General features: G+C 44.5%; 101 protein-coding genes and 3 pseudogenes (2 of these 104 only partly in view). 58 read left to right on the forward strand and 46 right to left on the reverse strand.

Annotation, left to right across the window (positions count from 1 at the left end; translation table 11 throughout):
* On the forward strand, positions 1-9 hold the end of the coding sequence (locus tag AC3RV5_RS01080) for a formimidoylglutamate deiminase (RefSeq protein ID WP_489730159.1). Its footprint begins 1,356 nt before the window's first position; only the last 9 of its 1,365 coding nucleotides appear in the window; its start codon lies off the left edge, out of view; the stop codon is at positions 7-9.
* Between the two features lie 313 nt (positions 10-322).
* Here AC3RV5_RS01080 and AC3RV5_RS01085 read toward each other — a convergent pair whose 3' ends face one another.
* Positions 323-574, reverse strand: coding sequence for an HP1242/YdcH family protein (locus tag AC3RV5_RS01085; protein WP_489730160.1), 252 nt, complete (start codon positions 572-574; stop codon positions 323-325).
* 406 nt (positions 575-980) lie between these two features.
* On the opposite strand from AC3RV5_RS01085, the gene AC3RV5_RS01090 reads away from it, so the two are divergent.
* Positions 981-1,946, forward strand: coding sequence for a carbohydrate kinase family protein (locus AC3RV5_RS01090; protein WP_489730161.1), 966 nt, complete (start codon positions 981-983; stop codon positions 1,944-1,946).
* An 83-nt stretch (positions 1,947-2,029) separates the two neighbouring features.
* Here AC3RV5_RS01090 and AC3RV5_RS01095 read toward each other — a convergent pair whose 3' ends face one another.
* From AC3RV5_RS01095 to AC3RV5_RS01135, 9 genes are all read right to left on the reverse strand, one after another.
* Positions 2,030-2,989, reverse strand: coding sequence for a sugar-binding transcriptional regulator (locus AC3RV5_RS01095; protein ID WP_489730162.1), 960 nt, complete (start codon positions 2,987-2,989; stop codon positions 2,030-2,032).
* A gap of 15 nt (positions 2,990-3,004) precedes the next feature.
* Positions 3,005-3,712 (reverse strand): HAD family hydrolase, encoded by a 708-nt coding sequence (locus tag AC3RV5_RS01100; RefSeq protein WP_489730163.1) that lies wholly within the window; start codon positions 3,710-3,712, stop codon positions 3,005-3,007.
* A gap of 23 nt (positions 3,713-3,735) precedes the next feature.
* Positions 3,736-5,205, reverse strand: a complete 1,470-nt coding sequence (locus tag AC3RV5_RS01105) for a mannitol dehydrogenase family protein (protein WP_489730164.1) — start codon at positions 5,203-5,205, stop codon at positions 3,736-3,738.
* Positions 5,206-5,316: 111 nt separating this feature from the next.
* Positions 5,317-6,339, reverse strand: coding sequence for an ABC transporter ATP-binding protein (locus AC3RV5_RS01110; protein ID WP_489730165.1), 1,023 nt, complete (start codon positions 6,337-6,339; stop codon positions 5,317-5,319).
* Between the two features lie 10 nt (positions 6,340-6,349).
* Positions 6,350-7,180, reverse strand: a complete 831-nt coding sequence (locus AC3RV5_RS01115; protein WP_489730166.1) for a carbohydrate ABC transporter permease — start codon at positions 7,178-7,180, stop codon at positions 6,350-6,352.
* Positions 7,181-7,183: 3 nt separating this feature from the next.
* Entirely contained in the window at positions 7,184-8,056 is an 873-nt protein-coding gene (locus AC3RV5_RS01120) for a carbohydrate ABC transporter permease (RefSeq protein ID WP_489730167.1), read from the reverse strand.
* 68 nt (positions 8,057-8,124) lie between these two features.
* Positions 8,125-9,432 carry an ABC transporter substrate-binding protein gene (locus AC3RV5_RS01125; protein ID WP_489730168.1) on the reverse strand — a complete coding sequence of 436 codons (1,308 nt, stop codon included), beginning with the start codon at positions 9,430-9,432 and terminating at the stop codon, positions 8,125-8,127.
* Between the two features lie 78 nt (positions 9,433-9,510).
* A complete protein-coding gene (locus AC3RV5_RS01130; protein WP_489730169.1) occupies positions 9,511-9,639 on the reverse strand; it encodes a hypothetical protein in 129 nt (42 codons plus the stop codon).
* Between the two features lie 85 nt (positions 9,640-9,724).
* Complete coding sequence (locus tag AC3RV5_RS01135) at positions 9,725-11,164, reverse strand: hypothetical protein (RefSeq protein WP_489730170.1); 1,440 nt, start codon at positions 11,162-11,164, stop codon at positions 9,725-9,727.
* A gap of 682 nt (positions 11,165-11,846) precedes the next feature.
* Between AC3RV5_RS01135 and AC3RV5_RS01140 the strand changes: the two genes are divergently transcribed.
* Together AC3RV5_RS01140 and AC3RV5_RS01145 are read left to right on the forward strand one after the other, a co-directional pair.
* Complete coding sequence (locus AC3RV5_RS01140; RefSeq protein WP_489730171.1) at positions 11,847-12,377, forward strand: DUF3750 domain-containing protein; 531 nt, start codon at positions 11,847-11,849, stop codon at positions 12,375-12,377.
* A gap of 320 nt (positions 12,378-12,697) precedes the next feature.
* Positions 12,698-12,889, forward strand: a complete 192-nt coding sequence (locus AC3RV5_RS01145; RefSeq protein WP_489730172.1) for an NF038104 family lipoprotein — start codon at positions 12,698-12,700, stop codon at positions 12,887-12,889.
* A 261-nt stretch (positions 12,890-13,150) separates the two neighbouring features.
* Here the strand turns inward: AC3RV5_RS01145 and AC3RV5_RS01150 are convergent, their stop codons facing one another.
* On the reverse strand, positions 13,151-14,077 hold the full coding sequence (locus AC3RV5_RS01150) for a DMT family transporter (protein ID WP_489730173.1): 927 nt from the start codon (positions 14,075-14,077) through the stop codon (positions 13,151-13,153).
* A 411-nt stretch (positions 14,078-14,488) separates the two neighbouring features.
* Between AC3RV5_RS01150 and AC3RV5_RS01155 the strand changes: the two genes are divergently transcribed.
* The 3 genes from AC3RV5_RS01155 to AC3RV5_RS01165 are packed head-to-tail and all read left to right on the forward strand — an operon-like array spanning position 14,489 to position 16,075.
* Positions 14,489-15,403, forward strand: a complete 915-nt coding sequence (locus tag AC3RV5_RS01155) for a pirin family protein (protein ID WP_489730174.1) — start codon at positions 14,489-14,491, stop codon at positions 15,401-15,403.
* A gap of 48 nt (positions 15,404-15,451) precedes the next feature.
* Positions 15,452-15,850, forward strand: a complete 399-nt coding sequence (locus AC3RV5_RS01160) for an OsmC family protein (protein WP_489730175.1) — start codon at positions 15,452-15,454, stop codon at positions 15,848-15,850.
* A 27-nt stretch (positions 15,851-15,877) separates the two neighbouring features.
* Positions 15,878-16,075 carry a hypothetical protein gene (locus AC3RV5_RS01165; RefSeq protein ID WP_489730176.1) on the forward strand — a complete coding sequence of 66 codons (198 nt, stop codon included), beginning with the start codon at positions 15,878-15,880 and terminating at the stop codon, positions 16,073-16,075.
* 492 nt (positions 16,076-16,567) lie between these two features.
* Here AC3RV5_RS01165 and AC3RV5_RS01170 read toward each other — a convergent pair whose 3' ends face one another.
* From AC3RV5_RS01170 to slyD, 5 genes are all read right to left on the reverse strand, one after another.
* Positions 16,568-19,621, reverse strand: a complete 3,054-nt coding sequence (locus tag AC3RV5_RS01170; protein WP_489730177.1) for an SNF2-related protein — start codon at positions 19,619-19,621, stop codon at positions 16,568-16,570.
* 182 nt (positions 19,622-19,803) lie between these two features.
* Complete coding sequence (gene recQ / locus AC3RV5_RS01175; RefSeq protein ID WP_489730178.1) at positions 19,804-21,990, reverse strand: DNA helicase RecQ; 2,187 nt, start codon at positions 21,988-21,990, stop codon at positions 19,804-19,806.
* Positions 21,991-22,914: 924 nt separating this feature from the next.
* Entirely contained in the window at positions 22,915-23,511 is a 597-nt protein-coding gene (locus tag AC3RV5_RS01180; protein ID WP_489730179.1) for an ATPase, read from the reverse strand.
* A complete protein-coding gene (locus AC3RV5_RS01185; protein WP_489730180.1) occupies positions 23,508-23,948 on the reverse strand; it encodes a TA system antitoxin ParD family protein in 441 nt (146 codons plus the stop codon). The genes AC3RV5_RS01180 and AC3RV5_RS01185 overlap by 4 nt, the downstream gene beginning before the upstream one ends.
* 491 nt (positions 23,949-24,439) lie before the next feature.
* On the reverse strand, positions 24,440-24,919 hold the full coding sequence (gene slyD, locus AC3RV5_RS01190) for a peptidylprolyl isomerase (protein WP_489730181.1): 480 nt from the start codon (positions 24,917-24,919) through the stop codon (positions 24,440-24,442).
* A gap of 250 nt (positions 24,920-25,169) precedes the next feature.
* Between slyD and mnmH the strand changes: the two genes are divergently transcribed.
* From mnmH to AC3RV5_RS01205, 3 genes are all read left to right on the forward strand, one after another.
* Entirely contained in the window at positions 25,170-26,261 is a 1,092-nt protein-coding gene (mnmH, locus tag AC3RV5_RS01195) for a tRNA 2-selenouridine(34) synthase MnmH (protein WP_489730182.1), read from the forward strand.
* A 296-nt stretch (positions 26,262-26,557) separates the two neighbouring features.
* A complete protein-coding gene (selD, locus tag AC3RV5_RS01200) occupies positions 26,558-28,702 on the forward strand; it encodes a selenide, water dikinase SelD (protein ID WP_489730183.1) in 2,145 nt (714 codons plus the stop codon).
* A gap of 643 nt (positions 28,703-29,345) precedes the next feature.
* Positions 29,346-29,681, forward strand: coding sequence for an SHOCT domain-containing protein (locus tag AC3RV5_RS01205; protein ID WP_489730184.1), 336 nt, complete (start codon positions 29,346-29,348; stop codon positions 29,679-29,681).
* A gap of 33 nt (positions 29,682-29,714) precedes the next feature.
* Here the strand turns inward: AC3RV5_RS01205 and AC3RV5_RS01210 are convergent.
* A pseudogene (locus AC3RV5_RS01210) lies at positions 29,715-30,840 on the reverse strand (ISAs1 family transposase).
* 419 nt (positions 30,841-31,259) lie between these two features.
* On the opposite strand from AC3RV5_RS01210, the gene AC3RV5_RS01215 reads away from it, so the two are divergent.
* The 7 genes and pseudogenes from AC3RV5_RS01215 (at position 31,260) to AC3RV5_RS01245 (ending at position 36,517) form a co-directional block, all read left to right on the forward strand.
* Positions 31,260-32,705, forward strand: a complete 1,446-nt coding sequence (locus tag AC3RV5_RS01215; RefSeq protein WP_489730185.1) for a bifunctional 2-methylcitrate dehydratase/aconitate hydratase — start codon at positions 31,260-31,262, stop codon at positions 32,703-32,705.
* Between the two features lie 160 nt (positions 32,706-32,865).
* Positions 32,866-33,138, forward strand: coding sequence for a transcriptional regulator (locus AC3RV5_RS01220; RefSeq protein ID WP_489730186.1), 273 nt, complete (start codon positions 32,866-32,868; stop codon positions 33,136-33,138).
* Positions 33,131-34,378 (forward strand): type II toxin-antitoxin system HipA family toxin, encoded by a 1,248-nt coding sequence (locus AC3RV5_RS01225; RefSeq protein ID WP_489730187.1) that lies wholly within the window; start codon positions 33,131-33,133, stop codon positions 34,376-34,378. The genes AC3RV5_RS01220 and AC3RV5_RS01225 overlap by 8 nt, the downstream gene beginning before the upstream one ends.
* A gap of 118 nt (positions 34,379-34,496) precedes the next feature.
* Positions 34,497-34,997: pseudogene (locus tag AC3RV5_RS01230) on the forward strand (carboxypeptidase); the annotation flags it as partial.
* A 222-nt stretch (positions 34,998-35,219) separates the two neighbouring features.
* Positions 35,220-35,429, forward strand: a complete 210-nt coding sequence (locus AC3RV5_RS01235) for a hypothetical protein (protein ID WP_489730188.1) — start codon at positions 35,220-35,222, stop codon at positions 35,427-35,429.
* Between the two features lie 12 nt (positions 35,430-35,441).
* Positions 35,442-35,864, forward strand: coding sequence for a hypothetical protein (locus AC3RV5_RS01240; RefSeq protein ID WP_489730189.1), 423 nt, complete (start codon positions 35,442-35,444; stop codon positions 35,862-35,864).
* A 110-nt stretch (positions 35,865-35,974) separates the two neighbouring features.
* On the forward strand, positions 35,975-36,517 hold the full coding sequence (locus AC3RV5_RS01245; RefSeq protein WP_489730190.1) for a plasmid pRiA4b ORF-3 family protein: 543 nt from the start codon (positions 35,975-35,977) through the stop codon (positions 36,515-36,517).
* A 255-nt stretch (positions 36,518-36,772) separates the two neighbouring features.
* Here the strand turns inward: AC3RV5_RS01245 and AC3RV5_RS01250 are convergent, their stop codons facing one another.
* Both AC3RV5_RS01250 and AC3RV5_RS01255 read right to left on the reverse strand, forming a co-directional pair.
* Positions 36,773-37,711 (reverse strand): ketopantoate reductase family protein, encoded by a 939-nt coding sequence (locus tag AC3RV5_RS01250; protein ID WP_489730191.1) that lies wholly within the window; start codon positions 37,709-37,711, stop codon positions 36,773-36,775.
* Positions 37,712-37,761: 50 nt separating this feature from the next.
* Positions 37,762-38,238 (reverse strand): MarR family winged helix-turn-helix transcriptional regulator, encoded by a 477-nt coding sequence (locus AC3RV5_RS01255; RefSeq protein ID WP_489730192.1) that lies wholly within the window; start codon positions 38,236-38,238, stop codon positions 37,762-37,764.
* A gap of 204 nt (positions 38,239-38,442) precedes the next feature.
* Between AC3RV5_RS01255 and AC3RV5_RS01260 the strand changes: the two genes are divergently transcribed.
* The 18 genes from AC3RV5_RS01260 (at position 38,443) to AC3RV5_RS01345 (ending at position 55,775) form a co-directional block, all read left to right on the forward strand.
* Positions 38,443-40,758, forward strand: a complete 2,316-nt coding sequence (locus tag AC3RV5_RS01260) for a TonB-dependent receptor (RefSeq protein WP_489730193.1) — start codon at positions 38,443-38,445, stop codon at positions 40,756-40,758.
* A gap of 735 nt (positions 40,759-41,493) precedes the next feature.
* Complete coding sequence (locus AC3RV5_RS01265; protein WP_489730194.1) at positions 41,494-42,609, forward strand: amidase; 1,116 nt, start codon at positions 41,494-41,496, stop codon at positions 42,607-42,609.
* Positions 42,610-42,631: 22 nt separating this feature from the next.
* Positions 42,632-43,780, forward strand: a complete 1,149-nt coding sequence (locus AC3RV5_RS01270) for an acyl-CoA dehydrogenase family protein (RefSeq protein ID WP_489730195.1) — start codon at positions 42,632-42,634, stop codon at positions 43,778-43,780.
* Between the two features lie 29 nt (positions 43,781-43,809).
* On the forward strand, positions 43,810-44,169 hold the full coding sequence (locus AC3RV5_RS01275; RefSeq protein WP_007618742.1) for a hypothetical protein: 360 nt from the start codon (positions 43,810-43,812) through the stop codon (positions 44,167-44,169).
* Between the two features lie 16 nt (positions 44,170-44,185).
* Complete coding sequence (locus tag AC3RV5_RS01280; RefSeq protein WP_489730196.1) at positions 44,186-44,707, forward strand: nuclear transport factor 2 family protein; 522 nt, start codon at positions 44,186-44,188, stop codon at positions 44,705-44,707.
* A gap of 8 nt (positions 44,708-44,715) precedes the next feature.
* The gene (locus AC3RV5_RS01285; protein WP_489730197.1) at positions 44,716-46,002 is read left to right on the forward strand and encodes an aromatic ring-hydroxylating oxygenase subunit alpha; all 1,287 of its coding nucleotides are present in this window, start codon (positions 44,716-44,718) and stop codon (positions 46,000-46,002) included.
* Between the two features lie 12 nt (positions 46,003-46,014).
* Entirely contained in the window at positions 46,015-46,497 is a 483-nt protein-coding gene (locus AC3RV5_RS01290) for an aromatic-ring-hydroxylating dioxygenase subunit beta (RefSeq protein WP_489730198.1), read from the forward strand.
* An 8-nt stretch (positions 46,498-46,505) separates the two neighbouring features.
* Complete coding sequence (locus AC3RV5_RS01295) at positions 46,506-47,261, forward strand: SDR family NAD(P)-dependent oxidoreductase (RefSeq protein ID WP_489730199.1); 756 nt, start codon at positions 46,506-46,508, stop codon at positions 47,259-47,261.
* A 19-nt stretch (positions 47,262-47,280) separates the two neighbouring features.
* Complete coding sequence (locus AC3RV5_RS01300; RefSeq protein WP_489730200.1) at positions 47,281-48,237, forward strand: PDR/VanB family oxidoreductase; 957 nt, start codon at positions 47,281-47,283, stop codon at positions 48,235-48,237.
* Between the two features lie 92 nt (positions 48,238-48,329).
* Positions 48,330-48,536 carry a 2Fe-2S iron-sulfur cluster-binding protein gene (locus AC3RV5_RS01305; protein WP_489732065.1) on the forward strand — a complete coding sequence of 69 codons (207 nt, stop codon included), beginning with the start codon at positions 48,330-48,332 and terminating at the stop codon, positions 48,534-48,536.
* A gap of 83 nt (positions 48,537-48,619) precedes the next feature.
* Positions 48,620-49,543 carry a catechol 2,3-dioxygenase gene (locus AC3RV5_RS01310; RefSeq protein ID WP_489730201.1) on the forward strand — a complete coding sequence of 308 codons (924 nt, stop codon included), beginning with the start codon at positions 48,620-48,622 and terminating at the stop codon, positions 49,541-49,543.
* 16 nt (positions 49,544-49,559) lie between these two features.
* Complete coding sequence (locus AC3RV5_RS01315; RefSeq protein WP_489730202.1) at positions 49,560-51,020, forward strand: 2-hydroxymuconic semialdehyde dehydrogenase; 1,461 nt, start codon at positions 49,560-49,562, stop codon at positions 51,018-51,020.
* Positions 51,021-51,030: 10 nt separating this feature from the next.
* Positions 51,031-51,816, forward strand: coding sequence for a 2-oxopent-4-enoate hydratase (gene dmpE / locus AC3RV5_RS01320; protein WP_489730203.1), 786 nt, complete (start codon positions 51,031-51,033; stop codon positions 51,814-51,816).
* 36 nt (positions 51,817-51,852) lie between these two features.
* Entirely contained in the window at positions 51,853-52,764 is a 912-nt protein-coding gene (locus tag AC3RV5_RS01325; protein WP_489730204.1) for an acetaldehyde dehydrogenase (acetylating), read from the forward strand.
* A gap of 16 nt (positions 52,765-52,780) precedes the next feature.
* Positions 52,781-53,809, forward strand: coding sequence for a 4-hydroxy-2-oxovalerate aldolase (dmpG, locus tag AC3RV5_RS01330; RefSeq protein WP_489730205.1), 1,029 nt, complete (start codon positions 52,781-52,783; stop codon positions 53,807-53,809).
* A gap of 13 nt (positions 53,810-53,822) precedes the next feature.
* Entirely contained in the window at positions 53,823-54,614 is a 792-nt protein-coding gene (dmpH, locus tag AC3RV5_RS01335) for a 2-oxo-3-hexenedioate decarboxylase (protein ID WP_489730206.1), read from the forward strand.
* A 22-nt stretch (positions 54,615-54,636) separates the two neighbouring features.
* Complete coding sequence (gene thmT, locus AC3RV5_RS01340; protein ID WP_489730207.1) at positions 54,637-54,828, forward strand: 2-hydroxymuconate tautomerase; 192 nt, start codon at positions 54,637-54,639, stop codon at positions 54,826-54,828.
* Between the two features lie 20 nt (positions 54,829-54,848).
* Positions 54,849-55,775 carry a flavin reductase gene (locus tag AC3RV5_RS01345; RefSeq protein ID WP_489730208.1) on the forward strand — a complete coding sequence of 309 codons (927 nt, stop codon included), beginning with the start codon at positions 54,849-54,851 and terminating at the stop codon, positions 55,773-55,775.
* A 630-nt stretch (positions 55,776-56,405) separates the two neighbouring features.
* Here AC3RV5_RS01345 and AC3RV5_RS01350 read toward each other — a convergent pair.
* Positions 56,406-57,299, reverse strand: coding sequence for a LysR family transcriptional regulator (locus tag AC3RV5_RS01350; protein WP_489730209.1), 894 nt, complete (start codon positions 57,297-57,299; stop codon positions 56,406-56,408).
* Positions 57,300-57,555: 256 nt separating this feature from the next.
* On the opposite strand from AC3RV5_RS01350, the gene AC3RV5_RS01355 reads away from it, so the two are divergent.
* Genes AC3RV5_RS01355 through AC3RV5_RS01390 form a run of 8 tightly spaced genes read left to right on the forward strand, consistent with a single transcriptional unit; the run spans position 57,556 to position 65,318 of the window.
* Positions 57,556-59,853 (forward strand): TonB-dependent receptor, encoded by a 2,298-nt coding sequence (locus AC3RV5_RS01355; RefSeq protein WP_489730210.1) that lies wholly within the window; start codon positions 57,556-57,558, stop codon positions 59,851-59,853.
* A gap of 48 nt (positions 59,854-59,901) precedes the next feature.
* Positions 59,902-61,323: an aldehyde dehydrogenase family protein gene (locus AC3RV5_RS01360; RefSeq protein WP_489730211.1), complete on the forward strand. Its 1,422-nt coding sequence runs from the start codon at positions 59,902-59,904 to the stop codon at positions 61,321-61,323.
* A 27-nt stretch (positions 61,324-61,350) separates the two neighbouring features.
* Positions 61,351-62,595, forward strand: coding sequence for an amine dehydrogenase large subunit (locus AC3RV5_RS01365; protein ID WP_489730212.1), 1,245 nt, complete (start codon positions 61,351-61,353; stop codon positions 62,593-62,595).
* Positions 62,596-63,135 carry a MauE/DoxX family redox-associated membrane protein gene (locus tag AC3RV5_RS01370; RefSeq protein ID WP_489730213.1) on the forward strand — a complete coding sequence of 180 codons (540 nt, stop codon included), beginning with the start codon at positions 62,596-62,598 and terminating at the stop codon, positions 63,133-63,135.
* Complete coding sequence (locus AC3RV5_RS01375; RefSeq protein ID WP_489730214.1) at positions 63,135-63,755, forward strand: redoxin domain-containing protein; 621 nt, start codon at positions 63,135-63,137, stop codon at positions 63,753-63,755. Before AC3RV5_RS01370 ends, AC3RV5_RS01375 begins: the two co-directional genes overlap by 1 nt.
* An 8-nt stretch (positions 63,756-63,763) precedes the next feature.
* The gene (locus AC3RV5_RS01380; protein WP_489730215.1) at positions 63,764-64,270 is read left to right on the forward strand and encodes a methylamine dehydrogenase light chain; all 507 of its coding nucleotides are present in this window, start codon (positions 63,764-63,766) and stop codon (positions 64,268-64,270) included.
* Positions 64,271-64,273: 3 nt separating this feature from the next.
* Positions 64,274-64,705 (forward strand): c-type cytochrome, encoded by a 432-nt coding sequence (locus AC3RV5_RS01385; protein WP_489730216.1) that lies wholly within the window; start codon positions 64,274-64,276, stop codon positions 64,703-64,705.
* Between the two features lie 31 nt (positions 64,706-64,736).
* On the forward strand, positions 64,737-65,318 hold the full coding sequence (locus AC3RV5_RS01390; protein WP_489730217.1) for a c-type cytochrome: 582 nt from the start codon (positions 64,737-64,739) through the stop codon (positions 65,316-65,318).
* 539 nt (positions 65,319-65,857) lie between these two features.
* On the opposite strand, the gene AC3RV5_RS01395 is transcribed toward AC3RV5_RS01390, so the two are convergent.
* The 11 genes from AC3RV5_RS01395 to paaG (AC3RV5_RS01445) all read right to left on the reverse strand — a co-directional run bounded on the left by AC3RV5_RS01395 (position 65,858) and on the right by paaG (AC3RV5_RS01445) (position 75,605).
* Entirely contained in the window at positions 65,858-67,945 is a 2,088-nt protein-coding gene (locus AC3RV5_RS01395; protein ID WP_489730218.1) for a 3-hydroxyacyl-CoA dehydrogenase NAD-binding domain-containing protein, read from the reverse strand.
* 21 nt (positions 67,946-67,966) lie between these two features.
* A complete protein-coding gene (locus tag AC3RV5_RS01400; protein WP_489730219.1) occupies positions 67,967-68,281 on the reverse strand; it encodes an EthD family reductase in 315 nt (104 codons plus the stop codon).
* A 41-nt stretch (positions 68,282-68,322) separates the two neighbouring features.
* Entirely contained in the window at positions 68,323-69,330 is a 1,008-nt protein-coding gene (paaX, locus tag AC3RV5_RS01405; protein WP_489730220.1) for a phenylacetic acid degradation operon negative regulatory protein PaaX, read from the reverse strand.
* The gene (locus AC3RV5_RS01410; protein ID WP_489730221.1) at positions 69,317-70,414 is read right to left on the reverse strand and encodes a 2Fe-2S iron-sulfur cluster-binding protein; all 1,098 of its coding nucleotides are present in this window, start codon (positions 70,412-70,414) and stop codon (positions 69,317-69,319) included. Before AC3RV5_RS01410 ends, paaX begins: the two co-directional genes overlap by 14 nt.
* A gap of 21 nt (positions 70,415-70,435) precedes the next feature.
* The gene (gene paaD, locus AC3RV5_RS01415) at positions 70,436-70,978 is read right to left on the reverse strand and encodes a 1,2-phenylacetyl-CoA epoxidase subunit PaaD (protein WP_489730222.1); all 543 of its coding nucleotides are present in this window, start codon (positions 70,976-70,978) and stop codon (positions 70,436-70,438) included.
* Positions 70,979-70,982: 4 nt separating this feature from the next.
* Positions 70,983-71,759 carry a 1,2-phenylacetyl-CoA epoxidase subunit PaaC gene (gene paaC / locus AC3RV5_RS01420; RefSeq protein ID WP_489730223.1) on the reverse strand — a complete coding sequence of 259 codons (777 nt, stop codon included), beginning with the start codon at positions 71,757-71,759 and terminating at the stop codon, positions 70,983-70,985.
* A gap of 10 nt (positions 71,760-71,769) precedes the next feature.
* The gene (gene paaB / locus AC3RV5_RS01425) at positions 71,770-72,057 is read right to left on the reverse strand and encodes a 1,2-phenylacetyl-CoA epoxidase subunit PaaB (RefSeq protein ID WP_489730224.1); all 288 of its coding nucleotides are present in this window, start codon (positions 72,055-72,057) and stop codon (positions 71,770-71,772) included.
* Between the two features lie 12 nt (positions 72,058-72,069).
* Positions 72,070-73,023, reverse strand: a complete 954-nt coding sequence (gene paaA, locus AC3RV5_RS01430; RefSeq protein WP_489730225.1) for a 1,2-phenylacetyl-CoA epoxidase subunit PaaA — start codon at positions 73,021-73,023, stop codon at positions 72,070-72,072.
* Positions 73,024-73,162: 139 nt separating this feature from the next.
* Positions 73,163-74,365 carry a 3-oxoadipyl-CoA thiolase gene (gene pcaF / locus AC3RV5_RS01435; RefSeq protein ID WP_489730226.1) on the reverse strand — a complete coding sequence of 401 codons (1,203 nt, stop codon included), beginning with the start codon at positions 74,363-74,365 and terminating at the stop codon, positions 73,163-73,165.
* Positions 74,366-74,377: 12 nt separating this feature from the next.
* Positions 74,378-74,812, reverse strand: coding sequence for a hydroxyphenylacetyl-CoA thioesterase PaaI (gene paaI, locus AC3RV5_RS01440; RefSeq protein ID WP_489730227.1), 435 nt, complete (start codon positions 74,810-74,812; stop codon positions 74,378-74,380).
* Position 74,813: 1 nt separating this feature from the next.
* Positions 74,814-75,605, reverse strand: a complete 792-nt coding sequence (gene paaG / locus AC3RV5_RS01445; protein ID WP_489730228.1) for a 2-(1,2-epoxy-1,2-dihydrophenyl)acetyl-CoA isomerase PaaG — start codon at positions 75,603-75,605, stop codon at positions 74,814-74,816.
* Between the two features lie 91 nt (positions 75,606-75,696).
* On the opposite strand from paaG (AC3RV5_RS01445), the gene AC3RV5_RS01450 reads away from it, so the two are divergent.
* Positions 75,697-76,290, forward strand: coding sequence for a phenylacetic acid degradation protein PaaY (locus AC3RV5_RS01450; protein ID WP_489730229.1), 594 nt, complete (start codon positions 75,697-75,699; stop codon positions 76,288-76,290).
* A gap of 6 nt (positions 76,291-76,296) precedes the next feature.
* Here the strand turns inward: AC3RV5_RS01450 and paaZ are convergent, their stop codons facing one another.
* A complete protein-coding gene (paaZ, locus tag AC3RV5_RS01455; protein ID WP_489730230.1) occupies positions 76,297-78,345 on the reverse strand; it encodes a phenylacetic acid degradation bifunctional protein PaaZ in 2,049 nt (682 codons plus the stop codon).
* 197 nt (positions 78,346-78,542) lie between these two features.
* Here paaZ and paaK point away from each other — a divergent pair, with 197 nt between their 5' ends.
* Entirely contained in the window at positions 78,543-79,838 is a 1,296-nt protein-coding gene (gene paaK / locus AC3RV5_RS01460; protein WP_489730231.1) for a phenylacetate--CoA ligase PaaK, read from the forward strand.
* 485 nt (positions 79,839-80,323) lie between these two features.
* Here the strand turns inward: paaK and AC3RV5_RS01465 are convergent, their stop codons facing one another.
* Positions 80,324-80,794, reverse strand: a complete 471-nt coding sequence (locus AC3RV5_RS01465) for a MarR family winged helix-turn-helix transcriptional regulator (protein WP_489730232.1) — start codon at positions 80,792-80,794, stop codon at positions 80,324-80,326.
* 141 nt (positions 80,795-80,935) lie between these two features.
* Positions 80,936-81,898, reverse strand: a complete 963-nt coding sequence (locus AC3RV5_RS01470) for an MBL fold metallo-hydrolase (RefSeq protein ID WP_489730233.1) — start codon at positions 81,896-81,898, stop codon at positions 80,936-80,938.
* 217 nt (positions 81,899-82,115) lie between these two features.
* On the opposite strand from AC3RV5_RS01470, the gene AC3RV5_RS01475 reads away from it, so the two are divergent.
* From AC3RV5_RS01475 to maiA, 5 genes are read left to right on the forward strand one after another with little or no spacing between them, the layout of a single operon-like run.
* Positions 82,116-83,831, forward strand: coding sequence for an FAD-dependent oxidoreductase (locus AC3RV5_RS01475; RefSeq protein WP_489730234.1), 1,716 nt, complete (start codon positions 82,116-82,118; stop codon positions 83,829-83,831).
* A complete protein-coding gene (locus AC3RV5_RS01480; RefSeq protein ID WP_489730235.1) occupies positions 83,828-84,019 on the forward strand; it encodes a DUF2783 domain-containing protein in 192 nt (63 codons plus the stop codon). Before AC3RV5_RS01475 ends, AC3RV5_RS01480 begins: the two co-directional genes overlap by 4 nt.
* Complete coding sequence (gene hmgA, locus AC3RV5_RS01485; RefSeq protein WP_489730236.1) at positions 84,016-85,323, forward strand: homogentisate 1,2-dioxygenase; 1,308 nt, start codon at positions 84,016-84,018, stop codon at positions 85,321-85,323. The genes AC3RV5_RS01480 and hmgA overlap by 4 nt, the downstream gene beginning before the upstream one ends.
* 36 nt (positions 85,324-85,359) lie before the next feature.
* Positions 85,360-86,679, forward strand: a complete 1,320-nt coding sequence (fahA, locus tag AC3RV5_RS01490) for a fumarylacetoacetase (protein ID WP_489730237.1) — start codon at positions 85,360-85,362, stop codon at positions 86,677-86,679.
* Positions 86,676-87,302 (forward strand): maleylacetoacetate isomerase, encoded by a 627-nt coding sequence (gene maiA / locus AC3RV5_RS01495; protein WP_489730238.1) that lies wholly within the window; start codon positions 86,676-86,678, stop codon positions 87,300-87,302. Before fahA ends, maiA begins: the two co-directional genes overlap by 4 nt.
* A 160-nt stretch (positions 87,303-87,462) precedes the next feature.
* Here the strand turns inward: maiA and AC3RV5_RS01500 are convergent, their stop codons facing one another.
* The 6 genes and pseudogenes from AC3RV5_RS01500 to AC3RV5_RS01525 all read right to left on the reverse strand — a co-directional run.
* Positions 87,463-88,845 (reverse strand): amidase family protein, encoded by a 1,383-nt coding sequence (locus tag AC3RV5_RS01500; protein ID WP_489730239.1) that lies wholly within the window; start codon positions 88,843-88,845, stop codon positions 87,463-87,465.
* 98 nt (positions 88,846-88,943) lie between these two features.
* Positions 88,944-89,645: a hypothetical protein gene (locus tag AC3RV5_RS01505; protein ID WP_489730240.1), complete on the reverse strand. Its 702-nt coding sequence runs from the start codon at positions 89,643-89,645 to the stop codon at positions 88,944-88,946.
* Positions 89,646-89,756: 111 nt separating this feature from the next.
* Positions 89,757-92,273, reverse strand: a complete 2,517-nt coding sequence (locus AC3RV5_RS01510; RefSeq protein ID WP_489730241.1) for a penicillin acylase family protein — start codon at positions 92,271-92,273, stop codon at positions 89,757-89,759.
* Between the two features lie 73 nt (positions 92,274-92,346).
* Entirely contained in the window at positions 92,347-94,671 is a 2,325-nt protein-coding gene (locus AC3RV5_RS01515; RefSeq protein WP_489730242.1) for a TonB-dependent receptor, read from the reverse strand.
* An 80-nt stretch (positions 94,672-94,751) separates the two neighbouring features.
* A complete protein-coding gene (locus tag AC3RV5_RS01520; protein WP_489730243.1) occupies positions 94,752-95,714 on the reverse strand; it encodes an MBL fold metallo-hydrolase in 963 nt (320 codons plus the stop codon).
* 273 nt (positions 95,715-95,987) lie between these two features.
* Positions 95,988-96,149, reverse strand: a pseudogene (locus AC3RV5_RS01525) (IS3 family transposase); the annotation flags it as partial.
* A gap of 1,197 nt (positions 96,150-97,346) precedes the next feature.
* Here AC3RV5_RS01525 and AC3RV5_RS01530 point away from each other — a divergent pair.
* Positions 97,347-98,180, forward strand: a complete 834-nt coding sequence (locus AC3RV5_RS01530; protein ID WP_489730244.1) for a phytanoyl-CoA dioxygenase family protein — start codon at positions 97,347-97,349, stop codon at positions 98,178-98,180.
* 140 nt (positions 98,181-98,320) lie between these two features.
* Here the strand turns inward: AC3RV5_RS01530 and AC3RV5_RS01535 are convergent, their stop codons facing one another.
* The 4 genes from AC3RV5_RS01535 to AC3RV5_RS01550 all read right to left on the reverse strand — a co-directional run bounded on the left by AC3RV5_RS01535 (position 98,321) and on the right by AC3RV5_RS01550 (position 104,261).
* Positions 98,321-100,081, reverse strand: coding sequence for an ABC transporter ATP-binding protein (locus tag AC3RV5_RS01535; RefSeq protein ID WP_489730245.1), 1,761 nt, complete (start codon positions 100,079-100,081; stop codon positions 98,321-98,323).
* A complete protein-coding gene (locus AC3RV5_RS01540) occupies positions 100,078-101,853 on the reverse strand; it encodes an ABC transporter ATP-binding protein (protein WP_489730246.1) in 1,776 nt (591 codons plus the stop codon). The genes AC3RV5_RS01535 and AC3RV5_RS01540 overlap by 4 nt, the downstream gene beginning before the upstream one ends.
* Complete coding sequence (locus tag AC3RV5_RS01545) at positions 101,846-102,058, reverse strand: hypothetical protein (RefSeq protein ID WP_489730247.1); 213 nt, start codon at positions 102,056-102,058, stop codon at positions 101,846-101,848. Before AC3RV5_RS01545 ends, AC3RV5_RS01540 begins: the two co-directional genes overlap by 8 nt.
* Before the next feature lie 271 nt (positions 102,059-102,329).
* Complete coding sequence (locus AC3RV5_RS01550; RefSeq protein WP_489730248.1) at positions 102,330-104,261, reverse strand: putative bifunctional diguanylate cyclase/phosphodiesterase; 1,932 nt, start codon at positions 104,259-104,261, stop codon at positions 102,330-102,332.
* A 664-nt stretch (positions 104,262-104,925) separates the two neighbouring features.
* Between AC3RV5_RS01550 and hipB the strand changes: the two genes are divergently transcribed.
* The 5 genes from hipB (at position 104,926) to AC3RV5_RS01575 (ending at position 110,283) form a co-directional block, all read left to right on the forward strand.
* On the forward strand, positions 104,926-105,192 hold the full coding sequence (gene hipB / locus AC3RV5_RS01555) for a type II toxin-antitoxin system antitoxin HipB (protein ID WP_489730249.1): 267 nt from the start codon (positions 104,926-104,928) through the stop codon (positions 105,190-105,192).
* Between the two features lie 429 nt (positions 105,193-105,621).
* On the forward strand, positions 105,622-106,800 hold the full coding sequence (locus tag AC3RV5_RS01560) for an acyl-CoA dehydrogenase family protein (RefSeq protein ID WP_489730250.1): 1,179 nt from the start codon (positions 105,622-105,624) through the stop codon (positions 106,798-106,800).
* On the forward strand, positions 106,797-108,098 hold the full coding sequence (locus AC3RV5_RS01565; RefSeq protein ID WP_489730251.1) for a CaiB/BaiF CoA transferase family protein: 1,302 nt from the start codon (positions 106,797-106,799) through the stop codon (positions 108,096-108,098). The genes AC3RV5_RS01560 and AC3RV5_RS01565 overlap by 4 nt, the downstream gene beginning before the upstream one ends.
* Positions 108,095-109,180: an acyl-CoA dehydrogenase family protein gene (locus AC3RV5_RS01570; protein ID WP_489730252.1), complete on the forward strand. Its 1,086-nt coding sequence runs from the start codon at positions 108,095-108,097 to the stop codon at positions 109,178-109,180. The genes AC3RV5_RS01565 and AC3RV5_RS01570 overlap by 4 nt, the downstream gene beginning before the upstream one ends.
* A 74-nt stretch (positions 109,181-109,254) precedes the next feature.
* Entirely contained in the window at positions 109,255-110,283 is a 1,029-nt protein-coding gene (locus tag AC3RV5_RS01575; protein ID WP_489730253.1) for an NAD(P)H-dependent flavin oxidoreductase, read from the forward strand.
* Positions 110,284-110,397: 114 nt separating this feature from the next.
* Here the strand turns inward: AC3RV5_RS01575 and AC3RV5_RS01580 are convergent, their stop codons facing one another.
* Positions 110,398-111,285 carry a LysR substrate-binding domain-containing protein gene (locus tag AC3RV5_RS01580; RefSeq protein WP_489730254.1) on the reverse strand — a complete coding sequence of 296 codons (888 nt, stop codon included), beginning with the start codon at positions 111,283-111,285 and terminating at the stop codon, positions 110,398-110,400.
* A 234-nt stretch (positions 111,286-111,519) separates the two neighbouring features.
* On the reverse strand, positions 111,520-112,311 hold the full coding sequence (gene paaG, locus AC3RV5_RS01585; protein WP_489730255.1) for a 2-(1,2-epoxy-1,2-dihydrophenyl)acetyl-CoA isomerase PaaG: 792 nt from the start codon (positions 112,309-112,311) through the stop codon (positions 111,520-111,522).
* A 417-nt stretch (positions 112,312-112,728) separates the two neighbouring features.
* Here paaG (AC3RV5_RS01585) and AC3RV5_RS01590 point away from each other — a divergent pair, with 417 nt between their 5' ends.
* Both AC3RV5_RS01590 and AC3RV5_RS01595 read left to right on the forward strand, forming a co-directional pair.
* On the forward strand, positions 112,729-114,387 hold the full coding sequence (locus tag AC3RV5_RS01590; RefSeq protein WP_489730256.1) for a thiamine pyrophosphate-binding protein: 1,659 nt from the start codon (positions 112,729-112,731) through the stop codon (positions 114,385-114,387).
* 14 nt (positions 114,388-114,401) lie between these two features.
* On the forward strand, positions 114,402-115,343 hold the 5' portion of the coding sequence (locus AC3RV5_RS01595) for a pyridoxal phosphate-dependent aminotransferase (RefSeq protein WP_489730257.1). The gene runs 276 nt beyond the window's last position; 942 of the gene's 1,218 nt are visible here — the first part of the coding sequence; it begins with the start codon at positions 114,402-114,404; its stop codon lies beyond the right edge, outside the window.

Genomic DNA, 115,343 nt, shown 5'->3' on the forward strand with positions numbered 1-115,343 from the left:
ATGGGTTAACTGGCTAATGGATAAACAGTTAACCGCCGAGCAAGGCACGTTGGCTAAATACACCCTTACAGAAATGCAATGCAAGGAGACTGACATGGCCTTATAGATATTTGATGAGTACTGTTATATGCAAGCGCATCCCATCCCTCGTTGCTATGCTGATACACGAGTGTAGGGTATTTACGGCGGTACCTGCGAAATTATGAAAGAGGTTGTTGGTAAAGGGCTTATAGGTCGTATTTAAGCCAAAGTCACTTTCAAGCTATATCTCGGGTCGCCTTAGTATGTTGTGTGAATAGTGGCCGTTTTACTCAAATAGGCCTTAAATAGTATTTTCAGTTTGTAATATCATGTTGAGCAATTGGTCTTTCAAGTACACACGTTGAACCTTGAGAGATTCAAGGAAGTCGTCTGCCACGGGCGAGTTATTCTGTTCTATTTCATGTATCTGTTTATCAACCTGGTGATATTCATCAAACAATTTAAGGAAATGTTTATCGTTCATTTTCAGATGACGAATAGTGTGATGGTGCTCGGGAAGGTCGTTAAGTAGGGTATGCTTTTCTAACGTCATGACGAGTTGCCTTTGAGATCGATTTACCGGTGAATGTTATGATGAACAATAATTATGCATAAAATTCGCTGACGTTCCTTGATCTACATCAGATTAAGCCCCCCTTGGTTTGTCTTGCCCGGCCGATTTTATGGTGAATGACAAATAGGCCCAGAATATTTTGGCAGCAGTTTTGAAGCAAAGGGCAGCATAATGTATTCGATTCGGTTATTTTCAATCATGAACAAAAGTAGAGAAGGTTGTTATTCAGCCACTGAATTTTGTTATACTTTCCACCAGTAAATACATGTGAAACCCAAATATATATTGGTGTATGTGGGTTTGATAAAATTAACCAAATTCACCTGTTTGGTGTTATTTTTATTTGGGTGTTTTGGATAAATTAGTTTTGATACGGAACAATAATATGAAAGTAATTTGCATTGGTGAGATGCTCATCGATTTTGTGTGTACAGATACAAATAGCGGTTTGGTAAACGGGGTTAATTACGTTAAAAAATCCGGTGGTGCTCCCGCTAATGTTGCAGCCTGCATCGGTAAGTTAGGTGGGGAACCGGTTTTAGTCGGTTCGGTTGGTAACGATCCTTTTGGTGAATTTTTGATTGAAGAAGTCAAAGGTTATGCTGTCAACACAGATCATGTGGCGACGTTATCTACGTCAACTACCTTGGCATTTGTATCTTTGGGTGATAACGGCGAACGCGAATTTGCTTTTAACCGCGGTGCCGATGAGCAACTAAGCCTGGATGATAAAACCATAGTCACACTGCTTGCTGATTCGATATTACATCTTGGTTCAGCCACTGCGTTATTAGGCGGCGAATTAGGCGACAGCTATTTACGCATCGCCCAGCAAGCCAAGCAAAACGGTAATATAATTTGTTTCGATCCTAACTTTAGAATCGATTTATGGCGCGGTCGCGAAGCTGAATTTAGAGATATCTGTAATACCTATTTTGCCTTGGCTGATATCGTAAAAGTCAGCGATGAAGAATTGGTTTTACTTTCGCAAAAAGACGATATGGCCGCGGGTTGCCAATATTTTCATGATTTAGGTGTGAAAGTTCTATTAGTCACATTGGGCCCGGATGGCTGCTTAATCTCACAAAATGCTCAGCAATACATCGTACCTGCCTACGAAATAAACGCCGTAGACACTACTGGTGCCGGGGACTCGTTTATTGGCGCTATATTATTCCAAATGGCGCAAAGTGAACCGGGTGAAAATTTCTATCAAGAAGACTTTAAAGGCTTTATCGAATTTGCCGGCAAGGTAAGCGGCTTGGTATGTGCCAAGATTGGTGCAATGACCGCACTACCAACATTGACTGAAGTAAACAGCATGACATTCGTGGTTAAACATAAAACCTAAAAAGTACTAACGAATCTTAGATTTAGTTAGTAAAAAGGGACCTGATGGTCCCTTTTCTAATTCGGTTTTGGTATGACTAGCTTTCAATCAATACTTAACAAACGCTCTGCTGTGTATTCATTGGTAATCAACGAGTTAACCAATTTGGAACGTAAAGCACCAAGGATTGCGTAAACTTTTTCCTCACCGGCAGCGAGGGCGAATACTGGTTTGTCTGATCCAAGGATAAGCGGTGTACTGGCAACACGCTGATTGATCCCGCAATCGAGTAATTGCCCGTTCTTGTCAAATACCCAGCTGATGATTTCTCCTACCGCGCCGCCAGACTGCAATTCGCCTAATTCTTGCGGGGTAACGAAGCCGTCTAAATGCAACGGTGAGTTAGCGCCTAAATTTCCCACTCCCACGAACGTGACATCTGCATGCTGAGCCATTTCCATATTTTGCGTGATATAAGGCAACTTCTGCAACTGCAGCTTTTCATTTTGGCTTTTAGGTAATACAGGCAAAGGCATGGGATAATGCTTGGCATTGACGCGTTCGGCCATGCGTACGACCACGTCATAAGGAGAAGCTGAACCGTCAGAAGCCATGTTGCCAAGTAAGGCCACAATTTTATGCTGGGTACAATCAAGAGGAGCTAATTCGTCTACACAGGTGCGCAATACCCGGCCAGTGCCCATGGCTAACGTTTTGGGTTGTGCTGATTTTAAATGGCGTTCAATTTCGTTTGCCCCGGCTTGAGCTAAACCCACAGTTGAAGACGGATCACTGGGGTCACTTGGCACCACTTCACAGGAGAGCAGACCGAAACGACTGGCGATTTTATCCGCCAGATCCATACACTTAGCGATAGGATGATCAAGACGGACCTTAATCAATTTTTCACTGATGGACAGCGCCACCATCCGCTGTGCTGACTGGCGAGAAATACCTAACTTCTTGGCGATTTCGTCTTGGGTATTACCCGCAACATAATATAACCAGCCTGCGCGTGCGGCGTCGTCTAATCGTCTATTTTCGGCACTGGAAAGCTTAACCACGTTTATCTCTCAATGTTATATGTTATATGTTGTGTTGAGCTTGGGGGCAAGGGCATACAAATCTTGCCATTGGGTGATGGTCGTTACATCGTCGACCAGGGGCTCGATGGGTTGCCGCCATTGCTGCATATGACTTGCGCCAGCATATCGGATGACTTGCATGTGGGCGGCCTTGGCACCTTGAATGCCGGCGGGAGAGTCTTCAATCACCAGGCAATATTGCGGTTCAACGCCCATTTTTTGGGCCGCGTATAAAAATAAGTCCGGTGCGGGTTTACCGTTTTTCACCTCACTAGAAGTGAAAACTTGATCACCAAAATAGTGGCCAAGACGGGTAATGCCCAGAGCTCGGTTGACTCGCTGGACACTGCTACTGGTTGCCACACAGTATGGTACTTTGAGCATAGACAACATGCTCTCCAGTTCGATCGTGGGCTTGAGTTCCAAAGTAAAAATTTGCATCAACTCAGTTTGATAGTCTTGGGCAAAGGAACTCGCTAATGTCACGCCAAAATCGGCCAAAATCTTTGCGGTGACATGTTCAAAACTATGACCGAGGAAATGAGACTCAAAATATTCATCAGATACGTGCAAACCAAGCTCAAAGAGCTGTTGCAACAAAACTCGCTTGCTGAGTACTTCACTATCTATCAGTACCCCATCGCAATCGAAAATGACTAATGCTATGGGGTACTGCAAAACAGATGTGTGGGTTGGAGTCATTGGATTGCTGTCAACTATTATTATTATTGTTGTAAGTACCACTCTAAGGTCAATTCAGTGCCTGAAGCCCAGAGCATTTCTAAGGACGACGTAAAGTGTTTAACAAATACCTTGTTGCCCGAGAGTGTCCCAAATATGTCAGTCATTTGCAAAAATACTGCCGGTTCCACCTTGGCCATTGAGGCTTGTTTTATCAACCTCTGTTCTTGGGGGTCGTTAATCGTAATTTTGCTATTGGGAACGTCGCCTTCAGCACAAAGGCGACACCACAATGCCACTACCAGCGCTAAACCAGCACAATCTCTGCCTTGCTCTAAATTCGCCACAATAGTGGGCAAAATAAACTTGGGCAAACGGTTCGATGCATCCTGGCAAAGTCGTGGCACTGTATCGCGCACTTCAGGATTGGCGAACCGTGATTCGATAACGGCAAAATAGTCATCAAAATTGACACCAGGCACATGGGGTAGGGTAGGTATAATTTCCTGTGTAACCAGTTTTTTCAGGTACAAGCTAATGAGTGAATGGGCCATAACATCGTGTACAAATTCAATGCCTAATAGTGCTCCTGGATAGGCAATTGCGGCATGACCACCATTTAAAATGCGCAACTTCATCAATTCAAAAGGTGCCACATCTGCGACGAATTCAACCCCAACCTGTTCCAGAGGTGGACGACCATTGGCAAAGTTATCCTCCAGAACCCATTGTCTGAACGGTTCACAAAAAACGGGGGCTTGGTCTTCTATGCCAAATAAAGTTATCAGTCGCTGGCGTTCCTGCTCCGATGTTGCCGGTGTGATACAGTCAACCATCGAATTTGGGAAGGTAACGTTTTGGCTAATCCAACTTGCTAAATCGCTGTCAATTGCTGCGGCCATTTCGTTAACGACCCGCTTGGTAATATTACCATTGTGGGGAATATTGTCGCAGGACATAATGGTAAAGGCAGCTTTATTCTGTTCCTTCCGACGTTTTAGCGCCGCAATCATCAAGCCAAATACCGTGGTGGGGGTTTCAATGTTGGCGATATCTTTTTGGATTTCGTCATGGGCAAGGTTAACCCCGCCCGTTTTATCATCCATAAAATAGCCACCCTCGGTAATGGTCAGTGACACTATTCGAATCTGACTATCGGTGAGAGCGTCAATTAACGTACTGGCATCATTTTCGATGAAATCGATCATGGAAGCACAAACCCCGGCGGTGAGTCCCTTTGCATCTAGCTCCACTACGGTCGTTAACCAGTCCTGAGTTTTCAACTTATCGCGCATGGCAGAATCATAGGATTTAATGCCAGCTCCTCGGATCGCCCAATCATAAGCCTGACCTGCGTTAAATAATTTGTGCAAGTAAACCGCTTGATGAGCGCGATGAAAATTACCTACCCCGATGTGAATAATACCGGGAGATAGTAAAGCGCGTTGATAATTGGGTTTAGACACGTTTGGTGGCAAGGCATCAAGTGTGTCAAGACCAAGTTTAATAGTCATTGAATTGAGCTCCTATACTATCTAGCAAAATGCTAATACAAATTAATTCGGTTAATTTCACGGGTGAGCGCTTGGACGCAAACCCTAAAGGGTTTGCGTTTCCTGTCCAGTTTAATTACCCGCAGATTGAGTAGGTGGCAAAGTGATACCCGCTGCATCAAAATGCATGATTTTATTTTGCGGAGCGGTCAAATTAACATTGTCGCCATATTTCAACGGGCAATCACCATCATCTTTAATGGTAAGCGTACCTATCCCATCAACATGAACATGTAAAAAGGTTTCTGACCCCAAATGTTCAATTACGCCAACTTTACCCGCCCATAAGCCTTTTTCCTGAGTGACTTTTAAATGCTCTGGACGGACACCTACGGAACTGGTTGGATCGCCATCGACCGCTTCAACGTCAATAAAGTTCATTTTTGGCGAACCAATGAAACCAGCAACAAAGCGATTGACTGGAGTTTGATACAACTCTAGGGGGGTTCCGACCTGTTCAATCACACCTGCGTTAAATACCGCAATGCGATCTGCCATTGTCATCGCTTCTACCTGATCGTGGGTGACATAAATCATCGTAGTATCAAGGGTTTTGTGTAACTCGGAAATCTCTAGGCGCATATTAACGCGCAATGATGCATCTAAGTTTGACAGCGGCTCATCGAACAAAAACGCCGAAGGTTGACGCACAATCGCACGGCCAATGGCAACGCGTTGACGCTGACCACCTGATAATTGTCCGGGTTTTCGATCCAGATAATCACCCAGATTCAATATTTTTGCCGCTGAGGCAATTTTTGCCTCAATTTCAGCAGGGGCCATTTTTGCTCGTTTTAATGGAAACGCAATATTGTTGCGAACCGACATGTGTGGATATAGTGCATAGGATTGAAACACCATGGCTAAGCCTCGCTTTGCCGGGGGGGTATGAGTGGCGTCTTGCCCGTCTATGTCGATATTGCCACTGGTCGTATCCTCCAAACCTGCGATCATTCGTAACAAAGTTGATTTACCGCAACCCGACGGACCAACAAATACGATGAACTCGCCATCATGTATTTGCAAATCTATCGGTTTAATTACATTTACATCACCGAAGCTTTTCGTGACTTTTTTTAAAGTAATGCTGCCCATGATAACTCTCCTATTTCACTGCGCCGAAGCTTAAACCGCGCACTAATTGTTTCTGACTAAACCAACCAAGTATAAGTATGGGCACAATGGCCATCACTGATGCTGCTGATAATTTGGCGTAAAATAATCCCTCTGGACTTGAATAACTGGCAATAAAAGCAGTTAACGGTGCGGCATTGGCTGCGGTCAATATCAGAGTCCAAAAAGCCTCATTCCACGCTAAAATAACGTTTAACAGCAGCGTTGAAGCAATACCGGGGAGCGCGAGAGGTAATAACACATGAAATATCTCTTCGGCAATACTGCACCCGTCCATACGTGAAGCTTCAAGGATCTCATGGGGAATTTCTCTAAAATAGGTGTAAAGCATCCACACCATGATCGGTAAGTTGACGAGTGTCATCACGATGACCAAGCCTAATTTGGTATCAAGCAAAGACAAATCGCGGAACATCAAATAAATAGGAATAAGTACACCGACCGGCGGTAACATTTTGGTCGACAGCATCCACATTAATAAATGTTTAGTTCGTTTAGTTTGCACAAACGCCATTGACCAAGCTGCGGGTATGGCTATGAGTAAACCAAGTAAACTAGAACCGATAGAAATGACGATAGAATTCCAGAAATGGTTAAAGTAGGGTGAACGCGCCAGCACATCTGAATAGTTTTCAAGTGTCCAATCAAACATGAATAGACTGGGGCTGGCTGATATCGCCTCCGCTTCTGTTTTAAAGCTAGTTAACAAGGTCCATAAAATGGGGAAAAAGATCATTCCACTTATGCTCCAGGCTAAAGCGGTATAAATAATTTTAGATTTATTACTGTTATTCATCGCCATAACTTAGTCCTCCAGGTTTTTGCCAATTAGGCGCATTAGGAAAATAGCGACTATATTGGCAATGATTACTGCGACAATACCTCCCGCTGAGCCTCCGCCAACGTCAAATTGAAGTAATGATTGGGTGTAAATCAAGTAGGTTAGGTTGGTCGACGCATAACCCGGCCCACCACTGGTTGTGACTAGTATTTCAGCAAATATCGACAGCAAAAATATGGTTTCGATCAAAATTACGGCGGTTATAGCGCGAGATAAATGCGGCATTACGATATAAATAAATTTACTAAACGGACCGGCGCCATCCAAATCGGCGGCTTCCAATTGCTCACGATCAAGCGACTGAATAGAAGTCAGCAATATCAATGCTGCAAACGGTAGCCATTGCCATGACACAATAATGATAATCGACAACAACGGAATTTGCGCAAAAAAGTCAACGGGTTCAACACCAATCCACATGGCAAAGTGTGCAAATAAACCATTCACCGGGTTCATCAGCATGTTTTTCCATACCAAAGCAGAAACTGTTGGCATGACAAAAAAGGGTGCTAAAACCATGATACGTACGTAGTTTCTGCCCCAAATTGCCTGGTCGAGTAATACTGCCAAACCTATGCCGCCGCAGATGGTAATCAGCAACACCCCACCGACCAGCAATAAAGTATTAAAAAAGGAAGCCACAAACGCTGGATCTGTCAGAAAGAACTCATAGTTTAGAAACCCAATAAATTCTTCGCTTCCAGGGGTGAGCAGATTGTAATCTAAAAAGGAGAAATACAATGTCATGCACAGCGGTACTATCATCCATGCCAACAACAATATGACGGATGGAAATAACATCATTCTAGCCAAGTTACGAGATTGCATCGTCGCCATAATCTAGACCTTTTTCAAGTGAAAACCATGGGTAAGTGACATGCACTTACCCCCCAATCAAAAATTAACTATTTTGGATAACGTGCTTTACGCATTGCACGTTCAACCAGCCGTTGTGAACTGGCTAATGCCTGTTCTACACTCATTTGCCCAGTCAATGCAGCAGCAAATTGTTGGCCTACGGCTGTACCAATGCCCTGAAACTCAGGTATGGCCACGAATTGAACCCCCACATAAGGCACGGGTTGCACAGTTGGGTTTTTCGGATCGACCGATTCGATAGACGCCAAGGTGATTTCAGCAAAGGGAGCCGCTTTTAGGTATTCAGGGTTGGTGTACAAAGATGTACGGGTACCAGGAGGCACATTCGCCCAACCTTTTTCCTTCGCCACCAAGGCAATGTACTCTTTTGATGTGGCCCAACTGATGAATTTCATTGCAGCATCACTTTTTTGGCTGCTAGCAGGTACAGCAAGCGTCCACGCCCATAACCAGTTACCTCGTTTGCCTAAGCCCATGTCAGGTGCCATGGCAAAGCCCACTTTATCGGCGACTTCCGAATCTTTTTCGTTGGTCACAAACGCGCCAGCAACAGTGGCATCTATCCACATGCCACACTTACCTGTTTGAAACAACGCGAGGTTTTCATTAAAACCGTTTGAAGATGCACCAGGAGGGCCGGATTCTGTCATTATATCAACATAGTATTGTAAGGTGTCTTTCCACTGGGGCGTGTTAAATTGTGGCTTCCAGTTTTCGTCAAACCAGCGGGCGCCAAAAGAATTCGACATGGCGGTAATCAACGCTATGTTTTCCCCCCAACCGGCTTTGCCTCGCAGGCAGATCCCATACACGCCGGCGTCAGTATCCGTCATGGCTTTGGCGGCTTGGCGAATAAATTTCCAGGTGGGTTTGACGGGCATTTTCAAATCGGCTTTTTCTAGCAAATCTTTGCGATACATAACCATAGAGCTTTCACCGTAAAAAGGCGCAGCATACAATTTGTCATTTACGGACAAGCCACTTCTGATGGCAGGAAGTAAATCTTCTTCGTCGTACTCGGGGCCCAGGTTATCCAACTCAGTTAGCCAACCTTCTTTACCCCAAATAGGTACCTCGTAAGTACCGATTGTCATGACGTCGTATTGACCGCCTTTAGTGGCAACATCTGTAGTAACACGTTGGCGTAAAATGTTTTCTTCCAGTGTAACCCACTGAAGGTCAATGTCTGGGTGCTTAGCCTCAAAATCAGCGCTGAGCTCTTTCATGGTAATCATATCGCCGTTATTTACGGTGGCGATGGTGATGGTTTCAGCGGCTACAGTCGCGCTCATACCCATCGCAACGCAAGCCAGCACAGTCAATTTGTTCAACATCGGGTATTCCCCTTATTATGCAAAGTTGATGTCTCACCTAACGGGTTAAGTGAGACTGTTTTAGTAATTTATTTTAGCCTATAAGAAGGCAAACGCGATTTGCATGGCACCTTTGTTCAACGCCGGGTTCCACATCGCGGTAGCATACTCCACTACCCAGTTCAGCTTGGTGTCGGCGTTCTGCTTCTCGAACTCGCCGGCAAGCACTCAAGGTCCTTGTCTCCGATGACGCCACTGGTTTCATTTGTGACCATCGCTAGGCAAAATGAGCCGAGTGAAGCCGGCTGATAACTTAGAACTTGATAGATATCTCTGACGTGAAACCGTCAAACCCTGTGCCGATTTGGCCGCCTGAGTTAGCACCTTCATCTTGATCAACATACTCGAACTTCAAAAGCGTTTTGTCGTTGAACCAGTAACCTGCTGCTACTTGAATACGCTCGACAGTGTTGTCAGTTTGTGCAATTAGATCTGAAGTGTTTTCGGCTTCTTGATAACGAGCGGCTAGATAAAACTTGCCAGGAACTACGTAGTATTGTGCTTCTAAATTCCAGTACTCAACAGACGAATCTCCTTCAATCACGCTATTTGAATCGAAAGTTGTTCCTGTCGGATCCGCAACTCCATTCGCGTCGCCAAAGTACGTAATGCCAGCTACTGCGTTACCTGCAGCATCTGCGAAAGTGTAATCATCACTGGACTTACCAATCATCAAAATCAGACTCATATCCGAGTTAGGCTGATAAGCTAAGTTCAACTGCATAATCGACTGTTCAAGACCCGGCATAGCGCCAACATGTGTATCACGCTCACTCGAAGCAGAAGCAGAGAAATTATAGTTTTCACCATCACCAAAGCGATAGTTAGTGGTTGTCAAACCGTCAAGGCTTGCTACGCCGTTTTCAAAGCGCAATTGATCGCCTTGGTTGGCCTGGAAAAAATTCAAACCCGCTTTGAAGCCGCCGGCAAATTCGAGCGTACCTTGAAGTCGATAATTCCAGCCTCGATCTTCTTGGAAGGCTTCACCAAAACTTGAGGTAGTGATATGACCAGCAACATTATAGCCGCGGATCGCACCGCTATCGAATGTCTCGCTGTAGCTTAATTGCATACCATTTTCTGCGGTTGCGTAGTCCGTTATGCCATTACCAATGAGCGCATTGCCCTGGTTGTCAGCGCCGTCTTGGAAACCTTTAAATTGGAAAGGGGCTGCGCCGATGTTACCTACGCGAAGCGTTAGGTCAGCGTTGTCCCGCGCTATGCCAGAAAGGCCAAGAAGTTCAAACTCAATACCCGCGAAGTCTTGGTGGAATGAGAAATCTCGGTCGCCGTTGTTACCGAAGTCATTCGGCTCTTCAGCGATGTCGACATCGGCTCTGATATATTCGTTGATGTGGAACTTAAGTTGTAAGTTGACTCTGATACGACCAAAGCCGTCTGACTGTTCTTCATCTACTGGACGGAACGCTCCCTCTTTCGCTTGAATTGCTTGGTAGTTTTGTAGTGCTAGGAAGTTAACTTCTGCAAGGCCATCAAGGAATTCGGCAGCTTGCACATACGAAGGTGCTGATGCAGCCATAACTGCCACTGCGAGCACGCCCAGCTTGCCAAATATCGATGCTGGTCGATCATTGTCACGGTGACAGTCAGTTCTGCGGCTTTTTGAGTTAGACAGATTAAGTCCCCTTCTGGCGGCTGACGAAACTCGTGTTTTTTGTAAATTTTTCAACATAGTGGAGTCCTCATGATAGTAAGTATTGTGTGTGATTCAATAGATTTCAAATGGAAATCATCTAACGCCGATATATCCGTTAACTGCCATTAGATCTCGGAGCATACGCTCGAACTCTGATTTAACGTCTTGTTACTGAGGTTATGCCCGACTGGTGGGCATAATCCCAGATGGCATTAACATCGTCAACCTTTTTTGCTTACAAAATGTTCACATTTTTGTCTGTATTTTAATTTGTTAATATAATTCAATTGTTTATGTAAAATTGAAATGTGAATTATTTGTTTGTTATAGTGCGCACAAAAATTTACTCGTTAATTTTGGTGAGGATAAAGGGTAATCCTGTGTTTAAATATGGGTTAAAGGGGCGATTTGCGCAATTAAGGGCAGTTTTTTAATTTTAAGGCTGTGCCTGTGAGTCGGTCTGACACTCACCAAAAATAACGTTACCGGGATTGAATCTGGATTGGTTATTCAGATCTGACCTGTGCTATGAATTGGGTAGTGGTGGGGGTAACGGTTTTTTAGCCCGTTGCGAGTGTTAAATTATTCGTAAAGGGCAATGCGAGCAGGGCTGACGAAAGAGGGTCTCAATTTCCCAACTATTCTGAACCATGATTGGCAAAAAGGTATGACTTTTGCGCTATTATAAAGAGCTCGTGCCTTGACCAGGACCAAAGCGATGATAAAAAGCATATTATTGATTTTTCTTGCCACCCTGGCGGGGGCTTGTACTAACAGTGACTGGCGTACTGCCAGCCGCGAACCTGCCGGCATCGCCCCTGATCCCGCAATCGAAAAAAGCGCCGTAATCGAAGTCTATTCGGCTGACGCATTTAGTTGGCGAGGTTGGTTTGCCGTGCATACCTGGATCGCCACCAAGGCTAAAAATGCACCTGACTATACGGTGTATGAAGTGGTGGGTTGGCGGGTAAAACAAGGTCAACCGGCACTGCGTGAATATCAAACAAACACACCTGATCGCTATTGGTACGGTGCCAAACCGCAAAAAATTCTGTCAATTCAGGGCGAAAGAGCCACCCAGCTCATCCCTAAAATTTCCGCTGCCGTTAGCGAATATCCCTGGGCACAACAATATTCACTTTTTCCAGGGCCAAATAGCAATACCTTTCCCGCATGGATTGGCTTACAAATACCGGAACTTGAATTAGAGATGCCTTTTAGCGCCATAGGCAGCGGTTACGCAGAGTAGATACCCAGGGACTGCGTCAGATGCGTCAGAACCGTGTTGAAAATAATGTTCCATAACGCTCTGGGTAATAAAGAGGTAGCGATGTACAATAGTTGCCGCAACTAGAATTTGACAATGTTACAACTGGCATTCTATTTTAACAAATGTGTAGCGGGTGCACTGGATATCTAATGGTTCAGTCAGCCCCAAAATTTTGCTCAAACGCTAGTTTGGGTTTAGGCGAAATCTGTGTCTAATCAACAGCAATAAAGAATATGTAGTTGAATTTTTACCTTTTTAACGTTTCCCTGACCTTTGTCGTCAAAATGACTGGATACATCATGTTAATCAAAACACCCTTAGTCATTATTTTACTCTTCATCACCACTAATTTATCTGGTTGTGTTGTCGTAACAGTCGCCTCTGCAGCCGTTAGTGTTACGACCGCAGTTGTAGGGGGAGCCATTGATGTAGTGGATGCCGTTACCCCGGACATTATTGATGATGATGACGGAGCAAATGATAATGACTAGATTGGTGACCTAAAGGCCCAAGGATCTTTCTCTTCTAAACGTATCAAGTCTACTCTGGGATGGGGCATCAATGCCCCTTAATGAGTAATAAAATTCAGTCCCGCTAAAATGATGTGAGTACCATCAGCACGGTTTGATCGTTAAGTCGTTTCTCCAACGACACTCTTTGATAATCATGCTGCCTAGCGGTGACAAATTAGTTACTGCGGGGACATGTGAGAAAGGCTGCCAGGAGAAATTAAGCTAACTTTAGCCTACTTGTCACTCTCGTTTTGCGCCTCTTCTTTGCCATGTCATCAGTAATAACCCACCTATAACTAGACTACCCCCTAGCCAAAACCAGTTTGTAGGTATTTCGGCGATAAAGATCATGCCTAACAGGGCGGAAAATATAGGGGTGAGTAGTCTTATTGAGGTGGTCAGCATGGAAGGCAGCCGTTGTGAGGCGACTGAATAACAAAGTGTAGGCATGATGGTCGCAATTATCCCCAGACCTAGAAGCAGTGCCAACGGCCGGAGGGAGGGGGAAACCGGCACGTCAGTTAAGTGCCCCGTCAGGCCTAACCAGCTCGTCAGTAGAATTAGACCGGCTAAAAAGGTTAAAAACGCCACCGCAGAAGAGGAGGGGGCGGTCAGTGTTTTTGTGTTTGCTTGATAATTCAGGGCATAGGTTGCCATTATCATGGCGCCTGCTAAGGCAAGTGAAATGCCCATGAAGCGGTCAGGAAACGCCTCACCAGAGTGACGTAATATCGGGAGGAAAACCAGTGTGACACCGACAAACGCAATGGCTGAACCGACTTTTTCAATGTTAGGTGTGGGTTGCTGTAAGACAAGCTGAAAAATCAGTACAAATAGGGGGGACGTACTGATACACAGCGCCACTTCGCCAACGGGTGCCATTTGAAACGCCACTGTGGCGCATAAATAATAGGCCATCATCAGCGCACTTAAGGCCCAGCATTTAGGTTGCAACAATGAGCGAGCGAAAGTATTTTTTTTGCGACTGATAGCAATCAGCACACAAACAGCCAACAAAGCGACTAAAAAGCGTCCGGCCACTATATTTAAGGGTGGCCAGCCCGGCAGATTACGCACAAAAATGCCAGTAGAGGCCCAGCCCAGAGCGGCAAACGAAGCTGCCATTATGCCTGGTTTATCAATACTCGGCTGAGGTGAACTGTGCATGTAAGGGGCCTTTAACTTGTTGCTCTACAACGAAAATTTGCATATGAGTAACAACAATAATGAGTATCGATATTGCCTTACATACCGCCTAAGGTGCAAGTCTTTTAGCCCCGCCGCTATGCATCATAACGTCAGGCGGTTCTTTTAAAACCCACGGGTTAGTTAGCGGCAATATGGCCGGTAACGACTGCCAATTTAGAAAATAGCTCTTACAATCAGTTTGCTGATCGCCACTTTATGACTAAAAATATGATGCAGTGGTTTTAGGATAATTACACCTACAACCCAGTCGGCGCTTTATCAAGCTGACAAGGCATTAAAACAATTTTTGAAATAAATATTTGCCAGAATGATAAAGGCAGGCAGACCCTGAGTTTGCCCGGTTCAACAACCACTAAAATGGACAAAAAAATGAGCATAGCAACGCGTGATCCGCAATTAACATGTGATATTGAAAAAGGGTGTGATGCTGTTGACATTATTATTCAGCCACGGGCCAAAGATTTTGGTGAATTCTCAGTTCGCCGCACGTTACCCACCGAAGGACGCAAAACAGTTGGCCCCTGGATTTTCTTTGACCACATGGGGCCCGCCAATTTCCCTGCTGGCTCGGGCATTAATGTACGCCCTCACCCCCATATCAATCTGGCCACCGTGACTTATCTGTTTGAAGGTGAAATTTTACATCGAGATTCACTGGGTAGTGTTGCCATAATAACGCCAGGCGATATTAACTTGATGGTTGCGGGCCGGGGGATAACCCATTCAGAACGGGAGCGTCCCGAAGTGAAAAATGTAGATCATACTTTGCATGGTTTGCAATTGTGGTTAGCCTTACCGGAAAAAGATGAAGAAATAGAACCCGCCTTTTACCATTATCCAGCAGCCAGTATTGCGGCTATCACAGTCAAGGGTGTACCGCTTAGAGTATTAATGGGCTCGGCTTATGGGGTGACATCGCCAGTGCTGACTTACGCAGAAACTTTGTATGTGGAAGCTCATTTGCAGGTTGGGCAAACATTAACCCTGCCCAATTGTGAAGAACGTGCCATCTATATTGCCAAAGGCGCACTAAAAATCAAAGACACTGTAGTACCCGAATTTGCCATGGTTATTTTATCGGCGGCTGAGGGGGTGGAGATTCAAGCCACACAAGAGAGCAGAATTGCGCTCATTGGCGGCGAAAAAATCGGTAAACGTTATATAGAATGGAACTTCATCTCCAGTCGTAAAGAACGTATCGAGCGGGCGAAACAGGATTGGTTGGCGGGGAAATTCCCAAAGGTCGTGGGTGACGAAGAAGAGTTTATTCCTCTGCCCCGCTAGGCAACGGAGCCAAAGGACTAGTTTAACAACGATAATTTGGATCAGATTATGACTATCAGTTTACAAAAAAGCGACACCACAACTTACCGCCAAACGATCCGCATCCATCAACATACGCTTTTTGCAGATGTTGCTACCTCATTGGGCGGCGATGACAGTGCCCCGGATCCCCATGACCTGTATGACAGTTCTCTAGCGGCCTGTAAGGCGATAACACTATTGATGTATGCCAGGCGTAAACAAATTGACCTTACCAGTGTAGATGTAGACATTGAACGAGATAATAGCCGCGAAGCGAATGGGGTGTATGTGCTCAATGTCAGTCTGACACTTAATGGCCAGCTAAATGATGAGCAGCGTCAGAGGTTGACCGAGATTGCTCAAAAATGCCCCATTCATAAACTGATGACGGTGGTGAGTACCGAAGTGCACTCTTTGATTCAGTAAGCTTTTAAAGCAAAGAGTGTAAATAAAATGACCGATCAGACGTCTCAGTCTGTATCCAGAGGCCATGCCGTAGGCGCGGTATCTATTGTTATCCGCCACAAAGTCAGGTTGTTTACCAAAAATGGCGCAAACAAATCATTCTTACAGCAGCTAAGTTTTCTGGCCACCAGGGCGCGGCAATTTGCGTCCACCCCAAGGGGGCAGAACGTTGAGATCCCAGTGTGATTTTCCAACGAACATCTTGTCCTAAACTGGTTGAGATCACAGGAACGACAAACACTACTGGGCAATCGAAGGCATTATTTTATGCAGAAGAACTGCTAGGCATTACACCGGCATCGATTTTTGGTGCACCCGACCTTCTGCTGTCGGTAAAGCGGCAAGACGCTGGAAACAATGGTTAATAGCTTTGCCGTTATTTGGCCGTTCACAAGCCATTAAATTATTGCACGCGCTGTTCTAATCACATAGTGATACCGTTTGAGCTTAAGGCTAAACAACCTCATATAGTCAATGCCGCTACTATGCAAGCGTTTGTTAACTACATTCATTCGCCGCCACGCAATTCCAATGATTTTAGGTATAGAATTCATACAGATATTCTGCGATTAGCGGGAATAAGCTGTCACAGTGAATTATGCTAGTTACCAGGGCTGCTCGATGTTCAAACTGCAATAAACGCCCCTTGAGCCTGGTATTTAGCATATGCCGTACCACTCAACTTTCGTTCACCAACAAGCTCTCAACGTCCTCAATCAGTTGTAATAATAGTGGCTCGGGTAGGCTGGTGACATCGCGTAAACTGAGCAATCTGCTGATTGCGAGGTTGTCTTTGTTACTCAGTTTTTCCTGCAGCTTGCTGTCGGTGTATAGCATCAGGCAGGCATTTTCCACGCAGAGTAGTGTTTGCTGTTCACCCAGCGCCGTTAATTGGGCACACGTCGCGCCGATAAGCATGTCGAGACTGCCAACCTGGCCATGCTGCTGCAAGATTTTGGCGGCCGCCAGTTTTTGCTGAGCCTGTTTAGACCAGCGGTTTTCGAGCAGGATTGGGCTGCTAGGCAGAGGGATGTCGCTAAGATCTGCCAGGGGTGACAAGGCTTGCAGTTTTTGCAGTTGTTTCAAGTTACGTGTGTCGATAGCCGCAATGGGCAGGGGGCTGTCTAATTCATTGATAAAGCGTTCGTCTTCATCATTGAGCTGATCCAGCACCACCAATACACTGCCATTTTTGCCCAGCACCTGTTCTATACGTGCAGCAAAATGTTGTTGTATTACGTTAATCACGTGCGTGAGTTGCTGATCTTCAGTGCTATCGGCAAGCACGGCGCGATTACTCGCGCTGGGTTGTGCCGGCGTCTCAAGTGCAGCTATGCCGTCCGCCGCAATCACCGGGGGCTGGGGCAACTGCTCGGGTGTTTCTGTCTCTATGGATTTCTTTTGCAGCTCATCAACCAGAGTAGCCAGGGTTTTCTTGCTGACACCTACTACGTCTTCGCTGGCGTCGGGTGAGACGACGTTGTCGAATAAACTTTGTTTATTGCCAATAAGCTCAAGTACTCTTTCTTCGTAGGAGTTGGAGGCTACCATTAAAATAATTTGCACGTTGCGGGTTTGCCCAAGACGATGAACCCGGGCATTTCGCTGCTCCAGCACCGCAGGATTCCAAGGTACGTCCATGTTGATCAACACATTGGCGCTTTGCAGGTTTAGACCTGTGCCCCCAGCGTCTGTGGATATAAAAAGACGAACGTTATCATCCTGCTGAAAACGTTCCATTAGCGCGCCCCGTTTAGCCGATGGTACACCACCATGCAAGTGGACCGATTCAATATTGAGCTGCCCGGCGAGCGCTTCAACCATTTTGGTCATGCCATGCCACTGGGAGAAAACCACGACTTTCACGCCATTATCGATACATAGCTCGCTTAATAACAGGCGCAATTCATCCAATTTGGGTGAACCCTGAGTCTCCTTATCAACCAGACCTGCTGCATCACAGGCCATTCTGGCTTGTTGTAAGGCTGACATCAGACTGTTTTGCTCGGAAGGGGTCAGTGGTCGTTGTCTGGCAATATCGGCCAAACTGCCAGCGGTGTTCATGGCTGAGTCGTGCAGATCACGCTGGCGCTTGGACATACCAACGTCTAGTTGAATATGGGTTTTCGCGGGTAGCTGATCACTGACAATACTGCGATTACGCCGCAGCATAAGGGGAGCAATCAGGCGGCGTAACTCACTAAGGTTGCGATAACCCAATACTTTGCCTTTGTCATCGGTGATATGAAAGTCAGCCAAATAACGCCATAACGGACCGAGTACATAGGGATCAACCACTTGCATCAGGCTATATAAATCTTCCAGTCTGTTTTCCAGAGGTGTGCCGGTTAACACAAAGGCATAACGACTGCGTATCAGCTTGATGGAGGAGGCGATTTTGGTGCGCCAGTTCTTAATGCGTTGGGCTTCATCAAGGATAATCAGATCGGGGGCAAACTGCTGGTTGATGACCTCCAGATCCCGCAGGATGATCTCATAGTTCGCGATCGTAAACAGGCTATCACCTTTATACTGAGGCATGCGTTGTGCCGCGTTGCCCTGAATGATTTGACAAGGTAAGCCGGTAAATTTGGAAATTTCCCGTGCCCATTGGGATTTAAGGGAGGCCGGACAAACGATCAGAACTTTGGCCACGCCAGCCTGTTTATGTAACCAATAAGCGGCGGTAATAGCTTGCAAGGTTTTGCCCAGCCCCATGTCATCTGCTAGCAGAGCTCGGCCATTGGCGGCCAAAAATGCTGCGCCTTCAATTTGATAGGGAAACAAGGTGGCAGATATGCCGCCAATTCGGCCCCTGGTGAGTTCAAATTGCTGCGCTATTCGCTGTTTTTCCAATTGCCGGGTTTGACCGGTAACCATGCGCTGCACACTTTGCACGGCGTCATCGCCAACTTGTATTGCGTCGTTGGCATACAGATTATTCTGTAAACGAAAAAAATGCTCGGGCAATTGGCCGCTAAAATCTCCTTTGGTATCAAAGTATTGATCAAGCAACTCGCTCAACTCTGGGGACATATTGGCACTGCGCTGTAAACGGATCACCGGCTGATGATCTTGCCATCCACGATAAATAAACGGGATGGACTGCAAAGCAGCTAACGGGGTTCTATGATTTCGGGAAATGTGGTGCAATACCGCTTCTATATGCTTGCAGGTACCCAGTTGGTTATTGGCCCAGTCAGGGCAGGTGCATAAGTTTTGCCGCGCGTTTAAGGAGCGTATTTGCACCGAATAGGTTTGCTGCCTGTGGGTTGCTGACACAATCGACTCGGCCCGCCAATGACCAAAAATTTCTGTGTTATCTAGAGGCTTGACTTTGACTTCCGCCTTGCCACTTTTCATCCGTTCGTTTAGAGCGCTTTCTTTTGCACTTAGCAGGGCATTAGATGTCTGTTGCTCTTGTACCTGCTGAGCATATTGCAACACGGTGGCTACCGCATGGCGGCATAGGTGTGCGTCGTCATCGTCCTGCTCACAATAGCAGCTACAATACTCAATCGCGTTTTGTTGCTCGTTTAAATAAATACACACAGCGTAGGGCAGCTCTGAACTGTCGCTCTCAACACTGCCCAGCAACTGGCGGTCTTGCAGATCGCATTCAAATACACAGCTATTTTTAAAATCATGTAGCCCTAAGCGGTAGGTCTTCTCGCTGGTTAGCTGAATGATATTTTGTGGGTCGAGAAAAAAGCTTGATGAGGTGCTGGACATAATATTGCGCTGCTTTTGTTAAGTTGATCTAATGGGAGATGAGTTATCGATACCTATACCCTTCATCCTTGAAACTGCCTGTTTGTTGGCTGCGCTCATTCGCCGCCATGCCATTCCAATGATTTTGACTATATCAATTGGCTACTAATTCTATTGTTGATCAATACGCTGTGCAACCGCATTTATCCGCTTTTGTGCTGCAAAAAATAAATTCTTAACAGGTGTAGTTGCTCGTAGTTTATTTGTGCGTTAAGGCTATCGTATACTGGCTTGAGGCGATCAGCTCCGTGCTGGTTAAAGGCGCTTAGGGCTTGGTCCATTTCAGTTTGCTTGAGCTTGGTAGCCTTGAGCAGCCGCTCGGGTTGGTTGAGACGGTTGCCGGCCTGTACATAGTGGTACAAGTGCGCATTGATGGTGCCAGGTTTAACCTGGTGCCGGGCGGCGAGTGTCTCCAAACTCTCACCGCTTTGAAAGGCGCTGAGGATTTCAAGGGTCTTGGCACTGCTTTGTCCCGGGTTTTGACTGCTTGATTTAGCAGCTTTACTCGGGGTTTGGCTATTGCTGACTTCGTGCAACTTGTTTTGCTGGCAATGATCGCTGATAAGCTGCAAGAAAATCTCGCCATATTTTTCCAATTTGGCCTGGCCTACCCCATGAATTTGCAACAGGCTTGTGGATGAGTGGGGTAAGTAGTAGGCCATTTCGTTTAACGTGCGATCAGCAAACACTGCATAAGGCGGTATATTGTCAGTGTCTGCCAGGCGTTTGCGCTGTGTTTTGAGCATTTGCACCAGGGCAGGGTCGCCAGGTTGCACCGGGGAGGGACTTGTTTTGCTGCTAACGGAGGGCTGCTGTAGCAGGGCGAAAAACGGTGCCTTGCCTTTGAGTACTTCAGCTGCTTGCTGAGTGAGGCGCAGTCCACCGAATTGTTCATCTTGGCTCAGGAGTCCCTTTTGCAATAGCTGGCGTGCCAGAACCATCCACTGCTTTTTGCTGTACTCGCTGCCAATATTGTAGGTTGAGAGCAAGTTGTGCTGATTTTGCAATATTTTTTCGGCGTTTGAGCCACGTAGTACATCAATAATATGGCTGGCACCAAAGCGCTCGCCGGTGCGATAAACGCAGGAAAGAAACTTTTGTGCAGCTACGGTTAAATCACTCTTGTGCTTGGCTTCATTGCAGCAGTTATCGCACTTTGCACAGTTCTCACGTTGCGGCATTTCAGCAAAGTATTGCAGTAATGGCAGCCTGCGGCAGGTGTCTGTTTCAGCCAGCGCCAGCATTTGATTTAGGTGCCCGGTGGCGATACGTCTTTCCTGCTCATCCGAGATCTGGTCAATAAAATAGCGTATTTTTCCGGTATCACCATAACCAAAGAGCAGCAGGCAATCGGCAGATAAACCATCGCGCCCGGCGCGGCCAATTTGTTGATAATAGCCCTCAATATTTTTCGGTAAATCGTAGTGCAGCACATAGCGCACATCGGGTTTATTAATGCCCATACCAAAGGCAATAGTGGCCACCACAATATGCACATCATCCCGAATAAAACGCTCTTGGGCCTCACTACGCCCGGCGCTGCTAAGCCCCGCATGATATGCCACCACCGAGTATCCATCGGCGCTAAGTTTGCTGCTCAGCTCATCTACCTGCTTGCGTGACAGGCAGTAGATAATGCCGGATTGCTCCGGGTGCAGCTTGATAAAGCTTGTGCACTGCCGGTAAGGATGGTCTTTGGGCAACACCTCTATATACAGGTTGGGTCTGTCAAAACTGGCAATAAATTCGCTGTTATCAGAGATATGCAATTGGCGTTTGATATCGGCTCTAACACGCGGAGTGGCGGTCGCAGTAAGGGCAACGCAGACAGCGCTGGGGAACAGGTCAAGTAAGCGGTTAAGCTGGCGATACTCAGGACGAAAATCATGGCCCCATTCTGAAATGCAATGGGCTTCATCAATCGCAATGCAGGCCACGAACACGCTGCTTAATAGCTCAATAATACTTGATTGCAAGGCAGTTTCAGGGGCTAAAAACACCAGTTTGCAACGTTGCTGCTTAATGGCCTGCAGGTTATCTTGATATTGCTGGGTTGAAAGCGAACTATTCAATACACAGGCCGGTATATTTAAGGCCTGGAGCTGACGCACTTGGTCCTGCATCAGTGAAATAAGCGGAGATATAACCACCGTTAGCCCATCAAACAATAAGGCCGGAATTTGGTAACACAAAGATTTACCGCCACCGGTAGGCATGATCGCCAGGGTATTTTGTTTATCGAGCACATTGCCGATGATCGCTTTTTGCGACTGGCGAAACTCGCTAAAACCAAACACATCCTTGAGGGTCTTGCTGGCCTGGTCGATCACGCTTTATTTCCTTTTTTGATGGCTATTGTTTGACCACAGATTTTTACCACGGTAACAGTATTTTTTAAAAGACTTTGCTGACTATCGTGACACAGTATTTAGTATAGGTTATCAAAAATCCCCCCCCGAAGCTCTGCTACAACTGTGGTTAGATTTGGCTAATGCGCTGATGAATTTGCCCGGCCTGCACGGTGATATAAGCCAGCATGTCGGCTTTCATCTGGCCCTTATTGACCGTCTTTGACAACCGCTTCGACAACGTCATTGGCTGGCGCCTGAACAGACTCGCTACAATGAACGAATACACGCAATGGGTTTGTTCAAGCGTATAGCCTTTGCAGGCCCCAGGCGGGATTTTTTGCGTGAAAAAGTGAAAAAGGAAAAAGGGGTCGGAGTGAATTTCATGGTTATTCAGTCAGGCCCTGAGGTATCACCGCGAATAATATACAAAAATCATAAGGATAGATGAAAATCTGGAGAACATTTGAAAAAGGGGTCGGAGTGAATTTCATGGTTATTTAGTCAGGCCCTGAGGTATCACCACGAATATATACAAAAATCATAAGGATAGATGAAAAGCTAGAGAACATTCATGGCATTAGCTGATCAGATCTATCACCAAACAAAACCAATCGGTAAACGCCATGAATGTAAACACTATCTTGAACAATATGCTGTCATTTGTCAGCCTCGATATGCACAAAATGCGTTTCCAAGCGCTTTTTGCGTGTGTACATAGTCTGTTGCACCGTGGCGCTGCAAGCGCGGCCGGCATGGGCCGGGGGAAAGATACCAAAGCCTATTGTGAGTGTGAATTAAAGTCTAAAACCAGAATGTCTCGCGGCCATAAAATTTTGAACCCCAACTCTTTTCAATTTCCTATAATATTTGAAACTCAAATACTGACCCATTGCACCCTGATACCTAAAAAGAAAATTGCTGCGTATATTGATGGTCAACACAATCCGCCACCCAAATCGGCAAGCCATTGTCACAGAACAGCACTTTCTCCTGCAAAACAGCAATACGTTTAAAGCCTTTAATGGCTGAGGTGTTATCATAAAATGATACGGTGTTACATAGTGGCACGGCAAGACAAACATGCTCCAGCATTCTGGGAATGCGCTCCATTATTTTATTTTCTGGCACACTGTGACCTCCTTGTTCAATTCGACTCGCAACCCTTGCTATGTTGGTGTGGGGCGAGGCGTCAATATGGATCACGAACAGGTTGATGCGATAGCCTTGTGATTTAGCTTTGGCGATAAAGTCTACCTTTGAGGGGTGCGAAAATACCGTCTTAAAACAAAAGCTCTGACCTGTAGTAATCGATAAAATGCGTTGTTGTTCCACTAGTTTTGCGGCAGCATAGCTGTGATTCTCTGGAGCATCAGGCCACCGTTGTTTGGCAAGCTCATCGGCATTGAGAAAGGGCAAATTCAACTTGGCGAAGTATCGGTAGTAAAAGGTAGTTTTACCGCTACCATTGCCGCCTACAATGATATTCAGTTCTTTATTCAAGCTCTATTTTGCCTGACCGTTTTGAACACCCCATTTTTAAATCGCCCTTTGGTTACGGTTCCATCAGGATAGTATGCCGTTAACAAGTCCCCACCTTCTGGAGCGGGCTCATACAAAGTTTGTTTTTTTGCTAGCAGGTCGGTATGTAATCTGCCAGCTGAATTGTCTGCCTCAATCTCATCAGAAAGAGCCATAACATCAAGCGGCGAGTGAATATGAGTAGTAAACACTACTTGACCGACACCTGTCATGAGCTGCGTTATTTGCTGCGTAGTTAAATCGTTACTAATACGCTTACCAATCTCAGACCAGTATTCTATCTGCTCAGCAGTTGAACGGTGCATTGTTGCTGCAATGACTTGCGCTTCAGTGACCAAACTTTCGTTGAGTCTCATGGGACTAGTGTGTTTTGCCATTGTCATCTCGAAATTATTCATATTAATTTATTGTAGCAAATCGCTACAAAATAATAAAATAATAAGAAATACAAAAAATAGTTGTCCGGTTTAGGCAAATTAGTTGCAAATTTTGATAGGCAGTGGCGAACATTAATTCCAAGTTTTAAACTTTAATTCGATTGCACACCTATAGAAATATAACATTAAACGCGCCGACAGGCCTTGCTCCAATCCACATTTGCTGATTGAGTCAGATTACATTTATACCGCAATATGTTACCTGTTTGGTCGCATCTCATCCCGCCCGATCATATTGGTGGACGGGTCAGATTTAGATGAGCACAAAGGCCACTTTTTGCTGCGTGCATCGCTGGCCTTTGATGGCCGCAGTGTCACGCTCTATCAAGAAGTGCATAGTCTTAAAACGGAAGAGAAACCTGCCACTCACAAAGGAAAAAGGGGGCGGAGTGAATAGGAACGAAATTCACTCCGCCCCTTTTTTCCCCGACCCCTTTTTCCCTTTTCCGTATTTAGTGTTGATGCCCGCCTTCCCCATGAACATGACCATGAGCGAGCTCTTCTTCCGTCGCTTCACGAACCTCAATCACTGAGCCTGAAAAATTCAGCGTTTTACCTGCCAACGGGTGATTAGGATCGACTGTAATGTCATCACCTTCAATGTTAGCGACCATCAATTGAACCGGCCCGCTCTGGGTTTCAGCAGTAAAAACCATGCCTTTTTCAATGTTTTCAACGCCTTTAAATGCCTCACGAGGCACAACTTGCACCATCTCTTCATTGTATTCACCGTAGCCATCCGCCGGCTCAATGGTTACTTCGAATTCATCGCCAGTGGCTTTGCCCACGAGTGCGGCTTCTAAACCGGGAATAATGCTGTTTTGGCCATGTAGGTAAACTAATGGTTCAGCACCTTCTGAGCTATCCACAATTTGGCCTTCGGTGTCTTTCACGGTGTAGTTTAGAGATACCACTTTTTGATCTGCGATCATTTGTTCGTCCTCGTATTCTTAGTCGGTTAGTTTCATAACGAAGGTGGCAGCTACCGAAACTCAAGTTGCACAAGCACCATCACATTATAAATATTCGACCACTAGAACTGGGGGCTTTTTCACTCAAATCAAGTGCTCACAATAGAACCTGGCGACAGCTCTTCCTTTTAGACCATCTGTGCTTAGGATCAATAAACTCAGTACGATTCTGATAAGCTAGGTCTTCGAATTAAATTTTTAAGGACTGCGCTTGCAAACCACCGCCGACTACACGGCCTTGTTTCTAAACGACACTCCGATGATGGACGTCAGAGCACCGGTTGAATTCAACAAAGGTGCCTTTCCTCACTCTGTAAATCATCCGCTAATGACTGATTCCGAGCGCGAAGCCGTTGGTACCTGCTACAAAGAAGAAGGCCAAAAGGCGGCCTTTGCGTTGGGCCACTGCTTGGTAAAGGGTGAAGTTAAAGAGGAGCGAATTCGGGCTTGGCGGTTATTTCATGAGCAAAACCCCAGCGGTCTCTTGTATTGCTTTCGTGGCGGTCTTCGATCCCGCGTGACACAACAATGGCTAACCGAAGTGGGCATCGATATGCCGTTTATCGAAGGCGGTTACAAGGCGATGCGGCAGTTTTTACTGACGCAACTTCATGTACGAATTGCCCAAGGCAACATTCAGGTACTTTCAGGTGCCACGGGCTCGGGCAAAACACAAGTGATACACGATTGGCCCCAGTCAGTCGACTTAGAAGGTCTAGCCAACCATCGAGGCAGCGCATTTGGCAGTACCGGCAGCAAACAGCCGAGCCAAATTGATTTTGAAAATGCATGGTCGGTAAACTGGTTAAAACATGCCAGTCAAAGCAATGCGCCGGTCTTATTTGAAGATGAATCTCGCTTGATTGGCCGCCTCGCTTTGTTGCCAGAATATCTAGCGCTGAGTAAGCATGCGCCGATCGTTTTACTGAGGGCACCTTTGCAAGAGCGCGTAGAGCGAATTCGTAAAGATTATTTTGTTGATGCTTACCAATCACAACTCGTTAAAGGTGAAGAAGCGGCTATAACGTACCTTGATGACTTCATTCGCGGCGCTTTGACGCGCATAAAAAATCGCCTTGGCGGTGAGCGCTATAAAAACCTAATTGGTTTACTTGATAGCGGCCTAATACAACTGGCGAATCAGGGGGGGTGGGGCAAGTTTGACGACATAATCGACGTGCTGCTGAGTGATTATTACGACCCGATGTATGAGTATCAATTCACAGCCAAAGCACAACTCAAAATATTTGAGGGTAATCATCAGGAGATCCTTGATTGGCTATCACACAACAAAACAGTTTAAGTAAAACGGTTTGTTTTGCTCTGTCATTCGCTATCATTGCAGCTGATGTGCTCAATTGAGTATCCAGGTTTGATGTGTTTGCCCAGCATTTATGCCCCAGTTGCCCGGATTTTGTTATGGCAACCGATTTTTAATGCACGTTTTATTATCAACATTGGTTTGGTTATTCCGTCGGCTTTACGTCAATGCCACCGGTGCTGAAGCGCTCAGCATTTTATTTAAAAACATGATCATGCCCATTGGCACCCTCTGGCTCAGTTGCAAAACGGCTTTCACACTCTAATGAGGCAATCTTCTTGAACGAAAGAGACCTGGTATTTATTGGCGGCGGTCATACCCATGTATTGGTGCTCAGAATGTTGGCGATGAAACCCATCCCCAACGTGCGACTCACGCTTATTTCAGACACGCGCCTTACACCCTACTCAGGCATGCTGCCGGGTTTTATCAGTGGGCATTATTCCATAGCGCAAACCCACATTGACCTCAATATTCTCGCCCAAGCCGGTAATGTTCGTTTTATTCATGGTCGTGTTACGGGCCTCGATGTTGAACATAAACGTATTCACGTAAATAACCACCCTGATATTGAATACGACAAAGTTTCAATTAATGTCGGTTCGACGCCGAACCTGACCGTGCCCGGTGCCAAAGAATTTGCTGTTGGGGTGAAACCGGTTAGCCAGTTAACCGCTACTTGGGCGCATTTACTGGCACATGATTATCAAGGTAAAATTCCCCATTGGGCGATTGTCGGTGCCGGTGCTGCGGGTGTCGAAATTGTACTGGCGATTGCGCACCGTTTTGCACAACAACAAAAACCCATTCAGTTATCATTAGTTCAGGCTGGCTCGCAATTACTGTCAAATTATCAAACCGGTGTACAAACTCGCGTCCGTAAAGCGCTCAATCATTACAACGTGATCTTGGTTAATAATTTTCGAGTCGCCAGGGTTGAGCAACAACAGTTAGTCGCGGACGATAATCAGACGCTTATCATCGACAAATCTATTTGGTGCACCCCAGCAACAGCACCCATCTGGCCAAAAAAAGCAGGTCTGGCAACCGATCCCCAGGGTTTTATTGAAGTGAATGCCTATCTGCAAAGCACCTCTCATCCTGATATTTTTGCTACCGGTGATGTGGCCAGTATGTCTCACTCGCCTCGTCCTAAAGCAGGGGTTTATGCGGTACGGTGTGCCCCTTTTTTAGAGAAAAACTTACGCGCCGTTTTTCAACACAAAAAATGCACCAAAACTAAACTGCAAACAAATTTTTTATCACTGATTTCCCTTGGCAACCAAACGGCTGTCGGGCAAAAAATGGGGCTCAGTTTTTCTGGCAAGTGGGTGTGGCGATGGAAAAACCATATTGACTTAACCTTCATGAATTTGTTTCAAAAACAATTGCCGGATATGAACAGCGACATGGATGAACCCATGCACTGCGCTGGCTGTGGCAGCAAGCTGGGTCCCCAATTGCTGGAGGAGTCGCTAAAAGACTTGGCCATTTTTAAGCAAGCGAGCTTACCTGTTAATTTGTGCAAAGCCGAAGACGCGGCGGTTGCCATTCATAACAAAGAGCACCGTGTATTTCAGAGCATTGATGGCTTTCGCGCCTTTACCGATGACCTTTACCGTTTTGGCATTGTGACTACCCATCATGCTGTTAATGACTTGTACGCCATGGGCATTGGGCCCACTAGCGCACAAGTCTGGGCAAATATTTGCTTTGCCCACCCCCGTTTGAGCAAGCGTGATTTTCAACAATTGATGAGTGGCATAACCGAAACACTCATTCATCACGAAACTACGCTTGTTGGTGGTCACAGCACCCAAGGCAAAGAAACCCATGTCGCCCTTGTGGTAAACGGCCAACAGCGTAACGTTTGGTCTAAGAACAATCTTAAACCCGGCGATTGGTTATTACTCAACAGGCCCATAGGCTCTGGCATCATTCTAGCGGCCGACATGCAGGGCAAAGCAGATGCCAGTACAGTTGATCAACTGTGGGAGCATTTACTGGCCTCTAACCGCGCTTTTTTTAAAGCACTTCAGACTCAGGAAGTGCATGCCGCAACCGACGTCAGCGGCTTTGGCTTAATTGGGCACTGCCTGGAAATGGTCGAAAGCTCAGACTTTCAAATAAACATCGACAGCCGCAAAGTGCCCCTGCTGCCAGGCGTGTTAGCCCTTTCGCAGTCGGGCATTGGCTCGAGTTTATTACCTCAGTTATTACCCCTAAAAGACCGCTGCATGATCAGCAAAGATGCAGACAGCCAAGTCATTAACTTGCTCTTTGACCCGCAAACTAACGGCGGCCTATTGGTATCAGTACCTCCAGAGGTCGGAACACAGCTGTTAACTATCGACGGCATAGCCAAGATTGGCGAAGTGAAACCCCGTATGGATCCCAGTGATAAAGAAGTATTTATTCATTAACGGAAAAAGGAAAAAGGGGTCGGAGTGAATAAAAATGAAATTCACTCCGCCCCCTTTTTCCCGACCCCTTTTTCCCAAATTCACTCCGACCCCTTTTTTCCCTTTTTTCCAGATACCAAGAGCAAAACAGCAGGTATTTTCAAGTAATCGCGTCCATTTGATTGCTGCTGATTAAGGTAAAGTATGTCAAACAGATGAACTTGGCGGCAATACAGCCCGTGTGAGATAGGTATGCTAAATAGAGGGATGGTATGACTTATTCATATCTACTGCGATTAATCATCCCTATTATCCTGCCCATTTTTTTCTTGCTTAAGTGCATGTGCAAAGTAGCCACCTTGAATGTGTTGCGGCATAGCTGGATGCTGGCGTTGTTTGCACTGGGCAATTTCGCTCGGCAACCAATCAGCAAATTCGACCATGATGGGTTACATTCGTTATTGATATTGGGACATTGCTTTTTGAACGGATCCTGTAAGATGTGGGTATTATACAAGTGTAGTTATTTTTCTTGGTTTTTGGCGAAGGGAATGGGATGAATCAGTTCCATTCGTGCCTAACCAATTGATTAATAATAGTATCTAGGACTTCCTAGACATTAACGTTACGCGTTTAGATTATCATCAAAATTTAGGAATAATAAATGGAAATTATGCAAATAGATATTGCAGAAGACAACAGTGAAACGGTGAAATTATTAACCGTTATGTTTTTTGTGTTGGGATTAATAATTCCACTTTGGATTATAACGTTGCCTCTTTTTTGGTTCTTAGCATATCGAGACTATAAATCCCCAAATGGTAAACCTTTATTTTCTAATTCATCAGCGGTGCCAACTGAAAATATAAAAACTAACAAACCTGTAACACCAATTCAAAATTTTGAAGCTCTCGAAAAACTAAATGATTTGAAAGAGAAAGGGATATTAACGGAAGATGAGTTCACACAAGAAAAAGGTAAATTATTAAATCCACAGTAAACGCATAATAAGACAGGGCAACCGCATGAGTGTTTAATTTTTACACATCTCGCTAAATCCCGCTTTTAAAACAGCCTCTAAGAAGGTTGGTTTCATCCATGCTCGTTTGCGTTTTGCACTGATGCTGCCTTTTGAAGGCTCTGCCCTGAGCATATTTAAAGAGAGTTGCCTTAACATTGCCCAATTCTCGGCACCGTTTGTGGTGATGAATTTGGCATGGGTCTTCTCTCAAGCTGACATTTAATGCCCAGTGCAGACTATTTTCGATAGACCAATGGGCACGTACGGCTTCAGCTAACGCTTTTTCGCTAAGCTCGGCACAGCTAATGTAATAGCGATAACCCAGTTGTGGCGCTTTACCTTTGACTTGACGAAACCCTATGCTCAAGCTAATGCTGCGCAGATTAGGCCATTGGGGGAAGCGGGTCGCCAATTCGCTGGCATCTTTGACATAATGCACGCGGGCTTCTACACGGCCATGATTTTTTTTTATCGCTAAACCATCCAGCGGTGCTGCATGCTCATCCATAAATGCATCACGGATCGCCTGGTGTAGCTGGCCTTGATTACCTTTTACGGCTAACAGGTAATCAGCTTCTTTCTCTACTATTTGCTGTGCTATCTTTGTTTGGCAGCCCATCGCATCAATGGATACCAGCGCACCTTTTACCTCCAGTAGCTTAATGAGTGCTGGGATGGCGGTAATTTCATTCGATTTTTGTTCGGTTTTAAGCTGTCCCATCACCACTTTGTTGGCACACGCAAATGCATTTACCATGTGAATAGTGGACTGCCTATCCCCTCGTTGGTACGAGCTACGTAATGTTTTTCCATCGATGGCGACCACTTCGCCTTCAGTCACCTGATGCACCGCCTGCATCCAATTCATAAAGCATTGCCGGAACTGCTCAGGTTCAATTTTAGAGATAATACGGGCAATGGTGTCATCGACCGGCACGTCATCGATAAGAAAACCCTGTTGCTTGAATCAGTCGTGGTGACCTTCAGCGTAATCATAAATCTCAGACCAACCTTCTGCGCCTGCTATCACGCCACAAAGCGTGACGAACAATACATCACACAAGAGATAGGTGACTTTAGCGGATTGACGTTGGTCCATAATGGCACTGAAATGAGTCGTAAATGCTTCGAGATACATAAAGGCCCCACAAAAGGGAGTATAAGATCACAGCTACCCATAAAATCAAAGAATTATCTTAACGAAAAACTCTAATTGTCTAAAAAACGTTCACGATCTCGCCCTGCATAATAAGACAATTGAAAGCCAGAATATAATAACTGGCTCGGCACCAACTAGGCTGAATACCAACTCAATCCGTTGATTTAAATGGCGTGATTAAAATTACCCTAAATTTTATTGAAACCGGCGTATACCCCAACAACTTGCCCAAGCTTAAACGTGCTGGGCGGCCATAATAGGCTCTTCCCCGTATACGCTCTCATCCAAATATTTGCCATCAATATTCTTACCGTAATTTTTAAGAAGCAACGTAAAGCGTTTACTTAAGTCGGCTAAAAGGTGTTTAATAAGTCATCGAAAATTATTTGGAGTCAGACATGAATGCTAATGTTGAATCAAATATACGACCCGACTATGACCGCCCCATCAAAGATATTGCCCGTTACGTAACGGACTACGTGATTGAAAATGACCACCTGTATGACACTGCCCGCTATTGTTTAATGGATACGCTGGGTTGTGGACTTTTAGCGCTAAGATACCCGGAATGCGCTAAACATTTAGGACCCATTGTTCCCGGAACCATGGTGCCCAATGGTGCTCGAGTCCCTGGTACTCAATTTGAAATGGATCCCATCAAAGCCGCGTTTGATATAGGTTGTATCATTCGATGGTTAGATTTTAATGATACTTGGTTAGCTGCCGAATGGGGCCATCCTTCAGACAATATGGGGGGCATTTTAGCAGTAGCGGATTATGTTTCCCGTCAACGTTTAGCCCGCGGTTATGACCCCTTGAGCATGAAAGAAGTGCTTACCGCTATGATCAAAGCGCATGAGATCCAAGGAGTGCTAGCGCTAGAGAATAGTTTCAATCGAGTAGGACTGGATCATGTTATTTTAGTCAAGATTGCTTCCACTGCCATCGTTACCCAAATGTTGGGCGGAGAGCGTGAAGATATTATGAATGCGCTTTCCCAAGCATTGGTCGATGGCCAAAGTTTACGAACTTATCGGCATACTCCAAACGCCGGTTCGCGAAAGTCGTGGGCAGCTGGCGATGCTACCAGTCGCGCAGTGCGTTTAGCGATGATCACTATGTCCGGTGAAATGGGTTATCCAGGTGTGTTAAGCGCTAAAACCTGGGGATTTTATGGGGTATTGTTCGGCGGCAAAGAATTTAAATTCCAGCGGCCTTATGGCGAATATGTCATGGATAATGTGTTATTTAAAATTTCCTTTCCAGCGGAATTCCATGCTCAGACCGCGGTAGAGTGTGCCGTTAAGTTACATACTGAAGTAGCTAATTGTTTGGCTAAAATTGAACGCATTGAATTAACGACACACGAATCCGCTATTCGGATTATCAGCAAACAAGGCGCGCTGCATAATCCTGCCGATCGCGATCACTGTTTGCAGTACATGGTGGCTATAGGTTTAATGTTTGGCGATTTAAATGCTGATCACTATGAAGATGAAGTTGCAACTGATCCTCGCATCGATGTGTTAAGAGAGAAAATGGTGGTCTGTGAAGACCAGCGATATACCCAGGATTATCTCGATCCTAAAAAGCGTAGCATTGCCAATGCAATCCAAATCTTTTTTAAAGACGGTAGCAGCACTGAAAAAGTAGAAGTGGAATATCCTGTCGGCCATAAATTTCGCAGAGTAGAAGGAATACCATTGTTACAAGCCAAATTTGAACGCAATGTGAAAACCCGATTTCCTAATAAACAGGCGATGGCAATAGTAGAAATCTGTAATGACAAGGACACGTTCGAAGCACTGCCGGTTAATGAGTTTATGGATTTACTGGTTATCTGAGTTAACTCAATCTATTCACTCCCCCTTTCTACTTCAAAACGTTTTTGGGCTCTTAGAAATACTTCCCAAATCAATACAGTTGCTATTTAAGTAGCAATTTGTTGTAGTGATTCGCTTTAATTGCTATTATGTTAGCAGTTTTATCGCGAAGGAATTCAAGGTGCTTTCACTGCTATCTCCGTTTGATGTGCAACTTTCACTTAGCCAATTTGTTAAAACAACCCGCAAAAATAAAGGATATAGCGTAATAAACTTTTCCGAAAAAACCGGAGTGCCTGATAGCACCATTCGTAAATTCGAAAAAACAGGTGAAATATCGTTGCGCCAATTCCTGATGCTTTACGCTGAAATAGGCAAGTTGACAGACATACAGCAACTGACCAAAAGAGCCGCCGCACCAATTAGTCTTGACGACGTGCTCAAAAATGCTTAAACACAAGCTCGCAGTAAATCGTCGCCTCTCAAACGGTAATACAACCAGAGTAGGGGATCTGGCTGAAAACAACTCTGGGATATATTTCCAATACGATGAGAACTACATGGCCGAGCATTCGGCCCTTTCTCCGTTTGCGCTAGAAAATTCAACAAACATCCAAGTAGGCCCACTGACGCCACATCATAAATTACACGGCGTGTTTGCCGATAGCCTGCCAGACGGGTGGGGACTTTATCTTATGGACAGGATCTTTAGAAAAAACGGCTACGATCATAAGAATATTTCCCAATTAGAGAGGTTGGCTTTTATTGGCGATAATTGTCTTGGCGCACTCTATTACGAACCAACGATTGCACTAGCTGACGATAAAAAACAATATGACATTTCTATCCAAGAGCTCGCCAACCAAGCGATAAAAGAGTTTGAAGGGACTGAAACTAACTTAGTCGAACACTTAATGAATACAGCTGGCTCCGGTGGCGCCAGGCCCAAAATCAATGCCACTCTTTTGCCTGATGGTTCATATACAACCAATCGTTTTGCCGCCGGTAAGCACTGCCTGATTAAGCTCACTTCAGATAACTTTTATCTTAAACATGAAGAAAGCTTGGTTGAATTTTGCTGCATGACACTAGCTAACCAATGCGGCATCGAAACAGCAGATTTTGATCTCTTAAGCGCTAATGACAACAGATTTTGGCTACGCCAAGAGAGGTTCGATTGTGTTGGTGATGCGGGCCGACTACACATGATCTCTGCTAGCGGTCTTCTTGATGCGTCATTTCGTGAACCATCTCTGGACTACGTAGACCTTGTTAAAGCTACACGCATCATGTGTGGAGCAAAAGACGCAAAGAAACTCATCCAAAGAGCGCTTTTTAACTACCTCATATGCAATCAAGACGATCATGCTAAGAACTTTGCTTTTCTGTGCGACGACAAAGACAACTGGTGTTTGTCGCCATTCTACGATGTTGTCTACTCCCCCTCCTTATCTGGCGAGCACATGACTGCATTTAACGGTGACGGCATCGCACCTAAAAAGTCTTCTTTAGAACTCATGGCACGACATGCAGGCATGGATCCAAAAGAAATAAAGGGTATGGCCGAAGCAATTATGCACAACCTCTCAAGCGCAAAAACGCTACTGGGAAATGTTGGCGTGTCTGCAACTACCACCAACACCATTACCTCAAATATAAGTGGTAAATGGTCACAACTTAAAGATCGGATCTAAAGTCCTGCTTGTAGCACAATAGCCCATCACTAAGCATCACGATGAGCACTAGAATATCAAATCGTTTAAAAGGGGGCGCAGTGAATAGGAATGAAATTCACACCGCCCCCTTTTTCATGAAGGCAAAACCATCGGCCGGTTAGACAGTCATTACTTGGGAATCGATCGCCAGGAAAGCGGCAGTGAAGTGGACTATTTCCCTGAACTGACCTCCTGGCTACATTCATTTACCCCGGCGATAAATTATTATTTACGGGAACAACTCAATTACAAAACCGATCTAAAATACAATATGTTTGGCCCGGTTCGCCCATGGGATGATTGCCATGATCACACAGGTGAAAATTTACGCCAGGCGATGGCACAAAATCCCTATCTGAATGTGATGATCCAATCCGGCTACTACGACGGCGCCTGTAATTATTTCGATGCCAAATACAGCATGTGGCAGTCACATCCCAGTGGCAAAATGCAGGATCGCCTCAGTTTCAAGGGTTACCTTAGTGGCCATATGATGTACTTACGCCCTGCTGATTTAGAAAAATCTAACCAAGATTTACGTCAGTTTATTCTGACCTCAACCCCGGCCAACGGCCACCCCGCGCAATACGCTCGTTAAAGCGGCTGCTGACTAAGTCAAAAACCTAATCAAGGGCAGGGGATGATCCTGCTTTTTTGGTCAGAAAGGGTTTGTACTAGTGGTTATTAAGGGGGAAATTTCGCTTTATGTACACTATGCCGTGTGTCTCTACATTTTTTATGTATAGGGTGTAAAAATTCAGGGCGTTAGCAACGGCAGTTGAATAACTAGCTAATTCCCGCCACGGCATAAGGGATCCAAGTGAAATATAGCGCTTTTATGCTGGCCATAGTGCTAGCGTTTCTGACCGGGTTTTTCGTCAAAGGCTGCTTAGAGGAAGATAGCCCAGTCAAAAACGACATTTTTTATGGCGAGCAACAGCCTGCTATCAACCAAGAGATTGAACGCCAAGATACAATAGAGCCGCTAAATGCAGGCGGAGTCCCAGAGCAACACGACGATATTATTTAACAGGCGAAACAGGTGGAACCAGTTGCAGAGCCTGAACAAGACCCAACGCCTGGCGATGCCAAACCAACCATCTTCCCGCTGGAACAGCGATTAAAATTATTTGCACAACGATTCAAAGCTCAAAGCAGAGAGCCAGACTGGGCCAGTAGTGTTGAAACCACACTAACTGATGGGCTGATCACCCAGCAGTACACTGATACCTATTCCATTGAGAGAGTTGAATGTAAGACAACCCTTTGCCTGATCGTGGTAGAAAAGGAAAATAGTTTATTGTATCAAGACCGCAAGATTAAGGAAGCCGAGTGGAACCACATAGTGGATAACGGAATAAAAGCGATCTCGGACTCCCCGGTGGCAATAGTAAGCATGATGATGTCAGATGCAAATGAACAAAAAACCGCGCAAAAATTTCAAATCTTGCTAGAGAAAAAATAATGCGCCACCCACACCAAGCTCGGATCCGATAGAGGTTATGGATCCATATTTAGCAAAACTTAGTTACAATCGACTTCATTCACTCATCCTAATAAAGCGCTAATCCAATCATGAATGATAAGTATATTCTGCTCGACATCCATTTGAAAAACGTAACCAGTCCATTAGTAAGAAGGGTAGTCTGTGTCCCCCATAACATTACCCTGATTAAATTAGCCCAGGTCATAAATGAGGCAATGGGCTGGTTAAGCTGCCACCTTCACATGTTTCAATTTGGTGATGAAAACTATGGTGAGATTTTTGATTTTGACGATGGCAGCTTGATTGATCAGCGCAGAAAGCAGCTTAATCGGTTACTTGGGCGCAGTAAGCAGTTTACTTATGTCTATGACTTCGGGGATCATTGGGAGCATCAAATCTTTGTTAAACCTTCGACTCAATCCCCACCGCACAAATACTTTATGGTAATGGCAGAGGGAGCCTGCCCACCAGAAGATTGTGGTGGCGAACCTGGATACGAGGATCTTAAGCACATGATTGCCAATCCAGACGATCCACAGTATCCAGAAATGATCGAATGGTGTGGCGAAAATTTTGACCCTAACGTTGTCGATACCGACCTTATTCAACAGCGCTTGAATGGCATCAAATAACTAGCTCATTCAAAATAAAGCACCTTTGGCTTGAGGTGCGCCTCAGCCAAAAGTGAACCATTGGCACCCATAGCTGAATAGGTTTTATTAGGCTTATCAGTATTTTGTTTGCTTTGGTGGGGTTAGCTATTTTCAGCTATGACCCGGGAGGGTTACATTCCACCAGATTTCAGGTAAATTAGACCTCGTGCGGTTGCCCCGGATTATTCAATGAATATCCAGTCATACACGTGCTGTGAGAAGAATCTGCTTAAGCTATATTTGACTAGTCAGTAGTGCATAAGCCATTTTATTGTAAGGAGCATCTATACCCAAATTTTCACACCTGTTTAATACTGCCCCGATAATACTATCTAACTCCATTTCTCTACCTAGCTCTTTATCTATCAGCATAGACGTTTTAATAGGATTGAATGTTTTGATTAACTCGAACATTTCCGCAAGATCTTGTTGTGTTAATTCCACGCCGTCTGCTGAAGCGGCAGTGACTGTCTCTTGCATCATGGCGTAAACTATTTTCCCGAGTTTTTCTTGATTCGTTATCGCAAATGTATCTAGCCCTGTGATCGCAGAAAGAGGGTTCACTCCGTTATTGATCATTAATTTTCGCCATAGTTCTTTCTGGATGTCAGCACTGATTTTATAGGGAATTTGCGCAAGGTCTAAGGCTGCTGAAAATTGATTGAGAACCGAGCTTTTGGATTGGGAAATGTGGAGGTTGTTTGGCCAAGCTCCGAGAACAATTTCAGCTTTACCGGTTGATTTCACGACGCCAGGTTTAATAACATGACTACCAATTCTAACAGCGAGTCCGCCTAATACTCTTTGTTCGCCCAGTAAACTAGATAGTACGTTTTCATTATCAACACCGTTTTGCAGTGATAAAATAAACGTCGGGTGTTCTTTAAGCCAATTTCCCATCTCTTCAATGAAATGAAGCGTTGAATGAGATTTTAGCGTGAGGATAATTAAATCAAAATAATCAGCTCTAAATTTTTCGACAATTTGTTTATGAGAATGAACATCGACGTTAGCATGATAGGTCGTTCGTTCATGTTCTAACGTCAGTCCATTTCCCTGGAGAGCTTCTAAATGGGTGCTTCGAGCCGTGAAGACGACCTGACTACCTGATTGCTGTAATTTATACCCGTAATAACCTCCGATCCCACCCGTTCCAATGATCAGTAGTTTCAATTTTTATGGCCCATTAATCTTTTAAATTGTATTTCATCATGCGTTAACACCTAAAACTCGGCTAAATTCAGAAACAGTTTTTGCAATGTACCGTTTAAAGCTTCGATTTGCTCGGCAGAAAAGTCAGCATATATACTTTCAAAAAGTCTTTTGGAGTTATCAATGACTTTGGCAATAGCTTCTTCTCCATTATGGGTCAATTTTACCATTGATACTCTGCCATCTTTCTCACTGGTGGAGATGTTCACAAGTCCTTCGGTTTGAAGTTTATATGTTGCTCTTGTGATTGTAGGTGTTTTTGCCACAGCGTGTGTTGCAATATCACTCACACTTAAGGTACCCATTTCTCTTAAAATCATCAAAATACGCCAAGCGGTTATGTTGATCCCGCCTTTTTTGAGAGATTTTTCCATTCTTAATGAATATGCACTGCCGACTCTCATTAACCAATAAAAAGGATATTGCTGGAATTCGAAATCACCCGAAGCGGGTTTAAATTTATCAAGTACGTCCGTAGGTTTGTTCATTTTTTTACTCCTTATTAAACAATTTCAACCCGATATTTTACGTGACAATTCACATTAATGGCAATGTTATCACCCAAATTAGTCATTTAGTTTGAATTTATAACACGAATTTACTTGACTTATTACTTGACTAATAAAGTAATAAGTCATATTTATATATGGGTTTATTAAAATAATTTAATAACAACCAGCGGAGCACACACGATGTCAATACCTCGAAGAAGAATAGACGTTAAGAAGAATTCACGGTTTAAGAATTATTTTTTATCAGTCGTAGCCCTATCTGCAATTGGTTCACTGCCAGCATATGCCCAACAAAACCAACTCGAAGAACAATCTAATGAACAAAAGAAGTCTGGCGTCGGGGCAATGATGGAGACCATCCAGGTTACCGCGAGAAAAAGAGAAGAAAGTCTGCAGGATGCACCAATATCTCTTACGGCGTTTTCTGGTGATGGTCTTGAAGCCAGGGGGATTGAAAATATTTCAGAAGTGGGCAGTATCACGCCAAACCTAACCTACCAAAATAACCCGTCAGTCGGTGGCTCTTCTTCCGTGGCAACGGTCTACATACGTGGTGTTGGTCAACGGGATTTTTTAGGCACGATTGACAATGGTGTTGGTTTTTATATTGACGATGTGTACATCGCCAGAACCGTTGGTGCAGCGGTAGATCTGCTTGACGTCGATCGTATTGAGGTACTGCGTGGGCCTCAAGGAACCCTGTTTGGCCGAAATAATGTAGGCGGTGCTATCGCTCTTTATAGCAAAAAACCGACGGATGGATTTGAGGGATATGTCGATGCCACTGTTGGCACTGACTCGATGGCCAAATTCAAAGTCTCTGTTAGCGGCGCTATCATCGATGGTTTATATGGCAACTTTTCTGCATTAAATGCAACCCAGGACGGTTATGTAAAACGTCCGGCGGGTGGTGATTTAGGGGACGATGACAAGTTAGCTTTTCGCGGAGGCCTTTTGTGGGAGGCGTCTGACGATGTAGAAGTCAATCTGACCTTAGACTACAGCACAGAAGATGAGAATGGCCCGGCATTTGAATTGACAGATTCAGGCACCAAGGTCGATGGCTCCTTTGCAGGTTTCTATAATAACGTTTTACAAGGTGAAGATTGTGCCTTTCCGGGGGGGGTTACCTCCACTGATCCAATCTGTTACAACAACCAGTATGTAAGTGAGGGTGAGAACCTTGGCACGGCACCTGCTTTTTCTATGACAGATACTTGGGGCGCAAATTTAAGGGTAACTTGGGACATAAGTGAGGATCTGCAGTTAAAATCCATTACCGCTTATCGGGATCTGGCCGCTGAATTCTCAAAGGATTCCGATGGTTCACCGTTAAAGGTTGTGCACTTTTCGGACACATTTGACTCATCACAGTTTTCACAAGAATTACAACTGTCAGGTACCTCCCCAGATGACAAGCTACAATGGATAGTGGGTCTATATTACTTTGACGAGGAGGGAAACAATCGGAATATCCTTGATTTTGCCATTGCTAATTTTGACAGTGATAATGACTTTACGACTACCAGTTCAGCATTATTTGCACAGGGTACCTACAATCTCGCTGAGAAATTAGAGTTGACCTTGGGATTAAGGTACACCGATGAAGAAAAAACCTTTGATCCGGTGCAGATTGTATTAAGCAGTAATATAGGTATTCCTGCAGGCACTCCCATTTTGCCACTTGGTTTGAACAAGCGAGATACGCAAGAAACCACTCCTATGCTTAACTTAGCTTATAAGGCCAGTGATGAGTTGATGGTCTATTCAACATATTCTGAAGGGTTCCGCTCGGGTGGCTTCGTTCAACGTATTTTCCCACCATTACCTGTAGTGCCTTCATTTGGCCCCGAATTTGTTAAAGCATACGAATTGGGCTTTAAGTACGATAACAATGAATTTCCGTTCACGGTCAATGGCGCCAGTTTCTTCATGGATTACACTGATATTCAAGTGAGAACACAAAGTCCTGGTTTTATAGGCTTTTTTGAATCCAATGTGGGTAATGCTGAGATATCAGGTTTTGAACTTGAATCAAAATTAGCGTTTGCCGACTATTGGTTTGTTGAAGCTGCAGTAGGATACACGGATGCAAAATACACGAGCATTGACGTAGAGCCCCCTCTGGTTGCAGTAGTGACGACCGATAGTAAGTTTGATCACGTGCCAGAATGGTCTGCAAGTCTGAGTCTAGCCAGAGATTTTGACTTGGATAATGGGTCATTTATTACCACCAGGATCAGTGGCAACTACCATACCGAATATTTCAATAATCCGGATAATTCAACAGGGATCATTACACCTGAGCTAAGTTTATGGGATCTAACAGTTTTGTGGCACTCGGCTGATGAGACATACGGTGTGGACTTTGGACTCAAAAATTTAACCGACGAGAAATACTTAGCTGCCGGTTATCAGGCTAACGTAGGTATTACCGAAATTATCAGAGACCGGGGGCGTCAGTGGTATGCCTCATTTAGATATAGTTTTTACTAATTAGCATTTGTAATTGACGGGGAGCTTATTTGAATTTGTCAAATAAGCTCCCCGTTTTAGTTAATCATTTTATAAAAAGGTCTCGCTAATTGTGAATACAAGCCAACAAGTGCTAGAACCGCAAGCAAACCAACCATACGAACTCATTCTGGATAAAGGTCGTCTATCCTCTACATAAATTCGGGTTGTACTCATTTCATTTATTTTGATGAGATTAGGTGGGTTCGATATCCCCTCCATGTCTTTTACCGCACAGCGTAAAAGTGAAAAACTACAAATTAGCCCGACTAACTTAGGGTTGGTTTTCAGCGTTACGTTGGCTGGAGCGATGTTCATTGCTCCTTGTGCTGACAAAATAGGCCGACGCAAAAATGCTGATCGGTAATGTATTTGTGATTGGTTTTTCTGTGCAACTAACGGCCTTCACGAGGAAATACGCACCCACCAAATATCGCAGTTTTAGTGTGGCTATTGTCGCTGCTGGCTTTCCCCTGCTGTTACTTTTATCAGCATGACTCGCACTCAGTTTGAAAACTCGTTATTCATCTTAAGCTTATTGGGATAACGATTTCCATGGAAATCAGTTTTTCACCGTGGGATCAAACACCCTTTCTTGTCACGATTAAACGATCAAGTTACATAAGGAAGGGTTTTGTGTAACAAATCACTTGAATAATCACGTGAAGTGTTCTAATCTAAATTTATCGATTTATAAAAGGCAGGTAAAACACAAGTATGACTGTGTTCACCGAACAATTCGAGTTGGGGCAAAATAACGGTTTAATCGCCGGTGTTAAAGACAACATCGACGTTGCTGGTTTCGTTACCCGAGCTGGAAGTGAAGCGCTTTGTCTTAATCCTATTGCTTCAAGACATGCCGATGTCGTCACTGCAATGCTTAACTCAGGTGTAAAACTCGTCGGTAAGCTAAATATGCATGAACTCGCTTTTGGTATGACAGGGGTTAATGAGTATTTAGGCACGCCAATTAATTATTTTTTTCCTGATTACATTACTGGTGGTTCGTCAAGTGGTTGTGCAACCGCTGTCGCTCAAGGCAGTGTCGATTTTAGCATTGGTACGGATACCGGAGGCTCTATAAGAGTGCCGGCAGCATGTTGTGGTGTTTATGGACTAAAGCCAACATTTGGACGCATCAGTCGCATCGGAGTTTTACCGGAAGAGTCAAGCTTGGACTGCCTTGGGCCGCTGGCATTTTCAGCGGAAAAGTTGATTGATGCTATGTGCAGTATGGATAAAACGTTTAGTCCTATTAAGCCGCTAGAAACAATCAAACTAGCCAGAGTCAAAGTTAATGCTGAAAGTGCTATTGATATGTTGGTCGGTGACGCACTGAAAAAAGAATTCATACAAGTCAGTCAAACCAGTCTGCCAAGCTTTACTGCTGCATTTCAAATGGCGTTGAAGCTGATGAATTTTGAAATGTGCCAAGCATATGCATACTTGGTCGAGACCGGTAAGCTCGGGGCTGATGTAGCAAATAGATTGCTTGCTGCAAAAAATATAGACGAAAGTATCGTTACTAAGGCTGAAGTTGTACGCAAAAAATTTAGCCAAGAAGTCGATTCAGCACTCAAAGGCGTCGATGCGCTTGTTTTACCAACGCTTGCGTCATTTCCTCTTAAAAGGATAGACGCACTTGCAGGTCAAAATGATCTGCAAATTAGTTCGTTAACTCGGCCTTTCAATCTGTCTGGGCACCCTGCTATCACAATCCCTATTCGCAATAACCTTGGTAAGCCTGTTGGTATGCAACTGGTCGGCGCAAAAGGAAGTGATGAAGTTATTTGCTACATCGCCAAGAGACTTAGCGATACGAATAAAATTTAGGCGTAATTGTTGGAGATAAGCTATGTATAAAAATGCAGTAAATAAGAGTCAGTGGGGTGGAGAAGTTAAATTTAACAACTTACTTGCTGATATTAGAGCGCGTCGAGCTGAATTTGAAGAGCAGCGTTATATTTCACAAGACATCATTGAAAAATTTAAAGATATCGGAATTTACCGTTCTTTTGTTCCTGAAAGTTTTGGTGGTGGAGGAAAAACGCCCAGTGAATTCTTGAAGGCCATTGAGGCTATTTCAGCGGCAGATGGCTCTGCTGGTTGGGTGGCTAGTTTTGGTATGAACCCCGCCTATCTTGCTGCACTGCCTAAAGAAACCTTAGATGAAGTTTGGAAAAACTCGCCAGACATTGTCTTTGCCGGGGGTATTTTTCCGCCGCAAAAAGCCGAAAAAGTAGACGGTGGATATATGATTAACGGACGCTGGCAGTTTGCCAGTGGCTGCATGGGTGCGTCTCTTTTAGGTGTTGGAGTTATGCCTGATGATGGTAAGCAGTTACCTAAGATGGCGGTGTTAGCCGCAGACAAAGTGAAAATAGACAAGACCTGGAATGTTCATGGCATGGTCGGAACGGGTAGTTTTGATTTAGTCGTTGAAAATGTCTTTGTGCCTGAAGAGTGGACATTTGTTCGCGGCGGTAAACCTACGGTTGATCTTCCTTTCTTTAAATATCCATCTTTATCTTTTGCTGCTCAAGTTTTGTCTGTGACTGCCTTAGGGATTGCCAGAGAAGCTATCGACGTTGTAACAAGTTCGGCTAAGGGCAGAAAATCTGTGACTGGTGCACCTAATTTAGGTGAGCGCCATTACGCCCAAATAGATATAGCAAAAGCCGAAGCGAAAGTTCGCTCATCTCGAGCTTTCTTTTATGATGCAACTGATGAGGTTTGGGACGCAATTGTTCGCGGTGAAGAGCCAACGCCTGATCAAGTCAGTTTAGTCAGGTTAGCCACCACCAATGTTGCCAGAGAATGCGCAGATGCTACCCGTATCGCCTATCAATTGTCTGGCATGCAGGGGGCTTATTTAGACCATCCGCTTTCTCGCTGTTTTCGCGACGTACATTTAGTGACCCAACATGCCTTTATGGGCGATGTCACTTATCAAAATGCAGGAGCAATGATGTTTGAGCATCAACCTTTCCCTGGTTATCTATAAACATTAATAAACTTATTTGAGGAAAAATCATGACTAAATTAACAACTCACCGTGTGCTGTTTTGTATCGGTATAAATCAAAATTTTATGGATTCAACCAAAGAGGTAATGGGTGATGTTTGGCAAGCCTTCAGTGCCATGATGAAAGGCATCTCTGATCTACCAGACGTGAAGGTGTTAGGCATTATGGACGACGATCGTATTATGGTTGGCCCTTCCGCTACAGCGCCATGGACTGCCTATATTATGGCCGATGTTCCAGACATTGAAACGGTTATTGCGAGTTGTGATTTTTTCCGCTCAACCCCTGTTGGTGACGGTACGTATAGTCTGTGGAAATACGCCAAAGTTGAAGCACGCATAGGTCGTGAGCTGGTTGTCCCTAGTTAATTTAAGGAAGGTTAATATGACTTCGTTACTCAATTTGGAAGCACTACAACAACGCTTGACTGCGCTGGAAAATGAAAAGCGCGTCAGTGCATGTATGCACAATTATATGAGTCTTTGTGATGATTTGGGACCAGGTTTTGAACTTGAAACTCTCATGCAGTTATTCACTGAAGATGCTGTTTGGGAAGGCAAGGGTAAACGTTATGCAAAAACATTTGGTCGCCACGTTGGGATAAATGCTATTGAAATGATGTTCGCCAAATACATTGCGGTACCTGGTCACTTTTCTCTCAATGTGCATTTATTGGGTAATGAAGTAATAACAGTAGACGGAAATGAAGCTAAAGGTAGTTGGATGTTAATGCAACCATCTGATTTTATCGACGGTAAGTCACAGCTAAGCTGCGCCCGAATTACTGCTAAATTCAGGTTGTCGGGTAGATTTTGGCAAATTACTCACTTCAAAACTGAAAACAAGTTTAGCCGACCCATAAGTGGACCTTGGGACAACAGTGCAGCATTGCCGGTACCTAAATAGGATCTAGAATGAAAACTGAAATTAAAGTTAAAAATATAAACAGCACCGCAGACTTGGTGCTAGATGATCGCATTCATAAGTCACTTTACTCGGATGAAAAAGTATTCGAGGAAGAGTTAGACAAAATCTTCAATAACACCTGGGTATGGTTGGCGCATGAAAGTGAGCTACCAGAAGCAGGATCGTATAAAACTGCCACCATTGGCCGGCAACCGGTGATCGTTGTGCGTGACCGCAAGAAAAATATCCACGTGATGCTCAATCGGTGTCGTCATCGCGGTGCCACAGTGTGCGAAGGAAAAACAGGTAAAACGAAAGCTTTTACATGCCCTTATCACGGTTGGGGATATGGTCTCGATGGAAGTTTGCGTGCTCTACCTAAGCCAGAGGAATATGAAAACATCCTCGATAAAGCAGAATTTGGTTTGATTAAACTACGTACTGAGTCTTACCAAGGAATGATTTTCGCCACCTTAAAAGAAGATCTTGAACCCCTCGAAGATTTCTTGGGTGGTGCCAAAAAATGGATTGATTTGTTTGTTAAACAAGGCGGCGGTTATCCTTTGAAAGCTATGGGTGACCACAGATTCAGATTTCCTGGAAACTGGAAGATCCAATTAGAGAATACTACCGATGCTTACCATTTTCCTATTGTACACAAGTCATTCATCGCTTCAGTAGATGAACAAGCAGCCGAAGTCTTTGACTTCTTAGACGGTGATGGTTTCGTTGAAGACCTAGGTCACGGCCACAGTGTTATGGTTATGATCCCGGAGTTAGTCGATTTGGAGGAAAATTTAGACGAACCCATTCCTGAACGTTATGCGGATTTAGCTAAGCAGTTAGCCAATGAAGGGCACTCAGATCTTGAAGTCAGGCGGCTGGTGAGAGCAGTTGGTGGCAGTGGATTTAACCTAAATCTTTTTCCAAACGTTGCCTGTTCAATGGCATTTTTTAGAAACTTAGTACCTATCAGTGTCAATGAAACAGAGATCCATCATATTGCGCTCGGTGGCGAAGGTGCGCCAGAAGCATTCAATCAAAAACGCATTCGCTTACATGAACATTTTCAAGGCCCTATGGGCTTCGGTACGCCGGATGATGGCGAAGCGTGGGAGCGTGTTCAGGCTGGTTCGATGGCTGGAACCGATGGCTGGATTATGATCAACCGCGGAATGTCAAAACTCTCTACTTCTGTGGATGGCAATATCAAAGGAGCTGTATGTTCCGAGACGGGTATGCGCGCCGCTTACCAGCAGTATAAAAAGTTAATGTCTAAGTCAAGTGAACAGTAAGGAATCAGATAAATGAAACTAGATACCCAATTGCTCGCCGATGTGACCGCCTTTTTGAATATCGAAGCGGATATGCTTGATAACAAAGAGTACCTCCAATGGCTAGATCTGTGGCTTGAATCAGGTTTGTACATTGTTCCTGTTGATCATAATGCGACTGACTACGCAAACACGTTAAATGTGGCTTACGACAACCACCAGATGCGGTTGTTACGCATTGAGCGTTTAACTAGCGGCAGTGCAATTTCAACTCAATTAAGTGAAAAAACTGTGCGCACAATGTCGAGATTTCGCATTCTTGACGATGTAGATGGCTTGGTACGCGTACGTTGTGCTTATTGCTTGTATGAAAACAATAAAAACGGTGTGCGCTGCTACCCAGCAAATTTGCAGTTTAAATTAGTACGGGACGGCGGCAGTTTTAAGATTGCTGAAAAAATAGTCAAAATAATGAAGTCCAGTCAGCACCTGACGACTGTCAGTTACTTATTTTAGGTGCAAATATGAGAACTGATAAGACAAAAGTAGCATTGGTCACCGGAGCAGCCCAAGGATTGGGATATGTGATCTGTGAATCGTTACTTAAGGCTGGTTATTTGGTAGTGGTAAGTGATATCAATTCATCTAGTGCGCAGCAAGCCGCACTGCGGCTTGACAAGAGTGGTGAAAAAGCCGCGAGTACTAAGCTTGATGTTATGCGTAAACATGATTTCACTGCAGCACTTGCCTTTACGATTGAAACCTTTGGGCATTGTGATCTATTAGTCAACAACGCTGCGATGACACCCACTACCCCGGTGATGGAAATCACCGCCGAAGAATTTAGCCAAGTATTGGATATTAACCTGCGTGGCAACTTTTTAGGCTGCCAGGTATTTGGTCAGTATTTCGCAGATAGAGGTTTTGGTCGAATTGTCAATCTGGCGTCTCTTGCTGGGCAAATGGGCGGTACAGCCTCGGGGGCGCACTATGCATCCTCGAAGGCGGGTATTATTACATTGACCAAGATATTTGCTAGACAGTTTGCTGACGTTGGGGTGACCGTGAACGCTATAGCCCCCGGGCCGGTAAACGTGCCATCCGTTAGAGAAAAAGTTCCTGCAGATAAACTCGAAAACATTATTAATAACATGATCCCCGTCAAGGCTATGAGTAATCCAGAGTTCATTGGCTCTATGGTTGTTATGTTGGCTGCAGATGAAGCGAATACGGTAACCGGTGCTACATGGGACATTAACGGTGGAATATACATGCGGTAAGCATGACTAGGAGATATTTATGAACGATGAATTAATTGATGTGGTCATAAAATCACGCACAGAGCAAGGTGCAGGTATTACTATACTTGAATTAGTGGCGAAAGATGGCAAGCCATTACCCACGTTCTCAGCAGGTGCACATATTGACGTGCATGTTAGCGATGATCTAATTCGTCAATATTCATTGTGTAACAACCCCGCTTCAAGCGATGTGTATAGAATTGGCGTGTTGAATGATCCCAATTCAAGAGGCGGATCGGTAAAAATTCATACTGACTTTGCTGAGCAGCAAACGATATGTATCAGTGCCCCTCGCAACCATTTTCCTCTCAATGAAAGTGCAAAAAAAACCATCCTAGCCGGTGGTGGAATTGGTATTACACCGATGATGGCAATGGCCTATACCTTGCTGAGCGAAAGCCAAGAGTTTGAACTTCATTACTGTACGCGTACGAAAGGGGCGGGGGCTTTTGAGCAAGAACTCGTCGCAGCATTTGGTGAGCGCGTGGTGTTTCACTATGACGATCAACAAAAGTCTCAATTGTTTTCCCCTCAATCTACCTTTAGCCCAGTTGAATCTGGTACGCACATATACGTTTGTGGCCCTACAGGCTTCATGGATTGGGTAATTGATAGCGCAAAAAAAATGGGTTATCCATCAGAACAGGTTCACTTTGAATATTTCAGTGCAGACGTTGACACATCTGGTGAAAGTTTCGAAGTGTACTGCGAAAAAAGTGATATTACGGTCACTGTTGGCTCAGGCGATACGATAGCTAAGGCGCTTCGCAAGGCTGGAATAAAAGTCAATATGTCGTGTGAAGAGGGGGTCTGCGGAACCTGCATTACCGATGTGTTGGAAGGTGAGCCAGATCATAGAGATCACTTTCTAACCGATGAAGAAAAAGCGGACAACGATCAAATGGCTCTGTGTTGTTCACGAGCTAAATGCAGCCGTTTGGTCATTGACCTTTAGATCATTGTTTAGAACAACCCAGCATGAGCTATCGCATAAATATCGACGGAGAGATTTTTATCTGTCCAAAAGGACAGACCGTTCTGATAGCGATGACAAGGACTGGTAACACTTGTTTACCGGTAGGTTGTTGTGCTGGTGGTTGCGGAATTTGCAAAGTAATCGTGCTTAACGGTGACTACGAAACCAAAGTCATGAGCCGAGCAAAAGTTTCAATCGAAGAAGAGGCAAAGGGGATCGCTTTAGCGTGTCGAATTTTACCCGCGAGTGACTTAACTATATGCCGAGTTAAAGGTTAACTAAAAGTTATTAACTACAACGTCTGGTCGCCTAGCGTGTTTAGCCGACTCTAACAGTAAAATAGGAATTGGGAGAGACCAAAATGCGTAAAGGTGTAATAAGACCAGGGCATATCCAACTTAGAGTAATGGATATGGAAGAAGCGTTAAAACATTACCGAGACCTGATTGGTTTAATTGAAGTTAACCGTGATGATAAAGGGCGTGTTTATTTAAAAGGCTGGACTGAAGTCGATAAATATTCATTGATTTTAGTTGAGTCGGATACTCCCGGTTTGGATTTTATGGGCTTCAAGGTACTAAACGATGACGTACTAAGTGGTCTAAAAAGCGACCTTATAGCATATGGTTGTGAAGTATCTGAACATGAAGCAGGAGATCTCGATTCATGCGGACGTCGTGTAAGTTTCGTTGCTCCGACTGGGCATACATTTGAATTATATGCAGAAAAAGAACAAACCGGAAAATGGGGGTTAGCAGAAGTCAACCCCGATCCTTGGCCGTTAAATTTAACGGGCATGAAAGCGGAACGCTTTGATCATTGTTTATTAATGGGTCCAAATGTGCCCGCAACACAAACATTATTCAATGAAGTGCTTGGTTTTGATTTATCTGAGCAAGTTGTGACGCCTGACAATATAGTCGCTGCGGCTTTCATGAGCTGCAGTATGAAAGCACATGATATCGCGTTTGTTGATTGTCCTGCACCTGGCAAACTTCATCATGCATCTTTTCTATTGGAAACATGGCAAGACCTGCTCAAGGCCGCAGATCTGCTTACCATGACGGAAACTAAAAAAGATGTCGGTCCCACGCGTCACGGTTTAACCAGTGGACAAACGGTTTACTTTTTTGATCCATCGGGAAATCGCAACGAAGTATTTTGTGGCGGTGATTATCACTATCCAGATCATCCCCCAGTTACTTGGAAGGCAGAAGATTTGGGCAAAGCCATTTTCTATCACGAACTCGTTATTCACCCTACGTACCTAGAAGTTTTAACTTAATTTATGGAGTTGTAAAGTGACTGAATTCAAACACTTTATTAATGGAGCCTATTGTGGCTCCCAGAGTGGAAGAACCTTCGAAAACCGTAATCCTGTAGACAATAGCCTGCTTGGTTTAGTGCATGAGGGGGGGGAATCTGAAATTAATGCTGCAGTTGCTGCCGCGAAGGCCGCATTGACTGGCCCTTGGGCTAAATTAACCCAAGCTAATAGATTGGCTTTATTGCATAAAGTTGCTGATCGAATCAATGAAAGGTTTGAAGAGTTTCTTGTGGCTGAGTGCTTGGATACGGGTAAACCTCGTTCTTTAGCGTCACATATTGATATTCCTCGTGGTGCAGCAAATTTTAAAACGTTATCTGACACCTTAATTAATGAAGCGACTGAATCGTTCAATATGGATACGCCAGACGGAACGGGAGCTTTAAATTTTGGATATCGTAAACCAAAAGGCGTAATAGCGGTTATTTCTCCCTGGAACTTGCCTCTTTTACTAATGACTTGGAAAGTAGGCCCTGCATTAGCCTGTGGTAATACTGTGGTCGTTAAGCCTTCAGAAGAAACGCCTGCCACGACTACTTTACTCGGTGAGGTGATGAATGAGTGCGGTATTCCACCTGGTGTATTTAACGTGGTACACGGTCTTGGTCCTAATTCAGCTGGAGAGTTTTTAACACAGCATCCTGATGTGGATGGTATTACCTTTACTGGTGAAACTCGCACAGGTGAAGCAATCATGCGTGCAGCATCGGTTGGTCTGCGCAATATATCGCTTGAGTGCGGTGGCAAAAATCCAGCAATCGTTTTTGCTGATTGCGACATGGATAAGGCAATTGAAGGCACCATGCGGTCAGTATTTGCCAACTGTGGACAAGTTTGTTTGGGCACTGAGCGTGTGTATGTCGAACGTCCTATTTTTGACGAATTCGTTAGTCGACTCACTGAAGCGGCAAAAGAACTTAAATTAGGCGTGCCTGAAGAAGAGGGCGTCAATATGGGGCCTTTGGTTAGCTTAGAGCATAAAGAAAAAGTGCTTAGCTATTACAAATTAGCCGTGGAAGAAGGTGCGAAAGTTCATCTTGGAGGCGGTGTGCCCAACATGGGCGGCGAACTTGACCAAGGAGCTTGGGTTGAGCCGACAATTTGGACCGGTTTGAGCGAAAACGCTCGCACCGTGAAAGAAGAAATCTTTGGCCCTTGTTGTCATATACAACCCTTTGATACAGAGCAAGAAGCTATTGATATGGCCAATGCAACCGTTTACGGGTTAGCTGCCGCGGTATGGACTGAAACTACAGCCAAAGCTATACGGGTTTCACAAGAATTAGATGTGGGTATTGCATGGGTTAACTCTTGGTTCTTACGTGACTTGCGCACCGCGTTTGGCGGAGCTAAGCAATCAGGTATTGGTCGTGAAGGTGGGCATCATTCACTCGAATTTTATACCGAATTAAAAAACATCTGTATCAAAATGTAGAGAGCCAACTATGAATGACGAAAATATAAAACAATGTGGCGAACAGTTATATAAGGCGTTACGTTCGCGTCAGTGCATCAAACCACTGACAGAAGTTCACCCTGAAATGACGATTGATGACGCTTACAAAGTGTCTTTACATCTAAACGAATTACGCCTTGCTGATGGCGAAAGAGTCATTGGTAAAAAAATTGGTGTGACCTCAAAAGCGGTGATGAACATGCTCAAAGTCGGACAACCTGATTTTGGCTTTCTAACCGATAAAATGGTCTTTAGTGAAGGGGAAGAAGTGCCTATTAGTGGGCAGCTGATCCAGCCGAAAGCCGAAGGTGAAATTGCCTTTATTTTGAAGCACGACTTATTAGGTCCGGGTGTCACTGCCGCTGATGTGTTGGCAGCAACAGACTTTGTTATGGCAGCCATTGAAGTGGTCGATTCGCGTATCGAAGATTGGAAAATAAAAATTCAAGATACGGTCGCAGATAACGCATCCTGCGGTGTTTTTGTGTTAGGCGATAGAGCGGTTAACCCTCGCGACGTTGACCTGTCTACATGCGGAATGGTAGTAGAGAAAAACGGCGCCATTATATCTACTGGTGCCGGCGCTGCAGCCTTAAATAGCCCGGTGAATTGCGTGGTCTGGTTGGCAAATACCCTTGGCCGTTATGGTATCCCCCTAAAAGCGGGAGAAGTCATTATGTCTGGTTCACTCGTGCCACTAGAGCCGGTTCATGCCGGGGATTCCATGCGTGTTTCTGTGGGTGGAATTGGTAGCGTTTCGGCGCGTTTTGTTTAGCCGCGTTTTTTCAAATGCTTATAGGTGAGTAAAACTATGAACAAAAAATTAAAAGCCGTCATCATCGGGCCAGGTAATATCGGTACCGACCTGTTAATGAAAATGAAACGCTCAGACTGGATTGAGCCTGTTTGGATGGTAGGAATAGATGAGACGTCAGAAGGGTTAAAACGCGCCCGTGAAATGGGTATAAAAACTTGCTCAACTGGCGTGGATGGTGTGCTGGAGCACATTATTTCAGACGACATTCGTATCGCCTTTGATGCAACGTCTGCGTATGTCCATGCAGAGAACAGTCGTAAACTCAATGAACTTGGCGTCATCATGATTGATTTAACGCCTGCCGCAATTGGACCATTTTGTATTCCGCCAGTAAACCTCAAAGAGCACGCGAAAAAGCTAGAGATGAACGTGAATATGGTGACGTGTGGTGGTCAGGCAACTATCCCTATGGTTGCCGCAGTATCACAAGTTCAAGATGTCGAATATGGCGAAATTATAGCCACTGTTTCATCTAAGTCAGCCGGACCGGGTACCCGCAAGAATATTGATGAATTTACGCGTACGACAGCCCGTGCGGTCGAGAAAATTGGCGGCGCTGACAAAGGCAAAGCCATAATCATCATTAATCCTGCCGAGCCACCTCTAATTATGCGGGACACTGTGCATTGCTTGACCAAAGACACGCCTGATGAAAAAGCGATTACAGAGTCGATTCTAAATATGGCCAAAGAGGTACAAAAGTACGTCCCTGGATATCGTATAAAAAATGGCCCAGTGTTTGATGGCAATCGTGTTTCGGTCTTTTTAGAAGTTGAAGGGTTGGGAGATTTTCTACCAAAATATTCAGGCAACTTAGACATTATGACGGCTGCTGGATTACGCACGGCTGAAATGTTTGCACAAGAGTTAGCGTCTGGCAGTGTTCAATTGCCATCGCGCGCCTGAAAAGGAGAGTGACAAAATGAATTTATCTGGAAAAAGCGTCATTTTACATGACATGAGTCTTCGAGATGGCATGCACGCCAAAAGACATCAAATTAGTAAAGAGCAGATGGTCACTATAGCCAAGGGCTTAGATCAAGCTGGTATTCCGCTGATAGAAGTGACGCACGGTGACGGACTGGGTGGTTCATCGGTAAATTATGGTTTCCCTGCTCACTCCGATGAAGAATATTTAAAAGCGGTGATACCACAGATGAAACAGGCCAAAGTTTCCGCTTTGTTGATACCTGGCATTGGGACCGTTGATCATTTGCGTATGGCGAAAGACTTGGGTGTATCGACTATACGCGTGGCGACTCACTGTACTGAGGCGGATGTTTCAGAGCAGCATATTGATTTAGCTCGCAAATTGAATATGGATACCGTTGGCTTTTTAATGATGGCGCATATGACCTCGTCATCCACGATACTTGAGCAAGCAAAGTTAATGGTGAGCTATGGCGCTAACTGCGTATATTGCACTGACTCTGCTGGCTATATGTTGCCGACTGAGGTGAGCGAAAAAATTGGTTTATTGCGTCGAGAATTACCGAGTGAAATAGAAATTGGCTTTCATGGACATCACAATATGGGCATGGCTATCGCTAACTCATTAGCTGCGGTTGAAGCAGGGGCATCACGTATCGATGGCTCAGTCGCCGGCTTAGGTGCAGGGGCAGGTAATACACCTTTAGAAGTATTTGTCGCGGTATTGGAGCGAATGGGCGTAAAAAGTGGTGTGGATTTATTCAGCATCATGGATGTCGCAGAAGATCTTATCGTTCCCATGATGGATCATCCGATTCGAGTCGACCGAGAGGCGTTGACGTTAGGTTATGCCGGTGTTTATAGCTCATTTTTACTGTTCGCCCAACGGGCAGCAAAAAAATACGGTGTTTCTGCCAGAGACATTTTAGTCGAGCTTGGCCGGCGCGGCACGGTCGGTGGTCAAGAAGACATGATTGAAGATGTGGCTATAACGTTAAGCAAACAACTGTCAGCAAATTAATGGGATTATTGAAATGGGCAATTTAACGAAAGAGCAAGTGAACCAGCTTGCTGAACATTTAGAAAATGCAGAGCTGCAGGCGTATGAAGTGACTAAAATCACTGATGACTATCCGGATATGACGTATGAAGACGCGTTTGATATTCAATGGGAAATTAGACGCAGAAAAGAAGCTCGCGGAAATAAAATAGTTGGCATGAAAATGGGACTCACTTCCTGGGCAAAAATGAAACAAATGGGTGTCGAGAACCCATGTTATGGGTTTCTTGCTGATTATTTCAGTGTGCCTGACGGCGGTGAAATAAAGTTCGATGAATTGATACACCCGAAAATTGAAGCCGAACTCGCTTTTGTGACCAAGAAAACGCTTAAAGGTCCAGGTGTTCATATCGCAGATGTACTGGCTGCCACTGATTTTGTGATGCCTGCAGTAGAAGTCATTGACTCGCGTTACAAAGATTTCAAATTTGATTTGAAAAGCGTAATAGCAGACAACAGCTCTTCAACTCGCTTTGTAACCGGTGGTCGAATGAAACCAGCATCAGAGTTAGATTTGAAAACGCTTGGTGTGGTCATGGAAGTAAATGGCGAAGTCGTCGAAGTCGGTGCTGGAGCGGCTGTATTAGGTCACCCAGCTGCATCTGTAGCTATGTTGGCCAATATGCTTGGCGAGCGCGGTGAAGAATTACCGGCTGGATCTTTCGTCATGATAGGCGCCATTACTGCGGCTGTACCGGTCAAAAAAGGCGATAACTTTACGGTTCGCTATCAAGACTTAGGTACTTTGTCAGGTAAATTTATTTAACTTTGTAAACCGGAGACTAACGATGCCAATTGTCAGCATAAATATGATGGAAGGACGTACAACTGAACAAAAAGAAGCACTAATTAAAGCTGTTTCTGAAGCGGTGACGGCCTCCATTGGCGCACCGGAACAAAATATCCGCGTGCTCATTACGGAGTACCCTAAAGCTCATTGGGGCATAGGTACTTTACCCGCCCACAAGGCTGGGCGCTAGCATTTCAGTAGGACATAATTATGAGTGATACTAAGTTTGATACTAGAGATTTTCGTCGCGCACTTGGCCAATTTCCCACCGGGGTAACGGTGATTACAGCAGTTGACCAAAATGGCGAGCCAATAGGCTGCACTGCCAGTAGTTTCAACAGTGTTTCAATTGACCCCGCGCTCGTTTTGTGGAGTGTTGATAAAAGTGCTTTCAGTGCCAACATTTTCGAAAATACAGAATATTTTGCTGTGAACGTGCTCAGTGAAGCACAAGTTGCCATGTCTAACCGGTTTGCCGGGCGTGGCGAAGATAAATTCAAGGATGTATCTTATGCTTCAGGCTTAGGTGGTATCCCCTTGCTTGAAGGCTGCGGAGCGCAATTTGAGTGCAAAACGTGGAATGTCTATGAAGGGGGGGATCATCTGATTATTGTCGGTGAAGTAATCAGCTATTCTCATGACGACTCCACGATGCCGCTGGTTTTTTCCAGTGGCAGTTACGCTATTACATCGCAACATCCAAACACTAGTGCGAAAAATGAAATAAATAGCAGTAGTAGTGAGTTTTTAAACGATTATCTTTTATATCTTCTCAACTCATCTATTTCCCAGTACCGCAAGGAACTCTATCCGTTGTTGGTCGATGGCTGCAACGTGACACCGGAGCACTGGCGGATATTAACCATATTAACGGAATCATCGGCATTTGACGTTGATGATTTAGGTGAGCGGGTAATGCAGCCCAGCAAGGATTTAAAACAATCCCTTGAATTATTGAGTGAACAAAAAGTCGTTCAGTGTATCGATAACAAGATCAGCCTTACGTCTAAGGGTGTTGATCTTCAATCCAGGCTGTTTACGATAGCAAAGCAACACGAGGCGACCTTGCTGAGTAAACTTTCACATGAGGAAATTTCCGCCCTCAAAAAAGGACTGAGATGCATAATCGGGAACTAATAAGGTCATTTTCACTATGGCCGTTGCCGATACGTTTAATCTAAACATAGACAGTCCGCAAACTGACTCGATGTGCGGGCATCTATGAAGACGTTTATTAGTGTCGTTAAAATGTTAAATGGCATACTGATTTTACACTTAAGGTTTAAGGTAAAATTACGCATACTATTTTAAGGATACTAGCGACGAGAGCGGTGAGTCGCTCTAAATTACCTTTTCTGGTGGCGATCACCTGGATTAATTTCGTATCGCAGATATGAAAATCAAAAAGATGGCTACATCGCACTTTAGCGCTGTTGCAATGGCTGTGAGCTACTATTAAACGGTAGTGAAAAACGCGCTAAAAGTAGTGGTGTGGTTCATCGAAAAGAAACAGTAAATTAGTTCAACTAGCCTGACGCAGGAGACTAGGCAGTGTCCCTCTTTATACTTTGAATTGGTAACCCGCACGCGAGGCAAAGTTAGCCGCTGTATTGGACTTTAGCGCACAAAAACCGGATGGTTGGGCCGTGCTTTTAACGCCTGGTGATCAATTAATGGTGCCCGCAATAACTAAGGCCTTAAACGTATTGTTGGGTGACAAAATAGAGATATCTTTTTTGTTTAAGAAGGTTATCGCACACCCAATGCTCAATCTAATGCTAACGCCATATCGATAAAGGCACGCAGACGTTTTGGCATATTCTTTTTACTTAAATAGTTAATCGAGTAACGACCTTGTGACGATGTGAATTCGGTTAAAACTCGTACAATTTCACCCGTTTCCAAATAGGGTTGTGCGTCATGTAGATAGAGATAGCCGATGCCAATATGTTTTCGTACAAAGGCCATTATGCTATCACTATCATTGGTGATAATTGCTGGTGGGGGGGCGACGGAGTATTTATTACCATCTTCATTAAATTGCCAGGCATAGATATTTGAAGCACTTTGTTGTTTGTAACAAATTCCTCGGTGTTGAGTGAGATCTGAGGGGTGGTTCAATACACCGTTCAATTTTAAATAGTCCGGGGTGGCGATTACGGCCATGTCCAATGTTGGACCCACCGGCACTGCGTGGGTGTCTTTTTCGAGTAGACCGTCAATTCTTATGGCGGCGTCAACCCCTGATTGAACTAAGTCCACTTTATTATCTTGGTAAACAATATCAATATTAACTGACGGATATTGACTGGCGTAATCGGCCAATAGGTTGTCTAGAAAACAGCCACCTACTGCCCGGGGCGCATTGATCTTTAATGTTCCGGAAAGAGAGTTCTTCTCTTCGTCCAACTCTTTTATGACATCCTCTATGTAAGAAACTGCCGGAGAACAACGATTAAACAGGGTTCTCCCGGCTTCTGTTAGCGCCACATGACGAGTTGTGCGTTTCAATAACTGATTGCCCAACTTATCTTCAAGTCGTTGAACTGCCTGGCTTACTGAGCCTGCGCCCAAGTTTAATTTTTTGGCCGCAGCTCTAAAGCCGTCACTTCTGACAACCTCGATAAAAACGCTCATTTCATTTAATTGAACTCTTTTCATTGTTTTGTTTACCAAACAGTGTGTGATTGAATTCTCATATTATACAAACAAAGTGAACGTTCTATAATCGAATCTAGTTCAATTAAACAATCCATTAACATTTTGACTGTACGGTGCTAACAGAATACCAGACGAAGCCACGCACTGTTAATATAAAATTAACGTGAAAATTAACGTATGAGTGATTTAGTGTTATGCCTATATTGGCATTTGAATAAATCAACTTCGAAAAAAAAATAAAATAAGAGGGTAGACCATGAAACACAACAAAATATCACTGGCTGTCGCCACCGCCTTACTTTTCACTGCAACTTTTACTGTTAACGCTCAAGAAAAAGCTAGTGTATTTGAAAAAATCCAAATTACCGCCAAGAAGAAATCGCAAGACCTACAGGATGTGAGCATTTCAGTCACAGCCTTTTCGGGTGAGGCATTGCGGGAGTTAAACATGACCGATAGTGTCGATATAGCAGCTCAAACTCCTGGATTGAATATTGGAACGCCGGTAGGCGAGGGGAATAATCCCTCCATCAGTTTACGTGGTGTGGGTTTAAATGATTTTAATGACAATAATGAAGGTCCTATCGCCGTTTATCGGGATGAAGTCTATCAATCTGCGATGCCAGGATTGACGTTTCAACTTTTTGATCTGGAACGAGTGGAAGTATTGAGGGGACCACAAGGCACACTTTATGGCCGTAATGCAACGGGTGGTTTGGTTCACTTTATTTCAAAGAAGCCGAGTGAAGACACTGCAGCTTTTTTTAACCTGACTTTAGCAGAATACAATCAGATAAAAACCGAAGCTGCAGTTGGCGGGAGTCTGAGTGATTCAATGCAAGGAAGAGTGTCAGTTGCAACAAACAAACATGATGGTTATGTGGAGAACCGCATAGGTAAAGATGCTAATGAGGCTGATAGCCTGGCGTATCGGGCGCAGCTGAATATTGATGTGACTGATGATTTCTCAGCCTTGGTGAATATTCACGGTGGTAAATCTGATACTAATGCCCCCCAATATCAGCATCAGGCTACGGATGATGGTGCTGGGAATTTTGGTACCACGGATTATTACGGATATGCAGATAATGACGGAGATCCCTTCGCAGGGGAATACGATCGACAGGGCACCCTTGAAATTGATTCCCAAGGTGCTTCATTAAACCTTAACTGGGAAGCATCAAAATTTACATTTACATCCATTAGTGCCATTGAAGACGTAGAAAAATTACATCAGGAAGATACTGATATGGGGCCGTTTCCCGGCGTCGTTCCTGACTTTGCATCCGAAAATGAACAATTCAGCCAGGAATTTCGGTTGGCCGGTTCGGGTGAAACATTCGACTGGATATTTGGACTTTATTACTTTGAGAATGAAATCAAAGGCGATATGAGTCTTGATGTAAATTATCCTGGTCCTGTTGTGGATGGTATTACCGGTGCTCCGACAGGCACCTTTGGCACTGACTTTGTGCCCTTCTTTAACTATGACATTAACTACGTTCAGAACACCGAGTCCTATGGAGTGTTTGGCCAGGTTGAAAAAGAGTTATCTGAGTCTCTGACGTTGACCGTAGGGTTGAGATATACCAGTGAAGATCGTGAAATGCAGTATCAAAACAAGACAACTGGTAACCCGGACGCGGTGCTTAATTCATGCTTAATTCCAGCCGGAGATGTATGTAATTTTGGTCTGGGTTCTGATTTTCCGGGTACCACCACCTTTATGGATTTTACCGATGCAAACCCGTTGGCCAAAGATCTGACCAACATTGATGATACTAATGTGTCAGGTCAAATTGGACTGGATTACAAAATTGACAAAGAGACCTTAGTTTTTGTCAACGTAGCGAATGGGTTTAAAAGCGGCGGCTTCAATGGTGGTTTCCTTGACTTTACCGATGGGGTGTTGGAAGAAGATGTACCCTTTGAGTCAGAAGAGTTAACCAGCTATGAAGCCGGCATAAAAACCACCTTTGCAAATGGTGATGTGAGGTTAAATGCCAGCGCGTTTTATTACGATTACCAGAATTATCAAGCCCTAACGTTTGCAGGGTTAAGTCAATTTATCAATAACTCTGATGCGCAACTAAAAGGAGTCGATGTTGAAGTGACCTGGTTACCGGGTGATGACTGGGATATTAAAGTGGGAGGAAGTTATCTCGATACAAATGTTGACGAGGTAACAGTTAGAGGAGTTGGTGCTGTAAACGACGTTCAAATGGTACAAGCGCCGGAGTTTAGCTTCAATGGTATTGTCAGATACCATTTGTCAGACCAGCTTTCCGCTCAGGTTGATTTTAATTACCAGGGCGAACATTATTTTGATATTACCAACAGCGACATATCCAAAGAAGATGCTTACACCATATTCAACGCCAGAGTCGGTTATGAGATCGACGACAGCTGGAAAGTTTCTGCCTTTGTTAAGAATTTGACTGATGAAGCATATCGCGTCTATACCTTCGATTTCACCGGGCCAGCAGGATTCAATCAGCAGTTCTATGCCAAACCAAGATGGTTCGGGATTAACGTGGAATACAATTATTTCTAACTTGATATAAGTCAGCTTATTTTATCTAATTTTGTTAAAGGTAACATCATGCAACAGTACAATATGACAATTGATGGAAAAGAAGTTTCATCACAGCAGCAATGTGATGTGGTTAACCCGGCAACGGGTGAAGCATTTGCTCAGTGCTCTATGGGGGATGCCGAGACGCTGAATCTTGCTGTCAAAGCGGCGAGAAAGGCATTTCCAAGTTGGAGCCAAATTTCCGATGTGCAAAAGGTCGAAAAAATTAATGCATTAGCGTCCATTCTGGAAGCGAACATGCCAGAGCTTATGGCATTGGTTACCCAGGAAACAGGCAAGCCCTTAACGGGGCTAAACGGGATCGGTGCCGGCATGGAAGTCGGAGGCGCCATCGCCTGGACTCAGGTAACGGCAAGTTTGAATTTACCTGTCGACGTTATCCAAGATGATGATGTAGCACTGGTGGAAGTTCATCGTAAACCCTTGGGTGTGGTTGCTTCTATTACACCATGGAATTGGCCGTTGATGATTGCTATTTGGCACGTTATACCTGCGCTTAGAGCAGGCAATACTGTGGTTATTAAACCGTCTCCATTAACGCCATTGAGTACGCTTCGATTTGTTGAGTTAGCCAATACAGTGTTGCCGCCGGGCGTACTTAATGTTGTTACCGGTGCCCAGAGTGTTGGGGCCGCCATATCGACGCATCCGGATATTAATAAAATTGTCTTTACCGGCTCAACCAGCACGGGCAAGAAAATCATGCAGTCTGCGGCCGGGAATCTAAAGCGTTTGACTTTGGAACTCGGTGGGAATGATGCAGGTATTGTGCTAGAGGATGTCGATGTGAAAGCCATTGCACCAAAATTATTTGCGGCAGCCTTTCACAATAATGGTCAAACTTGCGCCTGCCTAAAACGTCTTTATGTGCATGAATCTATCCATGATGAAGTGTGCAAGGAATTGGTTGCACTGGCCAGTTCTGTCAAGGTCGGTAATGGTATGGATGACGGCGTCGAGCTTGGTCCGGTGCAGAATTTGATGCAATTGGAAAAAGTACAAGCGCTTGCCAAAGACGCCATAGCAAATGGTGCTAAAATTTTGGTGGGTGGTTCGGTACGAGATGGAAACGGATTCTTTTTTCCTCCTACTATAGTTACAGATATATCCGATGGTAGCCGGTTAGTTGATGAAGAGCAGTTTGGACCCATTTTACCTGTCATTAAATATTCCGATATCGATGAAGTGATTGAACGGTCTAACCATAACCCCAGTGGTCTTGGTGGCTCGATATGGACGTCTAACCTGGAGCTGGCAAAGTCTTTAGCAGCGAGAATGGAAACGGGTTCTGTATGGATAAATGATCATGGTTCCGTTCAGCCCAATGCCCCTTTTGGTGGTGTTAAACAGTCCGGTATAGGCGTAGAATTTGGTCAATACGGGTTGGAAGAATACACATCATTACAAACTATCAAAGTCTGTAAATAATGAAACTGTCACTGGGGCATGGATAGAATGAAAAGCTTATATTCAACAAAAATGGCTGTTTTGAGTCTGTGCACCAGTATGGTTTTTGGCTGTGCAAACAATCCACAGGAGCAAAAATCTGCTGACATCGGACACAATAAAGTAGCCAGTGCCAAGGTTGTTGCAGATCCATCCTTACCCGTGCGTCCCATCGAAATCACGGGGCGAGTGGAAACTTTGCCTGCACAATATCCTGAAAGCTGGATATTTGTTGATGAATCCAGCTTTATGAGTATGTTTGGGGGCAAGGTCATATTGATGGACGCTGCTGAACAAAAAGCCAGCAAGCGCATAAAGGGAACAGCCGATAAAAACTTGTTAGGTAATTTTTTAACAGCAAAAAAGCGACCTGAATTCTATATTATGGAGTCTTTCCACGCGCGGGGAAGTCGCGGGCCTAAAACCGATATTCTTGCGATCTACGACAAAACCACGTTATCACCGGTTAAAGAGATAGTCTGGCCTGAAACACGTTTGCAGGCGTTGCCACGCAGACATGCCATGGCGCTTTCCCCGGATGAGAAATTTCTGTTTGTGGCAAATTTTAGCCCGGCGGGTTCAATTACTGTGGTTGATCTGGATAGCGCAGAGATCACTGATACCATTGGCACACCGGGTTGTGTGCTGACGTTTGCGACAGGCAAAAGAAGTGTCACCTCAATGTGCAGTAATGGTGGGCTATTGACATCGACCATCGATGAATTTGGCAAGAAAAAATCCCAACATCGTATTGCACCGTTTTTCGATACGGATAAAACCCCTATTTTTGAACGTCCGGCCATTATTGACGGCATTGCCTACTTTCCAGGTTTTGCAGGCGAATTACATATGGTTGACTTGAATACCGAAGTGGCACAATACCTTGGCCATTGGAGTCTGCTATCTGAAGAAGAGAAAAGTCAGAATTGGCGTCCCGGAGGGTTGGCACTTAATGATGCAGATGAACAGGGGCTTTTCTACATCATCATGAATCCCGATGGTTTCAATGGTTCGCAAACCCATGGTGGAACGCAGGTCTGGGTTTTTGATGTAAATAAAAAGCAACGTATCAAAATCATTGATATCCCTTCCTGGGCTGTTTCAATTGCCTTAACGCGCGGTAAAGAGCCCCTTCTTGTTGTGACCAACGGTGAGATGAATCTGGATATCTATAATGCGCAAAGTGGCAAATTAGTTCAGACATTTAGTGATTTTGGCAATGTCACCCCATTAGTTATCCATAAGGCTTATTAGATGATGCTCAGTGCCATTTTGTCAGACGTCTTTGCGCTATTTTTCTTGTGGCTTTTTATGCGAGCGGGCATGCACAAAATTAATCGGGCTAATGCCATATTCTATTCTGAACTGCTAGTAGAATATGGGTTTAAGCATAAAGCATTGGCAAGCATGTTAAGTTATTTTATCGGCTGGTTGGAAATAGTGATTGCCCTGTCAATTATGTTTGCGCCAAGCCGTCCATATGCGGCAATGGCAGTCTTGTCAATGTTAGTGATTTACCTGCTTGGTATGTTACGACAGTTGTATATCGGGCGAGTCGATCTCAATTGTGGCTGCGCCGGTCCAGATATACACATAAATATCGGCCCGGCCTTACTATATCGAAATACAATACTTGCGGCCGCTTCACTCATATGTTTGCTTCCCGGCATCCCGGTATTTAACGGGATTTGGTTCATCGTTGTGATGACAGCGGCTTTTCTGATTGTTTTTTATTCAAGTAGTGAAAAATTGATCGAAAATAGCCAAATAATTAATATGTTAAGGACAAGATAATGGATTTTTTAACGGTTTCAAACGTCCTGTTGTGGGTTGTCGTTATTCTGCAGGGGGTAATTATTTATGCCTTGACCCGGCAAGTGGGCGTGCTGTTTGAGCGTGTGGCACCGGCAGGGGCGTTAGCCATGAATAAAACCCTTGAGGTTGGGCAGTTAGCCCCTGATTTTACCTTACAGTCGCTGTCATCCGGACTCGTCAATGTGGGTGGGGTGCAAGCGGATAATAAATCACAACTGGTATTTTTTGTATCACCGGATTGTCCGGTATGTAAAACGTTGTTGCCAGCGTTAAAATCCTCTGCCAAGGCCGAGTCTTCCTGGCTTACCATGATACTAGCCAGCGATGGCAAACAGGACGATCACGCCGGCTATGTAAAACAACAAGAGTTATCGGCATTTCCCTACATAGTGTCTGAATTGCTGGGCAAGAGTTTTGGGGTAGCCAAGTTACCTTATGCTGTCTTAATCGACGAGCAGGGAAAAGTTGCCGCGATGGGCATAGTTAATTCCCGGGAGCATCTGGACAGTCTATTTGAAGCGAAAGATAAAAAGGTTGCATCAATCCAGGAGTTTATGCAAAAAAATAAGCCAGAAGAGCAGTTTGTGGAGGCTAAATAAAGATGAAGATGTTAGATAAATTATTTGAAAAATCTGCCAGGTCGATTGCCCAAAATAGCTCAAGACGCGGATTTTTTAAGCTCCTGGGAGCAACCTTGGTAGGTGGCGCTGCGATCCCCTTATTGCCTGTGGCGCGAGCCAATGACAGTCCGCAATATCCTCAGGATGTAGGCGATCCATCAAGTTGTGACTACTGGCGTTATTGTGCAGTAGACGGTTTTTTATGTGAATGTTGTGGAGGCTCTTACAACAGTTGCCCCCCTGGCACAGAAATGTCGCCTATCACCTGGATAGGTACCTGCCGCAACCCGATCGATGGTCGCAATTATGTCATCTCATATAATGATTGCTGCGGCAAAACCCAATGTGGCAGCTGTTTGTGCCAGAGGGATGAAGGTGACCGACCCATTTATCGTTCGGACAAATCCAACGATGTGAACTGGTGTTTAGGCGCGACAAGCTCGGTTTATCATTGCTCTACTGCGGTTGTGGTTGGCTTAGCCTTTGAGAAATGACGGATGAAATCCTTAGTACTGATTTTGTTTATGTTGCAGGCTGTTGCGGGCGAGGTTGCTGCTAAAGAGAACATAAATGTCAAAAGGGCAAAGTCTAATTATCAAATACTCTGTCAGGGTTGTCATGTAGGTGATGGTCGTGGAGGGATGGGTGTACCTAACATGCAGGGCATGGTGGGTCATTTTTTGAGCGGACAAGAGGGCAGGGAATACTTGGTAAGGGTGCCTGGGTCAGCCAATTCTGCGCTTGATAATGATGAGTTGGCTGAATTATTGAATTGGATGATGATAGATATAGGCAAAAAAAGCACCCCCGAAGACTTTGAGTATTTTACTGCCAAAGAGGTTGGAAGGTTGCGAAAATCACCCCTGTTCGAGGCAGTAGAATATAGAAAGCAGCTAGTGAAAAAGTTGTTTCCTTTGGCTGCGCAGTGAACTAATTTAACGGCCCAAACGAGAATACTAAATGATGGATCCTTTACTTAAAAAATTTTTACGCGGTGTTATTGCTGTTGCAAGCAGTTTGATATTGAGTCAAGTATCGCTGGCAGCAGAGATAGAAACACTGGTGACGACTTGTAATGCCTGTCATGGCCAAAATGGTGTGGCGCAAAATCCCGCATGGCCAAGTTTAGCTGGGCAAAAACAAGGTTATCTGGCACTTCAGTTGTCTGCCTTTAAAGATGGAACCAGGAAAAATCCATTGATGGACAATGTTATTAGTAACTTGTCTGATCAAGATATTCAGGACATTGCCACATATTACGCGGGTCTGCCCTTTTCGAAACCGGCGTCAGCCGAAATCAATGTCGCAGGACAAAATGTCAGAGCCAATTGTATATCCTGTCATGGAATGAATGGGCAGACGGTCAACAATACCTGGCCAAATCTGGCGGGGCAAAATCACGGTTACCTTTATCAACAATTGGTCTCTTTCAACAATCAAAGCCGTGACTCAATTATCATGCATGAAATTGCCAAAGTATTGACTGACCAGCAAATGAAAGATGTCGCTCATTACTACGAACAAATTGGAACTGGACAATAAGTGAATCGTCACCTTTAAGCTAAACACTTCTTAGTTTCGAGTTGCTTTGCCCTTGCTTCTCACTCTTGAATTTTATTTTTTGGAGGACAGCGCTTGATATATAGGAGTGGCTCCACCTAGCTTGTCTTGCAGTTGTTTACCCAACCGCGAGTAGCCATTTCACCTACTTCTAGAATTGGGGTATCGCGTATTCCTATTACCGGCACAGCGAGAGCCAACCGTTGCCAATATGCAAGCAAGGCTGTTCGGCAGGGCCGGAAACAGAGACATTAAACTCATTGATTTGGGCGTTTACCGTGCGGACTAGCAACGGTATGGAGCCGACTTGCCTAGCGGTTGAAAAGGGATGATCTGCGAGTATAACGGGGAAGTTTTCAGCGGCAGATGAGACTTCAGGACAAGCTCACAGTGATAGATACCTCGTCTGGCAGGTGTTTATAAGGATCGGTCAAATGATCCTTATATATTTCATTTCTAACCGCTTAACTGATCGGCACCAGTTAATAAACGGCCTTTTTTATCGGTGAAAACCCAAAGGATTATAGTTCTGAAAAGCGTTTGCCAGTTTGAGCGAGCTGTATTAATAGCTTACTGGGTTTCCACCAGTCTTTGCCTGTTGTGTCATATAGTTGTTGTATTGTCGCCAGCACGTTACTAAGACCGAGCAAATCCGCGAGAAACATTGGGCCACCCTTATAGCGCGGGAAACCATAGCCATTCAACCAGATCACATCTATGTCGCTTGCGCGCTGAGCGATACCCTCTTCGAGTATTTTCGCTCCTTCATTGATAAGCGCATAAATCAATCGCGTTTGGATCTCTTCTGGGCTAATTTCTCTTTGAGGAACCTTGAGTGATAAAGCTTCTTGGTGTAACAACACTAACGCCGCGGGATCTTCAGATTTAACTCCGGCGTCATCATATTGATAGAATCCTGCTTGAGTTTTTTGGCCCAGTCGGCCTGCGTCAACCATAAGGTTTGCTGCGCGGAAATAGAGCGGGTCTTGAGATAAATTTGGATTCTCTTTGCGAGCTTTGTAGGCAATGTCAATCCCTGACATGTCATTCACCGCTAGTGGGCCCATGGCCATTCCCCAATCAACCATAGCCTCATCAATTTGACTTGGTGTTGCACCTCCAAGCAATAGTAGGTTCGCTTCACGACCATAACAAGAATACATCCTGTTACCGACAAAACCATAACACATGCCCACCACACTGGAGATTTTGCCAATACGTTTCGCCAATGCCACGGCAGAAACGAGCGTTGCTTCGTCAGTTTCTTTACAGCGTACAACTTCTAGTAACTTCATAATGTTGGCTGGGCTGAAAAAATGCATGCCTAAGACTTTATTCCCACGAGTTGTAGACTTGGCGATGTCATCAATATTTAGATATGAGGTATTACTGGCTAGAATGGTTTGCGGTTTACATACTGCATCGAGCTTGCTGAATATGTCTCGTTTGACATCCATACTCTCAAAGGCTGCCTCGACGACTAAATCGACATCAGACAAGTCTTGATACTCACAGGTTGGCGTGATTAGAGCCATTCGTGAATCCATCTGTACTTGGGATATTCGTCCCCCTTGGACCATTTTTTTATAGCGCTGGGTAATGCCTGCGATACCACGCTCTAAATTTTGTATTGATGTTTCTACTAAAGTAACGGGAATACCTTTATCCACAAAACTCATTGTGATACCGCCGCCCATAGTACCAGCACCAATGATTGCGATCGTTTCGATGCTAATGGGGTTGGTTACGCTAGAAGCTGGTGTGTATTTAGTTGCGGCTTTTTCAGCGAAAAAAGCGTGGCGCATAGCGGAAGATTGAGAGGATTCACGACACGCCAAAAAGTAGGCCCGTTCTTTTTCTAGGCCTTGCTCAAACGATAAGTTTAGCGCATTTTCGACGGAATCTATCGCCCGTTGAGGAGCCTTTTGTCCCCGAGCGCGCTTGGCTAATTTAGTGCGGTAGCGCTCAAAGATAGTCTTGTCGGCACTGCCCATTTTCACGCTCAGTAAAGGGGTAGAAATAAAGGGTTTGCCTACTGCAACTTGCTGTGCAAATGCAATAGCATGTTGTAAAACATCCCCATCGACGATTTTATCAGTGATGCCAGTGGCTTGCTGTGACTCTACTGTGACATGTTTACCTGAGGTTATCAGCTCGAGTGCGGTTTCAACATCGCAAATTCTGGGTAACAACTGGGTGCCGCCGGCGCCTGGGATCAGTCCTAAATTGACTTCTGGTAATCCGACTTTGGTGCCGGATAGGGCAACGCGATAGTGACATGATAATGCGGTTTCGAATCCACCGCCCAATACCGTGCCAAATAAGGCTGCCACAATCGGTTTTGAACTGTTTTGTAGCTCCCTTAATACGTCGGGAAGATGAGGCTGCTTTGGGGGGGTGCCAAACTCAGAGATATCTGCCCCTGCGATAAAAGTTTTACCGGTACATTGAATAACAATGGCTTCAATTCCTGGGTTGGCTAACGCTTCTTTTAGCGTTTCTAGTAAACCCTGCCTGACTACTTGGGACAGTGAATTAACGGGGGGATTGTTAATAACGAGCAACCCTATGTTTGCCCGTTGTTCGAGAAAAACGACAGATGAATACATGCTTGATGCCTTAAAATGGAGTTATAAAGTGGAAAATTGACTAACCTGGATAATCGGTTTGGCATTGGTGAAGTTTTCCACGTCGGCCATGACTTCTTCGCCGGCTTCTTTTACGGCGTTAAGAAATTCTTTGGTAGACCCAAAGAGTAAATAGCCGATGGCGAAGTAAGGCGCCTTCTGCGGACCATCAAGTACTTTGGCTTCATCTAGCTCAATGCCTTGTAAACCAAATGGCGTGTATTTTTCTTTAACTAACGCTAAGTGAAACGAGCGATAATAATTACTGTTGAACTCGTTCCCCGGCTTATTTGCATACATTATCGCTATTCTAATCATAGTGTTCTCTGTGTTACCGAATAAGCCATCAGACTTATTCGTTATTTTAAACCACCAAGACGATTGAAGAACTTTGAAGAAGCTGATGGCATCGAGCCGTGGGCGTTACACAGGTTTTCTTCGGTATAACGCAACGATGGTTTTATCAGCATTTTGTACAGTCTTTTCAATAAGTCTTGAGCTTCATATCCGACCCAGCCATTTGGGAGTAACTCGTCTGGCAAGTCGGGGTCGCGCAGTTGTATTCGTCGATAGTCATGTATGAGTACTGAACGGAACATAAAACCTTCATCCGGGCTTAGCGTACCAATGTCTATCTTGCGGTTTAAGGTGCGATAAAAATCGAGAAAGTTTTGATAAGAAACTTGGAGCTCGGTGATATTCCACTTCTCATTCACTAAACCTTTGATGACATCCTTTGAATGTAAGTCTTCTAATGTGGCGGAAAACACCACCACATCATTAGTTAGCTTTTGCTCAATCAAGGTTTCATCCAAAGAGCGCCTGTCGGATGACGGATGAGCATAAAAGCCATTTGATAAGGTGTTAAAACCCTGCCAATTTAAAAACTTTTTAAGTTCATCGCGCTTATCTTCTGGTACCGAAACAGGTAGTACTAACAGCCACTTTCCATCCCAGTCTGGTGGTTCAGGTACGTAAATACGCCTCGCTACTCGCTCATAGTGACTGTGTGCAGTCTCGGTCAAGCAGTAGTAGCTCTTTCGGCCAATTTTATTCACCTCTAACCAGTCGCTTTGCATTAACCTGAAAACAGAGGTGCGTACTGAGCGTTCGTTAAAACCCAAGGGCGCTAACGCGTTAATAAGGCTGCCAAGCCATATCCAATTACCATGTTGTGATACGACATCCCCAAATAAGGTAACCGTCATTGAGATACAACTAACGTTGGTATCTTTAATATGCTGGATTAAAACATCTTGTAGATTATTGTTTTTTTGCACTTTAATTTTGCCAAATTGAACAGAGCTACTTTCAAGTGTACCAAAGTCTTTTAAGCTAGGTTTTGCTTGTTGACTATCTCTGATCAAAATCTACTTCTACTTCGTCACTAATAGGGTGCGCCTGGCAGGTTAATATGTAGCCGGCTTCTACCTCATGGGGCTCCAGCCCATGACTAATGTCCATGTCTACCTCACCTTTGACTAACTTGGCTTTGCATGTCGAGCAAACGCCCGCTTTACAGGAGTAGGGAAGCTCCATTCCATTGTCCATACCGGCATCAAGTAGGTTTTCACCTACAGTGGCAAGCTTGAATTTAATTGTGCGGCCGTCGGATGTGAGAGTGACGTTACTGGTTTTTTGTTCGCCGTAACTTTCTACACGAGCTTTCGCTTTATCCATGATTTTCTGCGAGTCTTCGGCCGAACTGGTAAATAACTCATAATGAATTTGACTGTCTTTTAAGCCCTCGAGTCGAAAACCGTGAGATAACTCTGACATGAGCGATTCTGGGCCACAAATAAATGCTTCATCGGTATTGGTGATATCGATGAGCTTTAGTTTTTGCAGTAGGTACCCTTTTTTATTATTAATGCGCCCAGCGAGTAAATCAGAGCCCTGATCTTCCTGGCTCATGATGTTTATCCATTTCATGCGCTGCATGTATTGGTTTTTTAAGAAACTGAGTTCCTCTTTGAACATCATGGTGTTGCTTTGTCTGTTGCCATAAATCAAGGTCACCTGACTTTTTGGCTCACAAGCTAATACTGATTTAATGATCGAAAGCGTAGGCGTAATGCCACTGCCCACAGCGATACACATGTAGTTTTTAGCTTGCTGGGCAGAGATTTCAGTAGAAAAATTACCCTGGGGCGGCATAACCTGGATTTCATCACCGGCTTTAAAATGATCATTGACATAGTTCGATAATTTTCCACCTTCGACGCGTTTGATGGCCACCCGTAAATTGTTGTCTGTAATACCTGAACAAATTGAGTATGCTCGACGCAGCTCTTCGCCATTTACCGTTACTTTCAAGGTAAGAAATTGGCCTTGAGTGAAGGCAAAAATGTCTTTTAACGTTGGTGGTACGTCAAATGTGATACATACGGCCGAATCGGTTTCTGGCTCTGCACTTTTTATGCTCAGTGGATAAAACTGGGTATCGTTCATTGTGTCTCCAGAAATGAATGCTTATATGCTTTTAAAAAAGTCGAAAGGTTCGTGGCAGTCTTGGCATTTAAACAATGCTTTGCAGGCAGTTGAGCCAAATTCACTGATCACCTGAGTATTGAGTGAGGCACAGTGTGGACACTTCACACCTTCAGTTGGCGTGAAATGTTTAATGCAGCCAGATGGCGCATCAACCGGCGGTGCTATGCCGTATTGACGAAGTTTGTCTTGGCCCGCTTTTGTCATATTGTCTGTGGTCCAGGCAGGTGACAGAGATATCTTAACCTCTACGTTTGGGTATCCATTTGCACACAAGTGGGCGATAACGTCCTCTTTGATGACGTCCATCGCCGGGCACCCCGAATACGTAGGGGTAATAGTGATCAGCATTTTGCCTTCATGCTCCGCCACATCAGTCAAAATACCAATATCCCAAATAGACAGAACGGGTATTTCAGGGTCGCTCACCTCGTCAAGTAACGTCCATACTTCGGGATAACGTGAAGACTCTCGGCGCACTTGGCGTTCGTAGCGATGACTAGGAACGGTAGCTATGATTTGCATGGGATCACCACTTAGCGCCAGGGTAGCGTCTGGGTACACTTTGCATTACGCTAAGCAGTTGGCCTAGGTGCTCGGTGTGATATCCAGCGCGACCACCACGTACTGCCCATTCGGCGTCAGGCACGTCAAGTGTCGCAGTGCTTAGGGTGTCAGTCACCTCAGCTAACCATTGATCTTTTAGAGTTGAGGTATCCACTGCGATGGATTTTGCGATCAAGCGCTTTTCCAGCTCGTCAGGCTCAAACAACTCATGTACATAGCCCCACAATTCTCCCAAAGCCTTTTGCATTCTTTGATGGCTTTCTTCAGTGCCATCACCGAGGCGAATGCTCCAGTCTTTACTGCGTCTTAAATGATAACGGGTCTCTTTAACTGCTTTGCTGGCAATGGCTGCGAAAGTTTCATCTGCCGAGGTTTGTAACAAAGGCAGATAAAGCGAGTTAAATACATCAATAAATAACTGGCGTACTATGGTGTAGGCGAAATCGCCTTTAGGTAGCTCATTTAACAAATGATTCTGAAAGTCACGCTCGTTACGTAAATAAGCAAAGTCATCTTCGGTTCTGCCTTCACCGCTCAATTGGGCTGCGTAGGTATAATACATACGTGCCCGGCCAATGTAGTCCAGCGCTACGTTACCAAGGGCAATGTCTTCTTCTAAAAAGGGGCCATGGCTGGCCCACTCGGAGATGCGATGACCAAGTATTAGCGAGTCGTCGCCCAATCGGGTGGCGTACTCTATAAGGTCACTGTGTATATCATTGTTATTGCTAGTATTCATTATCGCCCGCCTACATATTACCCACTTCTTTTGGAAGTGGGTAATAGGTTGCATGTCGGTATGGTTTATCTTCAGATGGGTCGAAAAAACCTTCGTTGTCGTCTTCTTGTGAGGCACAGATGTCAGTTGATTTAACCACCCAAATACTGACTCCTTCGCTGCGACGGGTATAGCAATCTCTGGCGTAATCTAGCGCATGCTGTGCATCTTCAGCGTGCAAGCTGCCAACATGTTTGTGATCTAAACCGCGCTTTGAACGCACAAATACTTCGAATAATGCTAGGTTTTCTAGTGTCATAATCATAATTCCTTAGGCAGCAGCTTGCGCTTGGCGCAGCTTTACTTTGGCGTTGTAGGCGTTTTGCGCATCCCGCACCCAAGCGCCGTCTTCATGCGCTTTAACATGGTGTTCAATGCGTTGGCGATTACAGTGACCGTTACCGTTTATTACGTTATAAAACTCTTCCCAGTCGATTTCGCCGCTGTCGTATTGACCGCGCTCTTCGTTCCATTTCAGTGCTTTATCTGGATGTTCTAAACCTAAGAACTCAATCTGCGGAGCGGTTTGGTCGATGAATTTCTGGCGTAAATCATCATTGGTTTCTCGCTTGATTTTCCACTTCATAGATTTTGCAGAATGGGCAGATTCTGAGTCATGGGGACCAAACATCATCAGTGAGGGCCAGTAAAACCGATTCAGTGAATCTTGCGCCAACAGCTTCTGCTCAGGCGTACCTTTGGCGAGCTCCAACATGATTTGGTAACCCTGACGTTGGTGAAAACTTTCCTCTTTACAGATACGGATCATGCTACGCGCATAAGGCCCATACGAAGTGCGCTGTAACGAAACCTGATTACAAATAGCTGCACCATCAACTAACCAACCTATGGCGCCGATATCGCCCCATGTTTGTGTGGGGTAGTTGAAAATAGAGGCGTACTTGGCTTTGCCCGTCTGTAAGGCTTCTATCATTTCAGCCCGGCTTATCCCTAAGGTTTCCGCTGCGCTGTATAAATACAAACCATGACCGGCTTCGTCCTGAACTTTCGCTAATAATACGGCTTTGCGACGTAAAGACGGGGCACGGGTGATCCAGTTGCCTTCAGGCTGCTCACCGATAACTTCAGAGTGAGCATGCTGGGAAATCTGCCGGATCAAATTTTTGCGATACGCATCTGGCATCCAATCTTTTGGTTCGATCTTCAACTCACTATCAATCTTGTTTTGAAATGTGGTTTCGAGGCTTTGCTCATTCGTGTCCATAAGATTCACCTATTGGTTCTATATTGCATAATTTAAATGATACAGTTTATTTGCATTTAGTCAATTGAGTGTATCATTTAAATTGACGAATAAAAGGTTAATTGTTAATAAAAAATTAACAATTAACCTTAAGTTGCGGTTAAACGCGTTCAATTATCATGGCAATACCTTGACCTACACCGATGCACATGGTGCACAACGCGTAGCGACCATTCGTTCTATGAAGTTGGTGCATGGCGGTCATCACTAGACGCGCACCACTTGCACCAAGGGGGTGACCTAAGGCGATGGCTCCGCCGTTTGGATTCACGTGAGGGGCATCATCCGCTATACCCAGATCACGTAAAACCGCTAAGCCTTGTGAGGCAAATGCTTCATTTAATTCAATGACATCCATATCCTCGATTTTTAGACCGGCTTTGTGCAACGCTTTTTTCGTTGCTGGAGAGGGTCCAAAGCCCATAATTCTCGGCTCAAGCCCAGCAGTTGCCATACTAACCACGCGTGCCTTAGGAACGAGAGAGTGGGACACGGCGACACGCTCAGAGGCCAATAATAGCGCCACAGCGCCGTCATTAATGCCGGATGCGTTACCTGCGGTCACCGTACCATTTTCCCGAAACGGCGTGCCTAGTTTTGCTAGCGCCTCAAGGGATGTTGCTCGTGGATGTTCGTCTTTTGTAAAAATAAGCGGTTCTTGTTTTCTACGCGCAATAGACACGGGGATGATTTCCGCATCAAATATGCCATCAGCCTGGGCGCGCGCCGCTTTTTGCTGGCTGCGTAAGGCAAAGGCATCTTGGTCTTCCCGGCTGATATTAAACTGCTCGGCGACGTTTTCCGCGGTTTCGGGCATAGAGTTAATGCCAAATTCGTTTTTCATCAACTTGTTCACAAAGCGCCAGCCAATGGTGGTATCAAACATTTCTGCCTGGCGGCTAAAGGCGGTTTCGGCTTTACCCATTACAAAAGGTGCGCGAGACATGGATTCAACCCCGCCTGCTATAACAAGACCAATATCACCACTTTCAATACCGCGAGCCGCGCAGCCAATGGCATCCATACCTGAGCCGCATAAACGATTGATGGTTGTGCCAGGTACGCTAACAGGAAGGCCTGACAGCAAGGCACTCATGCGAGCTACGTTACGGTTATCTTCACCCGCTTGGTTAGCACAACCATAATAAATATCATCCACGGCTTGCCAGTCGACCTGTGGGTTTCGTTCTTGCAGGGCTTTAAGGGGGATAGCACCTAAGTCATCAGTTCGAATAGAGGATAAAGACCCTGCGTAGCGACCAAAAGGAGTGCGGATGGAATCACAAATAAATGCATTTTTCATGGGAATATCTCGTTAATCTGTTGGTAACAATTTACGGTTAATACGTGCTGAATTGCCTTTGAAAAGAGCAATTAACTCATTGTGTTGGTTCGTTATTTTGACGTGGTATATGCCCGTTCGCTTACCTTGGTGAAACGCTGATGCTGTGGCTGTTAACTCGTCATCTTGAAACGCTGGACGAATAAAATCGATGTTACAATTGGCTGCCACAGCGGCCTCGTTTTGTGAATTACAGGCAAACGCAAACGCGGAGTCAGCGAGGGAAAATAACTGCCCGCCATGGCAAGTCTGATGACCATTTAACATAGCGGACGTGACGCGCATGGAAACGGTGGCCAGCCCTTGTGCTACATGCACAATCTGCATGCCCATATTTTGTGTTGCCGCATCATTGGCAAACATGTGCTCGGCGCACTTTTGGGCTAATGCGTCTGAGGTATCTGTCATCTTATTGACCTTCAAATTTGGGCGGGCGTTTAGCGATAAAAGCGGCAACACCTTCTCGATAGTCATTGCTTTTTCCCAGTTCACGCATGGCATTTTTTTCTAGCTCAAGCTGTAAATGCAGTGAGTTTGAAAAGGATTCATTTAGCAGCATTTTAATTCTGCTCAGCCCTTTTGTTGGCTGGGTTGCTAAATGTTCTGCCATTTTTATCGCTTGTGGCATCAGTTCTTCATTGTCGATGCATTGCCAGATCATGCCCCATTGCTGGGCTTGTTCTGCGCTCAGTTTTTCCCCGAGTAAGGCTAACGCTTTGGCTCTGGGCAGGCCTAATGCTCTGGGTAAGCTCCAGGTGCCACCTGAGTCAGGTACTAATCCAATTTTGCTAAATGCCTGAATAAAGCTGGCACTACGAGCAGCCAAAACGATGTCGCAGGCTAATGCAATACTGGCTCCTGCCCCCGCCGCCACGCCGTTTACTGCGCAGATAACTGGCTTCTCAAGCGACGTAAGAGCACGGATAAGAGGGTTGTAATTGTTTTCAACTGACTCACCTAAATCTGGTGCTGATTGCCCAGTGTTAACATCTCTGTCGTTCAAGTCTTGTCCTGCACAAAAACCGCGCCCGGCTCCAGTTAAAAGCAGGCAGCGAATATTGGCATCTTCACGCACTGTTTTCATGACTTGTTTCACTTCCAGATGCATTTGGGCGGTAAAGCAATTGAGTGAATCAGGGCGGTTGAGTGTCAAGATTGCTACGTTGTTGTTGACTGAATATTCGATAGTCTTGAAGTTCATTTTTGGTTACTCTTGCTGTTCGTTAGTGTTGTCAGTGCGCTTAAACGGCCGATATTTTGGCTTGTTGCACAGAATTGATTTGAGGAAAAAAATGCCCGTTTATGCAATTGAAGATCTCGTTCCAGTGATTGACCCCACCGCTTATGTTCATCCGACCGCTGTGCTTATTGGTGATGTCATTATTGGCGCTAATTGTTACGTTGGACCCAATGCTGCGTTGCGTGGCGATTTTGGCCGCATCATTCTTGAACAGGGCTGTAATGTGCAGGACACTTGCGTGATACATAGCTTTCCAGAGCAAGATTGTGTGGTTGAACAAGATGGACATATCGGCCACGGGGCCGTGCTGCATGGCTGCCGGATTGGCAGAAATGCATTGGTTGGCATGAACGCCGTGATAATGGACAAGGCTGTCATTGGCAGTGAGTCGCTGGTAGCTGCAACGGCCTTTGTTAAACCCGGCTTTGAGTGCCCGCCTAAAAGTTTGGTAGTAGGCAGCCCCGCCACGGTCAAACGTACCTTGTCTGACAAAGAAATAGCCTGGAAGACCAAGGGCACCCATGAGTATCAAATTTTGACTCAACGATGCCAAAAGAGCATGCGAGAAGTACAACCCCTGCATGCTATTCAACCTGATCGCCCACGCTTTAGCGCAAGTACGCACCGACCTAAAGAACAAACCTGAGTTTCCTCAAGCTTCTTTCCTTACCACTAGTGTCATGATGTCATATAGGGCAACCATTTCGTGATCTTGATTAAACACTTGGACATCCCATACCACGACGCCCGTCGCCTGATCGTCATCTGGGCGTTTGGTTTTCTTGATTTTCTGTTTGGCTGTGATCTTGACCTGAATGGTATCGCCTATGCCAACGGGAGAAACGAAGCGTAAATTTTCTAAACCATAATTGGCCAAGACCGGACCGGGTGAGGGCTCTACAAACATCCCGGCGGCGGCTGATATAATGAAGTAGCCGTGAGCGACACGTTTACCAAACAGTGAGTCTTTCGCCGCTATTTCATCGAAATGCGCATAGAAGTGATCCCCCGAAATACAACCAAAATTAACCACGTCAGCTTCTGTGACTGTGCGTCTGTGGGTCGTTAGGCTTTCGCCTATTTGTAATTCTTCGAAGTATTTCTTGAACGGATGTTTGTCATCGCTATAGGTTTTGGCCCCGGCTGTGTATTCTTTGGTGATGGCCATAAGTGTTGTAGGTGAGCCCTGAATAGCGGTGCGCTGCATGTAATGTTTAATCGCGCGTATACCACCAAGCTCTTCACCACCGCCAGCACGACCCGGGCCGCCGTGAACTAGCGGTGCTAATGGTGAGCCGTGGCCAGTAGATTCTTTGGCACATTCACGGTTAAGTACTAACATACGACCATGGTATGCCGCTGCGTTTAGAATAAAGTTTGCCGCCTCTTGATCATCAAACGTCACGATAGAGCCTACCAGGCTGCCTTTGCCTAAATTAGCGATGTGAACTGCGTCTTCCATTGTGTCATAAGGCATCAGCGTACATACCGGACCAAATGCCTCTACTTCATGTGCCACTACGCTGGTTTTGGGGGTTTTACATACCAGTAACGTGGGTGGGTAAAACGCGCCGCTTTGAGCATCAGCACCGATAACACTGAACTCAGCATCATTGCCACCAAGGACGACTTCGCATTCTTGGGCTAAAAGTGAGACCTTGTTTTTAACGTCTTCGCGCTGTGACAAGCCAACTAAGGAGCCCATTCTAACGCCCTCGGCGCTTGGATCACCCATAGCTACTTTCGCTAACCGTGTTTTGACTGCACTGATCACATCGTCAAGTTTGGCGGCAGGTACGATCGCGCGTCGAATAGCCGTACATTTTTGTCCAGCTTTTCCCGTCATTTCACGGACTAACTCTTTGATAAAAAGCTCAAACTCTGGATCGTCCTGAGCAACGCTGAGCCCTAAAATACTGCAGTTCAATGAATCCGCTTCCATATTAAATGGAATGCTATTAGCGATGATGTTGGAGTGGGTTTTCAGCTTGCGGCCTGTGCTTGCTGAACCTGTAAAGGTCACACTGTCTTGTTCATTAAGTTGCGCAAGCAGGTCGCCAACACCACCACAGATAAATTGAATAGCGCCGTCAGGGAGAATGCCCGCATCTACGATTTCTTTTACCATTGCTTCGGTTAGGTAAGAAGAAACCGTTGCTGGTTTAACAATAACCGGAACGCCTGCGATTAGGCTTGGTGCTATTTTTTCTAACATGCCCCAACAAGGGAAGTTGAAAGCGTTGATATGCACAGATACGCCGGGTTTAGACGTTAAAATATGTCTACCAACAAAATTACCTTTGCTCGAAAGGACTTCTGTTTTTCCTTCAACTAAAAAGGTTTCGTTTGCCAATTCCCGTCTTGCCATGCTGGAATAGCTGAGCATGGTACCAATCCCACCTTCGATATCTACCCAGCCATCTGCCTTTGTGGCACCGGTCCATGCAGAGATTTGATAAAAGTGTTCCTTTTTAGATAACAAGTGTAGACCGAGCGCTTTAAGTGCTTCTGCTCTTTGATGAACCGTCATGGCGCGAAGCGCTGGGCCGCCCACTTCACGTCCGTAAGTGGCAACTTTGGCAAAGTCGATGCCCTCAGTTCCAACATGACAAATAACTTCACCGGTAACTGCGTTACATACTGGGGTACCTTCAGATTTGCCTGCTACCCATTGACCATATACAAAACTTTTAGCTTTCATATTTAAGACACCTCTGATTATCTATCTTATTATCTAAATGTTGTCGCATGTTATGCGAAAGTTAATAAATATGATACACAAATGTTGATTTGTAATGAATATCTGTATTATATTGATTCGCAGGTTAAGTGCATGTGGCTATTTGGTTAGTGAATTTAACAAACTTATTTGATACAAAAAAACTATTGGAGACCTAAATGGCAGGACTTAATGTGGGATTGCATGCGATCGAGAATGCAAGTATTGATGAGCTGCGTGGGTTGCAGCTAGAGAGATTGAAGCGCACATTGCACCACGTTTACAACCACTCGCCAGTTTACAAAGCTAAATTCGATGCTCACGGTGTGCACCCTGATGATCTGAAACAACTTTCAGATCTCAGTAAATTCCCCACCACTACCAAAGCCGACCTGCGCGACAACTATCCTTTTGGCATGTTCAGTAAACCAATGGAAGAGGTGGTACGGATCCATGCTTCAAGCGGTACCACGGGTAAACCAACCGTTGTGGGCTACACCCAAAATGATATTGATACCTGGGCGGATATCGTCGCGCGTTCTATTTATGCCGCAGGAGGGCGCCCGAAAGACAAAGTTCATATATCTTACGGTTATGGTTTATTTACTGGCGGCTTGGGTGCGCACTACGGTGCAGAGCGCTTAGGCTGTACCGTTATTCCTATGAGCGGTGGTCAAACTGAAAAGCAAGTTCAGCTCATTAAAGATTTTGACCCAGACATTATTATGGTCACACCTTCCTACATGCTCAATATTGCTGATGAAATGGCAAGACAAGGTATTGATCACAACAAAATTGCTTTACGTTTGGGCATCTTTGGCGCAGAGCCTTGGACAGAAGCAATGCGCAATGAAATGCAGACACGATTATCGATGGACGCGGTAGATATTTATGGTTTGTCTGAGGTGATGGGCCCGGGTGTGGCGCAAGAATGTATTGAAACAAAAGACGGGCCGACTATTTGGGAAGACCACTTTTATCCAGAGGTTATCGACCCTGTTACGGGGGAAGTGTTACCTGATGGCGAAGAAGGGGAGCTGGTATTTACGAGTCTTACCAAAGAAGCCATGCCGGTGATCCGTTATCGCACTCGAGATCTAACCAAACTACTGCCTGGTAGTGCTCGTAATATGCGACGCATGGGTAAAATTACCGGCCGCAGCGACGACATGTTGATTATCCGCGGAGTCAACGTTTTTCCCACCCAGATTGAAGAGCAAATATGTAATGTAGCTGGCTTGTCTCCTCATTATCAAATTGAACTTTCTAAAAAAGGCAACATGGATAACGTCAAAATTCGGGTTGAAAGACATCCTGAAATAGCGACTCAAATGTGCGAACAGCTAATGCGCAATTTAGCCCGCAACGTGAAAACCTTCATCGGTATCTCTTCCACCATAGAAATTGTTGAACCGGGTATTTTGCCGCGATCCGAAGGCAAGGCTAAACGCGTTTTAGATAGCCGAAATAAGTAGTTGGGGGCATATAATTGGCAACTCTGTTCAGGCAAAGCTACCTAGTTCGATAGTTTCAATGAACGCAAGAAATTGTTTAATGTGGCCAGTTTCACACAAGGTTTTTGTCGTTATATTGTCAAATGCAGGGGGGCGTTTTCAAACCAGTTAATGGCCTCAGTGTTTCCCCCAGGCCAGGCTGGTAAAATAGGGGAGATGCACTCTTTTTCTTGTTCAGAAAAATCCTGCCCCAGTTCTCTCTTCTGCGTAATTAAATCATGCGCGGCGGAACAACCTGAAGCAGCCAGATGAGCCAAAGCTAATGGTTTGACAATTAGAAAACCGGCTCGTAAGTTGCCGTATAATCAGAAAGGTCGGCTTTGGCTAAATATCGGGTTTTATAAGCCCGTCTTAATCTCACCGATTAAACATTAAGTGTTTTTAAAGAAAGTGTCCGGTTGGAGTTGATCCGAACACATTGCTGCTAAGCGCGAATTCTAGCTAGATTAATCTTTGGCCCTATTGTTGTCCTTTAAGCTAAAATTAACCTGTTCCATTTCTAATACTTTTTTGTCTAATTTTTCCATTATGCGCATTAAATCGCGGTATTCACCAACATCTAATGCGCCGATTAATTCTTCTTCCCAGTCCAAGGCCTTGGGAGCTATTTCCGCATATATTTCCCTACCCATTTCTGACAATGACAAATAGGCGGCACGATTATCTTTTTCGTCTTTTCGTCTATGAATGAGGTGTTTCTCTTCCAATATTTTTACTGCACGAGACACCTTGGATTTATCCATAAAGGTGACTCTACCAATATCTTTGGCATTAAGTTGTTCGTGTTCTGCCAGGCGTGCCAAAACTCGCCACTCCGGGATTGAAATGTCAAACTCAGAGCGATAGATTTTTGAACATGCATTACTGATATTGGTGGCAAGATTCACCATTCTGTAGGGAACAAAGAGATTCAACATAACCGTCCTGTTAGTTCTCTCTTTCAAGATTAGTTACTCCAGATTAAAAGTTTGAATGGCATTTTTATCATACCGCATACCGCCATACACCTTTTATCTGGAGTAATTTTTAGTTTGTCAGAATAGACAGAAAATAACTTGCTAATTTTGCAGTTGATCCCAAACTTCCTTATCTTTTTCTGCGGTCCAAATCTGAGGCCAGTCAATGCCTTCAAATTCGTCCCAAAGACGTTTCACATCAAATGGCAGGCAGTGCTCGAAGATGGGCCACATTCCAAATTTAGGGGCGAGCAGTGTATGGGTCTCATCAAACGCTTGTTTCAATGTCCCACCGTTTCTGTGCACTTGTCCGACTTTTTCGATCATACCTTCCAAGAATCCACGGGTTTGCTCGATGGCAGCATCAACGTTATCTCTACCCTGTGCTACCGCACCGCGACCACCCACCAAAATTTCGGCCTGATAGGCTTTCACTTTGTCCAATGTGCCCGACGCCCAGTCAAAGTGAAATGCATCACCCGTATACAAGGCAGCAGCCGCTTCAACTAAATCGCCAGCAAACAGTATTTTGTGTTTAGGCAACCAGGCCACTATGTCTCCCGCGGTATGGCCTCTGCCACAGTGCTCTAAAATCAGGCTTCCTCGCTCACCGCCTAAAGGGATTTCGAGACGGTCATTAAAGACAATATCAGGGTGAGTGAGTCCTGGAATATCCTCAGGCTCTCTGAACAGTCTTGGCATTCTGCCAAATTCACTTGCCCAGTCCTGCAAACCGCGCTCTTCAATCAGAAATTTAGTTTTTTCATGGGCAATAATGGATTCTGCACCGTAAGCGGATGCGCCCAATACTCGCACCGCATGATAATGAGACAGAACAAGGTACTTTATTGGCTTGTCGGTATGCTCTCTTAACATTTCTAACCAATCATTTGCTGCTCTGGGTGTCGCCCTGGCTTCAAACGCAATAACAAAATCTTCTGCTTCAATAGCGCCAATATTGGGATCGCCCTCAGCAGTAAGTGCATAAACGCCATCGGCAAGCACTTCAAGGGTTTCAGTTTTTTCACCTAGATCTGCAGATGATGCAAAAGGCTTTTTAGACATAAAAGGTAACCTCGACTTAAGTTAATTAATAAACATAGTAAGTAAGGATGTAAAACTAACACGATAAGCTCTTATATGAAACTAAATAAAACGAATAAGCGTCGAGCCATTAACAGTGTATTCACAAAATATGCAATTAACCCTTGATCTAAGGGAAGAAGATCCTTTATATTATTCTCATGAGAGAATATAAATAAAATGTGGGCGGGCTTCTTTAATGCAAAAAACTTATACCAATCCAGTTTATCCCTACGTCAGTAGTGCGGATCTAAATGCGAATAAAGCCGTGCATCATCCCGTCGTGATAGTGGGTGCCGGTCCAGGCGGACTAGCCTTAGCGATTGACTTCGCGTTACAAGGTATCAGTACCGTGGTACTGGATGACAACAATACCGTTAGTGTGGGCTCGAGGGCTATATGCTTTGCTAAACGTACTCTAGAAATAATGAATCGACTTGGCTGCGCTAAGCGTATGATTGAAAAAGGTGTGACCTGGAAACATGGCAAAGTCTTTTTCAAAGAAGAACGAGTTTACGATTTTGATCTGTTAAATGAGGGTGACCATCAAATACCTGCATTCATTAACCTTCAGCAATATTACTTCGAAGAATATTTGGTCGACAAGGCTGCTGAATTAGACAAGATTGACCTGCGATGGAATAGTAAAGTCATTGCAGTAGACTCACACAAGGACAGCACTGAAATTCGGGTCTGTGTGCCCGACGGCGAATACACACTTACCTGTGATTACTTGGTTTGTGCAGACGGTTGCAATAGTGGTGTCCGCACTATGCTTGGATTACAGAGCAAAGGACAAGTTTTTCAGGATAGATTTTTGATATCAGACGTCGTCATGAAGGCCAATTTCCCCACTGAACGGTGGTTCTGGTTTGACCCGCCATTTCATCCTAACCAGTCTGCATTACTACACAAACAACCTGACAATGTATGGCGAATTGACTTGCAACTTGGGGTTGATGCCGATCCTGAGCATGAACAACAGGAACATGTTATCCGTCCACGAATTCAAGCAATGCTTGGCCCAGAGGTAGAATTTGAGATTGAATGGGCCAGTGTTTACACCTTTCAGTGCCGCAAGATGGATCACTTCATACATAATAACGTTTTTTTTGTGGGTGATGCGGCGCATCAGGTATCTCCTTTTGGCGCTCGTGGTGCAAATGGTTGCATTCAATCAGCAGAGAACCTGGTCTGGAAAGTCGCGAGCGTGTTAAAGGGGCTGGCCCCTGAAGCGCTAATTGAAACCTATAATACCGAGCGACAACAGGGTGCAAAAGAAAATATTCTGAACTCGACCAGGGCAACGGATTTTATCACGCCTAAAAATCACATAAGCCGAGTGTTTCGGGATCAAACCTTGCGCTTAGCCAAAAATTTTGGCTTTGCCAGGACCTTGGTCAATAGTGGACGTTTGTCAGTGCCATGCCAATATAGTAATTCTCCTTTAAACACGCCACAACATGACGAGTTTGAGAGCCCATTGTGTCCAGGTAGCGTACCCAAAGACGCACCTATCGGTGTTTATGGTGAACAACAGTGGCTCCTAAACCATCTTGGTAACCAGTTTGTCGTTTTAGTGTCACTAGATACTATCAGCCCTGAAGAAACCGCTGAAATTAGTAAATTATCGCAGATTGAGAACCTTAAAATTCTGCTCACCGGGAATGTGATAGTGCCAGATGCAATCAAAAGCAAAGTAACAAAGATTGACTGTTCTAAGGGCGCACTCGTTGAACGCTATGATCTAAAACATAATACAACCTATTTATTTAGGCCCGATCAAGTTGTCACAGGACGGTGGCGCCAGTGCATGTCAACAACGGTGGTAAAAGCAATGGGTAGGGCCTTAGGATTCGAACTTAATGCTGATGTATCTGTTCGACAAACCAAGACTATTGAGGAGTTAAAATGAGACTCAAGACCGAACCTAACTTATCTGAACCTGATAGGTTTTACGAAGCATTAATCGATGTTCATCGGGAACTGAGCCCAGAACAAAGCGAATGTCTGAATGCAAGATTGATTCTTTTGTTGGCCAACCATATCGGTCACATGGACGTACTAAGTGAAGCATTAAGTATTGCTGAGGAAATTGAATGAAAACTCCTACCACCACGCTCAATTACCTGACAGGTTTTGGTAATGAACATGAGACTGAAGCACTCACTGGTGCATTGCCAATTGGACAATTTAACCCACAAAAGTGCGCTTATGGTTTATACGCGGAGCAGTTCAATAGTACTGCTTTTACGGCGCCTCGATGTGATAATCGGCGTAGTTGGTTGTACAGGATCAGACCATCAATAAGCATGGGCGACTATACCCCTATTAACAAAGGGCTGGTTCGCACAGCTCCGTTAAATGACACGCTGTGCCCACCTAATTTGATGCGCTGGGATCCCCTACCCATTGCCGATGAGCCCACCGACTTTATAGATGGATTAATCACTATGGCAGCCAATGGTGATGCCAAAATGCAGGCGGGTATAGGTATCCACGTTTATGGTGCCAATCAGGGAATGGCAGATCGCTTTTTCTGCAATGCCGATGGCGAGTTGCTTATTGTGCCACAACTGGGAGAGTTCGTTGCGTATACCGAATTTGGGCTACTGCAAGTGAAACCTGGCGAAATATGCGTGATCCCACGGGGCGTAAAGTTCAAAATAGAACTCCAAGATGGGCCTATTCGGGGTTATATCTGCGAAAATTATGGTGCACCTTATACGTTGCCAGAGCGCGGTCCTGTCGGCGCAAATGGCTATGCAAATCAGCGGGACTTCATGTACCCCGTGGCCTGGTATGAAGACAATGACAAACCGTGTATCTTGGTGAGCAAATTTTGTGGTGAGTTTTATCAAGCAGATCTTGATCATTCGCCATTAGATGTGGTCGCCTGGGTCGGAAACAGTGCCCCCTATAAATATGAACTCTCACGTTTTAGCGTTATCAATACGGTAAGTTTTGACCATCCAGATCCGTCAATATTTACCGTACTCACATCACCGTCTGACACGCATGGTGTAGGCAATGTGGATTTTGTGATTTTTCCGCCGCGCTGGATGGTTGCTGAAAATACCTTTCGCCCACCGTGGTATCACCGCAACGTAATGAGTGAGTTCATGGGACTCATAGAGGGCGTTTACGATGCGAAGGAAAAGGGCTTTGAACCGGGCGGCATGAGTTTGCACAACTGCATGACGCCGCATGGTCCGGAAGCTGACGTATTTGAAAAAGCGTCAAATGCAAAACTTGAACCACAGAGATACATCGATACTTTGGCGTTTATGTTTGAGTCTCGATATGTCATAGCGCCCACGCAATTTGCCTTGAGTACAGAGTATAAACAAAAGGATTACCTGGCTTGTTGGGGAACACTGACTAAACATTTTGATAAAAATCGCTAGTCGATATTTGACGCGATGAATAAAAAGGCAAAAAACATGCAATTATTAAATGAAACCCATGACGTTGATCTGAAAAGTTGGGTCAATAGCGCAAATAGTTGCGCAGATTTTCCAATCCAAAATTTACCGTTTGCGATCTTCAAACGTAAAGGGCAAGCGGAGCCGTGGCGAGGCGGTGTCGCTATTGGCAATAGTGTCATCGATATGGCGAAACTGGCAAAGCTTAATTTATTTAAAGATGAAGCTCAGCAGGGCGCCATGGCGGCCGCTGAGTCATCCCTCAATAACTTTATGGGTCTAGGTAATAACGTGCATTCAGCTTTAAGGCTGGCACTTTCCAGGGCCTTACGGGAGGGGTCACCGTTACAATCAAAGTTCTCCAGTACTCTGATCCCCAAAAATGAAATCGAATTTACTATGCCCTGTCAAATCGGAGATTTCACCGACTTTTACACCTCCATCCACCACGCTACCGCGATCGGTAAACTGTTTCGCCCCGATAACCCGTTGCTGCCTAATTATAAGTGGGTACCCATTGGTTACCATGGTCGTTCTTCGACAATCGGAATTTCAGGGCAGATGTTTCATCGGCCCAAAGGCCAGACAAAATTGCCCGATGCGCCCAAACCCACGGTAGGCCCATGTAAACGTTTGGACTACGAACTTGAAATGGGCATTTTCATCGGTTCGGGAACTCAAATGGGAGATACCATTTCTATCAACGACGCAGAACAACATATTTTCGGTGTCTGCTTGTTAAATGACTGGTCTGCAAGAGATATTCAAGCCTGGGAATATCAGCCTCTGGGTCCTTTTTTGGCCAAGAATTTTGCATCTACCATATCCCCATGGATAGTGACGCTTGAGGCATTAGCGCCATATCGCTGCGCTTTTTCAAGGCCTAGTGATGATCCGCAACCTCTGGAATATTTGACCTCAGATCACAACAGTCAGTATGGCGGGCTGGATATTCAGCTAGAAGCGTTGATCGAAACCCCGGCAATGCGCAGCGCCGGTATAAGCCCAAGCAAACTATCCAGTTCCAATTTCAATTATTCCTATTGGACAACTTCGCAGCTTGTGACGCATCATTCGAGTAATGGCTGTGCCATGCGACCTGGAGATTTGCTGGGTTCAGGCACGCAATCAGGACCAGAATATGCTGAAGCGGGCTCACTGCTTGAATTGAGTAAGGGCGGCAAAACACCCATCGAACTGTCAAATGGCGAAAAACGCACGTTTTTGGAGGACGGTGATAGCATAATTCTGCGTGCATCATGTCAAAAAAAGGGCGCGGCTCCCATCGGATTTGGTGAAGTAAAATCAACTGTACTGCCCGCCAAAGAAACAATATGAAGCTATATTCGTATTTTCGTTCTTCAGCTGCATACCGGGTGCGTATTACCTTAAATATCAAAAATATTCAGCATACAATAGTGGCCATTAACCTATTAAAAAATGAACACCTTCAAGCTGCTTATAAAGCCATACAACCCCAGGGGTTGGTCCCCTGTCTGGAAATTAGCCCCGGTGAATATATATTTCAGTCCGGGGTTATCATTGATTATCTAGACGACCATGAAAGTGAGCCTAGGTTGTTGCCGAACAACCAATCTCAAGCGACTAAAACTAAAACCATGGTAGATATCATTGCCTGCGATATTCACCCAATTTGTAATCTGCGGGTCCTAAAGTATCTCACTGAAAACTTAAAAGTTGATGAAAAGCAGAAGCTTACTTGGTATCGGCATTGGGTAAAAGAGGGGTTTGCTGCATTAGAAGATATGGTTGAGGGAGAAGAGTTTTGTATTGGCCAGCAGGTGTCTCTGGCCGATATATACCTTATCCCACAGGTCTACAACGCCTTACGTTTTGATGTTGATATGCAGGCGTTTCCAAAACTAATGCACATATATCAAAACTGCAATACACTACCTGCATTTATAAAAGCCAAACCAGAAAATCAATTAGAAGGGTAATATGGCTTGCAGCTCTTGAAGCCCTAAAAAGGGTAGAACCTCCTTTTTAGGGCTTGTTCGAAAACGCATTTAAATAGCGTAAGCCTCAAGCAAACTCTTTTTTACAATACTGCCAAGCACCATCCTATTTATAAATTAAAACTAATAAACAGCCCTCACTTTAGCCCTTGGTTTTGAGCATCCTTTCTATACTGACACCAATGGCCAATAGATGTGGGTCTGAACCCGCTGGCCCGTCTATTTGCAAGGCAATGGGTAAACCCTGTGAATTTAGCCCCATAGGGATCACCAGGCTAGGAATACCGGCATTGCTGGATGGGTCAGTGTTTTGGATGAAGGTTGAAAAGGTAGGAGCCTGTTTACCATTTAGGTTGACGGTTTCATCACTATCAATAATGGGTTGAGCTGGTAATGGTGTGGCAGGGAATATTAGCGCATCAACTTGATGTGACTCAAAACAGTTTTTATAAGCCTTTTGAAGCTTGGGACGCAACGTTTCAATGGCTGTACGATAAGCTTCCTCCGGGACAGGATCTTCAATCAACATGCTTAATAATGCTTTCACGTCAGGGCTGGATGTATTACTCACAAATTGCGCAAAACTGAGTTGTGGCGCGGCTCGTTTGAGCAAGCTTTGCAATTGTTGACGTGTCTCATACAAAACAATCGTAAAACTAGATTGCTGGCTTAACTGCGCCACATCGCTTAAATCAACATCGATCAACTGCACGCCAGCTTCTTGTAATTTTATGAGAACTTTTTCTAAACGGTCGATGATTTCCGGGCAGATATTCTCAAAGAAGTAGGCCTTTGGAATGCCCAATCTTAACTTGTTTAACGGATAGGGATTAACTTTAACCGGTGGCTCCTGGGCCATTACTGAATCTAACAGCGCCACTGTCTCTACATCCGATGCCATAGGGCCGGCGGTGTCCCGTGTTTGAGATATCAGGCTAATGCCTCTACTTGAGTAACGTCCAGTTGTTGGTCTGAATCCTACAATGCCATTGAGTGCGGCCGGGATGCGAGTTGAACCACCGGTATCGGTGCCAATACCCGCGTCAGCTAAACCCAATGCTATGGCGGTCGCTGTGCCGCCGCTGCTACCACCAGCAAAGCACAATGGATCGCAAGCATTTCTGACCGGGCCAAATGCACCATTATTGCTGGTGATACCCAAAGCAAGTTCATGCATATTGGTTTTACCATTAATTATGGCTCCAGCTTTTTTCAATTGTGCGACAACATCCGAATCGAATGCAGGCATATAGCGATCTAAGGATCTATGCCCAACCGAATGAGGCATGTTTGCGACTTCGATATTATCTTTTATGGCTAATGTCATCCCATAAAGCGGCAGGGATTTTGTTGGATCTGCAGCAACAAGATCTTTGGCCTGGGCAAGAGCGTCATTTTTAGCAAGGTAAATAAAGGCGTTGTGATCTGCAAACTGATGCGCTTTATGTGATTGTGCCGCAATCTTGGCGAATAGCTCGGCATCTGAGTATGTTTCGCTTAGTTTATCAAGGTGATTATCAGACATATCTTTTTGTGTTTATCCTGTTTGTTTTGGGGTCTGCGTCATACCCCCGGATGATTTGGGTATATGACGCCAGAAACCATGCTCAATAAAATCAACGCTTATACTTTTGCTGGTGTTGACTGCAGGCTGGCAATGGCCAGGATAATACCCAAGGCAATGCCTAAGATCGCGGCAAACAGTACTTGCATATCCGCAGGTAAAAGAAAGGTAATGGTATGGGCTGGGATCCAGAAAAAGGGGATCGTTTTCTTGAAAACAAAGCCCCACTGTTTGCGCCAGTCCATATTTGCCATGATGTCAGCCACTTTTATTGAAGTGAACAGGCCACTGATTGTTCCACCATTACTGATGATATGGATGTCAGTAATTTTATGCAGAGTCATCATGATGGGGGCATAGATAAGATTAATAGCAACGCTAATGGAAAATGCAATTAGTAGTTTATTTGCTGTAAGGCCACCTTTCATTATTTCTGCAATATTTTCCATCCCGGAGTAAGCTAATACCGGCGGAACACCTGTGGCGAAAATAATAAAAGCTACTTTTATCGTGATCCCCAAAATACCCCATACGATTGCCCTGGGAATAATACCGAAACCGGGTTTGTTATAAACACCGCTGATAATCCTTAACCCAATCACTTCACCTGTGGTAGCAAGTATGGCGAATTTTATAAAACTCATAATAAAACCGTGCTGCTGATTAAAGGAAATATATCCAGCATAAACATCGGTCGAAAGAAAAAATGGACTAAAAAATGCGATTAGACCCATGATAAAATAGATATCTTGTTTTTTCATTTTACTGCCTTTAATTGATCGTTGCTGATGACATAAATAATTATAAAACCTCAATGGGCCTGCAAACTGGATTACATTTTTGCTCCCGGTTTTGCAGGCATAAATATTGGTTTATTTTTCCATTTCAATAATTTCCATCTTAAACCCCTGCTTTTGAAGCTCGCTTTCACTCCAATAGACTGGCTTCTTTTCAAATTCTTCATACATTGAAAGTTGATCCGTTGAATGTGAGTCAGCAACGCCTTGCTGATTAATAAACGCGCTTTGACCTGATGGAATAACATCCCAAGCCTGAAATCCATCATCTGTTGCAATAAACAGGTTATTTTCACTGCCACGATTCATGATTTGATGTGATGTGTGTTCAGAGGATGCCTGCAAAATTCCGCGGAAATTATAAGGTGAGAATTTAAGCGGATACACTTCAGTTTCAGGCAGGTTTAATTTGCCATTTTTAATAAATGAATCCATCACTGTATTGAAACTGCTGCTGATAACGTCGAGTGCTGTTTTGCCGTTTAAAAAATCGTAACGGGCTATTCGGCCAGCTTGTTGGGCCGCAAAAGTATCAACCAAAATTGCGGTACCCGGTTGAGGTTTTATTGAACCTTTGATAGTGGCTATGGGATAGCCGGTGGCGGCATATTTTTTAAACATATCATCAGGCAGGTCATCACTCAGTACATCTTTAAGTAACTGTGTTAACCAATGCTGCATCAGTGTGGTGGCCTTTGAATCAAAATAGCCGTCGTGATCTTTGTCACGCCATGCCCAATCCCAGTTTTGTAATAACGCCAAACCCTTTGCGGCTTCATGTGTGAGGGGATTTTGTTGATTAGCTTGCTCCAACAGTGGCAACAGATAACGAATGTTAGTGTCTACAAAAGACATTTCTTCGTTCAATTGCCAAACGTCTTTAGTGCTCCACTTATCTTGTTGAGAAAGTCGTTGATGAATTTCATTGCCCCGGTCAGCCTTACTCCAGGTCATCCACCACATATCCGGGGAGGCGAGTTTACTTTCAGGGCGGTTATTCCAATTCATAATAAAGTTATTGGCAGGCTGGTATTCAAATGGGTTCGTTTCAAAATCTTGAAATCCTTGCCAATCTGTCGATTCGGTCATAGGTAAACGTAGATGTTGTTGCGCACTTCTGTTGGGATATTTACCACCCAGGATGTAGCCCAGGTTACCTTGCAAATCCATGTAATAGAAATTGATATTGGTACTGATGTGACTGACTTGCTGACGAAATTCTGACCAGTTGTGTGCCTTGCCAATGTCTAGCCAGGCGAGCATGCTTTCTACTTCAGAGCCCTGCCAGGGGCGCCGTCTAATGTAAATGTGCCCAGACTCTTGATCGAGATGCTCAATAGCGCCCAAATGCGTGAAGTTAATGCTTAATTCAAGTGCAGGACTGTCTTTGATCTGAATGATTTCCTGTCTTTGGGTGACATCATAGGTCTTTCCCTGATAGGAGTATGATAGCTGTGCTGGGTTGCGGGGATTGTTAACTAGATTGAGTTGCATAATATCGACCTGATCACCAAAGCCTGCGGTAGAGCCCCATGCAATATGATTGTTATGGCCAAATAGAATATTGGGTGTGGCCAACAAAGTATTGCCGACAATGTCATAATCTCCACCATGCAGACCAATGCCGTAAACATAGGATGGATTTGCCCAACCAAATTGCGGACCGTTTAATAACACGCCATTGGCATCTTTTAACTTGTTTTTAGATAACATCCAGATATTACTGGCTGATGAGCGAGTAATATCGCCGCTAAGACCAGTTTTTGCAAAGTCGTTAAGCCATTGTGATTTGCTGTCAGGGGAAAACGCAATTTTACCCGAGGTATCGATATAGCTGTTCAGAGCTAATTTTAGTGGTGAGCTTACCGCTAGATCACTGGGGATTTGATCTCGATCCTGGCATTTCTCGGTGCTTTGTTTGTGTACAGTGGTGATTGAACTGTCGTCGCATTGCCACATTAATGCATTAAACAGCTGTAAACTTTTTTCGCTGTCGTGCAAGGTATTCAGTTCTTGCAGCATCGCCAGGTTTTCTAATTCAGTATTAAAATCTGCGTAACGCATGGCAAGTGTGCCAACAAAAATCATCGCAACATCATAGGTCGTCCACTTTGTAGGTTTGAACTGATGCTGGGTAAATTCAAAAGGAAGTAATTGCTCGTTATTTTGCGCTATTTTCTGTAGCCACAAATTCATGCCCTGTGCATAACCACTGAGGACATCTAACTGGGCAGAACTTAATTTTTCTATCTGCTGCTTTATGGAATCTGGCTGAAATTGACTTCGAATAAAACGGTCATATTCAATATATTCTTTACCGAGTACTTCAGCGACTTTTCCTTGTGTTGTCCTTTTAAGCATTTCCATTTGAAATAATCTGTCTTGGGCAACGGCATAACCATAGCCTGTAAACAGGTCAAAATTTGAATTGGCAAAAATATGCGGCGTACCATAATCATCGCGATAGAGCTTGATCGTATTGTCAGTGACTAATGACTCGGTTGCGCTAGATAACTGATTATTTGTTACCTGATCTACAACACACCCTTGCAGGATTAAGACAGTTCCCAAAAAAGCGGATTTAAATTTCATTAAATATCCTTAAGAGAGGTTGTCTCATTGGACAATGAGACAACCTTAACTAAATTCTGACTTGATTAGATTATTAGAACGTATATTTGGCGGAAATACCAAATGTGCGCGGATCGCCCCAAACACCTATGGCACCGGGCCCAATGGTATAAACATGCACAATTTCAGCTTCATCGGTCAGGTTTTTAGCCCAAAGAGATACCTCAAGGCTGTCGTCAGGGGAAAGCCAGCTGATCTTGGCATTAACCAGATCAGATTCATCCAGTTTGATTGCGGTATTGGTTAATGACATATTTTGTTCGTCGATATGACTATATTCAAGACGCAAATCCAGCTCTCCTGATTCGATAGGCACATAGTAATTTAGAGTCAGTTGGTAGCTATTTTCAGGCGCTTGGCGTAATGGATTTCCTGAGCCATCTACGGTACCGGTTGCGGTATCAAAGACAAGACCTTTAACTTCAGTATCAAGGTAAGCATAGTTGCCCGACATATTGAAATTATCAGTCAGATTCCAGTTAAACTCTAATTCCATTCCCTTTATTTCGGCCTTACCAATATTGGTGGTCTGGAAGGTTCCAAATTCAGAGCCTGTGGTTGGACCAAATCTAGTTACCTGTAGATCCTGATAATCGGTATAAAAAAGCGTGGTGTTGAATCTCAGGGTATTTTCAAGAAAATCGCCTTTAAATCCCACTTCATAATTGGTGGCTACTTCCGGTTGAACAGGAATGCTAGCACTAGACTCAACCCCCTGCGAACCGGCAAATCCACCACTTTTGAAGCCTCGAGATACTGATGTATATAACATCAAGTTATTGTTGACCTGATATTTGAGGTTCGCCATTGGTGACAGGTCATTCCAGTCGTCATTTGTAGCAATGCTAAATGACTCAGCAATGAGTTTTAAGCTGCCACCTACACCTTGACACTCAAAGAAATTTTCAAATTCAGTACCCGTTGCGTCAAGGGCACAGTTGACTGACGTCGCAGTATAGTCTTTTTCATCGACCGTATATCTGGCACCGAGTGTCAGGCTCCACTTCTCGTTAATATCCCAGTTTCCCTGGCCATAAGCGGCATAACTCGTGGTTTTATTTTTGGCACCCGCATATTCATTACCCAGTTTAACTGGCGCAGCCGCATAGGTATTACGGGTAATGTTCCACTGCTCTACCCGTTCGGTTTCTTCCGTTAGAAAAAAAACGCCCGCGGTATAATTTATATTTCCGTCCAAGTTAGAAACCCAACGGAATTCTTGGGAAAAGGTATCAATGTCTTCAACAATGTCGTCAAATAGATCAATACCGTAAACGTCATCTTCAGGCGTTGATGGATCACCAAAGTCATAAGTCGGGCCGCCACCGGTAATTAATGGCGCACCAATAGACGCCATTTCCCAATCAGTTTCAGCGTGGCGTAACGCCGTAATTGTGACCAGGCTGCCCTGAGAGAAATCTACGGTGCCGGTCAGGCTGAATCCACTGGCTTCTCTTTTTGAGAAACCATCAACGGGACTGGCTGATTGACGTGGCTCTGTCGCACCTAAATCGATTAATTCCCCCAAATAATCCTGGTTACCATTTATCACCGGAGTTCGTCCCATATCGGCACGATCATCGCTCATATAGTCTGCGCTGAGTAACCATTCACTTGAATTGCCTTTGTAAAGCAACTGACCTCGTATTGAACTTGAGTCCTCGTCTTTTAGTTCGGTATTTAACAGTACGTTTTGCACAAAACCATCATGCTCACGATGAGATACGCTTAACTTACCGGAAAGATTGTCACTTAGCCCGCCATTAACAAGTCCCTGATAGCGAAGAATGCCCTCATTACCTACAGAGACACCTACTTTGGCGCGGAATTCATCGGAGGGTTTCTCGGTTATAACGCTGATGGCGCCACCTACTGCATTTCGACCAAAAAGCGTACCTTGTGGGCCACGTAATACTTCAATCCGTTCTAAATCGAACATATCGAAATTGATACTTGCTCCACGGCCAATGTAGACACCATCCAGAAACAGTGCGACTGAATTATCTAAACCAGGGCCATCGTCACTGGTATTAATCCCCCTCATTGATATGTTTGCCTGACCGGGAGAGAACTCCGCAAAAGTCATGCCGGGAATAAAATTTGCCACACTAGATGCATCAGAAATGTCAGACTTTTCAATATCACCTGCGCCAATAGAAGTAACGGCAATAGGCACTTCCTGGATATTTTGGCTACGATGTTGCGCTGTGATTTGAATTTTTTCTATTTCAGTTGCTTGTGTAGCGGTTGCTACCAATACAGATGCAACGATCCCCAAACCTAAGGCTTTTTTAACTGCGAGCATTAAATTGCAGGACTCAAACAAAATGTTGTCGGCGGATGTGTGTTTTACAGTCATAGTTATGTTCTCTTGTGGCAAAAATTTTATGGTTATTATTCATATGTAAAGTAGTGTCTCGCTCAATATCGAATCACTTGCTAATTTTGCAGTTGATCCCAAACTTCCTTATCTTTTTCTGCTGTCCAAATCTGAGGCCAGTCAATGCCTTCAAATTCGTCCCAAAGACGTTTCACATCAAATGGCAGGCAGTGCTCGAAGATGGGCCACATTCCAAATTTAGGGGCGAGGAGTGTATGGGTCTCATCAAACGCTTGTTTCAATGTCCCACCGTTTCTGTGCACTTGTCCGACTTTTTCGATCATACCTTCCAGGAATCCACGGGTTTGCTCGATGGCAGCATCAACGTTATCTCTACCCTGTGCTACCGCACCGCGACCACCCACCAATATTTCGGCCTGATAGGCTTTCACTTTGTCCAATGTGCCCGACGCCCAGTCAAAGTGAAATGCATCACCCGTATACAAGGCAGCAGCCGCTTCAACTAAATCGCCAGCAAACAGTATTTTGTGTTTAGGCAACCAGGCCACTATGTCTCCCGCGGTATGGCCTCTGCCACAGTGCTCTAAAATCAGGCTTCCTCGCTCACCGCCTAAAGGGATTTCGAGACGGTCATTAAAGACAATATCAGGGTGAGTGAGTCCTGGAATATCCTCAGGCTCTTTGAACAGTCTTGGCATTCTGCCAAATTCACTTGCCCAGTCCTGCAAACCGCGCTCTTCAATCAGAAATTTAGTTTTTTCATGAGCAATAATGGATTCAGCACCGTAAGCGGATGCGCCCAATACTCGCACCGCATGATAATGAGACAGAACAAGGTACTTTATTGGCTTGTCGGTATGCTCTCTTAACATTTCTAACCAATCATTTGCTGCTCTGGGTGTCGCCCTGGCTTCAAACGCAATAACAAAATCTTCTGCTTCAATAGCGCCAATATTGGGATCGCCCTCAGCAGTAAGTGCATAAACGCCATCGGCAAGCACTTCAAGGGTTTCAGTTTTTTCACCTAGATCTGCAGATGATGCAAAAGGCTTTTTAGACATAAAAGGTAACCTCGACTTAAGTTAATCAATAACATAAAAAGGATAAAAATCTAACACAATAGATTCTCATGTGAAACTAATATGTGACAATTAACTAACATTATGTGACTATATTTTAACAAAATATTGCATTAAACCTTTATTTTCGTATTTAATTCCTTTTCATTAGTCTCGATAGAGAGTTATTTGGTTGGCTCAGGCCAGGGGCTTTATCTAAAGGAGTTTCATGTTTAATCGCTGACTTATTGTTATTTACTTATGTATTCAATCTTGATTGTAAGATTGAAAATAGTCAGTCACATCTTGCTTCATATGTTCACGAGTGGGTTGAGCTATTTTTAATATGCAGTCGTGTTTTAACCCACCGAAAAGCCATTCCACTACAGCGTGATCCCAGCACGCGGCAACATCGCTTCTCGATGCGCGAATATTAAATTGGGGGACTTAAACAAAATATTGTCGGCGGATGTGTGTTTTACAGTCATAGTTTGTCCCCCTGGTGGCAAAAATTTTATGGTTAATATTTATATGTTGGTCAGTGACTCGAGCAATATCGAATTGCCAGTAAGTGATGTTAACCAACATATTACATGTATTTAACATTTACAATGAAATATGTATCATAAAGTCACATTTAATTACTTTTATAATTGAAGGAGACTGATAGTAGACATTTTTATTTTATTTATTTTTTTCCTTTTTGAAGAGCTGATATAGGTTTTTGTTGTGATAAAAAGTGCATTACTGCTGACTTGATATCTGTGTATTGAGGCAATTAAACCTAGACATAACAGCTTGTTATGATGCGTTGGTCACATGAGCTCTTTTCCATGTCTGGGCTAAAAATAGCTAACTTGAGCTCTTTGCCAATCAGCTCGCCGAATGATTGCTATGGCCGGCAATCTTGCTTTAATACAGAAAGGTTTTATTATTGATACTTTTTTGTTATAAATTTATATTTATTTGTATCATGTGTCGTCGGGGGAGGGGTAAGCTAAAACGGTATAGCCACCGCATTGATGAGGTGCTGATCAGGTTAAAGATACAAAATTTATGGGCGAAATATCGTATCAGAATGGGATTTTGGCAGTATTAGCTGCCGTTTGATCTTGTAATTTGCCAAGCTAATCTGTGGGCATACACCTTCAAGCTGATTGGGTTGAAGGTTGTTCAGCCAATCAGCTTATCCAGCCTCATATTGCTTACATGAACAAAGGAGGCAATGTTGGCAGACATTCATTGCGATTGAGTCTCTAAATTTCTAAAAAGTTTTTGCTCGATTTCCATGAATCTACTCGTAACTTGGCTGGTCTCCAGCAGAATTGGCCCGAGTGTTTGTGGAATTTTTCGAGTTGAGAAACAATCGTGTCCAAGCTGACGGTATCGGCGAAAAATTTCGGGTCGCCTTTATACCTTGGGATGCTATAACCATTAAGCCAGATAACTAGTTTGACAAACACCGGTATTCTCTCAAGCCAGGTCTGCTGTAAAGAGCAGATATAGTGTTTATCCTTCTGTACTCTAGTAATATCGGGGACACCGTGATACCGACCTTTCTGCATTTCAACCTGTCGCTGATTGTCTTTGGCTGAGCCACGGCAATGGTGTTATGAATAACAAGGAATAACCCAAATGACGCAACAAATCAGTGAATTCAAATTAACGACAGAGCAGGTGAAAGCTTTCCAGCGTGATGGCGCCATCTGTGTGCGGCAGTTATTCAGCGCCGAGGAGGTTGCCCTCTTAACCGCCGGTATCGAACAGAATCTGGCTAAGCCCAGCGAGCGCGCCAAGATTGCCAGCAGCCCGGACGATCCTGGCTGGTTTTTTGAGGACTTTTGCAACTGGCAAGAGATTGATGCCTATCGGCGGTTTATCTTCGTCAGGCGGGTGGGCGAGGTGGCCGCGCAGCTGATGCAAAGCGCGACGGCGAGGCTCTATCACGATCACCTGCTGGTGAAGGAACCGAATACTCAACAGCGAACGCCGTGGCACCAGGATCAGCCTTATTACAATGTAGAGGGCCGGCAGAACTGCAGCATGTGGATGCCGGTGGACCCAGTATCTCGCGAGGCGACGCTGGAGTTTATCGGTGGCTCGCATCTGGGTCCCTGGTTGATGCCGCGGACCTTCTTGGACAGCCAGGCACGCTGGTTTCCGCAAGGCAGCCTGGCTGATTTACCGGATATCGAGGCGGATCGTTCGGCCTTCAATATCCTCGGCTGGCAGCTAGAGCCTGGTGATGTGGTGTTCTTCCATATGCTCACGCTGCATGCCTCGGCGGGTGTCGGCGGCAACCGGCGGCGCCGGGCGTTCTCGCTGCGCTTTCTAGGCGATGATATGCGCCATGCGCCACGGGACTGGAAAACTTCGCCGGAATTCCCTGGCCTGGTCGACGAACTAGCGGAGGGCGCGAAGCTTGAGCATCCGTTGTTCCCGCTTCTGTATTCGCGGCACTCGGTATAGGAAAAAGGGGTCGAGGAAAAAGGGGTCGGAGTGAATAGAAATGATATTCACTCCGACCCCTTTTTCCCGGATGAGAAAAAAGCGACTGAATCAGCGCAATAATTAACACTTTAAGAATAAGCCTGTTGGGCTCGTTCGAGCTAAAGGTATGCCCTGTCATCGGTGAGTAAGCTCGAATAAACGCCGTCCATCGCCAGCAACTCTTGATGGTTGCCCTGCTCGACAATCTTGCCCTGGTTAAGCACCAGGATCTGATCCGAGTGGCGAATGGTGCTCAGGCGGTGCGCAATGGCGATAACGGTCTTTTGTTCAAACAAGCGGCCAATGGCCTTTTGGATCAGATTTTCGGTAATAGAATCCACCGAGCTGGTAGCCTCATCCAACATCATCACTTGTCCGCCCTGGGCCACGGCCCGGGCAAAGGAGATCAGCTGAGCTTGGCCTGCCGACAAATTACTGCCGCTTTTTTTCAGCTTAAATTGGTACTGACCGGGCAGCCCTAAAATAAAATCGTGGGCATAAACGTATTGTGCGGCGTCTACCACGGCTTCGTCACTGATGTCGTCGGCACCAAGGGAAACATTAAAATGGATATCCTCCTCAAACAGAAACACGTCCTGCTGCATCAGAGAAAACAGGTGCAGCATTGAATCTTTGGGTATGTTCGACAGCTCAATACCGTTTAGAAGTATGCTGCCTTCATAGTCCATGTAGGTTTTACTCATGATGCGAATGATGGTCGACTTACCTGAGCCTGTTGTGCCCACTAAGGCCAACTGCTCGCCCTTGTTGAGTGTAAAAGACACATCATCCAAAACATAGGGGCCTGCGCTGCCATAACGGAAGCGCACATTTTTGAATTCCAGCGACTCGAAATTGACAAGTTTGTCTTTCAGGGTTTCTGCTGGCAAAAGCGTTCGCCCGTCTTCTTCGAGGTCTTCTACAAAAAGTTCTTCTATGTGTTCAAAGGCTGCAAAAGAGCGCTGAATGGCGGCGATCTGCGAGGTGAAATCCCGCAGGGGCACAAATACCTTTTCCAGAGTATTGATAAAGGCGATCAATACGCCAAGGCTGACGGCGCCGGCGAGCACCTTACCGGAGCCATACCATATAATCAGCCCGATGGTGATGCTGGTGATCCCCGTTATAATCGAAAACAAGGTGGCATCGTATTTATTAGTTTTAATTTGCGCCCGCAGGAAATCTTCGGTGTAGCGGTGATACTTAGCTTCCACCTCCTCTTCGGCGCCATATAGTTGTACGGTTTTTACCCCCAACAAACACTCTTGCAAAAAACCGGTGCCTTTGGCCAAAGACGAGCGCGTAATGCTATACATTTCACGCAGGCGATTGCGCACATACTGGGTTAGCAGTAACACAGGCGGAAACACCAGTAAGACCAACAAGGCCAATTGCCAGTTGATGAAAAACATAAAGATCAGCACCGCCAACGTGTTGATGGAGTCTTTCACCAAACTCAGCACGCCCAGCACGAAGGATTCACCTATGGCTTCAAGATCGCTAGTTAATCGTGACAACGTGACACCCGTAGGGGTTTTATCAAAGTAGGTTCTGGGCAGTTGCAAAATACGCGCAAACAAGGCCATACGCATATCAAAAACGGCCTTCTGTCCGGTCATACGCAAGCAGTAAGTGTAGATAGCATCGGCTATGTAATTGACAATCAATACCACCAGCATGATGGCAATCAGAAACATCAGCCCAGCGTATTTACCGGGCGTGAGGTGCTCATCAATCACTTGGATCACCAGCCAGGGAAACAACACGTTGGCGGCCACTGATAGGGGCATCATCAGCAAACCAATCACAGCGGTATTTTTGTAGCGCGAAGCGTAGTGGTAAAAATGCTTGAGGTAGGCGAAATCCAAAGATTTAATCATGCGGCCTGAGTCTCATGCTGCTGTAATTCCCAGGTCTGGCGGTAATAACTGGACGACTCAAGTAGTTGGGTGTGTGTGCCGCGGGCGATGATTTCACCCTGTTGCAATACCAGAATTTTGTCCATGTATTCCAGCGCGCTAACCCGGTGAGAAACCACTAACAAACTCTGCCCCTCAATGCGATCAAATACCCCTTTTAAAATAGTGCGCTCGGTTTCGTAATCCACCGCCGACAGCACATTGTCCATAATGATAAGATCGCTGGGAGTGAGCAGAGCCCGGGCGATACTCAGACGTTGCTTTTGTCCACCCGATAACATGATGCCTTTTTCACCCACCAGCGTTTGGTCGCCGGCGCTAAAACGCTGCACATCTTCGCTTAGCTGGCTCAGTTCAAGCACCTGGTGCACGTCGAGTTCCGCCGCGGCGTGGTCTTGTTGGTTGGCTCCAAACTTAACATTCTGTGAAATCGTATCGGAAAACAGAAAAGGGTCTTGGGTAATGGTTCGCACATAGCTGCGCCAATCCTGACGGGACACCTGAGTAATATCTTTTCCACCCCAAAAAATTTGCCCGCTTTCAAGGGACAAGTGATGATTCAAGCAATTCACCAGGGTACTTTTACCCGCACCAATGCTACCTAAAACGCCGACTTTTTCGCCCGGTGCAATGGAGAAACTGAGATCCTTTAGCACGACCTCGGGGTGTTCACCTGTGGCGCTTGGGTAGCGATAACTGAGGCTTTTTACCAACAGTGTTGAACCGCGCAAGGAGGATTTTTCAGCGTCGCCCATTCTCAACAGATCTGTGCTTGGCACTGCGTTATTGAGAATGTTCTGCACACTATCAATACTGATCATGCCCATTTGATACACCGTGACAATACGCCCCAAGTGCATCAGCGGTATAGCCAAGAGTACCGAGTAGGACAAAAAGGCAGTTATTTCACCAATCGATAATTTGGCCTGCAAAAGATAATAACCGCCCAGTCCCAAAATCAGCACTTTCATAAAATGGTTGGCGTAATCCAAAATAGGCATGTAGATGGTTTGAATTTTGGCTATGTGCATAGTGCAATCAAAGAGACGGCGATTGACCTGATCCACTTCGTTTGTCACCCACTGACCCATCTGCTGATTTTTAATCAAGTCGATGCCGCCCAGGTAGTTCATCAACTGCTCGGACAAATCCTGCAAACGGGTCAATCGCTCTGTGTGTAAGGCGCGCAATTTTCTAAAACCAATGCGGAAAATAATGGAGGCAATGACGATGGGGATCACAGAGTACAGGGTTAATTCCGGGGAGATTTTCCACATCCAAATTGGCGTAAGCGACAGGGCAAATAAAATATTAAACAGCTGTAAAAAACCGATGCCATAAAACAGGCGAATACCGTTGAGATCATTATTGATAATGGATATAAGTTTGCCGGAGGCAAATTTGCCGTGAAAGGTTGAAGGCAGACGGTTCAAACGATGGAAAATATCATTTTTCAAGGTCGCTTCCGTAATTCGCCCTGGGTTTAACGCGTACATGCGCGACAGAATACGGATCACCACCATCACCACCGACAGCGCAATTACCCATTGCACGTTTTCAAGCAGCCCCTCTTTGGACTCAAGTGTTACTTCGTTGAGTAAATCAACGGCAAGCTGGATGTAGCGCGGAATTTCCACTTGCAGGTAATTCACCACAAAAATACAGGCAATCGCCAACAAATAAGAAAATTTGTTCAACAGGAAATAGTGAAGTATAAATTTTGATTTAGTCATTGCTGCGAGATCCTTCATTACAGATCGATGGATGCAGGGCAAGACAGGCGTCGATAATCAGCTGTCTTGGCTCTCCTTTTTCACTCAATTGCTCAAGCAACCATGCTGGCAGGCGAATAGGTTGCGTTTTCACACCGGGTTTGCGACCGCAACCACTGCGCTTGCCGCCGTGAATACAGCAAGCTTCATTAGACTTATGGGGCATTTTGACTCACTTTAAGAGAGGATGCGGGTAGAAAAACTTGATAAGTGTACGCTTATCAAGTGGTTTTTACTAGGCCCTATTGGTTTTGAAGGTCTCGCAACGCAGCTTGGCAATCGCAGCCAGGTTATTTCACTGACGTAAGCGCTGTCCGCAAAGCTACTCATTTCACCGCATAATTATGGTGGCAGCCCTGTTAGCTTTCAGCCACGGTAAGTTCAGGGGAACATCATTCACCCGTGCAAAAAACGTCGTTATTTCTTGCCAATATTTATCACCGGTGCTTTACAATTTGTTTTTCGGCCAGATTAAATTGCTCAATCGGGGCTGGATGGTGAAAATAATAGCCTTGCATTTGGGCGCAGCCAAGGGCCAGCAATAAGTCTTTTTGTTCAGCTGTTTCAACTCCTTCGACGGTGCAACTTACCTTGAAACTGGAACATAATTCCAGAATGGTTTTTACGACCCCTTGGCTGCGTTGATCCTGCAGTAAGTTTTCCACGAAACTGCGGTCAATTTTTAAGTTGTTAAACGCCAATTTATGAATATAACTTAAGCTAGAATAGCCAGAGCCAAAGTCATCCAAAGCGATCATAAATCCTTGAGCTTGTAGATTTTTAATGGTTTCGGAGCAATGTTCCAAATCGCTCATCATAGTCGTTTCAGTAATTTCGAATTGAACGCGACTGCTAGCTACGCCATGACTATCAATAATGCGTTTTAATTCTTGCAGGGTTTTACTGTTCACCACATCATGTACTGACAGATTGAATGATAAATATAGATAAGCAGGCCAACATTTTAAATCACAGACGGCTTTATCAAATAAATGTAACGTGATATCAGTGACTACACCGGTCTTTTCGGCGATGGCAATAAATTTACTCGGCGAGACATGCCCCAAATCTGGGTTGTACCATCTGGCGAGAGCTTCCAATCCTTTTATTTCACCCGTTTCCCCATCAACTATCGGCTGATAATGTAGACTTAATTCATTATTTTTAACGCTTTGGTTAAGCGCCAGTTCGATTTGTGATTTTTGCTTAATAAGACGTTGGTGTTTATTGGAAAAAATAATGGAACTGCCCCGAGCTTCGGTTTTAGCTTGATACAGCGCAAAGTCTGCGCTGTCCATTAACTTATCTACTGTGTCACCGGCTTCTGGATAAATAGCAAAACCGCAAGAGCCTGATATTTGCACCAAACCCGTGCGCATGGTGAAAGGGATATGCATAACCTCGGTTATTTTTTTACCTAAAGACTTTATTTCACTATGGCTGGCGCTATGATCGATCACTAACGCAAACTCATCGCCGCCAATGCGAGCTAACATGCCGTCGCCATTCAATACTCTGCTTAAGCGTTGGCTAACCTCCTTTAGCACTCGATCACCTGCCGCATGGCCATGTATATCATTGACCGGCTTGAAACCATCTAAATCAATTAATCCGACAATAAAACTATGGTCATGGCTGTGATCATTGAGTTTTTGATTCAGGTATTGGGTGAAGCTACGTCGGTTGGCTAATTTCGTCAGGCCATCCTGATTGGCTAACAATTCATTTTGAATGTTGAGTTGTTGCGTTCGTTCATGCTGTATTTGCAAATCCTGTTTAGCATCGATGACATTGGAGAAGGCCCGATAATAACTCAAGGCAATCAATACCAAGACGCCTGTCACCATGGAAAAATTAATCGCTATAGCCACAAAAACGGGCTGTCCACTGGTGCTAAAAAATAGCACAAAGGGCAAACCCACGGTGATGGCGGTAGACCACACCGCCGCTGGCAGATGAATTAAACATACAATGACGCCAATCACGGTGATCGACATATAATACGCAATGTGGGCTCTTAAGCCGATATCCCCATAACCATAAAGGGCAAAACCCCACAGAGAAAACCCAATCCCCATTAAAACGGAAAACAACACCGTCATCTTTATTTGATGCTCAGCTTGTACCAGGGTAAAGGTTTTATGTTTATAACCGCGCCACTTAATTGCACGAAACAAACACGCTGCGGTCAAAAAAATCGCGACGTATACCGTCAGATAATCGGGCGCTGTGCCGTAATGGGTATAGGCTAACGTCACTGAGTTGGCACATAAAATAAAATACAGCAACGGTACTTTGGTCAGTAGTTCATTAAACTGAGCAAAGATGATCTGCTCAGTTTTTTCCCCACCATCAGCCCATTGCATCATGCGTTTTAGTATATTAATAACGGCCTCTTAGCATTATCTTTCCTACTGCGTCACAATTTATACCGTAAATTTCGACATTAATACAATCACAACGCGTTAGCCCCCCAAGCTACCTAGTCACCATATTAACTCCCGTTACCCCCCCATAGATGTGGATGTATAACACATGTCATCAGCGCAGCTTTGTGCCTGCTATGACAGACCGGTTATGCAGACAGCCATGCTAATTCTAAACATGCCAAGTAACGCATTAGCGTTGCTTATTAATGAACTTCTATATTTCATCTAGGTTGAGCGGTGCACTCAACGGGCACTGACTGCTACGACTTTGTTGCTATATTTTGTCGAGCGAACGCGTTTAACTCGGGCAGGGTGCCTGCAAGGTTTTTTATCCATCACCACTGACTGTGTTCGGCATTGCGCTTCAATGCGATAGCACAATAATGATGCTCCCCCCAACGAACTGGCCACAACGCGGTTGGCGCAACGCGGTTGTCGCAACACGGTTGCCGCAACACGGTTGCCGCAACGATTCAATGGGTGTTTTTCTGTCTAATTGCCCTGACATATTTATCCCCTGCAAGGGGTAAGTATTTCGTTATCCTCTGTAAGGCTTAATTGTTCTAATATCCTCTCAAGAGGATAATTAAGGGGAAACGCTCTCATGATTTACGGTCCTCAACAATTAGCAAATCATCTCAGATTGATTCGAACCAATAACAATCGGACGTATGCAGAAACTGCGAAACGCGTTGGTGTTAAACAGGCTACCATCTCAAATTTTAAAAACGAGCCTGAGCGTTGCCAACTTCAAACCGTGTTCAAGATAATGCAAGCGCTGCATGTCAGTATGTTAATTCAGTCACAAGACAATGAATCTCTGTCCAATTTATCCAATTCCGCAGATAAAAAGGCAACAGAGGACTGGTAGATGGCAGAGTTAAAAGATTAAGGGGGCGGAGTGAATTTCATTTCTATTCACTTCGACCTCTTTTTCAGAAGAAATTGCACAGCTACCCGATATGAAGGGTTTATTTTAATAACGCACTTACTATTTGAATCTAACAAGCCACGTCAAAGATCACTGGTGACAGTAAATTAGTGTTTATTCATTCGGCCATAAGCTGACATCCTCGCAAAGCACACTCGTTACTTTGGACGGTGAGTTTTTATCCTTTTTTGAAAATATCTTAGTTTACATTATCCACTTACAAAAAATTCAAATCAAAATGAATTCATACTAGGCTGAATCCAATTCTCTTGTGCCATAAGTTAAAGCGATTCAACATAGTTGCAAGTTTCGAAAGTTAATACTCGAAATTAAATAACTGCTGAATTTTGTACCGCCTCGGAGATAGATATGCGGCTTATACCAACTGATGAAGAATCAAGTGAACTTAGACAACAAGTCTTAGATTTTTGCGAAAAAAACCTACCAGAAACTACTGTTGGCTTAGAGCGTCAAGGGACCATGAGTGATGGTGATTCAATAGAATTTTTTAAACGACTTGGTCAGGCAGGGTGGATTGGGCGGCACTGGCCAGAACAATACGGCGGTAAAGGTTGTAGCCATCTCGAAACATTTATTATTGACGAAGCACTCGGATATGCACGGGCTCCTTTAAGTGGTTACCTTTTGTCCGTTAAAGTGTTTGGTAACAGTTTGATGTTATTTGGTACTGACAAACAGAAGGCTAAATACCTGCCTATGATCACTAGTGGAGATGCGATTCTTTGCCAAGGTTTTTCTGAGCCGAGTGCAGGATCTGATTTTGGTTCGTTACGAACCAGTGCTCGTCTTGATGGAGATGAATATGTCATTAATGGTCACAAAATTTGGACTTCTAGTGCCGAAGTTGCTACGCATATGTATCTTGCAGCGAGAACAGATCCTACCGCATTGAAACACCGAGGTATCAGTACATTTGTGCTTGATATGAAAACAGATGGTGTCACGGTCAATACTTTAGAAACTCTAGGTGGCGGGGTGATAAATGAGGTTTTCTTTGATAATGCGCGTATTCCAGCAGATAACCTCATTGGCGAACTTAACCGTGGCTTCCACCAATCGATGAAAAGTTTAGATTTAGAACGTTCGGCAATGGATCGTATTGGAGCGGCTAAAAGAGCGCTAGACGATTTAACCGAGTATGTTCATCAAGAGGGAAGTGCAGCAGACGGTGGTCGCTTAGCCGATATTCCCGCAGTAAAAGAACAAATTGCTGAATTATACGCTCGAGCTCAAGTTTCTCGGACCTTCGGGTACCTTATTGCGCGCCATCTAGACGCAGGTACAGGAGCAAGTAATGAGTTTTCTTACGGTAAATTGTATATAGGTTTGCTTTCTCAAGCGATAGCGTGTGCTGCGGTTGATATTATTGGCACTAAAGCCTTGTTTGAATACGGTTCCGAGTTAGCAGTGAATGACGGTTTATTGACCGCATTATATCGCGCAAGTCCTGCACTTACACTAGCTGGTGGTAGTAGTGAAATTCAAAAAACTATTATTGCGACGCGCGGTTTGGAGTTACCAAGATGAGTATGCCAAAAAACGATCTTCCCTTAAGTGGTATTCGTATTGTTGATTTTTCAGGTTATGTCGCGGGTCCTTTTTGCTGCATGTTACTAGGTGATATGGGCGCAGACGTGATTAAAGTTGAATCCCCCAGAGGTGAACAATGGCGATACCAAGACCCTTTTGCTCCCGGGGTGAGTCAGAGCTTTATGGCATTAAACCGGAACAAACGCTCGGTGGTTATCGACTTAAAGACACCTGAAGGGCGAGTAAATGCTATTAAATTATTAGAAACAGCGGATGTTATGGTGTCTAACTTTAGACCGGGCGTTGCTGAACGTTATGGCTTGGATCACCCAAAACTTAAAGCGCTATTTCCAAGCCTTATTTATACCACTAATACAGCTTATGGTCCTACTGGCTCGCGTAGCTTACAAGCGGGTTATGATTTGGTAGTTCAAGCATTTAGTGGCTTGTTGAGTTCAAATCCAGCACCTGATGGTGGCGTTCCTAAGCGTTATGCTGGTGTTGCGTTGGTAGATTTTACCGCGGGACATAACATGCTTTTTGGCATTATGTGTGCTCTATTTCAACGTATCAAAACCGGTGAAGGGCAAAAAGTGGAAGCATCATTACTTGAAGCTGCGCTGGGTTTGCAACGTCAAAAAATGCTAACGGTTGAAGGTGCGGTGGAGTTACCTATTAAAGATGGTAATACCATTGAACAAATGGCGGCTGTATCTAAACGCTCAAATGCATTTGGGGCTCGTGAACTTTATTACCGTACCTATCAAACTTCGGATGGTTTTATCACTGTAGGCTGTTTGAATGTGCCACAGCGCCAAATATTCCTCAATATATTGGATATGGAGGACCCTTGGCATGCAAATCCAGATGATATTCCTGTCAATAACGAAATAGACCAAATCCGTCGAGATCTTTCATTAACTGCAGAGAAGCATTTTTCAAAGCGCTCAACCCAAGCTTGGGTTGAGCGATTTGAAGCTCAGGGGATACCTAATGCTCCACTACAAATGTTAGAACAAGTCATGCAAGACCCACAGGTTGTTAACAGTAACTTTTTGTATGAATACGATTATCCTGGATACGGAAAAGTACAAAGTGTTGGCACCGGGGTACGTGTTGGCGAAGGCGGTCAAGTACGAAGGCCTCCGCCACGTCTGGGTGAACATACTGATGAAATAATGCAAGAGATTAGTATTGCTAAACAACCTAATTCAGCGGTAAGCCTCGCTGCCGAAATTGATAAAAAAAGTCCACAAGTCGCTAGAACGATCAATTTAGCAGGAGGAAAACTATGAGCTTAGCCAACAATACTCAAAGTCATGAAGAAGAAGTGGTAATGACTAATTTAGAAGCTGAAATGATACGAGATGCTGTGAAGAGTTTTACTGTATCAGAAAGTCCACTTACTGTAGTGCGCGCCGCTGAAGCCGGGGATTGGACCGAAGCTAATAACAGTTGGCCAAAGCTTGCCAAATTAGGTTGGTTAGAAATTCTTCAATATGAAGAAGCACAAAAAGAAGGTTTTATTGCCGCTTGTATAATTGCAGAGGAATTAGGCCGTGCAGCTTACCCTATGCCTTTTGCCGAAACAGCCGTATTAGCCTTACCATTGTTACGCGTTTTTGCTGAAGATAAAGTCGATTTAGATGTTTATAGCAGCGGTGAAAAAAGGGTTGCTTTTGCACTACCTTTAAATGGTTTACCGACAAAGGTTGAAGGATTAGCTGCGTTGAACTCAGGTGCAACCTGGATTGCTAATCAGCTTGAAAGCGCCGAATTACTGATTGTGCCTACAGTTAGCCATCATCAACCTGCGTTAGCATTGATTCCACGTCCTAGTATGGGATGGCAAGTAAGCACAATGCCTGATCTAGCCAATAATTCCTATAGTAAACTATCAAATGATAATTTTGCAGACGCTATTTTGGTTGAGCTACCTTGGCAAGCGTTAGCAAACGCTTTTGATCAATTTCGTTTAGTAACCTCTGCGTATATTGTTGGTCTCGCTTCACAAGTCACTGATATTGCTGTGGAATATGCAAAAGAACGTATAGCTTTCGAGAAACCCATTGGTTCTTTTCAGGCAGTTCAACATCGTTTGGCTGAATCTGCCCTAGAAATATCTGCAGCCCACCTATTAGTGCAAGAAGCGGCAGTTACGGGTGACTATCATCATATTCCTATTGCGTGTTTGCAAACAAGCGAAGCGGGTAAAAAGGCCACGTTTACAGCTCAACAAATATGGGCGGGAATGGGTTATACCATGGAGGTTGATGTTCAGTTGTTCTTCCGCAGAGCAAGAGCATATCAGTTTTTGCTTGGTACTACTTGGGAACTAAAAGAGCGTATTTGGGACAACGTGGTTCCTCATAGCTAATTGAGCCCATGAATGACTATCAATAGTAAGTTATTTTAAAAAAACTTACCGTTAAATTACACAGAGAAATTATTATGTTTAAAACACGTTTAACTGAATTACTAAATATTGAGCATCCGATCATCTGTGGCGGTATGTTTCGCTTGGGACGGGCTGAATTAGCTGCAGCAGTTTCGAATGCAGGCGGATTAGGCATCATTACTGCTGCAACGTTTCCCGACGAAGAAAGTTTCCAAGCTGAACTTGAGTTACTGAAAAAACTGACTGACAAGCCATTTGGTGTAAATATCAATTTATTTCCCACAGCACGAAAGTTTCAAGCAAGAGACTATATTACTATGTGCGTTGAGGCAGGAGTGAAAGTCATAGAAACTTCTGGCCGCAGCCCTGAAGAGTATATGGATCAACTAAAAGGGGCCGGTATGAAGGTTATTCATAAAGTGCCGGGCGCTCAGTATGCAGCCACCTGTCAGCGTATTGGTTGTGACGCGGTCAGTGTTGTTGGTTATGAAACAGGCGGTCACCCAGGCATGTCTGAGGTTGGTACTATGGTTATGATCCGTCGCGCGGTAGAAAATGTGGATATTCCCATTGTTGCTGGTGGTGGTATTGTCGATGGTTCAGGGCTTGCAGCTGCTTTATGTATGGGGGCTGAGGGTATTATTATGGGAACTCGTTTTGTCGCAACCCAAGAGTGCCCTGCGCATAGTGCGGTGAAGGATTGGATGAAAGGTGCCACAGAAGATGATACCGTCATAGTACAAAAAACCATAAACTCGCCAACACGTGTTGCCAAAAATGGTATGGCAATGAAAGTGCTTGATTTAGAGAAAAGCGGTGCAGGACTTGATGAACTTCTGCCATTAATCACTGGTACAAGAAATCCGTCAGTATATTCTGAGGGTAATCTTGATGATGCTATCTGGTCGTGTGGTCAAGCGGTAGGTTTAGTTAGAGATGTACCGACTTGCCAGGAGTTGATTGACAGAATCATTGCTGAAGCCGAACATTCACTTACACGCGTTAATGGTTTATGTGTGAATTCCAACATCGCAACATTTAAACATCCCAACATCCCAACATTTAAACATTTAAACATTTAAACATTTAAACATTTAAACATTTAAACATATAAGGCTTAATAGTTTTTTCTTTGGCGCTTTCACAGTTATGAAGTGGCAAGTGGCGAAGAAAAGCACAAAACCGCCTGTGCGAAGCTATTGAGTCTTACATTCTCCCAATAACCATTCTCTTAAACGCACCACATTTTTGAAATTAGCATGATGCTCTGGGTAAACCAAATAATATCCAAACCCAGTTTTGACGCGAATAGAATATGGCTCGATGAGCCGACCGCTTGCTAAATAATCAGCAACATATGGCATACGCCCTATGGCAATTCCCAACCCCGATGCGGCCGCTTCTAAAACCAGACCTCGGCTGTCTAAATCCAGCCAATGATTCTTGGAAAATGAGGTGTTGCCAGCAGCACTGAGCCACTCTTTCCACTCATCTGGTGCCAAGCTACAATAAATTAGCGTTTGCTCAGCGAGTTTTTCTAGCTCGTTCAGTGGTGGTAAGTCTTTAGCAAAGCAGGGGCTACAGACCAAAAAAAGCTCATCTTCAATAAGAAAATCACTGCATAAGCCAAGCCAAGTGCCATTGCCATAGCGAATTGCGGCGTCTATATCATTGCTACTAAACTCCACTGATTCTGTGGAACTAAGTAGTTTTATATCAAGATCAGGATAACGTAGTTTTAAATTGGGTAACAATGCCAACAACCAACACGAAGCAAGAGAATGTAATAGGTGTAAGGTTAATGAAGCGCGCTTATTCCTTTGAGTGACAGCACTTGTAGCACTCTCTAATCGATCAAAAACATCTTCGATTTGTTCAAGATACTTCGCACCAATAATGGTTAGTTTGGGCCTGCCTTTTTCACGGTGGAAAAGTTGTACACCAAGGTATTCTTCTAAAGAACGTACCTGATGGCTTACAGCTGATTCGGACAAGCATAAATCTTTTGCCGCCAATTTGAAATTATTATGGCGACCCGCTGCTTCAAAAGAACGTAAGGCGGCAAATGGCGGTAGTCGACGCATTAAAATTGGTCTCAAATTTTAAATATACATTGATATCTTTTGAATGGCTATAACCCACATGTTTTAAATGGGCTCAATAATTGAGCTAAGCGTCTAAATATCAGTATGTTAGTAAAAGAAAACTTGTTTAAAGGAAATTTTAGAAGGCAAAGAGAGGTTTTAAACTCACTGTATATAAACATGAATGGATCACCTTAGGATGTTAATTTATTGCCGTTTTTTGATAGGAAATTGCTATTTTCCGGAGAACAACGGTTTGCGTTTTTCCATAAATGCGGCAACACCTTCATGATAATCGTAAGTGCGACCAGCAATTGACTGTAAATCTCGTTCAAGGTCAAGTTGTTGTTCTAAAGTATTGGTTGCAGATGCCTTGAAGGCTCTTTTAATTAACGATAAACCAGTGGTGGGTTGAGTGGCCAAGTGTTTTGCCATGGTTAATGCCGAATCAACTAAGGTTTCAGGCGGGTAGGTTTTCCATATCATACCCCATTGCTCGGCTTGTACTGCCGTGATTTTCTCCCCTAATAGCGCAAGCGCCATCGCTCGGGGTGTGCCAACAGCGCGAGGTAGAGTCCATGTTCCGCCCGAATCAGGTACTAGGCCAATGTTGCAAAATGCTTGAATAAAGCTAGCGCTATTTGCCGCAAGTACTATGTCGCAGGCAAGCGCAATGTTCGCTCCTGCACCTGCAGCTACACCGTTAACGGCACATAAGACGGGAACATTTAACGACGTTATTGTGCGAATAAGTGGGTTATAGTTTTTTTCAATAGACTCTTCTAGCTTAGGCGCTGCAGATCCTGGGTTTGTTTTTCGCTCACTTAAATCTTGTCCTGCACAAAAGCCTCGACCGTTTGCGGTGATGAGCAAACAGCGAATTTCATCAATGAATTTTACTTGTTTAAGTGCGTCGCGAACTTCGCTGTGCATTGCAGCGTTGAAGCTATTCAGTTTATCAGGGCGATTAAAAGTTAATATTGCTACACCCTGGTCAATTTCAAAGATGATATGTTGATATAACATGGTTTTTTCCGATGAAAATTAAATGCTTAGCGCAAAACAAGCATTGAATATATTCAAATTTATTATCATCATCTTGAAATATTTATTTTGCTTGAGCAAACAAAATTAATTCAGCTGAGATTGAATTTAGTTTTCAGTCATGGGTATTAAGAAATCAACCGACACGAAGCGGTGTTGATAAGAAAGAATAATATTCACTTATCGGCAAAATTAATTCATTTGCAGAAACTGGAGCGAGTGCGCAAAGTACAAAAAGGAATTGTTTATGACATTGCAAACGTTTGAGCAAATAATTCTCAAGCTTGTGACGCATTGACCTTTAATAAATGGGTGTTTCGGTGGTACTAAAGCGTTCATAACCTCGCTGTAAGCTGGAATGTTAACTACAGAATAAGTTTTTTAATGAGTGTTCGTGATATGAAAAATCGTACTGGCGGGAGTGTTTTAATTGAGGCACTGGCAATAAACGGCGTAGAAAAAATATTTGGTGTTCCGGGTGAAAGTTATTTGGACGCATTAAATGCTCTTTATCAGCATAAAACTGGTATGGAATATATTACCTGTCGCCAAGAAGGAGGTGCTGCTTTTATGGCTGCATCCTATCCGCGTCTTACCGGTAAGACTGGTATATGCTTTGTTACTCGAGGTCCAGGAGCAACAAATGCATCGATAGGTGTACATACGGCTTTTCAAGATTCAGCTCCCATGATCCTTTTAATTGGCCAGGTTCCAAGAAAAAATATCGAACGAGAAGCATTCCAAGAGATTGATTACCGTAGAATGTTTGCACAAATGTCGAAGTGGACAGCACAAATAGATGATCCTGCTCGTATTCCTGAATTTATAAATCGCGCATTTCAAGTGGCTAATGCTGGTCGTCCTGGCCCCGTCGTTTTAGCTCTACCAGAAGATATGTTGCGTGAATATACCGACGTGCAAGATCTTACGCCTGCTACGCCAGTGAAAACGCATCCGGGTAAAAATGAACTTCAGCAAATGAAAGCCATGTTGCTTGCTGCAACCAAACCTCTTGTCATTATTGAAGCTATTTGTTGGGAAGATGAGCATCGTTTGGCTTTTGAAGATTTTTGTTCACGGAATAATATTCCCGTTGCTGCGGCATCTCGTCGTCAAAGCCTCTTTGATAATCATCATGAATGTTATGTTGGTGATGTTGCTTGGGGAAATATTCCAAGTTTGGCTAAAGGAATTGAAAACTGTGATTTATTGATATCCTTTGGCGCACGTCTTGATGAAGGCACTACCTGCAAATACACCGTATTTACACCGCCAGTGTTAAAACAAAAGTTTATTCATATTTATCCGCAGGCAGAAGAACTTGGTCGAGTTTACAAAGCCGATCTAATGATTAATGCTGGTATTAGTGAAATGGCGATTGCCTTAAGTGAACTTGAGCTAAACACTCAAGCGCAATTTGCCCAGTGGCGTGAAATATTACGCTCAGGGTATGTTGCGTCTTTGACCGCAGTAGCACAACCGGGCCATCTCGATATGGGAGTGGTGATGAGGCACCTTGGAAAAGTACTGCCTAAAGACACCATTGTAACAACGGGGGCGGGTAATTGCTCTGATTGGCCAAATAAAATTTATCAGTATAGCGGAAAGGGGACTAACTTATCTTCGGTGAGTGGTGCTATGGGGTACGGAGTTCCTGCGGCGGCAATGGCTAGTATTGTTTATAAAGATCGTACCGTGGTTTGTTTTTCAGGCGATGGCGACTTTTTAATGAATGGCCAAGAAATCGCTACCGCTGTGCAATATGGCGGTACACCAATCATACTAGTCATTAACAATGGTTTGTACGGCACGATACGTATGCATCAGCAACGTCGTCATCCGGGCCGTGTTAGTGGCACCGAGTTAGTAAATCCTGATTTTGGTGTGTATGCACAAGCTTTTGGTGGTTATGGTGAAACCGTGACTCGTACTGACGATTTCCCAGCAGCATTTGAGCGCGCACGAAAATCAGGCAAAGTAGCTGTTTTAGAACTAAAAATTGATCCAGAATCTATTTGTTTTAATTCGCCTGCGCTTAGTGAATTACCGCTGTTATAGTTAGGATAGATAAAATGACACAAGAGATTACACCACAATTTAATAAGCAACTTAATCAATTTCAACCGTCTGCTATCAATACTGTGTTTTCGTTGGCGAGTCAGTTAAAGGCTGAAGGAAAAGATATCATTGATTTAAGTATCGGTGAACCTGACTTTAACACGCCAGATCATATTAATACTGCGGCGATAGAGGCGATCAAAGGTAATCAAACCAAATATACGCCTTCGGATGGTTCAAAAGCACTTAAGGAAGCTGTTATTCGGAAATTCAAACGTGAAAATGGCTTGGATTATATACCAGAACAAATAGCGATAGACAGCGGCGTCAAACCATTACTCTTTCATGTAATGAAATCTGTACTCGATGAAGGCAGCGAAGTTATTGTGCCAACGCCTTGTTGGACGTCATATCCTGGCATGGTAATGCTTGCTGGTGGTAAACCAGTGTTTGTTTCTTGCCCACAAGACAAAGGTTTTAAGCTACAGGCTAAAGACCTTGAAGCTGCTATCAATGAAAATACACGTTTGGTGATGTTAAATTCACCAAGCAACCCTACAGGTGCAGCATACAGCCAAACAGAAATGAAAGCATTAACAGATGTATTGCTCAGACACCCACATGTGTGGGTATTGGCCGATGACATATACGAACACATTGTGTTTGACGGGTTTGTTAATGCTAATCCGGCGGCAGTTGAACCCGGGTTATTTGACCGAACTATTGTGCTTAATGGGGTTTCCAAAGCCTATTGCATGACGGGTTGGCGTATCGGATACGCCGCAGGTTCGACAGATTTTATGAAACAGTTATTAAAAGTATTGTCTCAAGGTGCAGGATGTCCCTGTTCAGTTAGTCAAGCGGCAGCTATTGCGGCATTAGACGGACCCCAAGAATACTTAAAAGATTGGGCGCGTTTATACCAAGAACGGCGAGATTATTTAGTAGAGCGTTTA

This window comes from Paraglaciecola sp. IT1134, from assembly GCF_058068185.1.

Coding starts and splice junctions, on each gene's coding strand:
- paaD (WP_489730222.1), bottom strand. CDS start 70,978: ATGCAAATCATAGCTACCGTTCCTAGTCATCGCTACGAACGCCAAGTG.
- AC3RV5_RS01090 (WP_489730161.1), top strand. CDS start 981: ATGAAAGTAATTTGCATTGGTGAGATGCTCATCGATTTTGTGTGTACA.
- AC3RV5_RS01245 (WP_489730190.1), top strand. CDS start 35,975: ATGAATGATAAGTATATTCTGCTCGACATCCATTTGAAAAACGTAACC.
- paaZ (WP_489730230.1), bottom strand. CDS start 78,345: ATGAAAGCTAAAAGTTTTGTATATGGTCAATGGGTAGCAGGCAAATCT.
- AC3RV5_RS01295 (WP_489730199.1), top strand. CDS start 46,506: ATGAGAACTGATAAGACAAAAGTAGCATTGGTCACCGGAGCAGCCCAA.
- AC3RV5_RS01345 (WP_489730208.1), top strand. CDS start 54,849: ATGAGTGATACTAAGTTTGATACTAGAGATTTTCGTCGCGCACTTGGC.
- fahA (WP_489730237.1), top strand. CDS start 85,360: ATGCAATTATTAAATGAAACCCATGACGTTGATCTGAAAAGTTGGGTC.
- AC3RV5_RS01380 (WP_489730215.1), top strand. CDS start 63,764: ATGTTAGATAAATTATTTGAAAAATCTGCCAGGTCGATTGCCCAAAAT.
- AC3RV5_RS01410 (WP_489730221.1), bottom strand. CDS start 70,414: ATGAACGATACCCAGTTTTATCCACTGAGCATAAAAAGTGCAGAGCCA.
- AC3RV5_RS01535 (WP_489730245.1), bottom strand. CDS start 100,081: ATGATTAAATCTTTGGATTTCGCCTACCTCAAGCATTTTTACCACTAC.
- AC3RV5_RS01105 (WP_489730164.1), bottom strand. CDS start 5,205: ATGACTATTAAACTTGGTCTTGACACACTTGATGCCTTGCCACCAAAC.
- AC3RV5_RS01100 (WP_489730163.1), bottom strand. CDS start 3,712: ATGACTCCAACCCACACATCTGTTTTGCAGTACCCCATAGCATTAGTC.
- AC3RV5_RS01270 (WP_489730195.1), top strand. CDS start 42,632: ATGTATAAAAATGCAGTAAATAAGAGTCAGTGGGGTGGAGAAGTTAAA.
- AC3RV5_RS01125 (WP_489730168.1), bottom strand. CDS start 9,432: ATGTTGAACAAATTGACTGTGCTGGCTTGCGTTGCGATGGGTATGAGC.
- AC3RV5_RS01350 (WP_489730209.1), bottom strand. CDS start 57,299: ATGAAAAGAGTTCAATTAAATGAAATGAGCGTTTTTATCGAGGTTGTC.
- AC3RV5_RS01160 (WP_489730175.1), top strand. CDS start 15,452: ATGACTATCAGTTTACAAAAAAGCGACACCACAACTTACCGCCAAACG.
- AC3RV5_RS01170 (WP_489730177.1), bottom strand. CDS start 19,621: ATGTCCAGCACCTCATCAAGCTTTTTTCTCGACCCACAAAATATCATT.
- AC3RV5_RS01590 (WP_489730256.1), top strand. CDS start 112,729: ATGAAAAATCGTACTGGCGGGAGTGTTTTAATTGAGGCACTGGCAATA.
- AC3RV5_RS01370 (WP_489730213.1), top strand. CDS start 62,596: ATGATGCTCAGTGCCATTTTGTCAGACGTCTTTGCGCTATTTTTCTTG.
- paaK (WP_489730231.1), top strand. CDS start 78,543: ATGGCAGGACTTAATGTGGGATTGCATGCGATCGAGAATGCAAGTATT.
- AC3RV5_RS01500 (WP_489730239.1), bottom strand. CDS start 88,845: ATGTCTGATAATCACCTTGATAAACTAAGCGAAACATACTCAGATGCC.
- AC3RV5_RS01470 (WP_489730233.1), bottom strand. CDS start 81,898: ATGTCTAAAAAGCCTTTTGCATCATCTGCAGATCTAGGTGAAAAAACT.
- AC3RV5_RS01520 (WP_489730243.1), bottom strand. CDS start 95,714: ATGTCTAAAAAGCCTTTTGCATCATCTGCAGATCTAGGTGAAAAAACT.
- AC3RV5_RS01285 (WP_489730197.1), top strand. CDS start 44,716: ATGAAAACTGAAATTAAAGTTAAAAATATAAACAGCACCGCAGACTTG.
- AC3RV5_RS01575 (WP_489730253.1), top strand. CDS start 109,255: ATGTTTAAAACACGTTTAACTGAATTACTAAATATTGAGCATCCGATC.
- AC3RV5_RS01545 (WP_489730247.1), bottom strand. CDS start 102,058: ATGCCCCATAAGTCTAATGAAGCTTGCTGTATTCACGGCGGCAAGCGC.
- hipB (WP_489730249.1), top strand. CDS start 104,926: ATGATTTACGGTCCTCAACAATTAGCAAATCATCTCAGATTGATTCGA.
- hmgA (WP_489730236.1), top strand. CDS start 84,016: ATGAAAACTCCTACCACCACGCTCAATTACCTGACAGGTTTTGGTAAT.
- dmpH (WP_489730206.1), top strand. CDS start 53,823: ATGGGCAATTTAACGAAAGAGCAAGTGAACCAGCTTGCTGAACATTTA.
- AC3RV5_RS01355 (WP_489730210.1), top strand. CDS start 57,556: ATGAAACACAACAAAATATCACTGGCTGTCGCCACCGCCTTACTTTTC.
- AC3RV5_RS01145 (WP_489730172.1), top strand. CDS start 12,698: ATGTTAATCAAAACACCCTTAGTCATTATTTTACTCTTCATCACCACT.
- paaG (WP_489730255.1), bottom strand. CDS start 112,311: ATGTTATATCAACATATCATCTTTGAAATTGACCAGGGTGTAGCAATA.
- AC3RV5_RS01375 (WP_489730214.1), top strand. CDS start 63,135: ATGGATTTTTTAACGGTTTCAAACGTCCTGTTGTGGGTTGTCGTTATT.
- AC3RV5_RS01255 (WP_489730192.1), bottom strand. CDS start 38,238: ATGAACAAACCTACGGACGTACTTGATAAATTTAAACCCGCTTCGGGT.
- paaG (WP_489730228.1), bottom strand. CDS start 75,605: ATGAACTTCAAGACTATCGAATATTCAGTCAACAACAACGTAGCAATC.
- AC3RV5_RS01580 (WP_489730254.1), bottom strand. CDS start 111,285: ATGCGTCGACTACCGCCATTTGCCGCCTTACGTTCTTTTGAAGCAGCG.
- AC3RV5_RS01110 (WP_489730165.1), bottom strand. CDS start 6,339: ATGGGCAGCATTACTTTAAAAAAAGTCACGAAAAGCTTCGGTGATGTA.
- AC3RV5_RS01570 (WP_489730252.1), top strand. CDS start 108,095: ATGAGCTTAGCCAACAATACTCAAAGTCATGAAGAAGAAGTGGTAATG.
- AC3RV5_RS01205 (WP_489730184.1), top strand. CDS start 29,346: ATGGAAATTATGCAAATAGATATTGCAGAAGACAACAGTGAAACGGTG.
- AC3RV5_RS01300 (WP_489730200.1), top strand. CDS start 47,281: ATGAACGATGAATTAATTGATGTGGTCATAAAATCACGCACAGAGCAA.
- AC3RV5_RS01155 (WP_489730174.1), top strand. CDS start 14,489: ATGAGCATAGCAACGCGTGATCCGCAATTAACATGTGATATTGAAAAA.
- paaA (WP_489730225.1), bottom strand. CDS start 73,023: ATGGACACGAATGAGCAAAGCCTCGAAACCACATTTCAAAACAAGATT.
- AC3RV5_RS01135 (WP_489730170.1), bottom strand. CDS start 11,164: ATGTTGAAAAATTTACAAAAAACACGAGTTTCGTCAGCCGCCAGAAGG.
- AC3RV5_RS01450 (WP_489730229.1), top strand. CDS start 75,697: ATGCCCGTTTATGCAATTGAAGATCTCGTTCCAGTGATTGACCCCACC.
- AC3RV5_RS01400 (WP_489730219.1), bottom strand. CDS start 68,281: ATGATTAGAATAGCGATAATGTATGCAAATAAGCCGGGGAACGAGTTC.
- AC3RV5_RS01225 (WP_489730187.1), top strand. CDS start 33,131: ATGCTTAAACACAAGCTCGCAGTAAATCGTCGCCTCTCAAACGGTAAT.
- AC3RV5_RS01260 (WP_489730193.1), top strand. CDS start 38,443: ATGTCAATACCTCGAAGAAGAATAGACGTTAAGAAGAATTCACGGTTT.
- AC3RV5_RS01185 (WP_489730180.1), bottom strand. CDS start 23,948: ATGAATAATTTCGAGATGACAATGGCAAAACACACTAGTCCCATGAGA.
- dmpE (WP_489730203.1), top strand. CDS start 51,031: ATGAATGACGAAAATATAAAACAATGTGGCGAACAGTTATATAAGGCG.
- AC3RV5_RS01540 (WP_489730246.1), bottom strand. CDS start 101,853: ATGACTAAATCAAAATTTATACTTCACTATTTCCTGTTGAACAAATTT.
- AC3RV5_RS01280 (WP_489730196.1), top strand. CDS start 44,186: ATGACTTCGTTACTCAATTTGGAAGCACTACAACAACGCTTGACTGCG.
- AC3RV5_RS01360 (WP_489730211.1), top strand. CDS start 59,902: ATGCAACAGTACAATATGACAATTGATGGAAAAGAAGTTTCATCACAG.
- AC3RV5_RS01140 (WP_489730171.1), top strand. CDS start 11,847: ATGATAAAAAGCATATTATTGATTTTTCTTGCCACCCTGGCGGGGGCT.
- AC3RV5_RS01120 (WP_489730167.1), bottom strand. CDS start 8,056: ATGGCGACGATGCAATCTCGTAACTTGGCTAGAATGATGTTATTTCCA.
- pcaF (WP_489730226.1), bottom strand. CDS start 74,365: ATGAAAAATGCATTTATTTGTGATTCCATCCGCACTCCTTTTGGTCGC.
- AC3RV5_RS01515 (WP_489730242.1), bottom strand. CDS start 94,671: ATGACTGTAAAACACACATCCGCCGACAACATTTTGTTTGAGTCCTGC.
- AC3RV5_RS01325 (WP_489730204.1), top strand. CDS start 51,853: ATGAACAAAAAATTAAAAGCCGTCATCATCGGGCCAGGTAATATCGGT.
- AC3RV5_RS01310 (WP_489730201.1), top strand. CDS start 48,620: ATGCGTAAAGGTGTAATAAGACCAGGGCATATCCAACTTAGAGTAATG.
- paaI (WP_489730227.1), bottom strand. CDS start 74,812: ATGACAGATACCTCAGACGCATTAGCCCAAAAGTGCGCCGAGCACATG.
- paaC (WP_489730223.1), bottom strand. CDS start 71,759: ATGAATACTAGCAATAACAATGATATACACAGTGACCTTATAGAGTAC.
- AC3RV5_RS01275 (WP_007618742.1), top strand. CDS start 43,810: ATGACTAAATTAACAACTCACCGTGTGCTGTTTTGTATCGGTATAAAT.
- AC3RV5_RS01550 (WP_489730248.1), bottom strand. CDS start 104,261: ATGATGCAATGGGCTGATGGTGGGGAAAAAACTGAGCAGATCATCTTT.
- AC3RV5_RS01265 (WP_489730194.1), top strand. CDS start 41,494: ATGACTGTGTTCACCGAACAATTCGAGTTGGGGCAAAATAACGGTTTA.
- AC3RV5_RS01390 (WP_489730217.1), top strand. CDS start 64,737: ATGATGGATCCTTTACTTAAAAAATTTTTACGCGGTGTTATTGCTGTT.
- AC3RV5_RS01290 (WP_489730198.1), top strand. CDS start 46,015: ATGAAACTAGATACCCAATTGCTCGCCGATGTGACCGCCTTTTTGAAT.
- AC3RV5_RS01530 (WP_489730244.1), top strand. CDS start 97,347: ATGACGCAACAAATCAGTGAATTCAAATTAACGACAGAGCAGGTGAAA.
- AC3RV5_RS01395 (WP_489730218.1), bottom strand. CDS start 67,945: ATGTATTCATCTGTCGTTTTTCTCGAACAACGGGCAAACATAGGGTTG.
- AC3RV5_RS01305 (WP_489732065.1), top strand. CDS start 48,330: ATGACAAGGACTGGTAACACTTGTTTACCGGTAGGTTGTTGTGCTGGT.
- AC3RV5_RS01085 (WP_489730160.1), bottom strand. CDS start 574: ATGACGTTAGAAAAGCATACCCTACTTAACGACCTTCCCGAGCACCAT.
- maiA (WP_489730238.1), top strand. CDS start 86,676: ATGAAGCTATATTCGTATTTTCGTTCTTCAGCTGCATACCGGGTGCGT.
- AC3RV5_RS01365 (WP_489730212.1), top strand. CDS start 61,351: ATGAAAAGCTTATATTCAACAAAAATGGCTGTTTTGAGTCTGTGCACC.
- AC3RV5_RS01165 (WP_489730176.1), top strand. CDS start 15,878: ATGACCGATCAGACGTCTCAGTCTGTATCCAGAGGCCATGCCGTAGGC.
- AC3RV5_RS01115 (WP_489730166.1), bottom strand. CDS start 7,180: ATGGCGATGAATAACAGTAATAAATCTAAAATTATTTATACCGCTTTA.
- AC3RV5_RS01385 (WP_489730216.1), top strand. CDS start 64,274: ATGAAATCCTTAGTACTGATTTTGTTTATGTTGCAGGCTGTTGCGGGC.
- thmT (WP_489730207.1), top strand. CDS start 54,637: ATGCCAATTGTCAGCATAAATATGATGGAAGGACGTACAACTGAACAA.
- AC3RV5_RS01465 (WP_489730232.1), bottom strand. CDS start 80,794: ATGTTGAATCTCTTTGTTCCCTACAGAATGGTGAATCTTGCCACCAAT.
- AC3RV5_RS01560 (WP_489730250.1), top strand. CDS start 105,622: ATGCGGCTTATACCAACTGATGAAGAATCAAGTGAACTTAGACAACAA.
- AC3RV5_RS01480 (WP_489730235.1), top strand. CDS start 83,828: ATGAGACTCAAGACCGAACCTAACTTATCTGAACCTGATAGGTTTTAC.
- AC3RV5_RS01215 (WP_489730185.1), top strand. CDS start 31,260: ATGAATGCTAATGTTGAATCAAATATACGACCCGACTATGACCGCCCC.
- AC3RV5_RS01475 (WP_489730234.1), top strand. CDS start 82,116: ATGCAAAAAACTTATACCAATCCAGTTTATCCCTACGTCAGTAGTGCG.
- dmpG (WP_489730205.1), top strand. CDS start 52,781: ATGAATTTATCTGGAAAAAGCGTCATTTTACATGACATGAGTCTTCGA.
- paaB (WP_489730224.1), bottom strand. CDS start 72,057: ATGACACTAGAAAACCTAGCATTATTCGAAGTATTTGTGCGTTCAAAG.
- AC3RV5_RS01510 (WP_489730241.1), bottom strand. CDS start 92,273: ATGAAATTTAAATCCGCTTTTTTGGGAACTGTCTTAATCCTGCAAGGG.
- slyD (WP_489730181.1), bottom strand. CDS start 24,919: ATGATCGCAGATCAAAAAGTGGTATCTCTAAACTACACCGTGAAAGAC.
- AC3RV5_RS01505 (WP_489730240.1), bottom strand. CDS start 89,645: ATGAAAAAACAAGATATCTATTTTATCATGGGTCTAATCGCATTTTTT.
- AC3RV5_RS01150 (WP_489730173.1), bottom strand. CDS start 14,077: ATGCACAGTTCACCTCAGCCGAGTATTGATAAACCAGGCATAATGGCA.
- AC3RV5_RS01565 (WP_489730251.1), top strand. CDS start 106,797: ATGAGTATGCCAAAAAACGATCTTCCCTTAAGTGGTATTCGTATTGTT.